This window comes from Actinomyces sp. oral taxon 170 str. F0386 (genome assembly GCF_000195595.1).
GTDB lineage: Bacteria > Actinomycetota > Actinomycetes > Actinomycetales > Actinomycetaceae > Actinomyces.
On sequence record NZ_GL882544.1, the window covers coordinates 57,672 to 173,014 of the forward strand.

Consider the following 115,343-nt stretch of genomic DNA (forward strand, 5'->3'; position numbering starts at 1 on the left):
GCGGCCAGTTCCCGCGCGATTTCGATCCGGAGCGCTGGGGCATCCCCGCCTCGATGACTCAGGGCATGGACCCGATCGCCTCCTGGAACCTGGTTACCGCCGTCGACGCCTTCCTGTCTGCCGGCTTCACCCCGGCCGAGCTGCTCAAGGCCGTCCACCCCTCCGATGTGGCCTCCACGCAGGGCACCGGATTCGGTGGCATGGAGTCGATGCGCAAGATGTTCGTCGGCCGGTTCCTGGGGGAGGAACGTCCCAGCGACATCCTCCAGGAGGCCCTGCCCAACGTCGTGGCCGCCCACGTCATGCAGTCCTACATCGGCGGCTACGGCGCCATGGTTCAGCCAGTGAGCGCCTGCGCCACCGCGGCCGTCTCCATCGAGGAGGGCTGGGACAAGATCGCCCTGGGCAAGGCCGATGTCGTCGTGGCCGGCGCCATCGACGACATCTCGATCGAGTCCGTCGTCGGCTTCGGCAACATGAACGCCACCGCGGAGGCCGCGACCATGCGCGCCAAAGGCATCTCCGACCGCCACTTCTCGCGTGCCAACGATCGCCGTCGCGGTGGCTTCGTGGAGGCCGAGGGAGGCGGCACGGTGATTCTGGCCCGCGGCTCGGTCGCGGCCCAGATGGGCCTGCCGGTGGCCGGTGTGGTCGGATTCGTCTCGTCCTACGCGGACGGCGCCCACACCTCAATCCCGGCACCCGGCCTGGGCGCCCTGGGTGCCGGCCGCGGTGGGCGCAGCTCGCGCCTGGCCAAGGCCCTTGCGGCACTGGGCGTAGAGGCCGATGACATCGCGCTGGTCTCCAAGCACGACACCTCAACCGGCGCCAACGACCCCAACGAGTCCGAGCTGCACACGCGCCTGGCGCGCGCTCTGGGACGCTCCGAGGGCAACTCGCTGGTGGCGGTCTCACAGAAGACCATCACCGGTCACGCCAAGGGCGGTGCCGCGGTCTTCCAGGTCGCCGGCCTCACAGAGATCCTCGCCTCCGGCGTGGCTCCCGGTAACGCCTCGTTGGACGTCGTCGACGCCCCACTGGCCAAGGACGCCTTCTGGGTGTGGCCGCGCAGGCCCATCCGCCTGGCCGGCCGTGGCGGCAGGGACGGGCGTGTCCCCGGCGCCGGCCCGGTGCGTGCGGGGCTGCTGACCTCGTTGGGCTTCGGGCACGTCTCAGGTCTCATCGCGATCGTCCACCCCGGTGCCTTCGAGGCCGCACTGCGTCAGGCCGCTGGCCAGGAGGCGGTCGACGCCTGGCTGGCCTCTGCCAACGCCCGCCTGGCAGCCGGCACGAGGCGTCGCCGCGCCGGCATGATCGGTCGGGCTCCGCTGTTCGAGCCGGTCCAGGGCCGACGCCTGGGCGAGGAGTCCAGGCAGCGCGACCCGCACGAGGTTGAGGCCGCCATGCTGCTCGACCCCGACGCCCGTCTGGGCACTGACGGCGTCTACCACACCGGGGAGTAGACTCATCCACAAGGGCGGATGGGGCCGGTTCTACAGACGATATCTATCGTCTGTAGAACCGGCCCCATTATGCTCACCCGGAGTCGTCAAAGGAATTGCGTAAATGATTCGTAAGCTGTACTTCATGAGGGTTCCATGACGGCTGACCCGCAACTTCCCGAAATGCCGCGGACGCCCCCCGGTGCAACCGTCTTAACGGTGGGCACGGACCTGGTACATGTTCCAGACTTCGAGACCCAGCTCAATCAGCCCGGCACCGTCTTCGCACAACGGGCCTTCACTGCGCGTGAGCTCCGTGAGGCCCGCCGCCGCGCGCAGGAGAAGGGATCGAGCCCAGCCCAGCACCTGGCCGCCAGATGGGCGGCCAAGGAGGCGTTCATCAAGGCCTGGAGCCAGGCGCACGTGCAATGCGCTAACGGTCGCGGAAATACCATCTCCCCGGTTATCCTGAGCGAGGACGTCGACTGGCGCGAGGTTGAACTTATCACTGATCGATGGGGACGGCCGTCCTTGCGTCTGAGCGGCGCTATTGCCCGCGCTGTTGAACATAGTCTCGGACAGGAGGTATCGACCCCAGGGTGCTGGCCGGTTTCTCTGAGCCATGACGGTGACTATGCGGTCGCAATCGTCGTTCATACGCGTTGAAGCCATACCAGCACAAGGCAAAAGCGGAATTCTTGATTCTGTCGCGTCTCTCCGGCCGCGACACGTCTCGCCGCTGACTGACATGAGGACACATGAATGACTGACGGTACCTATCAGGCCATCGCGATGATCATCTACTTCGTGGCCATGCTCGCCATCGGAGGCTGGGCCTATCTGCGAACGGACAACTTCGATGACTACATGCTCGCCGACCGCGACCTCAACCCCTGGGTGGCGGCCCTGTCCGCCGGAGCCTCGGATATGTCGGGGTGGCTGCTCATGGGGCTACCAGGCGCCCTGTACGCCAGCGGTCTGGTTGGGGGGTGGATCGCCATCGGCCTGACGATCGGGGCGCTGGCGAACTGGCTGCTGGTAGCACCTCGCCTGCGCGCCTACACCGAGGTCGCCAACAACTCCATCACCGTCCCCAGCTTCCTGGACAACCGTCTCCACGACACACGCAGGTTGCTGCGCTGGTCAAGCGGCCTGATCATCCTGGTCTACTTCACCTTCTACGTCTCCTCCGGCATGGTCGCCGGCGGACGGTTCTTCGAGTCCTCCTTCGGGATGGACTACCACCTGGGCATGGTCATCGTCGCGGCCATCACGGTGGTCTACACGCTCATCGGCGGGTTCCTGGCCGTGTCCTACACCGACTTCATCCAAGGACTCATGATGGTGGCCGCCCTGGTCATGGTGCCCATCGCCGGAGTCATGCACGTCGGAGGGCTGGGTAACCTCGTCAAGGCCGTCTCCGAGGTCGACCCCCACTACTGGGCCATCTGGGGCCCGACGACGACGATCATCGGGGTCATCTCGGCTCTGGCCTGGGGCCTGGGCTACTTCGGTCAGCCGCACATCATCGTCCGCTTCATGGCCATCCGCAGTCCTAAGGAGGCTGTCGCCGGCGGCACCATCGGGATCGGCTGGATGCTCTTCGCCGTCCTCGGCGCCGCCGGAACCGCCATCGCCGGCGTGGCCGTCTACCAGCACGACAAGAGCAAGTTGGCAGATCCGGAGACCGTCTTCATCGCCTTGGGAAAGCTGCTCTTCCACCCGCTGGTCGCCGGGTTCATGCTGGCCGCGATCCTTGCCGCGATCATGTCGACGATCTCCTCCCAGCTACTCGTCACCTCCTCGGCGCTCATTGAGGACCTCTACGGATCAATGACCCGCACGCGTGGCGGCGACGTCAGCGGCAACCGGATGGTGCTCTACTCGCGCATGGCGGTCTTCGCGATCGCCCTGGTTGCGGCCGTCATGGCCTGGAACCCCAGTAAGACGATCCTTGATCTCGTGGCCTTCGCCTGGGCCGGCTTCGGGGCCTCATTCGGGCCCACCATCCTGCTGTCCCTGTACTGGAGACGCCTGAGCGCCATGGGCGCCTTCATCGGCATGATCACCGGTGCCGTCATCGTCATGGTCTGGGGGAACGTCTCCGGCGGTCCGGGCGGTATCTTCGATCTCTACGAGATCGTGCCCGGCTTCCTGGGCAACCTGGCCGTGGCCTGGGCCGTGTCTCGCACGAGCCGGCCCTCGGAGGAGATCTCTCAGGAGTTCGAGGCGGCCGTTGCTGCCGCCCGCACGTAGTCGAAAGGCCCTGAGGCTGATATGAGCACGCGGATCGTCGTCGCGCCCGATTCCTTCAAGGAGTCCATGACTGCGGTGCAGGCGTCTCGGGCCATGGCGGCCGGAGTACGGGACTCCCTGCCCATGTGCCTGGTCGATCAGGTCCCCGTCTCCGACGGCGGAGAGGGTTTCGCTGAGGCCGTGTCCGCCGCCTGGGGCGCCTTATGGCGAGCAGTAGCCACTGTTGATGCCCTGGGGCGGCCCCGGACTGCAGGATTCGGACTCGACGGCGACCGGGCCGTCATCGATCTGGCCTCCAGCGTGGGGCTTGAGCACATCGTGCCGGATGAGCGCGACGTGATGCATTCCTCGACCATCGGGCTGGGGCATGTCATCGCAGCCTCGGTCGACGCTGGCGCCCGCTCACTGCTTATCGGGTTGGGAGGCTCGGCCTCCAACGACATGGGCCTGGGGATGCTCGTGGCGCTGGGGGCCAGATGCCTCGACGAGCAGGGGCACAAGGTGGAACCGGTACCCGCCGAGTTCTCCCGCATCCGGCGGATTGAGGTCGAGCCGGCTCGCCGTCGTCTTGAGGGTGTGCGCATCACGGTGGCCGGTGACGTGACGAATCCACTCACGGGCCCCCACGGCGCGGCAGCCGTCTTCGGACCGCAGAAGGGACTGACCGAGCCTGCGATCACATGGGTCGACGGCGAGATGACGCGCCTTGCCGGAGTCCTCGGCCTGAGCCACTGGGCCAGCTGCCCGGGCACCGGGGCGGCAGGCGGCACCGCCTTCGCCCTGGCCGCTGTTCTTGGGGCGGAGCTTGCCATCGGCATCGATCATCTGGCTCGCGTCGTCGGGCTACGTGAACGCCTGGAGTCAGCCGACCTACTGCTGACGGGGGAGGGTTCCTTGGACGCGCAGTCCTTGGATGGCAAGGCGGTCAGCGGAGTACTCCGTCTGGCTTGCGAGTGCAGCGTGCCATCCATGGTTTTCGCCGGGCGGGTCAAGATGGGTGCCAAGGCTCAGCAGCGCCTGGCTGATCTGAGGGCCCAGGAGATCATCCAGATCTCTGATCCTTCAGAGCCGCTGGGAACGTCTCTGCAGCGAGGCCCATATCATCTGCGTCGGGCAGTTGCGGATGTTGTGCGTCGCTTTTCTACTGGTTGCCCCCTCAAGACACGCTCTGGATGACGTTCTGTGAGTGCACGCGCCATCATTGAGAAGCAATGGATGTCGCCGTAGAACCATCATGTTGTATGCTTACCGGCAGCAACGTGCTCCGGGGTCGGTGAGAGTCCGAACCGGCGGTAACAGTCCGCGACCCGCTTCGTGCCACGGCAGCGTCAAGCAGCCGGGGGACCAGTGGTTGAGCCGGTGGAACTCCGGCACCGACGGTGAAAGTCCGGATGGGAGGATGCGCGTGGCGCCCGGCGGGGAGACCCGCAGTTCAAGACAACGTCCCGATCTCACGGACAGCCGTGGGCTCACCGGATCTTGGACTTGACGGGCGCCCAGCACGTGTGCGCCGACCGACGGCGTGCAGGCGGACCCCGGTACAGCCGGGAGCGCTCGTTCCCGGAAGGACCCGGGAGGAAACCGTCGTGTACAGCCCCAGCCCCGTCGGCAAGGCCGCGCGCTTCCACGCTTCCCCCGCCGAGCCGCCCAGTGACGTTCCAGAGCCATCGACGTCCTCAGCCTCGTCGATGACCTCCCCGTCAGAGTCGTTCTCAGAGTCGCCGTCCAGGCCTTCGGCTCGTCGCCGACGTCGCATCCGCGCTGCTGAGCGGAGCGGGCCATTGCCCGCCGTCGTCCTGGGAGCGGCACTGCTTATCATCTGGCAGCTCGTCGCCGGCTCGGGGGCCGTTCCCGAGATCTTCCTACCCAGCCCCTGGGCGGTCGTCACCCGCCTGTGGCTGAACCTCACTCAGGCCGGGCTGGGATGGAGAGCCTGGATCACGCTGCGTGAGGCCCTCCTCGGCTGTCTCCTGGCCGCCGTGTTCGCTCTGCCCCTGGCCTGGGCCCTGTACCGCTGGCGGCTGTTCTCCCGAACCATCCTGCCCTATGTCGCTGCGAGCCAGGCGGTTCCCGGCATCGCCGTCGCGCCCCTCATGGTTCTGTGGATCGGTTACGGAACTCTTCCCATCGTGGTCCTGTGCGCCTTCATGGTCTTCTTCCCCATCACCATCACGGTGCTCCTGGGGCTGCGCGGCCTGGACGCCGACGTCATGGACGCCGCCCGGCTCGACGGCGCTCATGGCCTGAGCATGCTTATCCACATGGAGCTTCCGATGGCCTTGCCGGCGGTCTACACCGGGTTGCGTACCGGTTTCACCCTGTCAGTCACCGGTGCGGTCGTCGGCGAACTCATCATGGGCGGCGAGGGCCTGGGTACCGTGCTCTCCACGCAGCAGAGCCGGGGCGACACGACCGGCGTATTCGCCACGATCACGCTCCTGTGCGTGCTGGCCACATCCATCCACTGGGTGCTCCACGAGCTCGAGCGACGCAGCCGCACCGTGGACGCCCTACGAGGCCGACACGCCACCTGAGCCCTGCGCGGCCCCCCGCTTCTCACCCCTCCGACATAAGGAAACTCCTCATCATGGCTGTCTCTCACCTCGTCGTCTCCCAGTCATTCCTCTCGCGCCGCCGGCTGCTGGCAGGAGGCCTGGCGCTCACCGGCGCCGGAGCACTTGCCGCCTGCTCCACGGGGACCGCCAGCCGCGCGGCGTCGGCCTCGACGGCCGGAGGCGCACTGACCATCGGCCTGACCTACACGCCGAACATCCAGTTCGCCCCCTTCTACATGGCTAAGAAGGACGGGACATACGCCGCGAACGTGACGCTGCACCACCACGGGGCGCAGGACGGTCTCTTCGACGCCCTCCAGAGCGGCCAGGAGCAGCTCGTCGTCGCCGGCGCCGACGAGGCGGTGGTGGCCACCTCCAACGGCTCCGACCTCGTCGTTGTGGGCGGCTACTACCAGTCCTACCCGGCCTGCCTCATCGTGCCCGAGGACTCTTCAATCAACGTTCCGGCGGACCTGAAGAGCAGGACGGTCGGCACACCGGGCCGCAAGGGGGAGACCTGGTATGCCCTTCAGCTGGCCATGTCCACGGCCTCCCTGACCGAGTCCGACCTGACGATCCAGGACATCGGCTACACCCAGCAGGCTGCGCTCGTCGGCGGCAAGGTCGACGCCGTCGTCGGCTTCTCCAACAACGACGCGATCCAGATCCGCCAGGCCGGCACCCCCGTGCGTACCATCCAGGTCGCCGATCGGATCCCCCTCGTGGGCGTCTCGCTGGTGACGACCCGATCCCTGCTGGACTCCCGTCGCCAGGACCTCGAGACCGTCGTCAAGGCCTCGATCAAGGGCATGACCGCCTTCGTCAAGGACCCCGACGCGGCGGTCGAGGCCACCAAGGACCACATGGACGACCTCAAGGTGGATCAGACACAGGCGAAGCGCGCCCGCGAGGTCGCCGTGGCCACCGGCAAGCTGGTCAGCGGCGACGGTTCCCACCCCATCGGCTCGGTGCGGGTCGATGACGTCGCCTCCATGATCGATTTCCTCACCTCCCACAAGCTCCTGGGTGACAAGAAGACGCCCAAGGCCGCCGAGGTGTGCGTACCCCTGGGGCAGTAAGTACACGGGTGTCAGGGGCGCGCCGGTCGCGTCGTCATTCCTCCGGCGGGGAGTCCGGTGTCGGATCCTGCTCGCCGTCGTGGTGCTCGTAGTGGGCCATGCCCAGCTCGCGGTGCGCGATGCGCCGTAGCGCAAGGAGTACCGGCTCGTAGACCACGGTCCCCAGGACCGCCTGCCTCACCGAGTCCTCGCGCGACTGCCAAGGAACGCGCTCGATATCGGCGCGAGCAGTTCGCCGTGCGGCCTCGACATAAACGGCCAACTGCTCCGAGCTCATGGCCATACCGATCTCCTCAGCGAAAGCCAGAGCCACGTCGAGGTGCCTGACCGCAGGATGCTCGGGGGAGCAGGGCAGGCCGAACTGCTCCAGTACCACACGCGCCTTGCCCGCCCTCGACTCCTCGTGCTGGTGAGGGGCTGGGATCGCCTCGGTCGCGAACTTCATGGCCTCCCACGGCTCCTGATCCGGTTGATGGATCACGTCGATGACATCACGCACCTGCTCAATGGATGCACCTAGGACGTGCATGAGTCCCCGAATGAGGCGCAGCCTCTCCAGGTGCTGAGTCCCGTAGTCAGACTGCCGCGCGTTGACGGGCGTACCGGCGGGCAGGAGGCCTTCGCGGATGTAGTACTTGATCGTCGCCACCGGGGTCCTGGACTCCTTGGCGAGCTCCGAGATACGCATGATCCTCCTTCTCCAGCGGCGTCGCCGGGCCGTCGTGCGATATCACCCAGGTCCGAGCATACGAGCGCCCACGGCCCCCAAGGCTCACGCGCGCCGATGCCAAGGCTTGAAGGGAAACAGCTCGACCACCTGAGACGGCAGAACGGCGGCGACGTCTCCCGCGACCTGGTTGGTAGGGAGCGTTGGGTTGACATGTAGATAGTAACGGTATCTACTTAGTTCGATACTTTCACTATCCAGTTAGGGGTCGTCTTGTCCACCCAGACCACACATCGTTCGCTCGGCGAGCCTTCCTCCACCCCGCCAACCACCGGAACCGGGGACCATCATCGAATCCCTCCTGCGTGGGTCATGCTTGCAATCGCCCTTCCCACCCTGATGACGTCACTGGACTCCCTGGTGGTCACGATCGCGCTTCCGCAGATTCACCGGGACCTGGGGGCCTCGGTCACCGAGCTGCAATGGTTCGTCAATGCCTACACGCTCACTTATGCCACCTTGATCCTGCCAACCGCAGCACTAGGGGACCGGATCGGGCGCCGCAGGCTCTTCCTGTGGGCGGTGTTCCTGTTCACCTCAGCTTCAGCTCTGGCAGCACTGGCCTCCACACCCTTGGCGCTCATCGCCGCCCGGGTGGTCCAAGGTGCCAGCGGGGCGGCCATCGGCTCACTGTCCCTGGCGCTCCTGGCCGACGCCGTACCCCCGCACCTGCGAGAGCTCGCCATCGGTGTGTGGGGCAGCGTCAATGGCCTGGGTGTTGCCGCCGGCCCCATCGTCGGAGGCGCCGTCGTTGAGGATCTGCACTGGAGCTTCATCTTCTGGATCAATCTCCCAGTGGGCGCCCTGTCCCTGTCACTGGGATGGTGGAGTCTTCGCAACGTTGTCATCGTGGGCAGAGCCCGGTCGACCGATCTCGCGGGACTGGCGATGGTGGCGACCTTCGTCTTTCCGCTGACGTGGGCGCTGGTGGAGGGCGGCAACCGCGGCTGGACCAGCCCCCAGGTTCTTGGATGCATGGCTCTGGCGCTGGCCTCACTGGCCGGATTCATCCGGCGTGAACGCACCGCCCGTCGTGCATTTGTGCCCGTGCACCTGTTCCGCGACCGGCGCTTCGACCTGGTCAACACCGTGGCGATACTCTTCTCCGCCGGGACCTTCGGATCAGTGTTCCTCGTCAGTCAGTACCTTCAGATCGGGATGGGCTTCGACCCGCTGGAGTCGGGGCTGCGCGCAGCGCCATGGACCATGGTTCCCATGGTGGTGGCCCCGCTGGCGGGGGTGCTCGTCAAGCGGTACCGGCCAAGGGCGGTGCTGCTGATCGGCATGGTGCTGCAGACGACGGCAGTGGCGTGCTTCATGCTTCTGGCGCACATGAGCAGCGTTTACGGCGCCTACGTCACGCCCATGCTCATCGCGGGTACTGGTATGGGGCTGACCTTCTCTCCGTTGGCAACCGCAGTCCTGGAAGGGATCTCGTCTCAGGACCGTGCCGTCGTCTCAGGGATCAACCAGACGGCTCGCCAGCTGGGAACGGCCACAGGCATTGCACTGTGCACCGCCCTCTTCACCACCTTCGGCGCCTACGCCCCCGGTGAGAGATTCACCGCTGGACTCGTCCCAGCGCTGGGCGCCTGCACGATCCTGCTGGTGGCGGCCACAACGCTTGTCGTTGCCATGCCTCGCGGCCATCTACAGCCGGCAGGCCAGGAGTGAAGAGACGAGGATGGCTCGGGCCCCGACCTCATAGAGCTCGTCCATGACCCGGTTCATGTCCGTCCGCGGGACCATAGCGCGCACCGCCACCCAGTCGGGGTTCTGCAGCGGGGAGACGGTGGGGGACTCGATGCCCGGGGTGAGGGCCGCCGCCAGGTGCAGCTTGTTCATGGGGATGTCGTAGTCCACGAGCACGTAGGCGCGGGCGCGCAGCACCCCCTCCAGGCGACGCACGAGCGTGGCCAGGCCGGGCTCACCTCGGTACTGCTCGGTGGTGATGAGCACGGCCTCGCTGATGAGGATCGGGTCCCCGAAGGTCTCCAGGCCGGCCGCCCGCAACGTCGTGCCGGTCTCGACGACGTCGGCGATGAGGTCGGCCACGCCCAGCTGGACCGAGGACTCCACAGCACCGTCGAGGTGAACGGTCTGCGCCTCCACGCCCCGGGAGGCCAGGTAGCTGCGCACCAGGACGTCGTAGGAGGTGGCCACGCGCCGCTCGGCGACATCGGCCAGGGAAGTCATCGTTCCCTTGGGGGCGGCGAAGCGGAAGGTGGAACGGGCGAAGCCCAGGGGCAGGTGCTCGACGGCGTCGACCCCGGAGTCCAGGAGCAGGTCTCGTCCGGTGATGCCGGCGTGCACGGTACCCTGGCCGACGTAAACGGCGATGTCGCGAGGACGCAGGAAGAACAGCTCAACATCGTTGGTCTCGTCGACGAGCACGAGCTCGCGCCCCGTACGGCGGGTGCGGTAGCCCGCCTCGGAGAGCATGGTGATGGCGGGATCCGACAGGGAGCCCTTGTTGGGGACGGCGATACGCAGCACGGCGGTTCCTGATCTGTGGCGAGAAGGTGGGAGAGCTTTCGAGACTTACAGGTAGCGGTAGACGTCCTGGAGACTGTAGCCCTTGGCGACCATCATGACCTGGGCGTGATAGAGCAGCTGGCTGATCTCCTCGCAGGCGGCCTCATCGGACTCGTGCTCGCAGGCCATCCAGGCCTCGGCGGCCTCCTCGACGAGCTTCTTGCCGATGAAGTGGACCCCGCGGTCCAGCTCCTCCACCGTCCCGGAGCCCTCGGGGCGGGAGGCCGCCTTGTGCTGCAGCTCGTTGAAAAGGTCCTCAAAGGTCTTCATGGCTACAGGCTATCGGAAAGCAGACGAGACACCGACCGACTGTAGACCCACCCGAGCCCCGAGCAGGCGGCTCCCACATGACCATCCGCGCGTCTTGGGTGGGTGCCCTCCCTCCGCAAACGGCACCCACCCGACACGACGGGGCGACTCACCCCCGGATGGCTGCCCGCCGGGCGTCGAGCATTGCCGCCACCATCGCCAACGAGCCGATGAGCAGGCTCAGGAGGACGACCTCCAGCCAGCGCCCGGGGAACTGATGGGCCACGGTCATCCAACCCCAGGGCGCCAGGCGCCACAGCCAGGTGGCCGCCAGAACGTCGTTGCCGCCGATGAGCAGCCCCATGATGACCAGGATGACGTTGAGGACGATCGCCACGACGATCCGGGTGCTCAGAGCCACCGCCAGACTGACGGCCGCGATCATGAAGACCACGGCCGGCATCACCATGAGCCCGTAGACCGAGCCGGCCACCGCCGGCAGGCTCGGATCGTTGCGGGTCAGAGTGTCGCCGAGGACGGTCACGATCCAGGAGACGACCAGGACCGGGATGAGGAAGAAGCCACTCAGGACCGCAGCTGAGGTCAGGATGCCCCCGACCCCTCGGCGGGTGATGAGCGTACGCCAGGCGGGCTGGAGGCGTCCCCACACCGTGATGCCGACGAGGGCCGCGGCAACCGGCGCTCCCATGAGCTCGAGGAAGCTCTGCCCGTATCCGGGTGGATACACGGTGCGGAGGACACTCAGGAAGGCGAGCAGCAGGGTCGCCAGGACCGCCCACACGATCCAGGGCAGGACGCCGGCCATCGCCAGGACGGCATTGCGCGGCCCGGGGATACGGGCCATGCGGGTGGCGGGCGTAGCACGGAACTGCGGGGTGCTCCGGGGCGGCGACGTCGGAGCCTCCACCGGGACCTGTTCCGAGACGTTCTCCGGCTGAATGTCGGTGGCCTGTCCGCCGGGAAGCAGGCGTCTGAGCCCGACGACGAACCACGCCGAGGACTCAGCACCCCCAGATGTGCCGCCGAGAACGGCCAGGCCGGTACCGGCCAGCGTCAGGGCGGCCGTCAGCACGAACCCGGGCAGGAGCGGGTAGCCCCACACCGGCGAGTCCGCCTCGAGCAGCACGCTGCTGCCGTGAACACCCAGCAGGGGCAACGGGACCCTGGCCGTCCAGGCCCACGGGAGCATCCACCAGTCGCTCCGCTCGGCCTGGACCACACCCACCACGGACCAGACGAAGCCGAGGACAGGGGCGACCCCGACGGCGATGACTCGCAGCACGCGGAAGGCTGCCATGCCCCAGGCGCAGGCCCCGGTGACGACGATCCACATATAGGCGGCGAACAGCAGATACCTGTCCCAGGGGCCCCAGCCGCTGCCGACGATAAGAGCGTGCCCCACCACCGGGGCGACCAGTGCCACCTGGCAGGCCAGCGCGGACAGGCTCAGTACTACGAGGCGGGCAGCCGCCACCCGGCGCGGCTCAACGGCGCGCCAGGCCGTCCCGCCCTGACGCCACCGCCGCTCACGCCACTGGGCCATCACCCCGGTCAGCAGCCCCAGAGGCACCGCGAAGGCCCCGGCATACATGTGCATCCACGCCAGAGCATTGCCGTTCCACTGGAGCTCCCTGACCACGCCCGAGGAGATCGAGGCGTTCGCCAGGATGACGGTGTGAGCGGTGAAGACGAGGGTCGCCCCGATGACGCCCCAGGTGAAGGTGCGCCGGCTGCGGGTGAGCTCGGCACGCACCAGGTCCCACAGATCTACCCTCGCTTCTGCCTTCCCCCGAACCTTCACCCGGGGCTGCGGCTGCACAACGGTGCTCATGCGCACACCTCCGTCCCGGTGCGGCGTCCGCCTCCGGTGACCGCCGCCAGGAAGGCCTTTTCCATGGCTCGCTCGTCGTCGGCGTCGGCGAAGTCGGCCAGCGGACCCTCGTAGACGAGACGACCGGTCGCCAGGACCCCGATGTCGTCGCTCATGCGTGCGATCTCGCCAAGCTGGTGGCTGGAGACGACGACGGTGCGGCCCTCGTCGGCCAGGTCCCGCACGAGATCGCGCAGCTCGATGATGCCCTGGGGATCCAGCCCGTTCTGGGGCTCGTCGAGAATGAGGACCTCCGGGTCGGTCAGGAGCGCCATGGCCAGGGACAGTCGCACCTTCATGCCGGTGGAGAAGGAGCCGGCACGCTTCCTACCGACTCCCACCAGTCCCACGCGCTCCAGGAGCGGGGCGATGGCCTCCGGCGAGGTGCCGGTCAGGCGGCAGTGGACGAGCAGGTTGCGAGAGGCGGACAGCTGGGGGAAGAGCGCGGGGCCGTTGATGGAGGCGCCCACCTGGGCCAGGCTGCGCCGAGAAAAGGGGGTGCCCTGGATCTCCACGCGGCCGGCGTCGGGCCTCAGCAGCCCCAGAGCGATGTTGAAGGCGGTCGACTTGCCGGCGCCGTTGAGACCGAGCAGCCCGTAGACACGGCCGGGGTAGGCAGACAGGTCGAGCTCAGTGAGGACCTGCTGGCGGCCGAAGGACTTCGAGACACCAGTGAGCCTCAGCCCGGGGGCGACACCGACGCCGTGGGCAGGGGACTGGGAAGAAGCTGTTGTCAGGGGAGATGTCATGGCCCCATACTCGTGCGCGCAGGTAGCTCGGCAGATCCCCACCAGGGATACAGCCCGTACCCGCCCCCACAGTCGCGTCTCCTCCCTGGGGAGGAGAGCTACTGCGGTTGCACGAGCCCGGTGGTCAGGGCGTAGATGACGAGCTCGACCCTGTTGTGGCAGCCGGTCTTGCCCAGAATCGTCTTGACGTGAGACTTGACCGTCGACTCGGCGACATGGAGCCGCTCGCCGATCTGGGCATTGCTCAGCCCCTGGCACACGAGGGCCAGGACGGCTTCCTCCCGCCCGGTCAGGGGATCATAGGGGCCCGCCGGCGCCCCCACAACGGGTGCGGCACCGCCGGACTGTTCCACTGGCGAGGTCGGGAGCTGTGGAGCATTCGCACCCGAACCTGTGGTCGCATCAGCACTCGTATCGAGATGGGCCAGAACGGTACCTGTGATGGCCGGATCCAACCAGGACCCACCGCGGGCGACGACGCGGACCGCCTCAAGCAGCGTCGTCGGCTCAGCGTCCTTGAGCAGGAAACCGCTGGCACCAGCACCCAGGGCCGCCAAGACAAGATCCTCATCATCGAAGGTGGTCAGAACCAGGACCCGCAAGGAGGCGGTGACCGGTGCGGCGCGCAGCTCACGAATGGCACTGATCCCGTCCAGCACAGGCATTCGCAGATCCATGAGCACCAGGTCGGTACTGCCTTGAGAATCACGGGCTCGGGCACTGAGTCGGTCGACAGCCTCGCGCCCGTTGACGGCCTCCAGAACGACCTCCATGTCGGGTTGCGCGTCCACGAGGGCGCTGAAAGCGCTCACCAGCAGGGGCTGGTCGTCGACAACGGCGACCTTGATCGTGCTAAGGGTCATCTGGAGTCTCCTGATCCTGTCTCATCGGTCATCTCACCGGAGTCCTGGTCCGGATCCGTGGCGCTCGCGGGCAGCTCGAGCGGCACCACAGGAAAGTCGACGTCAAGGGTGAAGAAGCTGCTGCCCTCATCATCGTGCTGAACGCCGTGGGTCATGGTTCCGCCCACGAGCCTGAGTCGCTCCTCCAGACCGACGAGCCCGCTGCCTCCGAACGGCGAGTGCTCCACCGCCTCGGGCACCGGGTTGGACACGTGAAGATGGCACGATGCCGGGGACAGCATCAGGCTCAGCTCGATCTGACCGGATCCGTGCCTGACAGCGTTGGTAAGCGCCTCTCCAACGAGCCGGACGAGGGTGAGCCGCTGTATCGCCGACCATCCCTCGTTGCAGCGCTCCAGCACTCCTGGCCTCGGCAGCATGGCATTGATACGGGTACCTGATCCTCGGGTCGTCTCGATGAGCACGGGGATGGTGCGCAGGTCCGCCAGCGGGGTGATCTCTCCGGTGTCGGAGCGTAGGACGGAGACGAGCTGGCGCACGGAGGTCAGGGATGCGTCGGCCGTGTCGCGCACGGCGGTCAGGGTGCTGCGCAGTCGCTCCTCACCGCCCAGAGCCAGGCCGGTGGCGGCCTGCACCTTGATCGTCGTGAGGCTGTGGCCCACGAGATCATGGAGCTCACGAGCCAGGCTGAGCCGCTCGGAGGCAACCGCCTGAGCCGCCGCGATGCCGATGTCGCGGGCCTGGTTCTCGGCGACCCGGCGCCGGGAGGACGCCAGCAGGTAGGTCAGTACCACGGCACCGACGAACACCAGGCTGGTTAGTGTCCGGACCATGATAAGGGCCCAGATCGAGTCATCGCCCACTGTGGGATTCACGCCGGACTGGTTCGGCCTGGAGTAGGAGCTGAAGGTAACAGGATTGACCAGAGCGCCGGCCAGCGCCAGCAGGAGTGCCGTCATGCCCCAGCGCCGGTCGGGCTCCCATCGGGTGACGGTGTAGAGGCTGGTGATGGCCGTGGCGATGATCGGGTTGAGTCCGAGGTTGACCGGGGAGACGGCGACGAGCACCGCGTAGGCTGCCAGTAGCGTGTAGGTCGCGATGAAGGAGGCGTGCAAGAGGCGCAGCCTGCCGAACTGCGTCAGCGCCAGCGCCGTGCACAGGGCGGAGTCGGCGACGTAGACGGCGTAGGCGCCGAAGCGGAGGATGAAGGTGAGCGACTCCAGGGCGAAGGCGAGGAAGATGATCCCCAGGGCCACGTCCACCACCGGGACGGAGTACCGCGACCAGCGGCCTGCTCGCCTCAGCAGCATACGGTGACGGGCCCGCCAGTCGTAGGCCGCCGACAGGTTCGTCGTCAGGGCCAGTGCCGCTTCTTCGACCGGTGAGCCCACCCGGGCGCCTCGATCAGCCACGCGCCGTCCCCGTGCGCAGGAGCTGGCACACGTGGCGGCCCGCCGCGGCCGCGGTGATGAAGGCGGCCGCGTCCTCCTCGAGGCCCAGCCGCATGGTGGACAGTCTCACTCCGGTCTCCGCCTCGGCCGCACGCAGCCGCTCCAGGAGCCCATCGGAGGGGATCTCGATGAGGCGGTGCTGCACGGCGCCCCGCCGCGGTGCGCACAGGGCCTCGGCCTCCTGGCGCACCTGCGCCCCCAGTTCCCCTTCCATGTCGGTGACGACGATGTCGGCCCCCGCCAGGGCGACCCGTCCGTAGGCGGTCATCGAGTGGTGGGATACACCTCGGTGGCGAGCGCGGGCGTCGGCCTGGGAGACACGCAGGCAAGCCACCGCTCGCCCGCCCAGGGCGGCGATGGCATTGACCGTGTCCCCGCAGGCCACCCCGGAGAAGCCCCAGGGCGTCTCTGTGCCCAGGTTCCCGGGGCCCTGAATGACGACGGCGGCATCCGCGTGCAGCACGTGCCGGGCGGCCAGGAGTGCGTTGTGGACGCTGACCGCCTCAATATCACCACCCCAGGCCTGCCCGGCCGTCACGGTCCCGGCCAGCCACCCGGCCTCACGCAGGGCGGCGGCGAGGCGTGAGTAGGCAAGGGGCAGGGCCCCGCCGTCGGTCATGATGTAGACGACGCGCGGCTGCTCCGCACCGTCGGGGGAGCGCAGCCCGGCGAGTACGGCCGGCAGGCTCGAGTGCAGGTCGGCCACCACCGCTGGCATCCCCTCCAGATCGAGCTCGCCGATCGGTCGGGACAGCAGGCCGTGGTGGTCGGTGCCCTGCTCGTCGACGCCGGTGACCATCACCTGATCAGGCATGTAGCGGGCCTTGACGAGGTGCCCCTCGCGGGGTGGGTCAGCGGGAAGGATATCCAGGCGGGCACTGACCATGGCGTGTCCTCCTGTGCCCAGGGCGCGGTCGAGGGCTGAGACCTCCAGCCTCACCCGCTCCCCGTCGATGGGAACCCCGGCGAGGGCCTCGTAGGCGACCGCGCGGACCCGCTGGCCGGGCAGCAGGCTGCGCGCACCGCTCGGCGCTCTCGTGATCTCCACGTCCAGCACCGCGCAGGAGCGCCCCTCGGGGCCCCATGCCGCTCTGGTCCCGCTCACTACGCCGTCGCGCCACATCATGGCGGCAGACTATCCGGGCACGCGCGCCACGAGCCGCAGGCCGCCCGATTCTCCTAGGCTGGGGGACCGTGAGCCAGCAGACCCGTAGTACCGAGGAGCGCCTGGTGAGCCTCCTACTCACCCTTCGCAACACCAGCGCCGGGCTCAGTGCCGAGGAGCTTGTCGCCGGCGTGCCGGGGTACGCATCAAGCGGCCCGGCCACCAACCCGGACTCGGCGCGCCGCAAGTTCGAGCGGGACAAGGACACGCTGCGTGAGCTCGGCATCGAGGTGACCACAACCGGGCGTCCAGAGGAGCCCCGCTACCGCATTGACGAGGAGGACTACGCCCTGCCAGCGCTGCACCTGAGCGCCGAGCAGGCGGCCTGCCTGAGCCTGGCTGCCTCCGCCTGGCGCGGCGGGGACCTGCCCGCCACCGCCAAGCGGGCCCTGACCAAGCTGAGGGCCGTGAGCGAGGGACCGACGGGAAGCAGTTCCACCGGCCTTCCGGCTCTCACCGCGGATCTGTCTGGTGACGAGATCCCCGAGGCCCTTGTCGCCGCGGTCGACGAACGTCGCCTGGTCACCTTCGACTACGTCTCCGCCCGCTCGGGCAGTACTCGTGCCCGCACCGTCGAGCCCCATCACCTGCGCCTGGCCGACGGCGCCTGGTACCTCGACGCCGTCGAGCCATCTGCGGTCCACGACACGAACAGCACCAGGGGCTCAGAGGAACCGGAAGGAACCGCCGTCAGGCTGCTGACCTTCCGCCTGGCCCGCATTGCGGGGCAGGTGATCGTCCATGGACACCCCGGTGCCTTCACACGGTTGCCCGCCAGCACCCCGCCCCGCCGGCGGGCACTTCTCGCCGTGCTGCCGGGACGCGCCCTGGGGCTGCGTCTGGCCGGTGCTCACCTCGATCCCGAGCCGGATCCCCAGACCGACCTGCCTGCGCACCTGAAGGGCCGCGACCTCATCTCCGTCGAGTACGAGGACCCCTTCTCCTTCGCCGGCACCGTGGCCGCCCTCGGGGATAGTGCGGTGGTCCTCGCTCCGTCCTCCTTACGCGAGGCTGTCCTGGCCCATCTGCGAGGTGCCGCCGCGCTCACGACCTCGGAGGGGAACTGACGATGGCGCGCGTCTCCACCTCCGACCAGCTCACGCGACTGCTCGCCCTGCCCGCCTGGGTCGCGGACAACCCCGGCGTGTCCATCAAGGAGGCCGCCAGGCACTTCGGCGTCACTCCGGCTGTCATTGAGCGGGACGTCAACACGTTGTGGGTCTCCGGACTGCCTGGCGGTCTGCACGGGGACCTCGTGGACTTCGATGCCTCCGACTTCGATGCCGGGCGCCTGAGCCTCGCCGAGCCACTGGGACTGGACCGCCCGGTTCGCCTCACCCGGCAGGAGGCGATCTCCTTGCTCATGGCACTCAGGGTGCTCGCCGATCTCCTGGTCGACGACGAGGGCTCCGCACCCGCGATCGCCTCCACCCAGCGGGCGGTCGCCGACCTGCTCACCGCAGATGCTTCCGCCGACGACGCTGAGGCGCAGGTCGATGTGAAAGCCGGCCCTCCACCCAGCCTGGTCTCCGAGTATGCCGACCGTTCCGGTCGCACGGCCCAGCTCCTGACCGCCGTGCACTCCGCGCTGCGGGACAGGCGCCGACTTCACCTGGTCTATGTCTCCGCCACCGATACCCCCTCCGAGCGGGACGTCGACCCCATCGCCTTGAAGAGTGACGGATCCCATATGACACTCGTAGCCTGGTGCCGCAGTGCCAAGGCTGAGCGCAGTTTCCGTCTGGACCGGATCACGTCTATCGAGGTGCTCGACGCTCCTGCCGTCCGGCATCGCGCCTCGCACAGAAGGAACGACCCCGATGTCGATCACTCCGCAGAGGAACGGCCCCGCGCCACACTGACGCTGCGTCCGACGGGCCGCTGGCTCGTGGAGCAGGTCCCATGCATCTCCCAGGAGGAGACTGCGGACGGCAGTCTCAGGGTCGTTGTGGAGGGACGTGACCGGACCTGGCTCATTGGGCTGGTGCTCTCGGCGGGCCGCCACCTCATCGCCGTCGAGCCCGCGGACCTTGCCCAGAACGCCGCAGAGGCCGCTCAACAGGCCCTGACCTCCTATGACACTGATGCGGAGTGAGGCCTCCCCAAGAGTAGCCGGCTCCGTCCGCCTTGGGGAGAACCGGCAGCACCGTCATTCTGAGGCACCCGCCAGGGAGGCTACACTCAGCCCGTATCGATAGCCCCCTATCTGCAAGGAGCAGCGCCGTGAAGTTCACTCCGACGCATATCGTCGTCCTGCTTGTCCTCGTCCTGCTGGTCTTTGGTTCCAGCAAGCTGCCTGACATCGCCCGGAGCGTGGGCCAGTCCATGAAGGTCTTCAAGAAGGAGGTCAAGGAGCTGCGCGACGAGGACGACGACAAGAAGCCTGCAGCCCAGATCCAGCAGCAGCCTCAGGAGGGCACCTACTACACCGAGCCCACCCAGTCCGGTCAGACCGCTCAGAGCGCCGAGGGCTCTTCCCAGAAGTGACGGCATCCGGTAGGAACCGGTGACCTGGAGACGAAGGAGGCTGTGGTGCCCAAGCTCCCTCGAATCAAGCGATCGAGGCGCAAGGACAACCCCGAGGCGCGCATGTCCATCGGGGACCACTTGCGTGAGCTGCGCAACCGGCTCTTCATCTCTGCCCTAGGCGTCCTGGTGATGTCGGTTGTGGGCTACCTGCTGTACGAGCGGGCCTTCTCCCTCATCACCCGACCGATCGAGGCCGCCAATGCCCGCGGCGCCAACCTCACGCTGAACTTCGACACGATCCTTGCCTCCTTCGATATGAGGCTCCAGGTCTCCATCTGGCTCGGCGTCCTGTTCTCCGCCCCGCTGTGGATGTACGAGTTCTGGGCCTTTGTGGGGCCGGGCATGACCCGCAAGGAGAAGGTCTACACCTGGGCCTACGGCGTCGTGGGACTGTTGCTCTTCTCTGCTGGCGCCGCCCTGGGGGTCTGGGTCATGCCACATGCGGTTGCCATCCTCACCAGCTTCATTCCTGATGGTCCTACGGCGGGACTCATCAACGCAGGCGTCTACCTGACCTTCACCATGCGACTGGTGCTCGTCTTCGGACTCGCCTTCCTCCTGCCCGAGCTCCTCGTCGCCCTCAACATGCTGGGGCTCATGAAGGGTACGACAATGCTCAAGGGCTGGCGCTGGGCCGTCGTTGCCATCTTCACCTTCATGGCCTTCGCCAACCCGCTGCCCGATCCCTGGTCCATGATCTTCATGGCTCTTCCCGTGACCGGCCTGTACTTCCTGGCCTGCTTCATCTCGATCCAGCATGACAAGCGGGTGGAGAGGAAACGCGATCAGCTCGATGCTGAGCTGGAGGCCGCCCTGACCGAGTAGCCAGACATCTCAGCCGTTCTTCCTGACCTTCGCATCTGTCCCCTCATGCGTATAGCCCTGCTGTCCAATCCCTCCTCCGGACGCGGCCGTCATGCGGCTGCCGACGACGTCACCCGCCGGCTCCTGGGCGAGGCCGGGCACGAGGTGCTCCACGTGCGCGGCAGCTCGTATGAACAGGCGCGTCGTGCTGGCCGCGCCCTTCTGGGAGACGGACCAAACCAGGACGTCGAGGCGCTGGTCGTCGTCGGCGGTGACGGCATGGTGCACCTGGGCGTGGACATCGTCGCCATGACGGATGTGCCGCTGGGCATCGTGGCCACCGGCACCGGCAACGACATCGCCAGGCACTTCGGCCTGCCCAGACGGGATGCGGTCGCCTCCGCCCACCTCATCGACCAGGCACTGTCCGGTGAGGGAGCGATCACGGCGATCGACGCGATCTACGCCTCCCGCCCGGACGGCGCCCTGCTCGCCCCACAACACCGCTGGTCTCTGGCCGTGGTGAGCGCCGGCCTGGATGCCGCCGTCAACGCTCGCGCCAACGCCTTGACCTGGCCCGCTCACGAGGGACGCTACGTACGAGCCTTGATAGCCGAGCTCGTGGCGATGGCGCCCTACGGCTACCGGGTCACTACCGACACGGGCACCTGGGACGGCTCCGCACTCCTGCTGGCGGTGGCCAACACGCGCTACGTCGGCGGCGGTATGGACCTGGCGCCCGAGGCCGATCCCACTGATGGTCTGCTGGAGATCCTGCGCCTGGATCCCGTGGGCAGAGCCCGCCTGGTCGCTCTGTTCGGCCGGCTGTCCAGCGGTACTCACCTGACTGACCCGGCCGTCCACATCGAGCGTAGTCGCAGCATCACCATTGAGGCGCTGGACGAGCGCACCGGCCGCGACCGGGGCCTGCGCCCGCCCCCGCGCCCCTTCGCCGACGGCGAGCCCCTGGCCGAGCTGCCTCTGCGCCTCGAGGCCGTCCCCGACGCCGTGAGGCTGCTCCTGCCGGCCCAGGGTGGATCCGGCCCGTAGGGTGTCCCCATGAGCTCTCCAGCCGAGCGCTATGCCGCATCTCGTCGTCGACAGGCCGTCGCCAGCAGTGAGCTCGCCCGCTTCTCCCAGGGTTACTCCTTCTCTCTCGACCCGTTCCAGGAGAAGGCCTGTGCCGCTGTTGAAAAAGGCGAGGGCGTTCTCGTTGCGGCTCCGACGGGGGCCGGTAAGACGGTGGTGGGGGAGTTCGCCGTCCACCTCGGGCTGGTCCGGGGGTTCAAGACCTTCTACACCACGCCGATCAAGGCTCTGAGCAACCAGAAGTACCTGGACCTCGTGGCCCGGCACGGCGAGGAGAAGGTGGGGCTGCTCACCGGAGACAGTTCCGTCAACCCGCACGCGGACGTCGTGGTCATGACCACCGAGGTGCTGCGCAACATGCTCTACTCGGGCTCTCGCGATCTGAATCGGCTGGGCTTCGTGGTCATGGACGAGGTCCACTACCTGGCCGACCGCTTCCGCGGGCCGGTGTGGGAGGAGGTCATCATCCACCTGCCCGCCGAGGTCCAGGTGATCTCCCTGTCCGCCACGGTCTCCAACGCCGAGGAGTTCGGTGACTGGCTCGGCCAGGTGCGGGGAAGAACCGCCGTCGTCGTCTCCGAGGATCGCCCCGTCCCGCTGACCCAGCACATGATGGTCGGTCGCCGGCTGCTGCCGTTGTACTCCCACCCCACCGATGGCACAGAACCCGCCAACCCCACCGGCACGGCGGAGCCGGAGCGGACAGAGCAGACGGAGCAGTCTGTGCAGCCCCCGCTCAACCCCGAGCTGCTCAAGGCCGTCAAGCAGGCCCGGCGCGCCGCCGCCTCCGGGGGCGCCTCCAAGAACAGCTACCGCAGCCGCGGTGGCGGATCCGGCCGGGGACCGCAGCCCTGGAAGCGCTCCGCAAGAGGCGGACGCGCGCCCCGCCGCGGTGAGGGTGGCGCCCGCACGGCGCGACTCAAGCCACCCTCGCGACTGCAGGTCATCAAGGCCCTGGAGGAGGCGACCCTGCTGCCCGCCATCGTCTTCGTCTTCTCCCGAGCCGGCTGCGAGCAGGCCATCCACCAGGTGGTGAGCGCCGGGGTGGACCTGACCACCGAGGCCGAGGCGGCCCGGATCCGTGAAGTGATCGAGCGGCGTACCGCGGACATCCCGGCCGGCGACCTGGGAGTTCTGGGCTTCCACTTCTGGGCCCATGCCCTGGAGCGCGGCGTCGCGGCGCACCACGCGGGGCTGCTGCCCGTGTTCAAGGAGACCGTCGAGGAGCTCTTCAGCGCGGGTCTGGTCAAGGTCGTCTACGCCACCGAGACCCTGGCGCTGGGCATCAACATGCCCGCGCGTACGGTGGTCCTGGAGTCGCTGCGCAAGTGGAACGGCTCGGCCCACGTCACCCTCAGCCCGGGGGAGTACACCCAGCTCACCGGGCGGGCGGGGCGGCGCGGCATCGACATCGAGGGCCACGCCGTAGTCCTGGCCGCCGACGACGTCGAGCCGGCCACGGTCTCCTCACTGGCCTCCCGGCGCACCTACCCGCTGGTCTCCGCCTTCCGTCCGACCTACAACATGGCCGTCAACCTGCTCGAGCGCATGCCTCGGGCACGGGTCCGCGAGGTGCTCGAGGAGTCCTTCGCCCAGTTCCAGGCCGACCGCGGCGTCGTGGAGCTGGCTGCCCAGGCACGCCGCAGGCGCCGCAGCCTGGAGGGTCTGGAAAAGGACATGACCTGCCGCCTGGGGGACTTCCGCGAGTACGCAGCCCTGCGCCAGGCCATCGCCGACGCCGAGGCGGACCTGTCGCGTGACAAGGCCGCCGCGCGCCGCAGCGAGACGGGCAGGGCCATGAGCACGCTGGGGCGCGGCGACGTCGTCGTCTTCCGCAAGGGCCGACGTCGCCGGCACGGCATCGTCCTGGAGATCGGTGCGGACCGCACCGGGATCCCCAGCATCACGGTGCTGGGGGAGGACTCGCGGGTCGTCACCCTGACCCCGGACACGGCGCCGGACGGTGTCATGCGCGTGGGCGCGCTGCGGGTGGCCGAGTCGGTGGACCCGCACCGGCCCCGGGACCGTGACCGGCTCGTCCAGCGCCTGGTGGATGCTCTGCGCGCCGGGGACCTGGAGGACGGCACAAGACGCACGCGTACCCGCTCCGGACGAGCACAGGCTCGCCGGGACAGCGCGATTGAGAACCTTGAGCGACTGCGCCACGAAATGCGCTCGCACCCCTGTCACGGGTGCCCCGACCGGGAGGGACACGCTCGGATCGGCCGCAAGTGGTCCAGGGCCAAGGCCGAGGCCGAGCGTCTCCAGCGGCGCATCGAGACCCGTACCGGCACCATTGCGCGTCTCTTCGACGCTGTGTGCGAGGTACTGCTCGAGCTGGGCTACCTGCGGCCCGTGGACCGCGGCCACCCGGAGCGCGAGCTGCGGGTCACCGGTGCCGGCGGAATCCTGGCTCGGATCTACGCTGAGCGGGACCTACTCATCACCGAGTGCCTGCGCACGGGCGTCTTCGAGGGTCTCAGCGCGGGGGAACTTGCCGGGGCGCTGAGCGCCTGCGTCTACGAGCCACGGCTGAGCGCGCAGTCGATCGGGCTTCCGGTGGCACCCGGGTCCAGACTCGGCCAGTGCCTGCGCACACAGCTGGGGGTCTCGCACCGGATCCATGACCTGGAGTCCCTGGCTCGTATCGAGGCGTCCTCGGGAGCCGAGCCGGCGTTGGCCGGAGCCGTCCAGGCATGGTGCGACGGCGCCCAGCTGGCGGACATCCTCGATGCCACAGAGCTGACGGCCGGGGACTTCGTGCGCTGGTGCAAGCAGCTGCTCGACGTCGTCGGCCAGATCGCGAGCCTCTCACCACCACCGGATGCCGCTGCCGATCAGGCCAGAGCGGTCACCAACCTGTCGATACGGGCCGCCGAGGCCTCCCTGGATCTCAACCGGGGAGTGGTGAGCTGGTCCGCCATGTGAGATGCCTGCCCTGCGCTCTCCAGCCGCCTCAGGGCACCGCGGCGGGTAGGCTCGTCGCAGCCGACACCTCGAACGACAGGACTCATGCCCCTATGTCAGGCTTCTTCGCTCTCCTCGACGACATTGCCACGCTCGCCAAGCTGACGCTGTCCACTGTTGACGACACGGCCTCGATCGCCGTCAAGACCTCCGCGAAGGTATCGGCGGCCGCCGTTGACGACGTGGCCACCACGCCCCAGTACGTCACAGGCATCACCCCGGATCGCGAGCTGCCGATCATCAAGAAGATCACGCTGGGCTCGCTTCGCAACAAGCTTCTCTTCATCCTGCCGATCGGCCTGCTGCTGACTGCGGTGGCGCCGGTGCTCCTGCCGGTCGCACTCATTTTCGGTGGTGCCTACCTGTGCTTCGAGGGCGGGGAGAAGATCCTGGAGCGCTTCGGTATCACTGCTCATGCAGAGGAGGAGACCGGCCCGGTCGACGAGGCCCAGATCGTCCGTCAGGCCATCACCACGGACTTCGTCCTGTCCACCGAGATCATGCTGCTGGCCCTGGCCGAGGTGGAGGGGGAGTCCTCCATGCGGCGAATCATCGTCCTGGTTCTCATCGCCCTGCTCATCACCTTCGCCGTCTACGGTCTGGTCGCCGCGCTCATCAAGCTCGACGACGCCGGGGCGCACCTGGCATCCAGTGGCCGTACCAGAGCCACCCAAGCGCTCGGCCGCGCGATCGTGAAGTCGGCACCGGCGCTCTTCCGCGGCATCGGGATCGTCGGCACCGTGGCGATGCTGTGGGTCGGTGGCCACATCCTGGCACTCAACCTCGCCAAGGTCGGCTTCCATCCGTTGCACCACGCCATCGAGTGGGCCGAGGAACTCACCCACAACCCGATCCTGTCCTGGATCACAGGAACAGCCATGTCCTGCCTCATCGGGGCGATCACCGGCACCCTGCTGGCACTGGCCTGGCAGCCCGTGCACCACGCCCTGGCGCGCCGCCGGGCTTCACGACTGAGAGCTACCTGCTGAGCCCGTCACCGAGGAAGGCGAGGATGGCGCGCACCCGCCGGTTCTCCTCGGAGGGGTCCAGCCCCAGCTTGAGGAAGATCGCCGAGACGTGCTTGGCAACTGCTGCCCCCGACACAACCATCTGGGCCGAGATCTGACTGTTCGACAGCCCCCGGGCCATGAGCTCGAGGACCTCGAGCTCGCGCGGCGTCAGATCTGCGAGTCCTGAGCGAGAGCTGCGCACCATGGCACGGGCCACCTCCGGGTCGGTCACCATGCCTCCGGCCAGGACCACTCGCAGAGAGCCCAGGAAGTCCGCGACCTCCGAGACCCTGTCCTTGAGCAGATACCCCGACCCACCGGCGTCTGCCGGGGCATCGGAGGCGAGGAGCTGCTGGGCGTAGGTCGCAGACACGTACTGGCTGAGCACCATGATGGAAACGGAGGGGTGGCGGCGCCGAATGTCCAGCGCGGCCTCCAGCCCGTCGTTCCTCATGGACGGAGGCATGCGGACATCGGTGATCACAGCATCGGGTAGGTGTCCCTGGCTACCCAGGTGGTCGATGCGCCGGATGAGAGCCGGTGCACTGCTCTCCCGGGCGATGACGTCGTAGCCCTGGCGCTCCAGCAGACCTGCCAGCCCCTCGCGCAGGAGGGCCGAGTCATCGGCGAGTACCAGTGAGGGGGCCGTACTCATGTCTCCCGCCCTTCTGCGTTAATCGTGCCGCCCGTACTGTCTACGCCGTCCATGCCGATGCCGCTCTCCCCGCGGGCCAGGAGGAGGGGCAGGTGCGCTGCGACCTGGGTCGGCCCACCCGGGGGACTGGACAGCAGAAGCTCTCCACCGAAGGCCGCGAGTCGTTCCCTCATGCCCGCCAGGCCGTGACCCGGCTGGAGGTAGGCCCCGCCGGCCCCGGTGTCGACGACGCAGACCCTCAGGTTCTTATCCACGCTCAGCAGGATTGTCACTTCTGCATCAGGGGCGTGTTTGAGCGCGTTGGTCATCGCCTCCAGGGCGAAGAAGTAGGCCGCGGCCAGCACTCCCTCGGGCATCGTCGGCAGAGGGTGCGGACAGACGATTCTGACGGTCCTGCCGGTCCTGTCTGCCCGATCCACCGCGTCTGTCAGAGCAGCCTTCAGGCCGAGATCAGTGAGCACCTGGGGGTGGATGCCGCGCACTGTGGTGCGCAGCGACTCGAGCCCGCCGGCGATGGCCGACTTCGCCTCGCCCAGAAGAGCGGCGAGTGCGGGATCCGCGGTGACGGCGGGGGAGAGCTGTGCCTCACCGAGCTTCATGAGCCCGACGACGAGCCGTTGCTGAGCGCCGTCGTGCAGATCGCGTTCGATACGGCGGCGCTCGATCTCGTAGGCCGCAACAATCTTCCGACGGGAGGCCGTCAGCTCGGCGATCCGCCGGGCGGCAACGGCCTCATGCGTGGGTCTGGACCTGCCGAGCCATCGCGGAGAGAACCTGAGCTGCACGCTCCCAAGGTACCGTGTCCCGTTCGCCTGAGGCGTCAGGCTGGGCACCAACTACCCGAGAGGTATACCCAGCACTACCTCGACAGCAGTGCGAGCACTATCGCGATCGCGTCGAGAAAACGATGAAATAAGAGCCATGAGCACACCACTGATCACCACCAGCGACATTGTCAAGCGCTTCGGTACGGTGACGGCTCTGGCCGGCCTGACTATCAACGTCTCCGCAGGTGAGAGCGTCGCGATCATGGGGCCCTCGGGCTCGGGCAAGTCGACCCTGCTGCACTGCCTGTCCGGAGTTCTCGTCCCGGATCAGGGGAGCGTAGGCTTCGGGGGCACCGAGATCTCCCGTCTCACTGATGCGCAGCGATCCCATCTGCGACTGCGCGAGCTGGGATTCGTCTTTCAGGACAGCCAGCTCATCCCCGAGCTGCCGGCTCGGGAGAACGTGGCTCTTCCGCTCATGCTTACCGGAACACCGACGCGTTCGGCACTGCGCGCCGCCGATGAGGTGCTCGCACGGCTCGGCCTGGCGGATCTCAGGGGGCGGCGCCCTGCGCAGATGTCCGGCGGTCAGGCCCAGCGGGTCGCGATCGCCCGGGCGCTGGTGGGTAGCCCCCGTGCCATCTTCGCCGACGAGCCCTCCGGGGCACTGGACCAGGCAACCGGTCACGAGATGATGCAGCTGCTGACAGCGGCCGCCTCCATGGCCGGCGCGACGCTGGTCGTGGTGACGCACGACGTCAATGTTGCTCGCTGGTGCTCACGCCTTATCGAGATCCGTGACGGACTGGTCCACTCAGACCGCCGCCTGAACGCCAGCACAGCCCGTGGTTCCATGCAAGCCGCAGAGTCGGAGGTCGCCCGATGAGCACCTCGATGACCACCTCGGTTCCCAGCTCTGCCGCCGTGCTTGCGACAGGCTCATCCCGCGTTGCGGTCTCCCGACCCGGTCTCGCGGTTCTCGCCCGCCTCACCGCGCGTCTGACCCGCGCACGCCTCACCTCCCGCGAGGGGGAGACGCTGCTGTACCTGGCTAGCGTTTTGGCATACACCGTGGCCACCTGTGCAGCCCTGACCGTCGCCGGGGGTACATGGATGCTCTACAGCCGTGGAACGCACCCGGAACGGGTTCCGGTATGGGAGGCCGCGGCCAAGAACGCGGGCTACGGCTTCGACTTCATGGCTTCGCAGTACCTCAGCATGTCCGTTCTGGCCTGCGCCATGCTGGTGCCAGCCATGGTGGGGCTGGCCTCTAGCGCCGCGGTCCTGGGAGCGCGCAGCCGTGAGAGGCGCCTGGCTGTTCTGCGCCTGATGGGCCTGTCCGGGGCGGACGTCACCCGAATGTCCCTGCTGGACGCCCTCGTGCAGTCGGCTGCCGGCGCAGTCATTGGCACTGCAGCCTACCTGGTCACTCTTCCCGCCTGGAGCAGCCTCACCGTCATGGGAACCCGGATCACTGCCAGTGAGATGGTGTTGCCGCTACGGTTCCTGGCCGCCGTCCTGGTGGGGGTCCTCGCGGTCGGCCAGGTCTCGGCATGGCGGGGGCTGCGCCAGGTCCGGATCTCCCCTCTGGGCGTCTCACGACGAACCAACGGACCGCGCGCCGGCGTCTGGCGCATCGTCGTGTTCCTTGTGACGCTGTTCAGTGCCCCGCACATCATTCGGTCGGTACCGTCACAGCATCGTTATATCATCGTGTGCGTCATGATCGTGGCACTCATCGCCGTCTTCGACCTGGCCGGGTCATGGTTCACGCAGCTGCTCTCCCGAGGGCTCGCCCGGCTACGCGGCCCGGTCATGCGTTGGACCGCTCGCCGGATCCAGGCAGCCCCCACCGCGACGTGGCACCGGGTCTCCGCCATGGGGCTGCTGGCCTTCATCGGCGGTTTCATGTCACTCATGCCGCTGGGGTTGAGCGCCATGACGACGACGGAAGCCGATTCGGCCGAGTCCTTCGTTTGCAGCATCCTGTGGGACGTTGACAAGGGGGCCGTCATCACCCTGGCCTTCGGGTTCGCCCTAACGGCCACCTCCATCCTCATCACCCAGGCCTCAGGAACCATCGAGCGCGCGGAGCAGTCCCGCAGCCTGCATCGCATGGGCGCTCCTGCAGGCTACGGCCTGCGCGTCATGTGGATGGAGGCCTACACACCGCTCCTCCTCGCCGTTCTGGGCGGTGCGGGTCTGGGCATCGTCATGGGCTCGCTCCTGATGGGGACTTCTCCAACGTCCGGTGCGTCTCCGCTGGTAGTCGGTGTCATCACCGTCGGATTGGTCATCACGGGCCTCGCCCTGGGCGCCTGCCACCCGCTGTACCACCGGCTCCTGGGAACACAGGAGCGCCATAACGACTGACGGCTGTCATCCGTCGAGAATGAGAGGAGGCGCCGGCGCATTGCCCGTATGCTTCACCGCGTGACAGTGCCCTCCTGGTCCACCCGTTGGCTTCGCCGATCAGCCCCCGCGGCTGTGGCGATGCTGGCGGGCCTGGCCACCTACACCGCCTTTCCGCCGATAAACCTGTGGTGGTCGTCCCTCATTGGGGTCGGGACACTCATGCTGCTCGTCCGAGGCCGCCGGTTCTGGCCCGGTACCGGTCTGGGGCTGTTCTACGGCCTCGGCCTGTTCACACCCCTGCTGCACTTCACGATGGTGGGGATGGGCAACCCGATCGGCTGGATCGCGCTGACGCTCTTCGAGTCGCTCTACCTGGCCGGCCTCGGCGGCGCGTGGGCTCTGGTCAGCCGGCTCCCACTGCTTGAGGGGGCCTCCAGCGGCCGAAACCCGCTGCACCATGTGCCCGCTGGTGCCCGGGGTGTTCTCGCCTTCGCTCTTCTGTGGTCGGGCGTCGAGGAGCTGCGCTCGGTGTGGCCACTGGGCGGTTTTCCCTTCGGGCGTCTGGCCTTCGCCATGGCCGACGCCCCGGTCCTGCCTGCAGCCGCCTATGTCGGCAGCACCGGCGTAGGACTGCTGGTAGCTCTGGCCGCTGCATGCGTTGCTCACATGGCGAAGACCCTCTATGAGCGTCGCCTCGTCCCCGTCGTCGTCTCCACGGCGCTCGCCGCGGCTCTGCTCGTCGCACCGCGGCTACTGCCGCTGGATACACGAGCCGAGAACGGAACCGTTCGTGTCGGAGCCGTCCAGGGAAACGTCGCCACCGACTTCGAGGACGCCTTCAACCGGGCCCTGGAGGTGACTGGCAACCACGCTGAGGCCACGCGGAAGCTGGCCGACGACGTCGGCCCTGGAAACCTCGACATGGTCATATGGCCGGAGAACTCCGCCGACCTGGACCCGCGCGACTACCCGGCCTCGGCGGCCATCGTCGATGAGGCGGCCCAGGCTGTCCAGGCACCGGTGCTCGTGGGCGCAGTGCCCTTCGTCGACGACATCCGCTACAACGACGTCCTCGTGTGGAATCCCGGAGACGTCTCCGGGAAGACGACTCATCCGTACTACCGCAAGCACCGGCCCGTGCCCTTCGCCGAGTACATTCCCGCTCGTTCCCTCGTGCGGCGCCTGACCACCCAGGTAGACCGGGTCGGCATCGATATGCTGCCCGGCACCGGGTCCAGCACGCTGACGGTTCCCGCCGTCTCCCAGGACCGAGAGGTCACCTTCGCCATGGGGATCTGCTTCGAGGTCGCCTACGACGACGCTCTGCGCACCGGCGTCAGGCAGGGTGGGCAGGCCATCGTCATCCCGACCAATAACGCCTCCTTCCTCGACTCCGGCGAGGCCGCCCAGCAGCTCGCCCAGGGCCGCGTCCAGGCAGTGGTGCACGGCCGCAGCGTCATCCAGGCCTCCACCGTCGGTTACACCGCGATTATCAACCCCCGCGGCGAGGTCGAGCAGGTGACCCGGCCCTATACTCAGGCGAGCCTCGTGGCCGATGTCCCGCTGCGCAGCTCACAAACCGTCGCCGACCGCCTCGGCCCCGTCCCCGGCCTCATCATCCTGGCCGGTGCGGGCCTGCTGCTCAGCGCAGGTATTGTCGGTCAGGTACGTCTGCGTAGGAAGACGACGGCTCAGGTTCACCGGCGTCGACGCTGATCTCAGATACCCTCGGGGTGTCTCAAGTGGCCGCGGCGCCACACACCTCAACCTTGGAGAGAGAAGTGAAGGCACTCGTCGTCATCCCGACCTACAACGAGATCGAGTCCCTGCCCACGGCACTGGACCGGGTCCGCGAGCACGCTCCCGAGGCGGACATTCTCGTCGTCGACGACGGTTCCCCCGACGGCACCGGTGACTACGCCGACACCCGTGCCGACGGGGACTCCCACATCCACGTCCTGCACCGCTCGGAGAAGAACGGGTTGGGACCGGCCTACCTCGCCGGATTCTCCTGGGCGCTGGCGGCCGGCTACGAGCTCATCGTTGAGATGGATGCTGACGGCTCCCACCGGGCCGAGGATCTGACCCTGCTCATCCAGCGCGCCGAGATGGCCGACGAGCCCGATCTCGTCATCGGGTCGCGGTGGGTCTCCGGTGGCGCTACCGAAGGCTGGGACGCCAAGCGGGTGGCCCTGTCCAAGGCCGGGAATCTCTACATCAACGCCATGCTGGGGCTGCGGGTCAAGGACGCGACCGCGGGCTTCCGGGTCTTCCGAGCCTCCGTCCTGCGCCGTATGGACCTGGGCGAGGTTGAGGCCCTCGGGTACGGGTTCCAGGTCAATATGACCAAGCTCGTCGACGAGGTCGGGGGCCGCATCGTGGAGATGCCGATCACCTTCCTGGAGCGTGAGGCCGGCCAGTCCAAGCTCTCCGGGGGGATCTTCACCGAGGAGCTGTCCCTAGTGACCCGTTGGGGTGTCGCCAAGCGCTCCGGGCAGTTGCTCGACGCCGCCAAGATCGCCGGAAGCCGGCTACGTGCAGCGCGGGACAAGCGCCGCCGGGCTGCGACGGGGTACCAGCGGCACCCGTCAGCCTCATCGCGTCAGAAACGTTCCTGACCGACATCATCTGACGTCATCCAAGAAGGACATCGAAAGGACCACCCGTGAAGGATGGCCCTTTCGATCTGGTCCACACAGGTCTTCAGGACTGTCAGCCGCTGACCCTCTCGCGGTAGACCTCACCGCTGCGTAGAGCCTCGAGACGCTCGTTGAGAAGAACCTCGAGCTCCTCGACCTTGCGGCGCTCCAGGAGCATGTCCCAATGGGTACGGGGGGTCTTCCTGGGCTCGTCGGGCTCGGGCTCGTCCTCACCACGCCGTGCTGCGGGCTGCCCGCATTCAGGGCACTCCCAGGTGGGGGGTACTTCGGCCTCCGTGGACATCGGGATCTTGGTGACGTGCGCCATCGGGCACTCGTAGCTGACGATCATCCGCTCAGCGAACTCAACGCCGTCCTCTGACTCCATCGACTTCGCGCCGATGGTCATGCCCCGCAGTGCGCGGTCTGCCATGCTTGTGGCCTCCTCGTGGCTCGTCTCTCTCGGTGTCCCGGCTCTGACAGAACATAAGGGCACCGGTACGTCAACACCGAAGAAGGGCGAATTGTTCCCACCGGCTTCGACGCGATCAGGACAATGATGATACCGGTTGGCAGCGCACACGACGTCATCAGTCCGAATCGGCTGAAACACCACAGCAAAGACCGCCGGGGGCCGAGGACAACAGCGTGTATGTGGCACCGGACCACGGCATACTTGGCTCTATGGCTCAGCGCATCGGCATTCTCACGGCGGGCGGCGACGCCCCAGGACTCAACGCGGCGATCCGAGGCTTTGGAAAGGCGGCGATTCAGCAGCACGGCTGGGAGCTCATCGGCTTTCGAGACGGCATGCGAGGTCTGGCTGAGAACCGCTTCACCGAGCTGGACGCCGCCGCTCTGTCCGGGATCCTCACCACCGGCGGCACCATGCTGGGAACCAGCCGGGACAAGGTGCATCGCATGATGGTGGACGGCGAGCCCCGCGACATGGTGCCCACTATCGTGGAGAACTGCGAGAAGGACGGGATTGACGCCCTCGTCTGCCTCGGTGGTGGCGGAACCGCGAAGAACGCCAAGCGCCTCATGGACGCGGGCCTCAACATCATTCACCTGCCCAAGACCATTGACAACGACATCGTCCACACCGATTCCTCCTTCGGATTCGCCACGGCCCTGGAGATCGCCACGGAGGCCGTGGACCGGCTGCACTCGACGGCGCACTCCCACCACCGCATCATCCTCACTGAAATCATGGGGCACCGAGCCGGCTGGCTGGCCCTGGGTGCCGGTATCGCGGGTGGGGCGGACGTCATTCTGCTGCCCGAGATTCCGTACTCGGTGGACGCGATCGCGGATAAGATCGAGCGACGCCGCTCCCACGGGTCGTCCTTCTCAGTGGTGGCCGTGGCCGAGGGAGCACTGTCGGTGACGGATCACGCCGAGCTGGAGCACGCCCGCGCCCTGGTCAAGGACGCCTCCAGTCCCGAGCGCAAGGCGATGGCAAAACGGGGTGTCAAGCGTCTGGAAGCTTCCCACCGCGCCAACACCTTCACTCTGGCCGAGCAGCTGGAGAGCTTGACCGGGCTGGAGGCGCGTGTCTCCATCCTGGGATACGTCCAGCGCGGTGGTTCACCCTGCGGAGCGGATCGTCTCCTGGGCACGCGTCTGGGCGTGGCCGGTGCCGATGCAATCGCCGAGGGCCGTTACGGCGTCATGGTGGCCGACCGCGGTCACGGCACGGAGCTGGTACCGCTCAAGGATGTGGCCGGTCGCACCAAGTTCGTTCCGGCCGACCACGAGTGGATCCAGGCCGCTCGCGCCGTGGGGACGGCGCTGGGGGACTGAGAGCACAGCCTGAGCGGCGGGCGGCTGTGCGCCTCAGCGGGGGAGGAGAGGCCCCGGAGTCCAGGCGATCTCTCCCGGCTCCACGCCGGCCGGGGCGTCTCCGGAGACGATGACGTCGGCGCGCTGCCAGGGGCGGTCCTTGGCGAAGAAGAGGCGCTCGCCGGCCATCCACCAGTGCCAGAAACGCACCGACTCCTCGGCGTCGCCGTTGACGCCCTCCGCGATGTCACGTCTGATGCCTCGGCGCTCTGCGACGTCGTCGCAGGTCTGAACCCATACGTGCGCGTCAATGAGGTCGCTGACCGCGCGCAGACCGGCCCCGGTTCCCTCGACGACGACCAGGGGAGAGCCTGCCGGGACGCGGATGGAGCCTTCGCGACCGTGCTCCCGCCACTTGTCCGGTACGAGGTCGAGGCAGCCGGCCTGACGCAACTGGGTCAGGGTGTCGACGTACAGCTGGTCCCAGTCGTAGAGCGGCTCGTTCCAGATGAGGTCGTCAAGGTGGAAGGCTTGCGCGCCGGGGACGGCCGTGGCCAGTGCCGTGGTGAGCGTGGTCTTGCCGGATCCGCCTCGCCCGTCGACCGCGATGATCGCAGGCCTTCCCTTCGGTATACCGACAAGGTGCATCAGGTGCGTGACGAGGTCGGCGATTGCGCTGACCTGCCACTGAGTGACCGCAGGCTCCTCCGGCTGAAGCTGGATGGGCTCGGTAGCGCCCACCCGCCGGAAGTGATGATCGTCGGAAAAACTCTGGTAGTTATTCATACAATATCTCTCCCTGAACATCAGTCAGTGCTATTATGTCATCATGACACATCTTCTTATTCTTGATATTACATACACGCAGGGTGCCGAAGCGGTCGACCCTTACCTGGAGGCTCACCGTCAGTACCTAATTCGCCACTACGAAGATGGTAAGTTCCTCGCTAGTGGTCGCAAGAACCCCAGAACAGGCGGTATCATTATTGCCGTCGGTAAGCGCGACGAAATTTCAGAAGTCGTGACTGAAGATCCTTTCGTAGTGAACGGTGTCGCAGAGTACGTCATTACCGAATTTCTTCCAACAATGACGTCGCCTCACCTCGAGAATTATCGCGAAAATCTGTAAATGGCGAACTTAAGCCTCCAATCAATGTAAGGAACGACTCATGATGGTCAGGTCGAGGAGCTGTCCGAGCTTCTCGCCGGCCTGCGGGATGGTGCCGACAGTGCTGAAACCATAGCGCTCATGCAGGTGAATCGAGGCCGTGTTGCCCGCCTCGATGAGAGCGATCATGGTGCGGTCCCCGGCCTCCCACGAGGCCTCGATCAGTGCGGCCAGAAGCCTGGAACCGAGGCCGTGCCCCTGAGCAGCTGGGTTCAGGTAGATCGAGTTCTCGACCGTGCGGGCGTAGCCCTCATAGGAGTGCCAGGGGCCAGCGACCGCGAAGCCGACGACGCCCTGCGGCTTGCCACTGACATGGGCAACGAGAGCCGTTCCGCGCTGGACCATGGGGGCAAGCCATGCCTCGGCCCCAGCAGAGTCCTGCTCGATGTTGGTCCAGATGGCCAGGGACTCCCGCACGGCGGCATTGCGGATCTTGCGGATGGCCGAGGAGTCCGCCATGGTCGCCGGGCGGATCCGGTAGGTCTGTACCGCTTCGGCGTGTCCATAGCCCTTTGTCTCACTCGGGGGCATCGTCATTCCCCTCGTCGACGTACTGGGCGAGGTATCGGCCCGTCAGAGTCGTTCGGTCCGCCACCATCTGCGCCGGCGTGCCGGCGAACACGATGCGACCGCCGTCATGGCCGGCTCCGGGGCCGAGGTCGATGATCCAGTCGGCGTTCGCCATGACGGCCTGATGGTGCTCAATGACGACGACGCTGCGTCCGGAGTCCACGATCCTGTCCAGTAGCGCGAGCATGGCCTCGATATCAGCCGGGTGGAGTCCGACGGTCGGTTCATCGAGGACGATGACACGGCCTTCTTGCCCCAGGTGGACGGCGAGCTTGAGCCGCTGGCGCTCACCACCGGACAGGGTGGTCAGCGCCTGGCCGAGGCGGAGGTAGCCGAGCCCGACGTCCTCCATCCGTGCCAGGATTCTGGATGCTGCCGGCAGACGCGTCTCGCCCTGGGAGAAGAACTCCAATGCATCCTTGGCACTCATGTCCAGGACGTCGGCAATACTGCACCCGCCAAGACGGTAGGCAAGCACCTCGTCGTTGAAACGGCGCCCCTCGCAGGCCTCGCAGCGGGACTCCACAGTCTCCATGAAGCCGAGCTGCGTCTCGATGACACCCGTTCCGCCGCATACCGGGCAGGCGCCTTCTGAATTGGCCGAAAAATGTGCGGGCTTCGCACCCTTGCCCCTGTTCGCCTTGGCAAAAGCCTTGCGAACGGGGTCGAGCAGTCCGGTGTAGGTAGCGGGATTCGACCGCCGTGAGCCCTTGATCGGTGCTTGGTCGATCGTCACCACCTCGCCCATGGGGGAGAGGTGGCCATGAATGAGGCTCGATTTACCGGAACCGGCAACTCCTGTGATGACGGTGAGAACTCCGGTGGGAATATCGACGTCGACACCGCGAAGATTGTTCGTACTGGCGTTGCGAATCTCGATTTTTCCGGTGGGGGAGCGATGGCTGCTCTTGATCCGCGCCCGGTCGGCCATGTGACGTCCGGTGAGAGTATCGGAATCGAGCAGGTCCGCAACGGTTCCCTCGAAGCAGATCTGACCGCCCCGGCTACCGGCCCCCGGCCCCAGGTCCACCACATGGTCGGCGATCCGGATCGTCTCGGGTTTGTGTTCAATGACGAGCACGGTGTTTCCCTTGTCTCGCAATGACAGCAGCAGCTCATTCATCTGGTGGAGGTCGTGCGGGTGCAGACCGATACTGGGCTCATCGAAGACGTAGGTGACGTCGGTGAGGGCAGAGCTCAGGTGGCGCACGAGCTTGGTGCGCTGGGCCTCACCGCCTGAGAGCGTTGAGGCCGGACGGTCAAGCGACAGATAACCCAGTCCGATGGACACGAAGGCGTCCAATCTTTCTTTAAGGTTCTCAAGTAGGGGAGCGGCATCGGTCAGGATTTCCTGGAGGTGAGTGATCCACTGCGCAAGATCAGAGATCTGCATGGCGCAGGCATCGGCAATGGACTTCCCGTCGATGAGGCAGGCACGGGCCGGTTCGGCCAGCCGGGTCCCATCGCACTGCGGGCAGGTCCCGAAGACAACAGCCCGTTCCACGAAGGCACGAATATGGGGTTGCAGCGCCTCCGGCTCCTTGGAGAGCATCGACTTGCGGATTCTGGAGACGAGTCCCTCGTAGGTGATGTTGATGCCGCCAACCTTGATCCTGGTCGGTTCCTTGTAGAGCAGGTCATCGCGCTGCTTGGCCGTGAAGGTGGAGACCGGCTTGTCCGCCGGGAAGAAACCGGACTCGGTGAAGCTGCGCGCCTGCCAACCGCCCGCCGCGTAGCCGGGAGCGGTGATCGCGCCGTCTCGCAGGGAGAGCGTCTCGTCGAGCACCTGCGTCAGGTCGATGTCGGAGACCCTGCCCATGCCTTCGCAGCGCGGGCACATCCCGCCTTGGACAGTGAATGTCTTGCGTTCAACGACCTTGCGTCCGCTGCGCTGCGTAGTGACCGCACCGCCACCGGTGACGGACGGGACGTTGAAGGCGAAGGCCTGGGGCGAACCGATGTGCGGCGTGCCGTGCGTCGAGTACAGGACCCGCAGCAGGGCTCCGACGTCGCTGACGGTGCCAAGGGTTGAACGCGGGTTGGATCCCATACGCTCCTGGTCCACGGCGATCGCCGGCGTCAGTCCTTCCATGCGGTCGACGTCGGGACGCGCGCTGGCGTCCATGAATCCCTGGACGAAAGCCGGGTAGGTCTCATTGATGAGACGACGCGACTCGGCAGCGATCGTGGCGAAGACGAGCGAGCTCTTACCCGAGCCCGACACTCCGGTGAACACCGTCAACCTGCGCTTGGGGACCACGACGTCGACGCCCCGAAGGTTGTTCTCACGAGCCCCGACGACGCGGACGACATCGTGATTATCAGCAGGGACCCGTTCAGTCGTCTTTCCGTCAGCCTCTCCAGCAGTCACAGGAGTGATTGTGCCGGAATCGCCGCATCATGGCGATGCCGCTCATCCTGATCTATCGCCGATAATATACATTATGTCATTCTACTTGAATGGGGGTCCCCTGATGTCCCTCACCTGCCAGCAACCACCCCGCGCGCACGTGTGTCGCGTGAGATACAGGCTCCGTGTAGCCTTCGCGGAGCGCGCCAGCAGGCTCGCCCGCCGACTCTTTCATCAGGGAGCCTCATGTTCCTCGCCTTGCGCGAGATCCGCCACGAACCCGTTCGTTTCGGGCTCATCATCTCCGTTATCGTACTGGTGGCCTACCTCACTTTCTTCCTGGCCTCGTTGGCAGTTGGGCTGGCCCATCTCTACCGCGCCGGTATCGATGGGTGGGGCTCAGGAAGCGTTGCCATCACCGACGCCTCCAACGAGAACCTCTCCGCCTCAAGACTGAGTGACGAACAGCTGAGCACCGCCAAGAACCTGGCACATGAGCACAGCACCACAGCGTCGACCCTCATGAGCACTGCTGCCGTCGCCCAGGCCCCAGACGTGAAGGATGAGGACGGCGAGGCGCTGCGTGACGATGTCTTCGCCTTCGGCGTCGACCTGGACGGCGCTCTCGGCCCGACCGTGGCCAGCGGTCGAGCGATCTCCAACCCCGAGACGGAGATCCTCGTGGATGACTCTCTCGAGGCCAAGGGGCTCGAGCTCGGCGACACGATCCAGCTTCTGGGGTCCGATCACAGCTGGACCATCGTTGGCTTCACCCACGACACGACCTTCCAGTCAGCTCCCGTCGTCACGCTGGATGACCAGGCCCTGAGCCGGTACGGCCCCACCAGCCTGTCCCCCGCGGTCTCCGCCGTCGTGTTCAAGGCCGACCTGGCCGGTGACAGCAAGGCCATGAAGTCCGCCCAGGACGCGGGTCTGACGATCCTGACCAGTGAGGAGCTCATCCAGACGCTTCCCGGCTACTCGGCACAGGTCCTCACCTTCAGTCTCATGATCGGCTCGCTGGTCATCATCGCCTCCACAGTGCTGGGCATCTTCATCTACGTGCTGACACTGCAGAAGAGGCCAGTTCTGGGAATCCTCAAGGCACGTGGTGTGCCAACCGGCTATCTCATCCGGTCCGGCTGCGCACAGACCCTCGTACTGTCGGTTGCCGGCATCAGCATCGGGCTGCTTCTGACGGTGACGACCTCCCTGGTCCTGCCCAGCGCCGTCCCCTTCCGACTCTCCGGACTCCTCGACTTGCTCATCGCCGCCGCCTTCGTGCTCGTCTCGGTCATCGGCGGACTCATCTCCGTGCGGGTCATCTCCCGTATCGACCCCGTGGAGGCCATCTCATGACGACACCGACAGCGGCTAGCCAGGCGGCAGGCCAAGGAGTAGGCGCAGTCATGTCCCTGGAGTCGGTGACCCGGGACTACCGTCAGGGCGATGAGACCGTTCATGCACTGCGCAGCACCGACCTTCAGCTGCGCGCCGGCGAGCTGGTCGGGATCCTGGGCCCCTCCGGCTCGGGCAAGTCAACGCTCCTGACCATCATGGGTGGCCTACGCACCCCCTCCAGCGGCACCGTCACCATCTCGGGTGAGCCGTTCTCCTCCCTACCGGAGAAGCGCAGGGCCAGGCTCAGGCTTCGACGCATCGGTTTCGTTCTCCAGGCCTCCGGCCTGGTCCCCTTCCTGAGGATCAACGACCAGTTCGGCCTGTATGACCGGGTGACGCATTCAAAGGGCGATACCGACAGGCGGGATCATCTCCTGAACTCGCTCGGCATCTCGAAGCGAGCACACGCCTACCCCTCCGAGCTCTCTGGGGGTGAGCGCCAGCGCGCAGCCATCGCCGTGGCGCTCTACCATGACCCAGACATTATTCTGGCCGATGAGCCGACCGCGGCCCTGGATACCCGACGAGCCCAGGGCGTCGCCCACCTCCTCGCCGATCAGACCCACGAGCTGGGCAAGGCTACCGTCATGGTCACTCACGACGAGCGGCTCCTACCCATGTGCGACCGGGTCCTGGTCATGCACGACGGCGTTCTGACCGAAAGGACGGGGCCAGCGCGTGAGGCGGATGAGAACAAACCGGTTCAGGTGACCGAACAGGATGAGTCGGCCTGAGACTGCGCTGGCCCCTTGTGTTCCGGAGAACTACAGTCGGGAGTCGTGTCCACGATCCCGAACTCCGACCACTTCCCCACCGCTGTCTTCCTCGGTGACTCCGTCACCACCGGCTGGCGGGCGCTGAGCCACCCGCGCAACCGCTGGACCTCACTGGTGTGTGAGCATCAACGGTGGCGGGAGGTGAACCTGGCGGCTGACGGCCTCGGGTTCTTCGCGCGACGCGGAGGCCACCTGCCCGGCGGCCAGCGCTCGCCGTCGTGCCGGGACAGTACCTGGCTGGAGGCGGTCCTACGCTGCGAGCCAGACGTCGTCACGGTCAGCCTGGGCCTCAACGACGCCGCCTTCCTCCCATCCCAGCGAGAGCTGGTCGAGCAGGCGATCGACCACGATCTCACCTTCATTTCCACCCGGTTGCGAGGCGCCTCGGTCATCATCGCCCCGTACTTCCCCTCCCTGGAGACCGGCCCACGGTTCCAGGCCATACACCGACTCGTTCACGAAAGAGCCACGTCACTGGGCCTGACCTCGACCGACGCTCTGACCACCGCAATCAGCGGTGACGAGGACCGTTTGGCCATCGACGGGATCCACCCCGATGACGCCGGCCATGCCCAGATGGCCAGCGCCATGATCGCCTTCTACGCCGGGCTCCTACCGGGCGCATAACGCTCCTGTCCACGTTTACGCAGGTCAGTTGGGTAATGATCCCCTCGAGGCATATGCTTGAGAGCAGATCGCGCCAACCGTGAACGACCAAGGAGCTCGAGGACCCACTAGTGGAGTCATATCGCGAACCCACACTGGCAGATGTTGCCCAGGCTGCAGGCGTCTCGCTGACGACAGTCTCCCGCGTACTGAACAACCGCGGTTACCTCTCCCAGGAGACACGGGAGCGGGTAGCCGAGGCGATCGCACAGCTCAACTACCGCCCCAATCAGATCGCCCGAGCCCTGCACGGCAAGTCCACACAGTCAATCGGGCTGATCGTCCCGACCGTCGCCCTGCCCTTCTTCGGTGAGCTCACCGAGCATGTCGAGGACTTCCTGGCCGACCACGGCTACAGGACACTTGTCTGCAACTCCATGGGAAAGGCAGATCGAGAACGTGAGTACCTCGACCTGCTGGTGTCGCACCGGGTTGACGGCATCATCTCCAGCGCCCACAACGACGGCCTGGCCGACTACAGCTCGATTCATCTGCCCGTGGTCAGTGTGGACCGGGACCTCTCCCCCACTGTCCCCAACGTCCGCTGCGACAACGAGGCCGGTGGTCGTCTCGCAGCCGAGCACCTGCTCAAGAGAGGAGCACGCCGTCCGGCGCTGCTGACCTCTCGCACCGGAATCCATAACCTGAGGGAGAAGGGGTACCGCCAGGTGCTCCAACAGGCCGGTATCGAGCCGGTGGTCCTCACCGTCGACTTCAACACTCCCAACGCCGAGCGCCCGGACCTCATCCGCGAGCGGCTCGATCTCGTTGCCGACGACATTGATGCAGTCTTCGCCACCGATGATCTCGCTGCCGCGCAGGTAGTGGAGTGGGCCGCCGAGCGCGACCTGAGGATTCCTGATGACTTCAAGGTCGTCGGGTTCGACGGCACGATCGCCATGCAGCATGCCCTGCCATCGTTGACCACGATCCAGCAACCCATTGCCAAGCTGGCCCGAGCCGCAGCCGACCTGCTCCTGAATCGGATCGAGTCCATGGCCTCAGTGGCTTCGAGCGAGGACCACTCCGGCCAGCCCCGGACGAAGCTACGAGTCCCCTCCCCGATGGAAGTCAGACTGTTGTCCGGACGTACCTCTTAGCGAATCAGCGGAGGTGCCTTGAGGTCCCGACGTTGAGACGTCGGGACCTCAAGGCACTTTGTCACAGAGGAGAAGGTCGCTCTCAGCGGCTTCAGGCCTTGGCCTCCACAGTGTCGGCCTGAGCGTCCGCCGTGTCGCCGCCGGACTCATCGGTCTTACGGACGACGTCGAAGAGGGCATCACCTCGGTGGATCGTTCCGGCGCCGTGCTCCTCGATACCCTCGTAGCCCTGAGCGTTGGAGACGACGATCGGAGTGACGGTCTGGTAGCCGGCGGCACCGACCGCGGCCCAGTCGACGTCCACCAGCGGCATGCCGCGCAGGACCTTGTCGCCGGCCTTGACCTTGGGGCTGAAGTGCTTGCCCTCAAGCTGGACGGTGTCCATACCGATGTGGATGAGCAGCTCGACGCCGCTGGCGGCGCGCAGTCCGTAGGCGTGACCGGTCGGGAAGGCCACGAGGACCTCGCCGTCGACCGGGGAGACGACCGGCCCCTCAGCTGGAGCGATCGCCATGCCCGGGCCGAGCATCCCGGAGGCGAAGGTCTGGTCCTCCACCTCAGACAGTGGCATCGCGCGTCCCTGGATCGGCGCAGTCACAGTGAAGTCCTCGGTGGCCTCGGCGGGCAACTCGACGGTCTCTGCGTGCTCGGCCATGGCCTCGGCCTCCAGAGCGGCCTCATCCGCGTCCTCAACATCGTCTCCGGCCAGCGAGGCCCTGCCGCGGGTGGTGCCGTAGGCGAAGGCAGCGGCAAACCCGGCGATGAAGACGATCACCTCGAGGACGAGGTACTTGACGATGTCGTCAGGAACAATCGAGACGAAGCCGACGAAGCCGGCAGCCCCCAGAGCCTGGTTGTGGATGTCGAGCAGAGCGACCGCGGCGCCTCCGAGGGAGGCCACGCCCATACCGATGAAGAAGGGCCAGCGCAGGCGCAGGTTGACACCGAAGATGGCGGGCTCGGTGATACCGACGATCGCGGAGACACCACCGGCACCGGCCAACCCCTTCATCTTGGAGTCCTTGGTCAGGAAGAAGACCGCCAAGGTCACGGCACCCTGAGCAACATTTGCCATGGAGGCGATCGGGAAGATGAAGGATCCGGGACCGCCGCCGCTCATCTGTGCGATGAGGGGCAACTCCACCGCCGGGAAGGACTGGTGCAGCCCGGTGACGACAATCGGTGAGTAGACCAGGCCGAACAGGAACCCGCCTACGGGTCCGGCGGTCGTGTACAGCCAGCTCAGGCCGTTGGTGATGCCGTCGGAGAGCTCACGTGCCAGCGGGCCGACGACGACAAAGGTGAGGAAGCCGGTGACAAGTAGCGTGATGAGTGGGGTCAGCAGGAAATCGGCCGTTCCGGACAGACGCTTGTGGAGCCACTTCTCGATGTACGCCAGCAACCAGGAGACGCACAGGACGGGGATGACCATTGCCTGGTAGCCGATCTTGTCCACGGTCAGGCCGAAGAGGTGCCACACCTCGATGGAGCCGGCCTCCCGGGCCGTCTCGATCTCGTAGGCGCTGGTCAGCTGGGTGGAAACCATGGCGGCACCCATGGCGGCGCCGAGGTAGACGTTGCCTCCGAAGCGCTTGACCGCCGAGAAGCCGACGAGGACCGGGAGGAATGCGAAGGCCGCGGAGGAGACGAGGTTGATGACGTCATCGTAGTCAGCGAGCCACGCGAACCTGTCGACGAGTCCGTAGGCGCCTGTGGGGTTGTCCGGGGCCACGAACGCCGGAGAGGTGAAGAAGTCGGCCGTGAGGACGTTGTGGATCGCCATCATGAGACCGCCGGCGACCAGGGCCGGAAGCAGCGGCACGAAGATGTCGGCGATAGCCTTGATGAAGCGGGACAGTGGGTTACCACTCTTGGCCGCCTGCTCCTTGGCCTCGTCCTTGGAGACCTCCTTGACCCCTCCGGTGTGAATCATCTCGGAGAAGACGAGGTCAACGTCTCCCGGTCCGACGATGATCTGGAACATGCCGCCCGCGATGAAGGTGCCCTTGAGATCGGGGTCCTTATCGAGAGCCTTCTGGTCGACCTTGTCCATGTCGTTGAGGACAAGACGCAGACGGGTTGCGCAGTGCGCTGCTGCGTTGATGTTGTCGGCGCCACCGACGTACGTCAGGACGTCCTTCGCCACGCGGGCGTGATCCATTGCCACCCGGGGTTCCTTTCTCGTGATGGGACCGCAAGAGCTGGGAGGGCTGGGAAACCCATTGGTCGGGAACGTCGCTGACTCCCGGCGGCCACACCTGTGTCAATCGATCGTCACAGTACAGTGCGTCACAACACCCTGCAACTGGAGAGAGAAGCCTCGGTCAATTCCTCGTGTCAGGACTGCGGAACCACCATTTCCCCCCGTCATGGCGGGGCTATCAGAGGGCATCAGGTCTCGGTGGGAAAGTCCTGGTGCTGGCGGATGTCAGCTCGAGGGGCCTCTCCACCAGAAGTCGTGCTCCCGAGCTACTGACATCGACGAAGCTGCGCAGCGTGAAGGCCAGGATCCCGTCGCCGACGAAGACCTCGGTCAATGAGCGGTCATGGACGATCTCCAGCACCGGCTCACACCCTTCAGGAAGGGTGACTGTACGTACGGCACCATACTGGGTGTAACGGGAGGTCGAACGATCCACCCGAAGCGCTCCCTCGTCCAGGACTATGTCCACATGGGACTGGTCAGAACCGATCCGAAGCCCCCAAGCGCCTGAGCTGGGCGCCGCATTGGCCTCAAGACGCAGCTGCCAGCTGCGGTGCCCGCGCAGCTCGACCACCTCGTACTGACCGGTCTCCAGAGGCCTACCCACCAGAGCCGACTGTCCGGCGTCGTCGGGCAGGTCTGTTGCGGGTCGCTGGATGAGTCGGCCGTTCCTCAGACTGAGTGCTCGAGGCAGGCTCAGTGCGTGGACCCACCGACCGGTCTGGATCGAGGGCTGATCGTCCTCGGAGGCGTTACCGGCCCACCCGGTCAGCAGAACCGGTCCCGGTTCGGAGGGGCGGCGGGCGAAGGCCTGCGGGGCGTAGAACTCGAATCCCCGGTCGACCTCGTGGAAGGTTCCGTCGGTGTCCCACAGCTCGGTGCCCACGAGGTGCCCCACCGTGTAGACGCAGGGGAAGATGTTCTCGAAGCCCTCTCGCTCCGGGGTAATACCCTGGGGGCACCAGATGAGGACGTCCCAGTCCTCGCCAGTGTCCTCGTCCTTCACCCGAACCAGGCCGGGGCACTCCCACATGTAGCCGAAGGAGTCGAAGGCCCCTCCCGCCCCCGGGAAGCTGAGCTCGCCCTCGAGCTCCCAAGCGACCAGGTCCCGGGAGCGGTACAGGACCGCAGCACCGGTCTCGTTGGTGCGCTGGACCCCGATGAGCATTCGGTACTCCCCCGGCCGGTCGGGGTCGCGGAAGACCTGCGGGTCACGGAAGTGGGCCGTGTAACCCTGCGAGTGGGTGGGGATGAGAGGGTTGCCGGGCCACTTGGTGAAGGAGGTCAGGTCGTTGCTGGTGACCAGGCACTGGCTGGCGGTGCGCTCGTCGGTGACTGGGTCCTTGAGGTTGCCGGTGTAGAAGAGCTGATAGGCGGCCTGGGCGGGGGCAAGATCCAGCTCGCGGCCTTCCAGGACGATCGCGTTGCCGGAGTAGGCGCCGGAGCGGTCGTAGAAGGAGTCCGGGATGATGGTCGGCTCATGGTGGTGCCAGTGCAGCAGATCCGTCGAGGAGGAGTGCCCCCAGTAGACCAGCTTGCGATGAGGGTGGAACGGACTGAGCTGGTAGAAGGCGTGATAGGTGGCTCCATCGACCAGGAGCCCGTTGGGGTCATTGAGTCGTCCTACCGGCGGAACGACGTGGAAACTCGGATAGTCCGGGTCATCGGCCGCAGCGGAAGTAGCAATCGCATCCAGGGCCAGGCCCTTGAGGTCCTCAGTCACGATCGGATGTTAGCAGGACCACTCCCCCTCACTGGACTGGACGCTCGGTGAGCAGGCGCGGCAGATTCAGCTGACGCCAGTAGAAGTTCAGTGGAAGTAAGGGACGATGAGCCACAGGCCGAACAGCGCGATCATGGCGGCGATGGAGATGAAGACAACGGCCAGGACCTGAGCCAAGCGCACGCCCTCGACCTCGCCGGCCTCGTGCTTGGCGTGCACGGTGGCCATCATACGAGCCGCCAGTGAGCAGATGATGAGGATGAAAGCCGTGCCCAGTACCGTCACCGCGGTCACCAGTCCCAAGGAGCCCCAGTCGATCGTCATGCCGGTCATGCCATGGATCCTGTCGTCATCCTCTGAGCGCTCTCCTGATCGGTCGTACCATTGACGATCTCGGAGCGCACCTCCTCCGGTGTGCGCGGCTCACGTCCCAGCTCCGGGTTCTGCTTGACGACGACGACCTCAGAGGCATCGTTGACGTTCGAGAAGTCCACGCGGTTATGGCCGGCCTGCCGGATGATCGCTAGGGCCCCGAGAATGAGCAGGCAGATGACGGCGATCGTGCCCGGAGCCCCTCCCTTGACCGCGACGTAGGACGTGGCGGCGCCCACCAGGCCTGAGCACGGAAGCGTCACCAGCCAGGCGATCCCCATCTTGCCGGCCGTTGCCCATGACACCTTGGTTCCCCGGCCGATCCCCGAGCCCAGGATCGACCCGGTGCAGATGTGGGTGGTGGACAGGGCGAACCCCAGATGCGAGGAGGCCAGGATCGCTACCGTTGAGGCGGTCTCGGAGGCGAAGCCCTGGGGAGCCTCGACATGCACCAGCCCGCGTCCCATGGTGCGCATGATGCGCCACCCTCCGGAGTAGGTCCCCAGGCCGATGGCGAGTCCGGCTGCGGTGATGACCCACCAGTGTGGTCCGGTACCGGCCTCCTGGTAGCCGCCGGCTACGAGTGCGAGGGTGATGACCCCCATGGTCTTCTGTCCGTCGGAGGTTCCGTGGGACAGGGCCACCAGTGAGGCGGTGACTCGCTGGCTGTTGCGGAAGAGTCTCTGGGAGTATGGGTTGGTCGGATGGGCGATGCGATAGGCGAGCGCTGTGGCCAGTGCCGCGGCCACTCCGGCCACCATCGGTGCGATGACGGCCGGCAGGATGATCTTGGAGATCACTGTTCCCCAGTGAACACCCTGGATTCCGGCTGCCACGACCACCGCCCCGATGAGTCCCCCGAACAGCGCGTGCGACGATGACGACGGCAATCCGAACAGCCATGTCGCCAGGTTCCACAGGATGGCGCCGGCCAGACCCGCGAAGATCATGGCCGGCGCCGCCTGGATCACTGCGTCGTCGAACATGCCGTGAGAGATGGTCTTGGAGACCTCGGTGGACAGACAGGCGCCGATCACGTTGAGCACGGCAGCGACCAGGACCGCCCGCTTGGGCGTGAAGGCTCCTGTCGCCACCGACGTCGCCATGGCATTGGACGAGTCGTGGAAACCGTTGGTGAAGTCGAAGACAAGGGCGGTCACGACAACAACGATCACGAGGAAGAGAATGGTGCTCATACCGTTCCCGATGGGAGATTGGGTGACCCTCTCCACCGCCCTGACGGGCGGCCGCAGAGGCCCGGGCCGCTTGAGCGCAACCCACCAGTATTGTTACCCGCTGATCGCCCTGCTGCCTAACCAATCGCTGTCGAGGCTTGCCACCAGTATCTGACGCTTCCTGCATACGTCACACCCACGGACCAGCAACACGGCCTTTCGTCCCAACGAGGACCTAACATCCCTGAGCCGATTGTCACGTCCCACAAAGACCTCTCGACATAGTGGTATTCCCCAGAAAGAGGGGCGCGTCACGATAAGGTCGCCACATGGCAGCGGACACCACGAACAGCCTGGACAGCATCCACAGCGGGGCTCTTCCCGGACAGGGGAACGACACCGCGTCGACGACCGATATCGACCTGGGAATCGATCTGGGAACGACTCGAACCGTCGTCTCACGCGCGGATCGGGGAAACTACCCGGTTCTCAGCTTCGCCGACGAGCACGGCGACGAGCACGACTTCGTCCCCTCACTGACGGCGCTGCGCGGCGGCGAGCTCGTCCACGGGTTCGCCGCCCGACAGGCGGCCCACGAGGGGGCTCCGCTGCTGCGCAGCCTCAAACGGGTTCTGGCCTCCCCCACGCTGACGGCCTCCACCCCGGTGACGCTAGGTGAGCAGTCCTTTTCCGTTTTGGAGGTTCTCACCAGCTACCTGCGTCACCTCAAAGCCGAGCTCGCGAAGCAGGACGTGGATATCAGTCGTGCCCGGGCGGTCGTCGCGGTGCCGGCCCACGCCTACGGAGCCCAGCGCCTGTTGACCCTTGAGGCCTTCCAGCAGGCGGGCTTCTGTGTCGCCGCCATGCTCAACGAGCCCAGCGCAGCAGGCTTCGAGTACACGCACCGCAAGGCCACCACCGTCTCCTCCAAGCGCACTCGGGTCCTGGTCTACGACCTGGGAGGGGGCACCTTCGACACCTCACTGGTCGATGTCGTCGGTACCTCGCACGAGGTCCTGGCATCCCACGGGCTGGGTGACCTCGGTGGCGATGACGTCGATCTGCTCATGGCCACGAATGTGCTAAACAGGGCGGGTATCGCCGAGGAGGATCTCTCCCCCACCGAGCTCGACGACCTGCTGGACCAGTGCCGAGACGCCAAGGAGCACCTCACCCCCCAGAGCCGCCGGGTGCTCATCGTCCTGCGGGGGCAGGACATCGTCCTTCCCGTGACTGGTCTTTATCAGGCCTGCACCCCGCTCGTCGAGCGCTCCCTGGCCACGATGGCTCCGCTGGTCGGCAGACTTGATGACGGCAGCCCGGATCTGACGGATATCGCAGGCGTCTACCTGGTCGGGGGCGCCTCCGGTCTTCCTTTGGTCCCCCGGCTCCTGCGTGAGCGCTTCGGTCGAAGGGTCCACCGCTCCCCCTACCCGGGGGCTTCCACGGCCATCGGCCTGGCGATCGCGGCGGACCGCACCAGCGACTACGATCTCACCGACAGGCTCTCACGCGGCTTCGGCGTCTTCCGTGAGGCCGACGGCGGCCACCGGCTCACCTTCGACGCGATCCTCAACCCCGAGTCGATTCAGGCCTCTCCCGGCGGTCGGGAGGGAACCGTCCTGACCCGCGAGTACGACGCCGCCCACAACATCGGCTGGTACCGCTTCGTGGAGTGCGCCGACGTCGACGACTCCGGTGAGCCGCGCGGCGAGATCGCCCCCTACCAGGACATCGTCTTTCCGTTCGAGGCGTCCTTGCGGGAGGTGGATGATCAGGAGCTGCGCACCTGCTCCGTGGAGCGACGAGATCGCGGCCCCCGGATTCAAGAGCACTACCGCATCGATGAGGCCGGCCTGGTGCGAGTCACTATCACCGACCTCACCGACGGGTACAGCCGCCGCTACGTCCTGGGGCAACGCACTGAGTAGGTGCCGGCCCCAGGAGCGGGTCAGGAGTGCGCAGCGTCGGAGACCCGGGTGAGAGCCCGGGTTTCCTCGTCACTGAGCTCGAGGGTCAGGGCATCCACGATCGGCCGCAGCTGCTTGAGGTTGCGTGCGGAGGCCAACGGAGCGACGACACCGGGCCGGTCACGCAACCAGGCCAACGCCACGGCGGCGGGCTCCACCCCATGGTTCGCAGCCACCTGTGTTACGACGTCAACGACGTCGTAACACTCGGTCTGCTGGTAGTCCGCAACCATGCCGGCACGATCACCGTCGATCACCTCGCCCCGACGGTACTTACCCGTGAGGAAACCTGCAGCCAGGGCGAAGTAGGGCATCATCCCCATACCGAGCTCGGCCGCGACCTGTCCTCTACCGCCTGAGCCTTCGACGTCGTCACGGTGGAGGAGATTGTAGTGGGGTTGTAGGACGATGGGCCGTGCACTCCCCTGGGAGTCGGCGATGGCGAACCACTGTCGGATGCGCTCGGGCGTGTAGTTGGACAGTCCCACGTGCCGGATCCTGCCGGCACGGCGAGCCTCCTCGAAAGCGGCCACAGTCTCCTCCAGCGGGGTGGACTCGTCGTCGAAGTGTGCGTAGTAGATGTCGACGACGTCAGTACGTAGGCGCAGCAGGGACTCCTCCAGCGCCAGACGGATGTTGTCGGTGCTCAGACCGGGCCTGTCGGGCTTGGTGGAGACCTTCGTGGCCAGCACGATGCGATCGCGTGCGGGGCGTGAGGCGAGCCAGCTCCCGATGACGGTCTCCGACTCTCCTCCGGAGTTGCCCGGGGCCCAGTAGGAGTATCCGTCGGCGGTGTCGATGAGGTTTCCCCCGGCATGCAGGTAGGCATCGAGCACCTCGAAGGAGGTGGATTCGTCGGCTGTCCAGCCGAAGACATTGCCGCCCAGCCCGATGGGGCTGATCCTGAGGTCGGCGAGCGGGCGAGTCGGTGCTTCAGTCATGTTCTCTCCTGATCTCCGAGCGCCATCGGGAACTGCTCCACGACGGCGTTCGTCCATTCATAGGTCGGACCAACAGAGCCAGAATAGATTCGAGGCTGGAACCATTACCGCGGTTCCAGCCTCGGCGAACAGCCCCTTCGAGCAGTCCCTCCTGGAGCTCAGATGGCTTGCTGCCGCTTGGCCTCGCGGCGCCTGGCCAACTCGTCCTCAACAAGTGGCGTGCCTAGCGCCTGTGCGTGGTCGACGGGCAGGTCAGCCAGCGCTCCCTCGACCTCGTGCCACACCCGCCCCACGGCAATGCCGAAGACGCCCTGACCACCGGCGACGAGGTCGACGACCTCGTCCGCGGATGTGCACTCGTAGACCGAGGCGCCGTCACTCATCAGGGTGATGGATGCCAGGTCCTCCACACCACGAGAGTGCAGTGCGCTGACGGCCGTACGAATCTGCTGCAGAGAGACTCCGGTGTCCAGAAGCCGCTTGACGACCTTGAGTACCAGGATGTCCCGGAAGGAGTAGAGACGCTGGGAGCCCGACCCCTTGGCGCTGCGGATCGATGGCTCAACCAAGCCGGTACGGGCCCAGTAGTCGAGCTGCCGATAGGTGATGCCGGCGGCGCGGCACGCGACCGGCCCCCGGTAGCCCGAGTCGGCGTCGAGCTGAGGAAGCGGGTCGCCGAACAGCATGCCCTGAGTACGCTGAGGCCTTGCTACCGCACTGGCTTCATTCATGCTCACGAGCTGCTCCTGTCACCAAAAGAGACGCGTCTAAAACCGACGCGGCGGCTCGCCTCTTGCGGCCACGGCTCCACGATAGGGCCAGTGAGGGCGATGCTCAACGAAGGGCACGCCCCCATCTCGATGTGCCGTCAGGCATGAATCTCTAGATGAGGTCGAGCATCCGAGCCATAACACCAGCAGTTCCCCGAGATAGAGCCGTTTCAGCAGTAGCACATCCCGTGGCAAAGGTGCCACAGATCACAACTTCAGTCACACGCGTCACATCAGTCCCGCGTGTCGTCGGCAAGGTCGTGAGTCTCAGACAGCATCCGCCGCCACTGCGCAAGCTTCTCAGCCCCACGGTCATCGCTGAGATCGACAGCCCTGAGACGAGTCAACGAGCTGCTGGCATGCACTGGGAACCGGTGATAGCCACTCAGAAGGAGCCCCTCGCCCGGAGTGCAGGAGACTGTCATGACCTTGTCCTCACGCTCGGGCACCTCGACGACGAGCCTGGCGACAATGCGAGCGTCATCATCGACGTCAAGCTCGGTGCGCCCGATGCGCCCACCCAGGGCCTCGACAACGTCATCGAGGAGCCTGGGCCAGGACGGCGACCGGTATGAGTCGTGCGCATGCAGCACCAGCCCTTCATGCGCAGTCACTGGAATCGCCAGCATCGCCGGCCCACCGTCCTCCACGAGAACCGCGACCAGGCCGTCATCAGGATTGGTGGACCTGACACCCACCAACTGCATCAATGGCACGTTCCAACCCTAAGACGCGGCGCTTACCCCTGTCCCGCGAACACGCATACGGCGAGTGCTGACTTTCGTCGACACTCGTCCTTGCCGTGAGCACCCGACTCCGACACACACCTGTCGGCGCACAGTCACCCCAGCGCGTCGACGGCACGCCGCAGCAGGATCGTGTGCAGGTCCGCCACGAGCTCGGCCAGCTCCCGTGCCGTCTCCTCACCGGCACTCCGGGAACGGGACCGACGTGGAGCCACCGCCTGGTCAATCGTGTCCGCCTCACGCTCGGCCGAGGCGCGCACCGCGCGCAGGTTGCGCAGGGGCACGCCCTTACGGGTGATCTCCATAGCCAGGCGTACGGTTCTCAGGTTCTGCTGGCTGTAGCGCCCTCGGACGTCGGGACTGATGAGCCCGACGGAGACGAGCTCCTCGATCTGCGACTCGCTGGCACCGGAGTGGGTCAGGAGCGCCTCGAGATCCATGGGGCCGTCGTCGACGATCTGCCCGTCGCGGGCGACCACCCGAGCGACAGGCTGAGGCGCGGGGGCCTCTGCGTCTGCATCGAGGTGAGCCAGACGATCACGAATGACGTGCAAAGGAAGGTACTCGTCCCGCTGCACCGCCAAGGCATAGCGCAGTCGCTCCAGGTCTGCTTGCGAGTAGCGACGGTAACCGTTTCCGACCCGATGGGGACTGATGAGCCCCTCCCCCTCGAGATAGCGAACCTTAGAGATCGACAGGGCGGGAAACTCCACTTTGAGGAGATCCACGACCTGCCCGATCTTCATCACGGGCTCTCGGGAGATTCCGCGGGGCCAGCTCCCGCCGGCCGGGCGCTCAGAGGCCTCGAGCAAGGAGGAGGACGAGGCTCGCTTCTTGCTTCGTGCAGTTGCGGCACTCACCGAGACGCGGCTCCGCTCTGGGGGCCGGGGTGGTAGGTCATCCGGTACTTGCCGATCTGGACCTCGTCACCAGAGCGGAGAGCCACCTGCTCCACGCGCGTGCGGTTGACGTAGGTGCCATTGAGAGAACCGGAGTCACGGACCCCGTAGCCCCCATCGGGAAGAGATGAGAAGACCGCGTGCTTTCTGGAGACCGTGACGTCGTCGAGGAATATGTCGGCACGCGGGTGGCGTCCCACAGTCGTCTCCTCAGCGTCCAGAAGGAACCGCGCACCGGTGGTCGGCCCGTGGTGGACGAGGAGAAGCGCCGTTCCCGACGGTAGGGCAGCGATCGCCGCGGCGTCCTGCTGACTCAGCCCCACCACCGGGGAGTCGACTGAGTTGACGACATCGGCAACCCCGAAGGTCTGGGTGGAGGAGGGATCCTGCTCGATCGGATTGCTCGACATTATTCCTGCCCCTCGGTTCGTTGCGGCGCCCGGTGCGCCGCCTCAGGGACCACCATACCGTTCGTTGCACCGCCGTCGAGTCAACACCACGACATGGCTTGCCACGAACATCGGGAAGCCTACCCGCTGTCCGCCCTCAGTCGCTCCCTTCAGGTGATCAGAAGCACCACATGAGGGTCTCAGATAGGTAACGACACCTACTGATGTTGCTCAAGCTAGGACAAAGGTCTCATAGAGGGTGGGGGCTCGCCGCTCAGGTGGAGGCTGAGGCAGCACGACGAGCGTCAAGGGCTCGTCGCAGGTCGTCGAGGCTCTTGAGGAGGAGCCGACGCAGGGCCGGTGGCGCCTCGGGATGGGCGTTGATCCAGTCGTCAACCGCTTGAGCATCGTCCTCGTCCCCGCAGACGGGGAACAGGTCCGTCACCAACCGCGTGGCGATCTCCTGACCGCGCCCGGACCACACCTCCTGGAGCTCGTGGAGGTAGCGAGTGGTGAACTGGGAGGTCAGATGGCGATGAGCATCGACGGCGAAGCCCGCGATGAGGGCGTCAACGTGGTCGTTGCTCAGGGTCGTATCGGTGAGCAGCCGGTCGAAGATCGTCGCCTTGAGCTCCGGGTGGGGCATCGAGCTGGAGGCTCTCAGATGACAGGTGATGCCGCTGGCCGTCGGGTCCGCCTTCCGCTGTGCATCGAGCTCATCGGGGCCGACGGCGTCCAATCGCGCCAACGCCGTCAGAGCCCGCCATCGCAGATCATCGTCCATCTCCAGGCCGGGAAGGCCGCCATTCAGGAGCCTGCGTATGCGGACGGTCATGCGGGCCCGCGTCTCCTCGCCGAGCAGCATCGCCTGCCCCGCGGCTTCCAGCCATGCACGGACCCGCACGAGCTGGGCGTCCGAGCCTGGGGCCGCGGCGCGGAGTCTGCCCCAGCCACCGTGCACCGCGGACGGCTGTGGTCCCTCCGGATGCTCCTGTAACAGATCCTCGGAGATGAGCCGCTCGAGGAGCCGTTGCGCCGTCTGTCTGTCGGAGTACCGGCAGGCGGCTCGTAGCGCCTGGTTCAGCAGCGTTGCCAGGGTGCCCGGCTCAGTCTCGTCGTCGGCGTGCGCCAGGACGGTCTCGACGAACAGCGGTGCGCCGATGATGGCGTCACGCAGAAGGTTGTGCAGCATCGACCAGGACAGGGCCCGCGCCATGGGATCGCGGACTGCCCCGAGAGAGGCGGCGAGGCGGGACAGGGAGACGTCGTCGGGACGCACGACGGCGTAGGTGAGGTCCTCGTCATTGACCACGACGAGGTCGGGAGCCGGCAGACCCGACGCCTCAAGGATCTCGAGACGATCAGTCCTCAAGGTGACCGGCAGCCTGTGGGTGCGCACCAGCGCACCGTCGTCGTCGAAGGAGTACAGGCCGACGATGAGCGTGTGCGGGCGTAGCACAGGCTTCCCGGTGGCCAGGTCGGTCCCCTCCTGGCAAAGGGTCAGCGAGACGATCCGGCCCTCATGGACAACCAGCTCATCGGTGATGACGGAGGGGCCCGCCGTGTGGAGCCAGGCGCGGGCCCAGTCCTGCATGTCGAGACCTGAGGCCTGTGAGAGTACGTGTAGGAAGTCGCCCAAAGTGGCGTTGCCGTAGGCGCTGCGCTCAAAGAGCCTCCCGGAGGCCTCGAGGAATGCGTCTTGCCCCACGTGAGAGACGAGCTGCTTGAGGACGGCAGCGCCCTTGGCGTAGGTGATGCCGTCAAAGGTCTGGCGGGCGGCCTCGACGTCGTCGACCTGCGCCACGACGGGGTGAGTGGTGGCCGACCGGGAGTCCTCCAGATAGGCCCAGGCCTTGCGGGTGGAGGCGAAGGTCGTCCATGCCTCGGCGTAGCCGGCCGCCTCGGCCTCCGCCCAGGTGCCCTGGTGGTCGGCGAAGGACTCCTTGAGCCAGGTGTCCTCCCACCAGGTAGGGGTGACGAGGTCGCCGAACCACATGTGGCTCATCTCGTGGAGGATCGTGTTGGCTCGCCCCGCCCTCTGAGATCGGGTCGCCGGTCCGCGGAAGAGGTAGAGGTCCTCGTTGAAGGTGACGCAGCCGGGGTTCTCCATGGCGCCGAGGTTGTACTCGGGGACGAGCACGCTGTCGTAGGAGTCCCAGGGAAAGCCGTAGTCGTAGGCACGGTCGTAGTGGTCCAGGCCGGCGCGGGTGATGTCGAGGAGCTCGGCGGCATCGAGGTGATCGGCCAGGCTGGCCCGGCAGGACCAGGACAGTGGGATCGTCAGGTCCTGACGACTCGCTGAGCTCCACTGCCCGGTCACCCGGTGCCAGGGACCGGCGGTCAGTACGGTGAGGTAGCTGGACAGTGGCTTGGAGGGGGCGAAGGACGTCACCTCGTAGCAGTCTCCGGTCTCAGCGCCGTCGGCGTCAGCCGACACGTCGGCGCCTGCCCCGCCCGTCACCGGACAGGTGTTGGACATGACTGTCCAGCCGCGCGGGTGGATGACCTCCAGTGAGAACCGGGTCTTGAGATCAGGCTGCTCCATAACGGGCCAGGCCCGGCGTGCGTCGGAGGGCTCGAAGTGCGTGTAGAGGTAAGTGGCACCGTCTACCGGGTCGTGGAAACGGTGCAGTCCCTGGCCCGAGTTGGAGTAGAGGCCGCGCGCCTCGATCTCCACCACGTGCTCTCCCAGATCGAGGACGGGCAGGGCGATGCGGGCGCCGTCCCAGGTCACCGCGGCCGGTTGACCGTCAACGCTGAGTGAGTCGACACTCCGGCCCACGAAGTCCACCCACAGTCCCTCGGTCCGCTGCCCGATGCGCAGCCGCATCCGACAGCGGACCCGGAAGACGGCCTTACTGGGAACGGTGGCCGTGGTGACGTCGATCGTCACGTGGCTGGAGCGCATCCGGCACACCGAGGCTCGCCACACGGCTTCCTCGTGACGCAGATTCATGGGGCTGTCTGAGCGAGCAGGGACGGTGGCTGTCATATTCAGGGATCTAGCGGCAAGCGGAACGGACGAGGGCTGGTCGGGCCTCAGCTCCACTTCTCCTCGGGGCGCTCGGGGGTGGCCCACAGCGTGTGGTAGACGCCCTCGAGGTCATCAGCGCGGTGGTAGGTGTGCGAACCGAAGAAGTCGCGCTGCCCCTGAATGAGGGCTGCAGGCAGGCGCGGTGAGCGCAGCTGGTCAACATAGGCCAGGGAGGAGGCGAAAGCCGGGGCCGGGACGCCGGTGGTGGCGGAGGTGGCCACCACCTGGCGCCAGGCCGGTAGCGCTGCGGCCAGGGAGGAGGCGAAGACCGGCGCAGTCAGCAGACTGGCCAGGTCCGGGTTCTCGCCGTAGGCGCGGGTGATGTCGTCCAGGAACCGGGCCCGAATGATGCAACCGCCCCGCCAGATGCGGGCCATGGCACCCAGGTCGATGTTCCAGCCGAACTGGTTCGAGGCGGTGGCGATCTCATCGAAGCCCTGGGCGTAGGCGGCGATCTTGGAGCCGTAGAGGGCCTGCCTGACGGCATCGACGAAAGCGCGTCGCTCCTCAGGGCCGGCCAGAGTCGGGGCCGAGGTACCCGGAGCGATGTCGGCGGCCTGGACGGCGGCGCGCGCCGCACTTGCTGAGGAGACTGCGCGGGCGAAGGTCGCCTCAGCGATAGCGGGTACGGCCACGCCCAGCTCAAGAGCCGTCTGGGTGGTCCACACGCCGGTGCCCTTCTGGCCGGCGGCGTCCACAACGACGTCGACGAACGGTTCCCCGGTGGTGGCGTCGGTGTGGGCGAGAACCTCAGTGGTGATGTCGATGAGGTAGGAGTCGAGCTCGGAGTCCTTCCAGGAGCGGAAGACCTCGGCGATCTCGGGAACGCTGAAGCCGCCGACGTGACGCAGCAGGTCATAGGCCTCGGCGATGAGCTGCATGTCGGCGTACTCGATGCCGTTGTGGACCATCTTGACGAAGTGACCGGCGCCGTCGGGCCCCACGTGGGTGCAGCAGGGGGCGCCATCGACGTGGGCCGAGATGGACTCCAGCATCGGCCCCAGGCGCTTGTAGGAGTCCGCGGTGCCACCGGGCATGATCGAGGGACCGTTGAGTGCCCCCTCCTCACCGCCGGAGACGCCCATACCCACGAAGTGAAGGCCACGCTCGCGCAGGGACTCCTCGCGGCGCCGGGTGTCGGTGTAAAGCGTGTTTCCGGCGTCGACGATGATGTCGCCGGGCTCCATGAGGGTGGCGAGCTCCTCGATGACCGCCTCGGTGGCGGCTCCGGCCTGGACCATGATGATGGCTACACGCGGGGTGCGCAGAGAGGCCACGAAGTCCTTCAAGTCGGCCGCGGGCACGAACTCGCCCTCGGAGCCGTAGCGCTCCATGAGCCTTTCGGTGCGAGCGAGCGTGCGGTTGAAGATCGCGACCGCGTGACCGTGGCGAGCCAGGTTTCGGGCGAGGTTCGCCCCCATCACCCCCAGCCCGAAGACACCGAGGTCGGCTGTGGCCGGTGCGGGAGTGAAGCTGCTCATGAAGGTCCTTTCCTGTGCAACAGGCCTGAGACGGCCCTGCGACTCCAAACGGTGGTGGCGGACTGCAGGTTGCGATCCGTGATGCCGGGGCGGTGCGCCGGCGATCCGGCAACGGAGGCCGGCGGGCACCAACCGGCATCTGTCAACGCCGTATGACCCTACCGCGTCCCGTCCTCGAGCAGGAGGACCGTCCGTGGTTCAGTCGCTTCCCGACAGGGTGTGACGACTCACGGTGAGACTGTTCCTCACCGGTGAGGTGCCTGCATGCGCGTTACAGTGGCGCTCGGCCCTTACGGCTCCTTAGCCGTTGCGGCGACCCTGACCGGGCAGGCCTCCGGACCACCGCAGTCCGCCGGCAGTCTCTGTTGCGGCACTGCCCGATCCACCGTTTGTCGAATCTCAGAAAGGCTGACGTGTCCAGCTCCGACTCTGCGACTCCGTTACCGCTGTCGCGGCCCGCGCGAGCAGCCAACCCGCTTCTCGATGCCCGCGACCTTCGCTTACCGCGTATCGCTGACCCCTGCGTCCTGGTGATGTTCGGCATCACCGGTGATCTCGCTCGCCACAAGCTTCTGCCCGCCATCTACGACCTGGCCAACCGTGGCCTGCTCTCCCCCAGCTTCTCCCTGGTAGGGGTCGGCCGACGCTCCTGGTCCGACGACGACCTGCGCGAGTACGTGGAGAAGTCGGCTCGGGCCGGTGCCCGCACCCCGTGGCGTCCCGCGATCTGGGAGCAGCTGGCAGCAGGGATGCGCTTCGTTGAGTTCAGTTCCTTCGAGGACGACGCCGCCTACAAGCGGCTCACCCGGGTCGTGGACGACCTCGACGCCACCCGGGGCACCCGGGGGAACCGCGCCTTCTACCTGTCGATCCCACCGGGCTGGTTCCCGGCCGTCACCGAGCGGATCGCCCGCTCGGGACTTGTCGAGGAGTCGGCCGACGCCTGGCGGCGGGTCGTCATCGAGAAGCCCTTCGGGCACGACCGCGCCAGTGCCCGTGAGCTCGACGCCCTGGTGGGTCGGATCGTGCGTCCCGATGATGTCTTCCGAGTGGATCACTACCTGGGCAAGGAGACGGTGCAGAACATCCTGGCGCTGCGGTTCGCCAACACGATGTTCGAGCCGCTGTGGAACCAGCGTTACGTCGACCATGTCCAGATCACGATGGCGGAGGACATCGGTATCGGCACCCGGGCCGGCTACTACGACACCATCGGCTCGGCGCGTGACGTCATCCAGAACCACCTGCTCCAGCTCCTGGCGCTGACCGCCATGGAGGAACCCACCAGCATGGACGCCGCCGCGGTGCGTCTGGAGAAGGAGAAGGTGCTCGACTGCGTGCGCCTGGAGCGGGACGGTGTCGTGGACCTGGATCTCACCACGGCCCGAGGCCGTTACGACGCCGGTTTCCAGGGAGGACTGCCTGTGAAGGGCTACCTGGAGGAGGACGGCGTCGCTGCCGACTCCCGGACCGAGACCTTCGCGGCCCTGCGCCTGGAGATCGCCAACCGCCGCTGGGCGGGAGTGCCGTTCTACCTGCGCGCCGGTAAGCGCCTCACTCGCCGGGTCACCGAGGTGGCGGTCGTCTTCAAGAAGCCCCCGTTCCTCCCCTTCGAGTCCGCGGCCACCACCGCCGTAGGAGCCAACACGATCGTGCTGCGGATCCAGCCCGATGAGGGGATCACGCTACGGCTGGCTTCCAAGGTCCCTGGTACCCAGATGGAGTTGCGGGACGTCTCCATGGAGTTCGGCTACGGCGCCACCTTCAACGAGGAGTCACCGGAGGCCTACGAGCGTCTCATCCTCGATGCGCTCCTGGGTGACGCCCCGCTGTTCCCCCACCAGCGCGAGGTCGATCTGTCCTGGCGCATCCTCGACCCCGTTATCGAGCACTGGACCGCCGGAGGGAGCCCTGAGGGCTACCGCCCCGGTTCCTGGGGACCGGCCAGTGCCCACGAACTCCTCGCCCGTGACGGCCGCACCTGGAGGCGCTCATGATCACCACGCTGACCGCAACGACCACCTCCCGGATCGTCTCCCGGCTCGTGGAGCACGAGGGCACCTCCGGCTCCTCCCGGGTACTGACGCTGGTCATCTCCACAGACGAGGCGGGGCTCGAGGAGGCTCTGTGCGCCGCCCACGGAGCCAGCCGGGACCACCCGTGCCGAGTCATCGCGGTCGTCAAGCCGCCTGAGGAGGAGAGCGATCGAGCGATGCCGCGCAGCCGTGACGGGCACGTTCCCGCTCAGGCCGGCGGGCACCTGGACGCGGAGATCCGCGTGGGCCACGATGCCGGTGCAGGTGAGACGCTGGTCCTGCGTCCTTGGGACGAGGCGGCGCTGCACACCGACACGTTGGTCGTCCCTTTCCTTCTGCCCGAGGCACCAGTGGTCGTGTGGTGGCCCACGACCGTCCCCGAGGTTCCCTCTCAGGATCCGTTGGGCCGCCTAGGCTCCACACGGATCACCAACACTCCTGCTCAGGACTTTCCGGCGATGGCGCTGCGCGAGCTGGCGCCGGTAAGCGTTCGCGGCGACATCGACCTGGCCTGGACCCGGATCACCCTGTGGCGCGCTATGGTGGCCTCGACGCTGGACCCGCTCCTGCGCTCGGGCAGGCTACGTGAGGTGGTCGTGGCCGGCGAGCCTCGTAACTCCTCTTTGTCCCTTATGATCGCCTGGCTGCGGCTGCGGCTGGACGTGCCTGTGACGCGAGTCGACGAGGAGGGCTTCAAAGGCATCTCGTCCATCACGGCCAGAACCGACGAGGGTGACGTCGTCATCGCCCGTCACGACCTGGAGAGGGTCACGATCACCCGTCCCGGCTCCCCCGAGCCCCAGGTGGTCACCATGGCCCGTCGCGAGCCCGTGAGCACCCTCAACGAGGAGCTGCGCCGACTCACCCCTGATCTCGTCTATCAGGAGGTCCTGGCCACACTGCTCGAGGAGTCTGTACATGACTGACAACCCCACCGACGGACATGCCCTCGTCGAGATCCAGATGGGTGCGGCTGCAGCCCCGGCACCGGCCGTCGTCGTCGCACCGACACTGACTGATGCAGCCCAGCGAGCCTGTGAGGACACGGTGCGGATCCTGGCTGAGGCGGTTGCCGAGCGAGGAGTCGCCCACCTGGCGCTGACGGGCGGTTCCGGTGGAGTCGCACTGGCAGAGTCTCTGGCTCCGCTGATCGCCGCCCAGTCCGAGCCTGTACGCTGCGGCATCCACCTGTGGTTCGGTGACGAGCGCTTTGTGCCCGCAGGCGACACCGAGCGCAACGACCTACTGGCCACTCCCCTCGTTGCGGCCGGCGTGCCGGAGTCCCAAGTGCATCGTCTGGCCGGGCCGCAGGACGCCAGTGGACTGGATGAGGCCACGGCCCGCATGATCCATGAGCTTGAGACTGCAGGCCTGACCAGCGACGGCTTCGACGTCGTCCATGTGGGACTGGGGCCTGATGCCCATGTCTGCTCGCTCTTTCCGGGACACCCGGCCGCGCTCGCGGTGGGAACCCCCGCCGTGGCTGTCCGCAGCTCGCCCAAACCTCCTCCCGAGCGTTACTCCCTGACCTTCGAGGCCCTGCAGCGCGCTGGCCGGATCATGGTGGTGGCCGGTGGTGAGGGCAAGGCTGAGGCTGTACGCCTGGGTCTGGGCACACCCGATGCAGTCAGGGCACCCGCCTCGTGCTGCCGGGGCCGGGAGACCACCTGGTACCTGGATGAGCCGGCCACCGTGAGCCACAACAACGCCTGACGTTCCAGATCCCCTGGTTCCTGTGGGGTGAGCCGATGCAGGGAGACCTTGCGTATCGGCGCGGACGGCTACCTTTGTCTCATGAGCTTCCCCGGCCGGTTCTCCACGCGCTTCGGTGTCCTTGGCACGCTCTGCGTCTGGGGCCTGGTGACGGCGTTGCCGGTCCAGGCCGGCGACACCTCTGCAGAGACGCCCCAGGACTCCGCATCCACTGAGCTCGCGGCCCTTCACGAGGCGCCGTGGGACCAGCGGGCGGGCTTCATCCTGTCACCCGGGGCGTCTCTCGAAGCACTGTCTGAACTGCCCGAGGATGCTCCTGCTGCACAGTCCTGGAGCGAGGGAGGATCCCGCACCGGCTGGTTCGGAGAGGCCTGGACGGACGTTGACGGTGACGGCTGCGACACCCGTAACGAGATCCTGGCCCGAGATCTCACGGATACCGATTTCTCCCGAGCCGACGGCGCGCAGAATCGTGAGGAGGGACGTGGACAGGGCGCGGGAGCGTGCCCCGACGCCACTGTTTGGTCCGGCACGCTCCAGGATCCCTACACCGGTAAGAGGATCGCCTTCACTCGAGGTCAGGACACCTCCGCCGCCGTGCAGATCGACCACGTGGTGCCGCTGAACTACGTCTATGCTCACGGCGCCTGGCAGTGGGATGAGCGCACTCGGCTCCTAGTGGCCAACGACCCTTTGAACCTCATCGCCGTTGACGGAGAGGCGAATCAGGCCAAGGGCGCCTGCGGCCCAGCGAGCTGCCCCGTCGGCTCCACCGAAACCGGCAGCTGGCGACCTACTGGCCCGGGTGGCTGGTGGCCGGTCAACACCTCCTACCGTTGCACCTACGCACGTCGCTTCGTCTCCGTGGCGGGCGCCTACCGTCTCGGTCTGCCCCAGGCCGACAGGGAGGCGCTGCGCTCTACTCTGACCGACTGCCTCGCCGGCGGCGACGGAGCCGACTCGCTGACCGAACAGGCCACTCGTACCGTCAAGGAGTTGGGCTCCACCGTATGGCGTACTCCCGTCTACTCGGCGTTAGCAGCGCTCGGAGCCCTCGCACTGGGATGGGGGCTGATTATGCGTGGGCGTGCTCGCGGGCGCAGGTCGAGACGTCGTCGATTCAGGTCCAGAACACGCCATTGAGCTCGTCCGCTTAGGATGTCGTCATGGCAGCTCGTTCTCAGGCCGAACACCACGGCGCCAGCGAAGGAGGCGGACCAGCCTCGGCTCGAATCGACGTCTGGTTGTGGAGCGTACGGCAGGTCAAGTCCCGCTCGGCTGCGACAAGTGCCTGCAAGGCGGGCCACGTGCGTGTCAACGGGGAGACCGCCAAACCTGCGCAGCACATCTCCGTGGGAGACGAGGTCCGCTACCGCGTCAACGGTTTCGATCGGCTCCTGACCATTACTCGAGTCCTCACGAAGCGCGTGGGTGCCCCGATCGCCCGCACCGCGTACATCGACTCATCTCCCCCTCGTCCGTCCCCCTTGGACTCGCCTGCCGCCGTCATCCGGGATCGGGGTGCTGGACGGCCCACGAAGAAGGAGAGGCGGCAGCTCGACGCTCTCATGGGAGGCGGCCGTCATCAGGATGACCGCCACTGACCGGGGTGAGCGGCCTCACCACTGACCGATTTCTGAAGGAGCCACAGCATGGGTTAGGGTTCTACTCGTTGCGAGCGGCCAGTTGCCGCGAGTCAACGGGCTGTGGCGCAGTTTGGTAGCGCACTTGACTGGGGGTCAAGGGGTCGTGGGTTCAAATCCCGCCAGCCCGACCAGCACAAGGATCCGTACCTTCGCAAGGTGCGGATTTTTTATTAGACAATACATTTTTGCAGCAAGGCTGCCGCATTTTTATGTCCACCCTCTCATCAACACCAACCACATCCACACCTTGAATAACAACCATCGAGTATATTTATTCTTATTTCTCTCCCAGTCTCCTTCCTTCACGTTAATTACATCCTCATAAACGTTGGAACGACGCCATTTGCGTCCTACCAAGAGCGCCTCTCCGCTTTTTGATGACACAGCAACACGAAAGTGTGGCGACTGTATTAACCCCTCCAGTTCAGCCAGGCGCCAAATGCGGTCAGAAACGTCACAAGCCAATAACATGCGAGACGCTCTGGACTGTGGTTGAGTGAACACCGACATCGAGGGTGTCTCACAGCATCCTGCGCATCGGTTCATAACCGGGTGCCAAATCCAACCGTGTTCTCATATCCCCGATCAGAGAGAACGACACATGAACATCAAGCGCGTCATCGCCGCAGCTGCGCTCGCCGTCGTGCCGCTGACCGCCTCCTCGACCGCCCTGGCCGCTCCGGCCGCTCCTCAGGGTGCACCTGCCGCGGCCGCGGCTGTTCCGGCCCAGGTGTCCACTGACGGTGTCCAGTACGCCAACACCGTCCTGAACAAGGTCAACGAGCTCCGCAGCAGCCTGGGTCTTAAGCCTGTGACCCGGTACCAGGAGCTCGACGCCGTCGCCCAGGACTGGTCGGAGCACCAGGCCAGCGCCGACATCATGGACCACCGCCCCGACTTCACCTCCGCCTACCCGGCCGGCTGGACCACAGGATCTGAGAACGTGGCCTGGCGTACCACGGGTGGCGACACTGGCGCGTTGATCTTCGACCAGTGGCTCAACTCCCCCGGCCACTACAAGAACATGGTCGACCCCAACGTCAACTCCATCGGCATCGGCTTCGCCCAGACCTCCAGCGGCAAGTGGTACGCCACCCAGAACTTCGCCGCCTACAACCCCAGCAACACCCCGCTGACCCCCACGACCACGAGCAACACGCCTCCGTCAACCAGCAACACCCCGCCGACGACGGACACCACCGTTCCTACTCCCGCGCCGACTCCCTCGGAGACGCCGTCCGCACCCACGACCGAGACGACTCCTCCCACCACTCAGACCGCTCCCCCGGCCACCGAGACCACCGCCCCTGGGGCCACGCCGACCCCGTCGGCTCCGGCCACCACGGTGACTACGAAGACCACCACCACGACGGCCACCGGTACTCCTGCCAAGCCGTCCTCGACTCCGGCGGTCGCCGCTCCCGGCACCACTCCGACGAAGCCCGCACTGGCCACCACCGGCCCGAGCATCGCTGTCGCCGTCGTCGCTGCTGGCCTGCTGGGCACCGGTGCCTTCCTCGTCATGCGTCGCCGCCAGGCCAGCTGACTTCCAGGTACAGCACGAGCCGTTCCTCTGACGAGCGCCTGTTGCCCACCACCGTGTGGGGCAACAGGCGCTCGTCGTTGTGTCTCACGGTGTCTCTTCCGCGTCTCTCCTGTCATTCGCCGTCCACATCGAGGCATCATTCTTGAGAGGATGGTTGTGTGAAGCGTCTTCCCCTCGAACCAGAGTTCCTTACTCCGCTACCCGCCGAGATCGATCTCCGCCTCGTCGTCACAGACATGGACGGTACCCTCATCGATGGCGAGGGACGCGTACCTGTCGGGCTGAACCAGGTCGTTGCCCAGATGCGTGAGGCCGGTATCCTCTTCGTTCCCGCCTCGGGCAGACAGCTGGCCAACATCCGTGCGGTTCTCGGACGTGTCATTGATGACTCACCGCTCATCGCGGAGAGCGGGGCCCTCGCCGTCCACGGGAACGAGGAGATTCACTCCGATACCATCAGCGCCGAGGACGCCGCTGCCGCCGTCGTCACAACTCGGGAGCTGGTGAGTGCCGGCTACGACGTCGGCGCAGTGGTGGCGTGCAAACGCTGCGCCTACATCGAACGGTCCGACCCCGCCTTCCTGGCTCAGGCCCGGCTGTACTACGAAGCGCTGGAGGTCGTTGACGACCTCATGACCGTCCCCCTGGATGAGGTACTGAAGGTCGCCGTCTTCGACTTCGACGACGTCGAGAACGGAAGCTCGCAGGCGCTGACCGCGGCGGTTCCGAATGTTCAAACCGCTGTGTCCGGTCTGCACTGGGTGGATATGACGTCCCCGCAGGCCTCGAAGGGACGCGCGCTGGCGGCGCTTCAGGCCAGGTTGGGGGTCCTTCCCGAGCAGACGGCTGTCTTCGGCGACTACCTCAACGATCTGGACCTCTACGAGCACGCGGACCTGGGCTTCGCCATGCGCAACGCTCACCCCGGCATCCACGCGGCGGCCGCCTTCACGGCACCGGCCAACACCGAGGACGGCGTGCTGCGCACGGTTGAGGAACTGCTTCGGCGCTCACGCCCTCGGAACTGAAGCTGGGACCCGGGACGGTCTCGAATCCGCGAGTCCGGGACCGTCCCAGGGGGTGCTTCTCAGCGCGTTGACTGTCGGGGCTACTGGCTCAGCCAGGCCTTCATGCCACCGGTGACATTGACCAGCTCGCCGGCGTAGCCGGCCGTAGTCAGCGCCTCGATCGCCTTGGCGGAGCGCACGCCGGCGGCACAGATGACCGCGGTGGGCCTGGCCGGGTCGAGCTCGCTCATCCGATCGACTACCTGCCCCAGCGGTATGTCGACCGAGCCGAAAATCGCCGAACGCGCCACCTCGTCGGGCTCGCGCACATCGAGCACGACGAGGTCCTCCCCCGCCTCAAGCCGCCTACGCAGCTCATCGACCTTGATCTCCTTCACGTCAGAACTCCTCCATTCCGGTGAGAGCGACTACTTGCGCAGTCCGCGGTAGCAGGTGATGAGGCCCCGGGTGGAGGCATCCTGGTTCTTGAGAGCGGCCTCGTCCCCCTGGACGGCGGGCGCGATCTCCAGGGCCAGCTTCTTGCCGAGCTCAACGCCCCACTGATCGAAGGAGTCGATGCCCCACACGATGCCCTGGGTGAAGGTGATGTGCTCGTAGAGGGCGATGAGCTCCCCGACGACCGCGGGAGTCAGTGCCGGGGCGAGGATCGAGGTGGTCGGCTTGTTGCCGGTGAAGACGCGGGCCGGGACGATCTCCTCAGGAGTTCCCTCCGCACGTACCTCTTCGGCGGTCTTGCCGAAGGCGAGAGCGGCGGTCTGAGCCAGGTAGTTGGACAGGAACAGCTCGTGGACATCCACTCCCCCGTCCTTGACGGGGTGGGCGGGATTGGCCACGGCGATGAAGTCCGCGGGGATGAGCTGGGTGCCCTGGTGGATGAGCTGGTAGAAGGCGTGCTGGCCGTTAGTGCCCGGCTCGCCCCAGAAGACCTCACCGGTCTCAGTGGTCACGGGGCTGCCGTCCCAGCGCACGGACTTGCCGTTGGACTCCATGGTGAGCTGCTGGAGGTAGGCGGCGAAGCGGTGCAGGTACTGGGCGTAGGGCAGGACGGCGTGGGAGCCGGCCTTGAAGAAGTTGACGTACCAGACGTTGAGCAGGCCCATGAGCATGGGGACGTTCTCGGCCGGGGCCTTGGTCGCGAAGTGCTCGTCGACGGTGCGGAAGCCGGAGAGGAAGTCGGCGAAGTTCTCCGGGCCGATGGCCACAGCCAGGACGGTGCCGACAGCGGAGTCCACGGAGTAGCGTCCCCCCACCCAGTTCCAGAAGCCGAAGGCGTTGGCCGGGTCGATGCCGAACTCGGCGACCTTGTCCAGGGCGGTGGACACGGCCACGAAGTGCTTGGCGATGGCGCCGTCGGTCTCAATGCCCTTGCCCTTCAGGGCGGCCAGGAACCAGTCGCGGGCCATGCGGGCGTTGGTGAGGGTCTCCAGGGTGGTGAAGGTCTTGGAGGCGATAATGAACAGGGTCGTCTCAGGGTCGAGATCGGAGACCTTCTCCGCGCAGTCGGTGGGATCGATGTTGGAGATGAAACGGCACTGAAGGCCCTTCTGCACATAGGGCTTGAGCGCCTCGTAGACCATGACCGGCCCCAGGTCGGAGCCACCGATGCCGATGTTGACCACCGTCTTGATGGGCTTGCCGGTGATGCCCGTCCACTCCCCCGAGCGCACACGGCGGGCGAAGGCGTAGATCTTCTCCAGGACCTCGTGGACGTCGGCGACGACGTCCTGCCCGTCCACGGTCAAGGATTCGGTTGCGGGGCGGCGCAGGGCCGTGTGGAGGACGGCGCGGTCCTCGGTGATGTTGATGTGCTCGCCGGCGTACATGGCATCACGGCGGCCCGGGACGTCCACCTGGGTGGCGAGCTCGGCCAGGGCGTCGCGGACGTCGTCGGTCAGCAGGTTCTTGGACAGGTCGACGTAGAGGTCCCCCAGCTCGTAGGAGAAGCGCTCGGCGCGCTCGGGATCGTCGGCAAACCAGGCGCGCAGGTCCGGAGTCATGGAGTCGTGGAGGTCGGTGAGGCGCTTCCAGGCGGGCGTGGTGGTGGGATCAACCGGATTCAGCATGGCTACAGTCTATGGGTGTCACAGCCGCGCGCCACTTTCCGGCGCCGAGCGTTCCCACGACTCCGGAGTCCTTGATGGTTCCTGAAGCACCGACAACACGCCAGGCGGTTCTCACCTCTGCCGATGCCGTGCGCGCCGCCCTGGTCGAACTGTCCGACGAGTCCAAGGCGGCACAGGTCGCCCGCTACCTGCGCGCCGTGCCCGGTGGCTATGGAGAGGGCGACCGCTTCCACGGCGTGCCCGTCCCGCAGGTTCGCGCCGTTGCGAAGCGCGCCGTCCTCAACGACGACGAGCTGGAGCGTCTGGTGGCCGACCTCTGGCACGAGGAGCGGATGGCCGCGCTGTGCGTCGCCGTCGCTCAGGCCAAGCGAATCAGCCGTCTGCTGGGCTCGAGACGGGCGCAGCGAGCTCCCGATTCGCAGACTGTCCAGGAGGCGCTGGCCAGACGCGAGGAGCTGGGGCGGAGATATCTGGACTGGGTCGGCCGGGACCTGGTCAACAACTGGGACCTGGTGGACACCTCGGCTGAGCACCTCGTGGGGGCCTGGCTCCTCGTTCCTCTCGCGGGAGCGCAAGGGCTGCCCTGCCGAATCAGTGATCTCATCACGAGCAGCAATGTGTGGGAGCGTCGCGTAGCGGTCATGTCCACCTTCGCCACCACCCGGGCCGGCACCGACTGGCCGACCTATGCCGTCGCCCGGCGGCTGCTCGATGATCCTCACGATCTCATCCACAAGGCGGTCGGCTGGATGCTGCGGGAGGCGGGCAAGCGCGTCAATGAGGCCTCGCTCGTCGCATTTCTTGACCAGTACGCCGCGCACATGCCCCGAACGATGCTGCGTTACGCCATCGAGCGGCTCACCCCAGAGGCTCGAGCCCACTACCGGTCACTGAGAGCCTGACGATCGCTGATGGTCTGCTGTCGGTACAGGCTCGGTGAAAACCGCAGGACTCGTCGGAAGTCGGCAGTCAGGTGGGCGTGGTCGGCGTATCCGAGCTCGGCGCCTCCCCTTTTCCAGGTCCGGGTCCGCCATGGCCTCCGAGACGATGGTATACAGATCGGAGTCCTCAACTGGCTGATGGGCATCCCGAATCAAGGCGGGTGAGCACAAGGGGGATGCCCCCACCGGCGTGAGTAGAGCTCCGACAGCCCACCCCCGGCCTTCCAGCTCGCGATAGGAGATGCTCGTCGTCGGGCCGTGCAGAGTGATGCCGTCCGGTTCAACCACGAGGTTACAAGCGGGGAACGGGAGAACCTCCTGCCGGTCCCGTTGTCCTGCGGGCAGGTTCCAGCGCGGAATCCAGATCCAGCGGACGCGGTCGGCCAGTGCCTCGGACACAGGCTCGCGGTGAAAAGTCGGAAGCTTGGAGGGATAGAGGATCCCCCGTTGATCAGCGGTCGTCTCAGGCACGGTTCCTCACCTTTCCGGAACTGTCGCAGATCTTCAAGCGAAGGCATTTCATCGTTCTTACAGTCGTTGACATGAGTACACGCAACGTATCCGGAGCCACCGGTCAGTACACGACTCACGGGACTCCGCACGGATTCACCAGTATCACACCGTTTCTGGCCATCGACGGCGCCGACCGGGCGCTTCGGTTCTATCGAGACGTCTTCGGGGCGCGCATCGTGGACAGTGTCGAGATCGAGGGGGCGGTCGTCCACGCGGAGCTCGACTTCGGTCACGGCAGGATCCAGATCGGTGAGCCGTCCGCCCTGTCCGGTCTGGTCGCGACCCCGTCGGACGAGCCGGTCTGCTACTCGATCGGCCTGTACTGCCCGGACGTCGATGCCGTCGTTGAGCGGGCTACTGCCGCCGGCGCGACCTTGCTGGAACCGCTTGACACCTTCGTGTCCGGGGACAGGTTCGCCTCTATCCGCGACCCCTTCGGCGTGCGGTGGGCAGTCATGACCCGGGTCGAGGATCTGTCCGAGGAGGAGAGCGCGGCGCGTGTTGCCGCATGGGCCAAGAAGGAGAAGGAGCAGGCCGCGGCTGGCAACTGAGCCCGTTTCAAGGCTCAGCGCCGCTGGCGCTTCTCGCGCACGCGCACTCCGATCTGGATGGGGGTGCCGGTGAAGCCGAACTCCTCGCGCAGGCGGCGCTCGATGAAGCGCCGGTAGCCGGCGTCGAGAAAGCCGGTGGTGAAGATGACGATCCTGGGCGGGGCCACCTGAACCTGGGTGGCGAAGAGGATGCGGGGCTGCTTACCGCCGCGCACCGGGTGCGGGGTCGCGGACTGCAGCTGGCCCAGGAAGCCGTTGAGCCGGCCCGTGGGCACACGCGTGGTCCAGCCCTCCAGGGCGGCGTCGAAGGCACGCACGAGCCGGTTGGTGTGCCAGCCCGTCCGGGCGGCCAGGTTGATATGGGGGGCCCAGGAGACGTGGGCCAGATCGTGCTCGACCTCCCACAGGAGCATCTTCTGACGCTCCTCGTCCACCAGGTCCCATTTGTTGTTGACCAGGACCAGAGCGCGGCCTGCGTCGACGACCTGCTGGACGACACGCACGTCCTGCTCGCTGATCGGCTCGGAGGCGTCCAGAAGGACGACGACGACCTCGGCCTTGTCGATGGCGCCCTGCGTGCGCAGCACCGCGTAGTAGTCGGCGCCCCGCGACTGCTTGACGCGCCGGCGGATCCCGGCGGTATCGACGAAGACCCACTGGCGCCCGTCGAGCTCGATGATCTCGTCGACCGGGTCACGGGTGGTGCCCGCGGTCTCGTTGACGACGACGCGCTCCCTGCCCGCGATGGAGTTCAGCAGCGAGGACTTGCCGACATTGGGCCGCCCCACGAGGGCAACCCGGTGCAGGTCCCCCTCCGGCGCTGCGGTGGCCACGGCGGAGACCTCCGGGAGGACCTCCATAACGGCGTCGAGAACCTCGCCGCTGCCCCGGCCGTGCAGGGCCGAGACCGGGAAGGGCTCTCCTAGCCCCAGGTTCCACAGAGTGGCGGCGTCCCCCTCCTGCGCCGGGGAGTCGACCTTGTTGGCGGCCAAGACCACCGGCTTGCCGCTGCGGCGCAGCATCCGCACCACGCGGGCATCGGTCTCGGTGATGCCGACCTGGGCATCGACGACCAGCAGGACCGCGTCGGCCATCTCGACGGCGACCTCGGCCTGGGTGGCCACGGCGGCATCGAGGCCGGCCACGTCCACCTCCCAGCCGCCGGTGTCGACAATGGTGAAGCGGCGCCCGGCCCACTCCGCCGGGTAGGAGACTCGGTCACGGGTCACACCGGGGGTGTCCTGGACGACGGCCTCGCGGCGGCCCAGAACCCGGTTGACGAGTGTCGACTTACCCACGTTGGGCCGGCCGACGACGGCCAGGACCGGCAGCCCGGGCTCGACGCTGTCACCGGCGGGCAGGCCGCCGTCGGCATCCAGGAGGGCGAGGTCCTCCTCATCGAGCTCATAGTCACCCAGGCCCTCGCGCATGGCCCGGGCTCGCAGGTCCTCTTCAGCGTCGCGCCGGGCGGCGGAGTCGGCGGCCTCCTCCACCAGGTCCAGGACCCGCTCGACGGACTGCTCCAGGCTCAGCTCCGAGGTGTCCACCAGGGTGACGCCCTCGGGCGCGGTGAGGAACTGGGAGACCGTGGAGTCATCCCGGTCGCGGCGCACCACTTGGTCGCGCAGGGCGGCGGCGTCGACCTGCTTGCCGGCGGCTTCCAGGTCCCCTGCACGGCGGGCCAGGCGGGCCTCCTCCGAAGCGGTCACCAGCAGGCGGGCGTCGGCGTCGGGGGCGATGACGGTGGTGATGTCACGTCCTTCGGCCACGATGCCGGCTCCTCCGGAGAAGGAGCCGGTGTGCCCGGTCGCCTCGAAACGGATGACGTCGCGCTGACGGCGGGCCAGCTCGGCACGTACCTCGAGGTTGGTGGCGACCTTGGAGACGATCGTGGCGACGTGCGGGTCACGGATCGCGGCCGCAACGTCAGTACCGTCCACGGTGAAGGTGGGGTTCTCGGGGTCCAGCCCCATGTGCAGCGGCATCGCGGCGACGGCATCGGCGACGGCCGTCTCATCGGCCAAGTCGACCCCCTCATGCTCGCACCACCAGGCGGCCGCCCGGTACATCGCACCGGTGTCGAGGTAAGCCAGTCCGAGTGTGGCGGCCACACGCCGCGAGACGGTGGACTTGCCCGATCCGCTCGGCCCGTCGATCGCGACGACGATTCCCATGGTGTCCTCCAGCAGGGTCCGATTCCGGTCATGAACTGGGCCAAGCGTCCCACACTCCGGCGCGATACTGCGGATCAGGCCCCATGAGTACTGACACAGGGACTTCCGCAAACGGATTGACTGGTTTCAACCCGCGACGACGCGCCAGCCCTTGACGTCCAGGGCCTCCTCCAGCCCCTGAGCGGCTGCCGGCAGGACGGAGATGAGCGCAATCCCGGCGCTCTGGCCGGCCGAGTGCTCCAGGGAGAAGTCCTCGATATTGACACCGGCGGCGCCGACGTCGGAGAAGAGCCGACCGAGCTCGCCGGCGGCGTCGGGCACGAGGACCTGGACCTCGGCATAACGGCGCGGCGCCCCACCGTGCTTTCCGGGGATACGGGCCCGTCCGGCATTTCCCCTGGCCATGACGTCGGTGATCGCTCCGACGGCTCCCGGGGCAATGGCATGGGCAGCTCCCGGAGCCGTGTACTCGGTACTGTCCGGCTCGCAGGCGGCCGCCTCGATGCCCTCGATCAGCGCACTCAGGTCGTCGCTGATCTGGCGCAGCAGATCGGCCACGGGCCCGGCGTTGCCCACGATGATCGCCGACCACAGGCGCGGATCCGAGGCCGCGATCCGGGTGACATCGCGAAGTCCCTGACCCGACAGGGCCAGGGCGCTCTCCCCCAGCTCCTCCAGGCGGGCGGCCACGAGCGAGGAGATGAGCTGAGGCATGTGAGACACGGCGGCGACGGCAGCGTCGTGCTCCGCCGCCCCCATGCGCACCGGGGTGGCCCCCACATCCACCGCCAGGTTCCTGACGATGAGCTCGGCCTCCGGATCCGAGTCCTGGCCGACAACCACCCAGGGGCGCCCGGCGAAGAGGTCGGAGTCCGCGGCGCCGGCGCCCGAGCGCTCCCGGCCGGCCATCGGGTGGGAGCCGACGTACCGGCACGCCTCCGCTCCCGCTCGGGCCCGGACCTCGGCAACAACCCGTTCCTTGACCGAGGCGACGTCGGTGACCACGGCATTCGGGTGGGCGGTCAGCTGCGCAACGACGACGTCGGCGGTCACGTCGGGAGGAGTCGCCACGACGACGATCTGTGGCTCGGGGCTGTCCTTCCCATGAAGTGCTCCCGCCCCCATGTCTCGGGCCAGTGCCAGTGATGTGGGCGAGGTGTCGGAGAGCTGGACCTCGACACCCGCCGTCCACAGCGCCAGGGCGAGCGAGGTTCCCAGCAGCCCGGTGCCGACGATGAGTACCGGGCCGTGCGTGGACACAGACGTCCGCGGCTCGGGCGTGCTCACAGCCCGACCTCCCGCTGCAACGCGGCGATCTCCTCGCCGCTGAGCGGGCGGGTCTCACCGGGGCGCAGGTTACCCAGCCGCAGCGGTCCCAGCCTGGTGCGCGCCAGGCGCGTGACCGGGTGGCCGACGGCGTCCAGCATGCGCCGCACGATGCGGTTCTTGCCGGAGTGGAGGGTGATCTCGACGATGGAGCCGCGTGGCCCGGAGTCCTTGACGGTGACTCGGTCCGCCCGGGTCTCACCGTCCTCGAGCGCGATGCCGCGCCGCAGCTTGCGCGGCACCCAGGGCTCGACCTGCCCCTCGACGATGGCGACGTAGGTCTTGGCGATCTCGAAGCTGGGGTGCATGAGCCGGTGGGAGAGCTCGCCGTCGTTGGACAGCAGGAGCAGCCCCTCGGTCTCGGTGTCGAGACGGCCCACGTGCACCAGGCGCAGTGAGTCGGGCAGCTCGGGGTGCTCGGCCAGGTAGTCGAGTCCGTACTGGGCCACGGTCGGGCGGCCCTCGGGGTCCTCCATGGTGGTGACGACGCCGGCCGGTTTGTGGAGCATAAGGGTGATGAGCTCGGGGTTGGTGAGGATCCGGCTGCCGTCGACACGGATCTCCTGGGTCAGCGGGTCCACCCTGACGCCCGGTTCAGTGACGGTGATGCCGTCGACGCTGACGCGGCCGTCGGCAATGAGCTGCTCGCAGGCGCGGCGCGAGGCGACTCCGGCGTGGGCCAGCACCTTCTGCAGCCGCTGTCCGGAGGCGACATGCGGGTCGTCCTGACCGCCCTTGGAGGCGCGCTCACGCATGGTCAGCAGACGGGACTCCTCGTCCTCGTCGATGGCCTCGGCGTCGAAGGCGGCCAGGTAGGCGGAGTCAGTCTCCTCGTCCAACTCCTCGAGGTCGTCCTCGTCATAGAACTCCTGCGCTCCGAAATCGCTGTGGGGTACGGACTCGGTTCGGGCGTGGTGGTTTTTCGGGGTCATGGGGTCCTCCTACCGGCCATCTCATCGGCCTGTTCGACGATCTCCCCCAGTGCCTCGACGCGGGGAAGGTAGGGAGCCAGGGGTGGTAGCTCGTCCAGGGAGTCGATTCCCAGGTACTCCAGGAAGTCCCCCGTGGTCCGGTACAGAATCGCACCGGAGGTCTCAGCTCCGGCCTCCTCGATGAGGCCGCGGGCATGCAGAGTGCGCATGACGCCATCAACGTTGACACCGCGAATCGCTGCGACGCGACCGCGGGTGACCGGCTGGCGGTAGGCGACGATGGCGAGGGTCTCCAGCGCGGCCTGGCTCAGGCGCGCGGTGGCTCCGCCAACGATGAACTGCTCGACAAGGTCGGCGTGCTCGGGAACAGAGGCGAAGCGCCAACCGCCGGCCGCCCGTCGCAGGAGGAAGCCGTGGGATCGGCTGCCAGGCTTCTCTCCCCGGTACTCGGCGGCGAGGTCCTCGAGCAGCTCCTCGGCCGATCGCTCCTCGATGCCGAGGGCCTCGGCGATCGAGGCGGTGACCACCGGTTCGTCGGCGACGATGAGGATAGCCTCGGCGGCGCTGCGCAGCTGGGGCTCGACGGCGTCGCTCATGCGAATTCCTCCTCAAGCTCGGTCAGGTCCTTGGAGGCCATCATGCCGGTCAGATCATCCTGTCCTGCGCACCAGGTCACGGTGATCTCACCCATGGCCTCGATCTGGTCCAGCGCGGCGCTGCCTTGCCGGTGGAGGATGAGCAGCGCCAGGAACCGGGCCACGACGACGGCCGTGCGCTCAGCGTCCTCAATGATCTGGGTGAAGGTCAAGGTTCCTTCGCGGCGCAGCCTCAGCGCGATGAGACTCAGCTGCTCGCCGACCGGCACTCGCTCGTGAAGGTGGACGGTCTGGACACCTGGATCCTTCGGCCGGGTAAAGGCTCCGACCGCCAACCGAGTGAGCTCCTCCGGAGTAATGGTGGCCACGAGCCTGGGCAGGAGCGCCGCCAAGTGCGGTTCCAGCGCCACGATGCGGGGATGGCTGCGTGCGGAGGTCTCCGCACGGTGGCGGAAGGCGGCTGCCGCCTCCTTGAAGGCCCGGTACTGCAGGAGCCGGGCGAAGAGCAGGTCACGGGCCTCGAGCAGCTCGAGGTCGGGCTCCTCATCGTCCTCGTCGTGGGGCAGGAGGCGGTGGGCCTTGAGGGCCAGAAGGGTGGAGGCCACCACGATGAACTCCGACGCTCGCCCCAGGTCCCAGTCAGAACGCATGTGAGCGATGAAGTCGTCGGTCACCTCCGCCAGCGCCAGCTCGGTGACATCGAGCCGCTTACGGGCGATAAGGCTCAGGAGCAGGTCGAAGGGGCCCTCGAACTGGGGTAGGGCAACGCTGAACCCGGGCAGCCTGGGTGGGCCCTGAGACTCCTGGTCCTGCGGTTCAGGCGACATCGCCGCGGGCGATGACCTCGCGGGCCAGCCGGCGGTAGGCGTCCGCACCGGGATGGGAGGGCGCGTAGCTGGTGATCGGCTCGTTAGCCACGGAGGCGTCCGGGAACTTGATCGTCCGCCGGATACGCGTGTCGAAGAGCTGCTCACCGAAGGCCTGCTCCAGGCGCTCGAGCACCTCGCGCGAGTGCAGAGTGCGGGAGTCCACCATGGTGGCCAGGATGCCGTCTATCTCCAGGGTGGCGTTGAGACGGTCCTTGACCCGTTCGACGGTCTCCACCAGGAGAGCCACTCCGCGCAGCGCGAAGAACTCGGTCTCCAGCGGGATGATGACGCCGTGGGAGGCGGTCAGAGCGTTGATGGTGAGCAGTCCGAGCGAGGGCTGGCAGTCCACGAGGATGACGTCGTACTCGTCGAGGACGGGACGCAGCACCCGCTTGAGGGCCTGTTCACGAGCGACCTCGTTGACGAGCTGGACCTCCGCGGCGGACAGGTCGATATTGGCTGGGACGATGTCGAGTCCCTCCACGGTGGTCTCGTGGATGACGGTGCGGATGTCCGGACGGCTGGCGACGAGCAGGTCGTAGATCGTGGAGTCGAGCTCGTGGGCGTTAATGCCCAGTCCGGCCGAGGCCGCCCCTTGAGGGTCGAAGTCGACGATGAGGACCTTGCGCCCCAGCTCGGCCAGCGCCGCACCGAGGTTGATCGTCGTCGTGGTCTTGCCGACGCCGCCCTTCTGGTTGCACATGGAGATGACCCGCGCGGGGCCGTGCGACTCCAGCGGCGCAGGAACGGGGAAGTCCTTCTCCTCGCTCTCTTCGGTGCCGGGGTTGTCTATCAGGCCTGGCTGGATGGAGTCGTTCACGATATCCAGCCTAGTCGAAAGCCACCCCACCTCGCCCAGTTCAGACGGGACACGCCAGAGAACACCCCGAGCACGATCCTACTTTCAGATGGAATCCGGTCCACACTCAGGATTTCTTCACGAAAAAGCGGATCCTATGGCACACCAGAACCTGGATCAGAGGCTTCATACCAGCGCTCGCGGATGGCTGGTGGCGTAGACCTCCCGCAGGTGGTCGACGGTGACCTTCGTGTAGATCTGGGTGGTGGTGACCGAGGCGTGTCCGAGCATCTCCTGGACGACGCGCACGTCCGCGCCTCCGGCCAGCAGGTGGGTGGCGAAGGAGTGCCGCAGGGTGTGAGGCGAGATGTGACGCTCGGTGGAGGCTCCGGCTCCGGTGAGCCCAGCTCGCTCTGCAGCCTGCTGCAAGACGGCCCAGGCGCTCTGCCGGCTCAGGGGCCTGCCCAGGGTGTTGAGGAAGACCTGCGGTACTCCCCTGCCCTTCTCCGCCAAGGCCGGCCGGCCTCGAACCAGGTAGGCGTCAAGCGCCTCCCAGGCGTAGGTGCCCATGGGGACCACGCGTTCCTTGCGTCCTTTGCCGAACAGTCGCAGCAGCCTGGAGTCGGCGTCGAGATCGTCGACGACGAGCCCGACCGCCTCGGAAATGCGGGCGCCGGTGGCGTAGAGGACCTCCAGCAGTGCCCGGTCCCGCAGACTCACCGGGGAATCGTCGATACTGGCGGCTTCCAGAAGGCGGCGGACCTCCTCGATGCTCAGGGCCTTGGGTAGCCGCCTGCCGGGCTGAGGCGGGCGCACTGTGGCCGAGGGGTCCTGCGAGGTGGTGCCCTCGGCCAGGAGAAACTTGTGCCAGCCGCGTACGGCGGTGACAGTTCTGGAGGCCGACGACGAGGCCAGTGGGCGGGCGCCGTCGGCTCCGGTGCGCAGCGCCTCGAGGAAGCCGGTCACGTCGTTGCGGCTCACCTCCTGCGGGGCCTCGATGCCGCCGGTTCTCAGATAGCGCAGGTAGCGGCCCAGATCGCGCTCGTAGGCACTCAGGGTGTGGGGGCTCAGCCCACGCTCGACGCGCAGATGCGCGAGGTAGCCGCGTAGCGCCCGGTCCAGAGCGTCGCCACGCGGATCCTGGGTGGTACCGACGGCCGCGGCCGTCGTCTTCGCCGTGCTCGTCGCAGCCAGCCGATGCTCAGCCGAGCTTGGCGACCAGGCCGAGCCCGACGATCGTGATCGTCCAGGTGATGGCCACGGCCACGGTGATGCGGTCGAGGTTGCGCTCGGCCACGCCGGAGGATCCGGCTGAGGAGGAGATGCCGCCGCCGAACATGTCCGACAGACCGCCTCCCTTGCCCTTGTGCAGGAGGATCGACATGATGAGGAAGAAGCTCGAGAGGACGAGCAGCACCTGAAGGACGATACGCACCACGTTCACGCCGCATTCCCTTCGTCGTTGGTTTCGTCTTGCTGTGGGGGCCTCACGCCGTTTGGGGCCGACGCGGTCCTCGAAGGAGACGTGCGCCCCCACCTGCCCGCCTGGCAGTCTACCTGCAACACGTCGGGTCCCGGACACCGCGTGGTGTGAGGTGTCCGGGACCCTGGCTATGAGTGCTGAGAGTCTGCGGGGAACCGGTGGCAGCCGGACCCTCATCGAGACCCAGGCTGCTCAGGAGTAGAAGCCCGCCATGGCGGCGAAGGAGTCGGCCTTGAGGGAGGCTCCGCCGACAAGCGCACCGTCGACATCGGGCTGGGCCATGAGCTCCTTGATGTTGCCGGGCTTGGCGGAGCCACCATAGAGGATACGGGTGGCATCGGCGGTGGCGTCACCGTAGTCGGCGCGCAGGGCCTCACGGATCGCTCCGCACACCTCCTGGGCGTCCTCGGCGGTGGCGGTCTCGCCAGTGCCGATGGCCCAGATGGGCTCGTAGGCGATGACGATCTTGGCGACGTCCTCGCCGCTCCACCCCTCCAGGGCTGCGCGGATCTGCCCCAGGACGAACTCGACGTGGGTGCCCGCCTTGCGGATCTCGAGGGCCTCACCGCAGCACAGGATGGGTGTCATACCGGCGTCGAGCACCTTGCGAGCCTTGGCACCCACAAGGGCGTCGGACTCGCCGTGGTACTCGCGGCGCTCGGAGTGGCCCATGACCACGTAGCTGCAGCCGAGCTTGGCGAGCATCTCGGTGGAGATCTCACCGGTGTAGGCGCCGTTGTCGTGGGTGGAGACGTCCTGGGCGCCGTACTTGACGCTCAGGGAGTCGGCCTCGACGATGGTCTGCACGGTGCGGATGTCCGTGAAGGGCGGGATCACGAGGACCTCGCACTTGGCATAGTCGTGGTCGTGGTCCTTGAGCTCCATGGCCAGGCCCTGGACGAGATGGTTGGCCTCGAGGTGGTCGAGGTTCATCTTCCAGTTGCCCGCCATGAGCGGAGTGCGATTGCTCATCTAGGTTGCCTTCCTTCAGTCTTCGAGCACTGCGATACCGGGCAGGGTCTTGCCCTCGAGGAGCTCGAGGGAGGCACCACCACCGGTGGAAATGTGGGAGAACGTAGCCTCATCGAAGCCGAGCGTGCGCACGGCCGCGGCGGAGTCGCCACCACCGATGACGGAGAAGGCGTCGGACTCGGAGATCGCCTTGGCCACGGCCTTGGTGCCCTCGGCGAAGGCCGGGAACTCGAAGACGCCCATGGGGCCGTTCCACACCACGGTCTTGGAGGTGGCAATGGCGTCGGCGAAGAGCCCCCGTGTCTTGGGACCGATGTCCAGCCCCATCTGGTCAGCAGGCAGCTCGTTGGAGAGCACGACGGCGGCAGGGGCATCCGCGGCGAAGGTCGGAGCCACAACGGTGTCAACGGGCAGGAGAAGCTCGACGCCGTTGGCCTTGGCGGTCTCCAGGTAGCCCTTGACGGTCTCGATCTGGTCCTTCTCCAGCAGGGAGGTGCCCACCTCGTAGCCTTGGGCGGCCAGGAAGGTGTAGGCCATACCGCCACCGATGAGGAGACGGTCGGCCTTACCCAGCAGGTTGGAGATGACGCCGAGCTTGTCGGAGACCTTGGAGCCACCGAGCACAACGGTGTAGGGGCGCTCGGGGTCGTTGACGGCGCGCCCCAGGGACTCGATCTCCTTGACGACGAGCAGACCGGCCGCCGAGGGCAGCAGCTTGGCGACATCGTAGACGGAGGCCTGCTTGCGGTGAACGACACCGAAGCCGTCGGAGACGAAGACATCGGCCAGGGCGGCGAGCTCGGCGGCGAAGGCCTCCCGCTCAGCGTCGTCCTTCGAGGTCTCGGCGGCGTTGAATCGCACGTTCTCCAGCAGGACGATCTCACCGTCGCCGGCAGCGGCGACGGCCGCCTTGGCGGACTCACCGACGGTGTCCTCGGCGAGGGTCACCTTGGCACCGGTGACCTCGGCGAGGCGCTTGGCGACAGGAGCCAGGGAGTAGTCGGGATTGACCTGCCCCTTGGGACGCCCTAGGTGGGCGGTGATGATCACCTTGGCGCCGGCGTCGAGCAGGGTACGCAGGGTGGGCAGAGCCGCCTGGATGCGGCCGTCGTCGGTGATGTTCTTGTCGGCGTCCAGCGGCACATTGAAGTCGGAGCGGACCAGGACTCGCTTGCCCTTGAGGTCGCCCAGGGACTCGATGGTCTTCATAAAGCCTCTCATCGGTTGTGGGTGATGGTATTGGGGATCGGACGGACGGCGCCCGCGCACGCATAGCGTGGCGCGGGCGCCGTCTCCTAGAGAGTCATGCTCTCGGTCTGGTCTCAGGCGAGCTTGGAGCCGACCAGGGCGGTCAGGCGGACCAGGGCGTTGGAGTAGCCCCACTCGTTGTCGTACCAGGAGAGGACCTTGACGAGGTTGCCGATGACCTTAGTCTCGGTGGCGTCGAAGATCGAGGTGTGCGGGTTGCCCACGATGTCGGTGGAGACGATCGGGTCCTCGGTGTACTCGAGAACGCCCTTGAGCTCACCCTCGGCGGCGGCCTTGACGGCGGCCTTGACGGCGTCGACGGAGACCTCCTTCTCGGCGATGAAGGTCAGGTCGGTCAGCGAGCCGGTCGGGGTGGGGACGCGCACGGCCAGACCGTCGAACTTGCCCTTGAGGGCGGGCAGGACGAGGGCCACGGCCTGAGCGGCACCGGTCTTGGTGGGGATCATGTTCAGCGCGGCGGCGCGAGCACGGCGCAGGTCGCTGTGCGGGGCGTCGAGAACGCGCTGGTCACCCGTGTAGGAGTGGATGGTGGTCATGATGCCGCGCTCGATGCCGAAGTTCTCGTGGAGAACCTTGGCCAGGGGGGCGAGGCAGTTGGTGGTGCACGAGGCGTTGGACACGATGTTCATCGTGGCGTTGTCGTAGTCGCCCTCGTTGACACCCATGACGAAGGTGCCGTCGACGTTCTTGGCGGGAGCGGAGATGACGACCTTCTTGGCGCCACCATCGAGGTGGGCCTTGGCCTTCTCGCCGTCGGTGAAGAAGCCGGTGGACTCCACGACGACCTCGACGCCCAGGTCGCCCCAGGGCAGGTCGGCGGGGTTGCGCTGAGCGAGCACCTTGATGTGCTTGCCGTTGACGGTGATGCCATCCTCGTCGTAGGAGACCTCGCCGTTGAAACGACCGAGGATCGAGTCATACTTGAGCAGGTGGGCCAGGGTCTTGTTGTCCGTCAGGTCGTTGACGGCGACAACCTCGATGTCGGCGCCCTGCTCGAGGGCGGCACGGAAGAAGTTGCGGCCGATCCGGCCGAAGCCGTTAATACCAACGCGGGTGGTCACTTTGTGTCCTCCTAGTGCGCCGGTTGGCGGCGCACGGTTGCTGGGCTCTTCTCACACACAGCGTGTGCTCCGGAACATCTTCAGCTCACATCCGATTCAGCTCCGGCACGGCAGAGTCTAGCCACACTGGGCAGCCGCTGGGAGCCGTCGACCACGCCACGGGCGAACACTGTGATGCACAAACCAGCCTCTGCGGCAGCCATGACCATCGACCACCCCTAGAGCCAGGACCGAGGTCCCATTCTATGCTCAGGGCTCGAGCATCTCCTGAGTGAGAACCGACTCGGTGTCAGGGATGCCCAGCTCGTGCGCCTGCTTGTCCGCCATGGCCAGAAGCCGGCGAATGCGTCCGGCAACGGCGTCCTTGGTCAGCTGCGGGTCGGAGAGCTGGCCAAGCTCCTCCAAGGACGCCTGCTTGTGCGCGATGCGCAGCCGACCGGCCTGAAGCAGGTGAACAGGGACGTCATCCCCCAGGATCTCGAAGGCACGTTCGACCCGAGCCCCTGAGGCCACCGCAGCGCGGGCCGAACGACGCAGGTTCGCGTCGTCGAAGTTGGCCAGGCGGTTGGCGGTCCCCCGCGACTCGCGCCGGGATCGGCGCTCGGCCCACACCTTGAAAGCCTCCGGCGCCCCCATCCTCTCCAGGAGGATACCGATGGCCTCTCCGTCACGAACGACGACACGGTCGGCCCCGCGCACCTCCCGCGCCTTGGCGGAGATATCGAAGCGCCGTGCAGCCCCGACAAGGGCCAGTGCGGCCTCGGATCCGGGACAGGTGACCTCCAGGGAGGAGGACCGGCCGGGCTCAGTCAGCGAACCGCGGGCCAGGAACGCGCCGCGCCAGGCGGCGGCAGCGGCGTTGCGCCCTCCTTGAACGACGGCGACCGGCATGCCGCGCACCGGACGTCCACGATCGTCGACCAGCCCTGAGAGCCGGGCCAGGTCCTTGCCCCGCTGAGTCACCCGCAGCACATAGCGAGATCCTCGGTGCAGGGAGCCGCCCTGAACCACCATGACCTCGGGCTCCATTCCGTAGAGCTCCTTGAGGTGCTGGTGCAGCCGGCGTACAGCTCCGCCGTGGTCGAGCTCGGCCTCGACGACGATGCGCCCGGAGACGATGTGCAGCCCCCCGGCGAAGCGCAGCATCGCAGAGACCTCCGCCCGTCGTTGGGCGGCGTTCTCGGTGACGACGAGCGCGAGCTCATCCTTGACGGTAACCGTCAGCGACATAGGTGGGCTCCTCGTGATCGGTTCTGATGAAGTGGTTGAAGCTGCTGGTGGCACTCGAGTCCAGTCGGTGTGTCACTCACGAGGACACGGACCGGCAGCAAGCGAAGCAGGCGGGACGAAGGCACGTGGTGCGGCCGGAGGCTCATCTAAGAAAATTCCTAGCAGTAGCACCCTGCTGCTGGCTGGGCGGGGCCGCGGAGAATTATGAACGATGGCGAGCATCAGGATTCTTCAATGAGTCCATTGTCACGATTCACTGTGATCCGTATTGACATGATCCATCAGGCCTTGTCGGTGACATCCCCCAGCGCCCCCTCGAAGGCGTCCCGGAAGGCGGCCGCCAGGCGCAGCGGGTCGTGGTGGCACAGGGCCTCACCGGTACGCACCTGCCGCAGGACGACGGCCGCCCCCATCACCGAGGCTACCGCCTCGAGATCGTCAACGTCCTCGACGGTTGACGGATCGGCCAGCACCACGTCCAGGCGCAGATCGGGTGCGTACTGCCTCAGAACCCGTAGATGGTCAGCACTGGTCATACCATCGGTCTCGCCCTGCTGCGCGGAGAGGTTGAGGACCACGACCTTGCGGGCCGAGGTGTTCACCAGCGCCTGACGCATGGCGGGCAGGATGAGGTGAGGAAGCACCGAGGTGTACCAGGAGCCCGGCCCCAGGACCACCCAGTCCGCCTCATCGATGGCACGCAGCGCCTCCGGGTGGGCATCGGCGTCCTGAGGAACCATTCCCACGTTCTCCAGACGTCCTCGGGCCGAGGCCACAGCCACCTGCCCGCTGACTCTACGGCTGGTTCCTCCCGAGACGATGTCCGCCTCGATAACCAGAGGCGAGGAGGACATAGGCACGACCCGGCCATGGATCGTCAGCAGGCGCCCCACCCAGTCGAGCCCGGCGACGTCGTCTCCGAGCAGCTGCCACAGGGCCAGGATGAGCAGGTTTCCCAGCGCGTGGTTATCGAGCTCACCCTGCCCCTCGAAACGGTGCTGGAGCACGTCGCGCCAGGTCAGGCCCCACTCGGAGTCGTCGCACAGAGACGCCAGCGCCATCCGCAGGTCTCCCGGCGGCAGGCAGTCGAACTCTCGGCGCAGGCGCCCCGAGGAGCCGCCGTCGTCAGCGACGGTGACGACGGCGGTAAGCCGGTGACTGATGTGCTTCAGAGCCCGAAGCGTGGCCGATAGGCCGTGGCCTCCTCCCAGTGCGACGACGGCGGGGCCCTCCTCACCGCGACGGGGCCACCCCGCCACATCGATCGTCGTTCCCACTGCCTACTCCCGTCCCAGGTCACGGTGCTGGACGACAACCTCGAAGCCCGCTCTGCGCAGCCTGACCCCGAGCCTCTCCGCCGAGGCCACGGAGCGGTGCTTGCCGCCGGTACAGCCCACCGCCAGGGTAACGTGAGGCTTGAGCTCATCAACATACTGCGGAAGTGCGGGAATGAGCAGATCCGCATATCCGTCGACGAAGGCGGCCGCGCCCTTTTGGGCAAAGACATAGTCGGCCACCGGAGAGTCTCGACCGGTGAGGTGGCGTAGCTCGGAGACCCAGTAGGGGTTGGGGATGAAGCGCACGTCCAGGACATGGTCGGCGTCCAGGGGGATGCCGTACTTGAACCCGAAGGACATGACGTTGATACGTAGAGCCAGGTCCGACTCGTGCGCCACGAGCTCGCGCACCCGCCGGGCCAGGTCGTGGACGGAGTAGCTGGAGGTGTCGATGACGATGTCGGCCACACCACGCAGCCCTCCGAGGAGAGTGCGCTCGTGCTCGATACCGTCGAGAACGGAGCCATTGCCCTGCAGCGGGTGGGGCCGGCGCGAGGACTCGAAGCGCCTGACCAGGGCGGCGTCGGAGGCGTCCAGGAAGATGAGCCGCACGTCTGTGCCGTTGTCCCGGACCTTGCGCAGGTAGTCCATGAAGTGGGAGAAGAACTCCCGGCTGCGCACGTCGACCACGGCGGCCAACCGGTGCACGCCGGCTCCAACAGTCGTCATCATGCCGGACAGAGCCGGCAGCAGCTGGGGCGGAAGGTTGTCCACCACGTACCAGTCGAGGTCCTCCAGGGCGTTGGCCGCGCGTGAGCGCCCGGCGCCGGACATGCCTGTGACAATGATCAGCTCGGGCCGCTCAGCGGGCGGAACCGGAGGGGTGGCCTCATCGAGGGCCGGGATCTCGATAGGAACCGTGTCCTGAAACCGCTTGCGCTTGCCGGAGGAAGACTGGGGGCGGCGCTCGTCATGCATGTCCCAAGCATCGCACGTCCGGGGGCACTATCCGCCGCCGACGCCGGATTACCGGTAGCGTTTCACCGTTGCCCGTACACGTTCTCGCCGGTTCTCGGCACCCAGACGCCAGGAGGTCCCATGAGCCCCTCCCGCATGTCCGATCAGGCCCCTTCATCCCCGTCCGCGTCCCAGGAGACTCCGACGCCGCAACCCGGTGCCCCGGTCCTGGGCACGCCCTGGACTCGCAGCGCGACGAAGGTGGCACTGCTGGGTGCCGGTGAGATCGGTAAGGAGGTGACGATTGCGCTCAGCCGTCTCGGAGTAGAGATCACGGCTATCGACCGCTATGACGGGGCCCCGGCCCAGCAGGTGGCCCACAACGCCCTGACGGTGGACATGAGCGACCCCGAGGCGCTCACCGCGGCCATCCGTTCCAGCGGCGCCACCATCGTGGTCCCCGAGATCGAGGCACTGGCAACCGACGCCCTCGTGGCCCTGGAGCAGGCCGGCGAGGTGCGGGTGGTGCCCACGGCCCGCGCGGTGCAGCTGACGATGAACCGTGAGGGGATCCGCCGTCTGGCGGCTGAGGAGCTGGGACTGCCGACCAGTCCCTACGCCTTCGCCTCCTGTCTGGAGGAACTGGTGGCAGGCGCCCAGCAGGTGGGCTTCCCGTGCGTGGTCAAGCCGGTCATGTCGTCGTCGGGCCACGGCCAGTCGGTGGTGCGCGGCCCGGAGGACCTGGAGGCGGCATGGCGCTATGCGGCAGCCGACGGACGGATCAACCGTGGCCGGGTCATTGTGGAGGGCTTTGTCCGCTTCGACACCGAGATCACTCTGCTCACGGTGCGCTGGCGTCATCCAGGCACTGGCGAGACGGTGACGAGCTTCTGCGAACCGATCGGGCACCGGCAGGTCGACGGAGACTACGTCGAGTCCTGGCAGCCACAGAGCCTGAACCAGGCTGCCCTGAAACGGGCCCAGCAGGTGGCCGAGGCCGTGACCGCGGCGCTGGGCGGCTGGGGTCTGTTCGGCGTCGAGCTGTTCATCCGCGGGGAGGAGGTCCTCTTCTCTGAGGTCTCGCCCCGCCCGCATGACACCGGCCTGGTGACCTTGGCGAGCCAGCGACTCAGTGAGTTCGAGCTGCACGCCCGAGCTCTGCTGGGGTTGCCCGTGGACACCTTGCTGCGCTCCCCCGGCGCCTCGGTAACCATCAAGGCCACCGGTGACTCCGCGCACGGTGAGGGAGTGAGCTTCGCCGGCCTTGATGAGGCACTCATGCAGCACGGTGTGGACCTGCGCCTGTTCGGCAAGCCCGAGGCCCACCCGGGTCGGCGGCTGGGCGTCGTCGTGGTCTGCGCCGACGACGTCCAGATCGCCGGTGACCGAGCGCGCGCCGCTGCCCGAGCGATCCGTCCCAGCGTCTGAGCCGGTCACCCGGACTGCGAGGCCTCGGCAGACAGTCCCCGTCTACTCCTGCGTCGGAGGCACGAGTGCTACCCCGTTGGAGGCGATGACGTCGCGGTACCAGTCGAAGGACTTCTTGCGGTACCGGGCCTGGGTGCCGCTGCCGTCGTCGTCGCGATCCACGTAGATGAAGCCGTAGCGCTTGGACATCTGGGCTGTGGAGGCCGAGACCAGGTCGATACAGCCCCAGGAGGTGTAGCCCAGGACCTGCACGCCGTCGGCAATGGCCTCCCGGACCTGGAGGAGATGGTCGTTCATGTAGGCGATGCGGTAGTCGTCCTCGACCGTGGGGCCGTCAGTTCCCTCCACGAGGACGTCCTTGGCCCCCAGGCCGTTCTCGACGATGAACAGGGGCTTGCCCCAGCGGTCCCAGTAGTCGTTCAGGATGGTGCGCAGGCCCGCCGGGTCGATCTGCCAGCCCCACTCGGAGGCCTCGAGAGTGGGGTTGGGAACCCCACCCATGAGGTTGCCCTTGCCGGCCTCGGCCGACTGGGTGACGGTCTCGCACACGGACATGTAGTAGGAGAAGGACACGAAGTCGACGGTGTGCTCCCGCAGCAGTGCGCGGTCCTCCTCGGTGATCTCCAGCTCGATGCCCTTGTCCCGCAGCGTCCGCCGCAGGTAGCCGGGGTACTCGCCGCGCACGTGGATGTCCCCGAAGGCGTAGTTGGAGCGCTCAACCTGCTTGGCGGCCCATACATCGCGGGGGTCCGGGGTGAGCGGGTAGGTGGGCACCGCCAGGATCATGCAGCCGATCTGGATGTCGGGGTTGAGCTCGTGGGCGATCCTGGTGGCGGCCGCGGAGGCGACGAGTTCGTGGTGGATGGCTTGGTAGAGGTCCTGCTCACTGAGCTTGGCCTTGGGGGTGGCGATGCCTCCGGATAGGAAGGGCTCGTGGAGCACGGAGTTGATCTCGTTGAAGGTGAGCCAGTACTTGACCCGTTTACCATAGCGCTCGAACAAGGTGCGGGCATAGCGCTCGAAGAAGCCGATGAGGCGGCGGTCGGTCCAGCCGTCGTAGGTGCGAGCCAGGTGCAGCGGGGTCTCGTAGTGGCTGATGGTGACCAGCGGCTCAATTCCGTGCTTCTCGAGCTCGTCGAGGACCCGGTCGTAGAAGGCCAGTCCCTCCTCGTTGGGCTCGGTCTCGTCGCCGAGCGGGAAGATGCGGCTCCAGGCGATGGAGAAGCGGAAGACCTTGAAACCCATCTCCGCGAACAGGGCGATGTCCTCGACGTAGCGGTGATAGAAGTCGATCGCCTCGAGCTTGAGATTATCCGCTGTGGGGGCCTGGGTGGGCGGGGCCATGATGCCCCGAGGCATAACGTCCTGAACGGACAGGCCCTTGCCGCCCTCGTTGTAGGCGCCCTCGATCTGGTTGGCGGCGGTGGCCCCGCCCCACAGGAAGCCGCCGGGGAAGTTCGGATTGCTCTCGGAAGTAGTGGACGTGGCGGTCATGTGCGTGTCTCCTGATGTGTTCTCTCAGTTTCGGTTCATCGGTGAGGTATCGGTTCAGTGGTCGATCTCGACCACGGTGGTACTGATGGTGACCTCGCCATCAACGATCGGGACGACGGCGCCCAACGAGGCGGTGTTGGTGACGACGAGGATCGTGGTGGGGTCGTAGCCGGCATCGCGAACCACCTTGAGATCAGCGTCCACCAGAGCCTCACCACGCCCGACTCGTTCACCGGCGCTCACTTTGGGGGTGAACCCCTCTCCCTTGAGATTGACGGTGTCCAGGCCGACGTGGATGAGGACCTCCACACCGTCGTCGGTCTTGATGCCATAGGCATGGCCGGAGTCCATGGCGGTGACGACGGTCCCAGATGCCGGTGCGACGACGTGACCATCGGAGGGGATGATGCCGACTCCGTTGCCGAGAGCTCCGGAGGAGAAGACCGGGTCGGCGACGTTCTCCAGCGGCATGGCGGATCCGTTCATCGGTGAGGTGAGCGCGGTGGTGGACTCGGCATCACTCTCTTCGGACACGGCCGTGGAGGGCTCATCCGATGCCGGGTCCTTGAATCCGAGGACGAGGGTGAGAGCCAGGGAGATGACGACGGCGACGGCCATACCGATGACGACCAGGACGAGGTTTCCGTGGTTGATCAGCGCAGGAACACCGATGAGGGAGGGGAAGACGAAGGAGGTGGAGGCACCGTTTCCTGCTGCGACAATGACGCCACCCACGGCACCACCGATGCAGCCGTAGAGGAAGGGACGTTTGAGAGGCAGGTTGACACCGTAGATCCCGGGCTCGGTGATGCCGGCCAGGAACCCGGACAGCGAGGCAGGTCCGGCCAGCTCCCGCATCTTCTTGCTGCGCGTGCGGATCATGACGCCGAGGGTCGCTGCCGCCTGGGCCAGAACAGCGGGGAAGATCGGTCCCGCCATGAGGGAGAAGCCCGGGTCGTTGTACTGGGCGATCATGACCGGCACCAGTCCCCAGTGCACGCCGAACATGACAAAGACCTGCCAGAAGGCTCCCATGACGGCTCCGGCCACCCAGGGCACGTGCTCGAAAAGCGCGTTCATCAATGAGGCGATGCCGTTCGATGCCGTGGTCGTCACCGGGCCGACGGTGATGAGGGTCAGGGGGACCATGACGAGCAGCACGAGCAACGGCACTGAGAAGTTGCGGATGGCTGAGGGCAGAATCCTGGTCAACCAACGCTGTAGATGGGACTGGAACCACACGGCCACAATGATCGGGACAAGCGAGGACGTGTAGGAGGCCATGACCACCGGAATACCGAAGAAGGTGACCTGGCCACCGGCGTCGTTGAGCGCGACGATCTCGGGATACACCAGGGCTCCGGCCAGGGCGACGGCCGTCATCTCATTGGCTTTGAAGTAGCGCGCCGAGGTGATGGCCAGCAGGATCGGTAGGAAGTACAGGGCTGAGTCACCCGCGGCATTGAGGATCGTGTGGGTGGTCGAGTCCTCCTTCAGCCATCCCAGCGTAGTTGTCAGTGTCAGAAATGCCTTGATGAGGCCCGTTCCCGCAAGCGTCCACACCACGGGGTTGATGAGGGCCGAGACCATCTTGATGAACCGGTCGAACAGGTTGCCGTCGTTGCCGGTCGATTCATCGACGTCGCCGGTCAGGTTGGTGAGCCTGACCAGTTCTTCGTGGAGCAGCGGCACGTCGTTGCCGATGACCACCTGGTACTGGCCGCCGGCCTGTACCACAGTGACGACGCCGTCGAGTGCTTTAACAGCCTCGGTGGAGGCCTTGGACTCGTCCTTGAGGACGAATCGCATACGGGTTGCGCAGTGGGTCATGGAGGCGATGTTCTCCTCACCTCCGACATTGTTCAGCAGCCGCGGCGCCAGCGCCGCATAGTCGACCTTCGCCATTGATGTCCTCCTGAGTGAGCGACCGCTTCCAGGAAACAAAAAAGACCCGAGACAGTGACAGCGCGTGAACGCTGGAGTGTCTCAGGTCTTGCCCCGGCCGGGTCACAATCCTACGAATTCCTCGTCGAAATTCACTAGAAACAATATAAACGATCGGACCACCGAACAAGACAGAATTCTGTGCTACGCATCACTCTGCGTGGTCTGCTGCAGGGAAGAGGTCAGCCGTGCGATGTGCAGGGCGAGGTAGGCGGTCTCATCATCAGTGACGATGGTGTTCAGGCGAATCTCCAGCAGATCCCTGATACGCCGGGCCACCCTGTAGGCATCGGGGTCGGAGGTGCGCAGGGCCTCAGCGACCAGGGAGGACGTACCATCCTCGATCTGCACCGCGGTGCGTGCGCGCACCAGGAAGTAGCGCAGGTGGACCGCGAAGCGCGCAGCGTTGACGGAGTCCGCATCAAAGGCTTCACCAAAGGACTTCTCCAGCAGTCCCATGACCTGACCAATGAGTCTCGACTGCTCACTGGCGGCCTGGGCCGAGGGAGCACCGATGGCAGCGGTGAAGAGGTGGAGGGCCAGTGCGACAGCCTCACCGCCAGGCAGCTGGACCTCCTGCGCGGCGTTGATCTCCTCGACCATGGCCTCGGCCAGCTGCAGTTCCTCGGGATGCAGGTGGGCGACCTCGGCGCGCAGCGGATAGTCCATGGCTAACCCTTGGCGAACGCGCTCCATGGCCTGGTTGATGTGGTCGACGACGGCGATCAGGGTCGAGGAGGGAACATCCGTGTTCAGGCCCCGGGCCGCCTTACGGAAGACCCGCTCGATGAGTGCCAAGCGCTCCAGCGGGATCCCGGCGATAACCTCCGCCACCGATTGGGCGTTATCGGCCAGGACGTAGCGACGGGAGATGAGAGAGGCGTCGACGTCCTGGCCGCGCTTGCGCTGAAAGCCGAGGCCTCGGCCAGTCAGGATCGCCTCACGCCCAATCTCGTCGCGCGCGAGCACGACATTGTTGTTGAGCACCCGCAGTATCTCCACGAACTGATTGTGCCATGAGCCGCTCGCCCCCGAATGGCGAAGAGCGAGCGCCCACTAGCACGAGATGGGAGATGACCCAGGATAGCCCCGATGCCGGTGTGACCGACCCAGTCCCACTCAGTCCTGGAGGCCCACCATGACGGAGGACGCCTTGACGACAGCAACCGCCTTCTTTCCCTCTGCCAGCTCGAGCTCCTCGATAGCCGCGTTGGTGACGGAGGAGGTGATGATGACGCCGGGAGCAACCTCAATCTTGACGACGCCGTTGACGGCCCCCTTCTCAATGGAGACGACGGTTCCGGGCAGCTGGTTGCGGGCGGAGATCTTCATGAAAGCTTCCTTTCGAGTTGATGCCTGCCAGTCCAGAGCACTGTGAAATCACACTACTATTCAATATCTGGACTGTTGAGATGAGCCAAAATACTACCCGCCAAAGCCGGACCGATGCCCTTGACACGGGTGATGTCATCCACATCTGCTTGCCGGATCCGTTTGACGGAACCGAACTCTCGCAGGAGCGCAGTCTGGCGTGCGGGTCCCAGACCGGGGATCCCGTCCAGGACGGAGCGGGTCATACCGGACGAGCGCTTCTTGCGGTGGTGGGTGATGGCGAAGCGGTGGGACTCGTCACGCAGGTGCTGGAGCAGGTAGAGGGCCGGGGACGTGCGCGGGAGGATGACGGGGAACTCCTCTCCCGGCACCCACACCTCCTCCAGGCGCTTTGCCAGTCCGATGAGCGGCACGTCGATGCTGAGCTCGTCGAGGACGGCGCGGGCGGCATTGACCTGCGGCAGGCCTCCGTCGACGACGACCAGCCCGGGCGCGTAGGAGAAGCGTCGGGCCCGACCGGTCTCAGGGTCGATGGGACCGGAGGCGACGGCGACACCCTCGGCGTCCTCGACCTCCTCGGCCACCCGGATGGCGGCCTCGCCCTGCCCCTGCTCGGCGATGAGCCGTTTGAACCGCCGGGTGAGGACCTCGTGCATGGCCGCAGTGTCATCAGTGGCGCCGTTGCCATCCGGGCCACGCACCGTGAAGCGGCGGTAGTCCGACTTGCGCGGCGCACCGTCCTCGAAGACTACCATGGAGCCGACCTGGTAAGTGCCCTGGGTGTGGGAGATGTCGTAGCACTCGACACGCAGGGGCGCCTCAGGCAGGTCGAGGGCCTCGGCGAGCTCATCGAGTGCCAGGGCCCTTTGGGTGAGGTCACCGGCGCGACGAGTCTTGTGCAAGCGCAAGGCCTCTTCGGCGTTCTTGCGCACTGTGCCCATAAGAGCGGCCTTGTCCCCGCGCTTCGGGACACGCAGATCGACCTTCCCCTCGCGAAGCCCTTCCAGCCAGGCACGCACGGTGGCGGCGTTGCTGGGCATCTCGGGGACCAGGATCTCTCTGGGCACCGCGGTGGTGGCCGTGTGGGCGACGTCGTCGACGCTGGTGGCGGCCGACTCGCCGCTGCGCCTGGAGGAGGTGTGAGAGGGACCATTCTGTCCGCTGCGAGGCTGAGGATTGGAAGGGGCGCGGTCACCCACCCCGACTGAGGTGGTGGTGCCCGAGGAGGTGGGGGCCCCACCCAGGTGGATGGCCCCATCGTCGGCGGGATCGAGGAGGGAGGCATAGACCTGCTCAAGGAGGCGTTCGATGAGCTCGGCGTCTCCGGCGTCGTCAATGAGGTCGATGACCCAGCCACGCTGCCCACGTACCCGGCCGCCGCGCACGTGGAAGACCTGGACCGCGGCCTCAAGCTCGTCGCGGACCAGCGCGAAGACGTCGGCATCGGTGGCGTCTGGCAGGACGACGGCGTTGCCCTCGATGACCTTGCGCAGCGCGCCGGCGTCGTCACGCAGGCGGGCCGCCTTCTCGAAGTCGAGGGCTGCCGCGGCAGCCTTCATCTCAAACTCCACCTGGCGCAGATAGGGACCGGTGCGGCCGGCCATGAAGGCACAGAAGTCCTCAGCCAGCGCCCGATGATCCTCCGGGCTGATGCGGCCCACGCACGGCGCCGAGCACTTGTCGATGTAGCCGAGTAAGCAGGGGCGTCCCGATGCCTGGGCGCGGCGGAAGACACCTGCGGAGCAGGAGCGGACGGGGAAGACGCGCAGCAGCTGGTCGACGGTCTCGCGGATGGACCAGACCTGGACGAAGGGCCCGAAGTAACGGGTGCCGGGTTTGCGGGCACCGCGGACCACCTGGACCCGGGGGTAGGTCTCCCCCATCGTCACCGCCAGGTAGGGATAGGACTTGTCGTCCTTGTACATGACGTTGAAGCGGGGGTTGAACTCCTTGATCCAGGAGTACTCCAGGGCGAGGGACTCGACCTCAGTAGACACGACGGTCCACTCCACGGCGCAGGCGGTGGTCACCATCTTCTGGGTGCGCGGGTGGAGAGCGGTGAGGTCCTGGAAGTAGCTGGACAGGCGCTGGCGCAGGTTCTTGGCCTTGCCGACGTAGACGACGCGTCCTTGACCATCCAGGAAGCGATAGACGCCCGGGGACGTGGGGATCTCGCCCGGAGCGGGGCGGTACGTCGAGGGGTCGGCCATGCCCGCTAGGGTAGACGCCAACCTCCCTCGTCCACGACGCGTTGCTCCACAACCGGTTCGCCACCCGCCCAAACGACGAAGGCCGGAGCCGGCAGGACTCAGGCCTTCGTGTGTGGTGGGCGATACTGGGATCGAACCAGTGACCTCTTCCGTGTCAGGGAAGCGCGCTCCCGCTGCGCCAATCGCCCGAGGTGGGTACCGGATTCGAACCGGTGTAAACGGCTTTGCAGGCCGGTGCCTAGCCTCTCGGCCAACCCACCATGAGAATGCTGGGGCTGGGCGCTCCCGGCTCCTCGGAGCGGATGACGGGACTCGAACCCGCGACCCTCACCTTGGCAAGGTGATGCTCTACCAACTGAGCCACATCCGCGTGATTCCTCACGGTTCGCCCGAACCGCTCGGTGCTGGAAAACCATAGCATCACGATCGCGCCGACAGGCAAACAGCATCGTGGTGATTCACCTCACCGAGCAGGCATTTGCTCCCGCGGCGCGCGCCTGGCTAGGGTTAGCGCCGCACCGGGCGATTGGCTCAGGGGTTAGAGCGCCTCGTTCACACCGAGGAGGTCACTGGTTCGATTCCAGTATCGCCCACCGCAGTATCTTGACATCAAGTTGACAGTACCCGCCCCAAGGGCGGGTATTTTCGCATCACCCTGCTCTGCAAGCAGACGAGCAGAGGCGGGCTCAGAATCAGCCTCTCACTATGGATGCCGTCACAGTCTCCACTCCACTGTCACGATTCGATGCACCGATGTGTCTGATGGGTATGAGTCCAACGCATCGCACCACCATCGTCATCATCGGGGCCGGGTACGCCGGGATCATGGCAGCCAACCGGATCGCTTCTCACCCAATGGCCACCGCCCTCACACGTGTTCGCCTCATCAGTGCCTCGGCGCACCTTGTCGAGCGTATTCGTCTGCATGAGGCTCTTCGTGCTGAAGAAGACCCGGTACGACCCTTGTCCGAGCTGCTCAACCCAGCCATCGACGTTGTCATCGGCCACGCGACCAGCATCGATCGCAAACGGGGTGTCGTCCATCTTTCCGACGGCGACCCCATTCCCTTCGACCAGGTCGTCTTGGCGACCGGCAGCACCAGCCGGGCACCTGCTGGAGCCCTGCCGATCTCCGGGATCGCCGATCTGCAGCCGCTTCGAGATGAACTTGTCGGCTCTTCACACACGCGCATTCGCGTCGTCGGAGGTGGTCTCACCGGGATCGAGACCGCCGCGGAACTTGCTGAGCAAGGATTCGATGTTGAGATCGTCGACTCCGGCACCGTTGGCTCCCACCTCGGTGCGCGAGCCCGCAAGCAGGCCTCTCGCCAACTGCGTCAGATGGGCTGCACGGTGACCGACGACCATATGTGCCAGCCCGAGCCCGGCATGCTCACCATATGGACCGCAGGTTTTGCACCGGTCACTGTTCCGTGCGATCCACCAGTGCCAACCTCTTCCGACGGGCGCATCGTGGTCAACAGGTTCCTACGCTCGCCCGACGATCCCAGGATTACCGCGATCGGGGATTGCGCTGCGCCTCCGGCCTCGCACCTGCGCCCCAGCTGCGCCTCAGCCCTGTCTCTGGGAGCCGTAGCCGCTGATATCCTCATCTCCGACGTACTGAAGACACCACCGCCGTCCAACACGGGGGTCGGTTATGTCATGCGCTGCGTCTCGCTGGGACGCAACCGCGGCCTCGTCGAGCACGTAAGTCCGGACGACGTTCCCAACGGTCCTGTCCTGACGGGGAGAATGGCCCGGCGAGTCAAGGACTGGGTCATGGACCGCACTACTCAGTGGTTGATCGAAGAGGCTCAGCGCTCCGGCTCGTACCGCATTGTGAGAGGCCCATCTCAATGACTGCTTCCGACCAACCCGCAGATATCGACAACAGGTCCGGTCAGGATTTCGAGGAGCATCGCGCCGTACTGTTCACCCTCGCCTACAGCATGCTCGGTAGCGCGGCGGAGGCCGAGGACATCGTGCAGGAGACATGGCTGCGCCGCCAACGCGTCAGGGAACCGGTCCGGCAGGAGCGCGCGCTGCTGTGCCGCATCGCCACACGCCTGGCACTCAACGCGCTGCGCTCCGAGGCCAACCGGAAGGAGTCCTACCTGGGACCGTGGCTTCCCGAGCCGGTCGCCACCGAGGCAGACCTGGCCGACGACCTGATCCTGGCGGAGACGGTCTCTCAGGCGACGCTCATGGTACTGGAGACCCTCTCCCCCGCCGAACGCGCAGCATTCCTCCTGGTAGAGGTCTTCTCCCTGTCGTCGGCGGAGACCGGTCGCATCATCGATGCATCCGACACCGCCGTGCGCCAGCTGGTGCACCGTGCGCGCACCCGGCTGCAAGAAGGACGAGCACACCGACGCGCCAACCCCTCTCCCGAGCTGTGGACCGAGCTGACCAGCGCCATTCGCTCGGGAGACCTGGCGACCACCGTACGACTACTGGCTCCCGACGCCGTACTCGTGTCCGACGGTGGAGGCCGAGCCTCGGCGGCACGCCGTCCCGTCCGAGGCGCGGAGTCCGTGGCTCGCTTCCTTATCGGCGTCGCCGCGAAGACGCCGCAGTTCGATGTGGCACCGGCGTGGATCAACGGGGAGCTCGCAGCCGTGGTCAGCAGTTCCGAGAACGTAGAGTTCGTGGTCTTCCTGGTTGCTTCCGAGGCTGGTGTTCAGCAGGTTCTCATCGTCCGCAACCCCGACAAGCTCATGCGTATCGACAAGCCAGTGAGATTGTCCCGCTGACCTCATTGCGATCCATCGTCAGATCCGGGCGCCGTCGGCGATCCTTCCGGGAGACCCCTCCTGGCTCACGAGCGCCTCACCAGTGGCGACGACGCCGGATCCGAAGGTCCAGTCGCCCTCCACGGTCAGCGACTGTGCGCCCTTGATCGATGGGACACCATCAGGGAACCGGGCCTCGAAGTCCTGGATCTTCTTGTAGAAGCGCGGGTCGAGCTTCACGGTGCAGGCCCGCTCCGGGACCATCTGCAGCAGGCCGTCGTCGTCAACCTCGTAGACGTCCGAACGCACCAGCAGCAGGTCGTTGGTGGTCTTGACCGGCAGGAAGCGGGAACGGGGCACCTCGATGGCGGTCGCCCCCTCGAAGGCCTCCACCGCCGCCCCCATGGCGGTTTCCAGCTGGATGACCGGGACCGACGAGGAGTCGGCGGGATCGACCGTTTTGCTGTTCTTGATGAGTGGCAGCCCGAGGATCCCGCCCCGCTCGGCCAGGGTGTCGCGCAGGACCTTGAGGTCGAACCACAGGTTGTTGGTGTGGAAGAAGGGGTGGCGGAACTGGTCGGTGAAGTAGTGCATCTGGTCCTCCGGCGTCTGGGCCGTGTCGCGCAGGATGATGCGTCCGTCGCTCTTTCGCACCGCTAGGTGCCCACCCTTGACGTCGGCCGGCGTACGCCGGCACATCTCCGGCGCGTAGGGGGCGCCCGAGGCTGCGAACCAGCCCGCGATCCTCGCTGACGGTGCTGCCCCGAGGTTGTCGGAGTTGGCGGTCATGGCATACCGGTAGCCCTTGTCCAGCAGCGCGTCAAGCAGTCCGGAGGCGAGCAGAGCGGTGTAGATGTCGCCGTGTCCCGGCGGGCACCACTCGAGCTCGGGGTCGGCCTCCCACTCCACGGGAGTCAGATCGTCTGCACGCAGCTTGGGCTCGCGATTCTGCAGGAAGTCCAGGGGCAGGCCATCGACCTGGATCTCGGGATGCCCGGCCAGCGCCTCCAGGGAGTCCTCGCGAGTACGGAAGGAGTTCATGAGGATGAGCGGCAGGCTCACCCCGTAGCGGCGACGGGCTGCCGTCACCTGGTCGACCAGCAGGTCGAGGAAGGTCTTGCCGTCGCGCACCGGCAGGAGGGACTTGGCGCGGTCCAAGCCCATCGAGGTGCCCAGACCGCCGTTGAGCCGAATGAGGACCGTCCTGCTCAGCGCCTCCCGAGCCTCCTCCTCACTGACCTCGATGTCGGAGAGGGAGTCGATCTGCGTGAGTGGCTCAATGGTCTCCTCGGGAATGAGCCCCGTGGCTCCCGCCTCCAAGGACTGGTAGTAGTGCGTGAAGACCGTGATGGCCTGCTCGGCGACGCCCGCGTCGCGCATCTTGTGCTGGGCAGCGGTGAGTCCGTTCTCGCTCATGACACGTAGCCTAACCCAGGCTGACCGTTCTTGGGGTAGTTTGTTCGACTCTGTTCGTTTGCGAGATGATGGGCGCCCCTTGCAGGCTCAGCAGGTTTTCCACAGGGGAGTTTTTCCTTTTGCTGACTTCGACATCTCCCCTATTCTCGTTTGAACCGGTCGAGTGATGAGCTGCCTGCCTTCGGGCACCGAGTGACCAGGAGAACCGTCATGTCCATCCCTCCCAACGCGGGTCCGAATGTCGCTCTGCTCCTGCAGAGGCTGGACCTCATCGAGAAGAAGGTCGACTGGGTCGCGCAACGTGTCACCTGGCTGGCCTACAACACCGCCACTCCGACGGGGACAGAAGGCAACCAGTCCCCGGCGGAGGTAAGCATTCCCGAGGCCTCATTGTCGGAGGCTGCTGAGAGCTTCGAGGCCCTCAATGATGATGCCGCCGCGGTACCCACCGACGGCTCAACCGTGGCGATGCCGACGCCGTCGATGAGCAATCCTGCGCCGGGATCCGACGCTGAGACTCCTCACGAGATGCTCGACGGGTCTTCTACCCAGGCCGTCGAGGACGGGACCTCACACGACGAGGAAGCCGCCCGGCCCGCTCCGGCCCAGGCCTCTGCCTCTCCCCACGAGCCCAGGGCCGAGGAGCCTGTGGTCCGGAGCCACAAGGCAGTCAGCCATGCAAACGAGCGCGGCTCCGAGCCCTGGACCAGCCCCGGTTCAACCGGCTACGCAGCCGCCCCGCCTAGCAGGGGCGGCGCCAGTGAACCGAATCAAGAGCTGCTGGCTGACACGAGTCACGTGCATGCCACCGATGCCGGAGAGCTTCCCAGCTGGGCGCGCAGAGCGATGCAGGAGGGCAACCTCGGGCGCTATCTGCTCTCCGGCGCCGCCGCGGTACTCGTTCTGTCCGCCGGCGTCAGCCTCCTGGCTCTGGTATGGAACTCCATTCCCGACCCGGTCAAGATCCTGACTCTCGCCCTGATCGCGGTGGCAATGACGACCGCCGGCGCTCGCCTGGGAATCAGCCGGCCCCGTTACCGCGTCGCTGCGGCCACTATCACGGGAACCGGTGGCGGACTCGGGTTCGTCTCCATCGTCGGGGCCGTTCTTCTGGACGGGATGCTCAGCCCGGAACCCGCTCTGGTCCTCATGGCCTGCTGGGGACTGGTGCTCCTCGTGGTATCCCACCTGACCCGTGTGCTGTTCACTGCGGTCGTCTCGACCATTGGTGCCCTGGTCACCATCGGTTTTGCGGTCGACCATGTGGTGCAGCGTCCGAGCACGGCCATCGTCACGTGGCTGATGATCGGTGTCTACGTCGCGGTCCTGGCCCTCACCTGCGGGCTGCTGTCGCGGAATACGGAGCGGATGCGGCTGGCCGCCTGGTATCCGGTGACATCGATGGTGGCGACGGCGACGGCTCTTGTCTTCGCTCCGATCAGGCCGATGCTGCGCATATCCACCATCGCAGGTGCCGGCATCACCCTGGCTCTGTGCCTGCTGCTGGTCTGCCAGATGATTCATGCCAGTAAACGTCTGTGGGGAATCGGTATCAAGGCGGCCGGCTGGGACTGGGGCTTGGCTGCCGTGGCCCTGCTGGTCGCTGACCGAAACCTGCTGATGGGACAGGTGGATCTCAAGCTTGCGCATTCCACCACCGTCATCACCTTCTTCCTCAGTCTCCTTGTGCTGGTCGGAGCTGCGCTCGCGGTGCTCTCGCCGCGCAGTCCGGACCAGTGGCGCAGCGCCATGGCGATCGGACACGAGGCGTCGTTCTTCCCCATCGCACTCGTCGGCATGACGATCGTCGACGATCCCCGGATGTATCTCTTCGTCATTGTCACCGCGATGCTCTGCTTCCTTCCCGCGATCATGGACGGGAGAGTGGAGCCGGCCCTGGCCCTGGCCCTCCTTGGCACCGCACCGATTCTCGTGTTCTCGGGAGCTGTCTACTCCCGAGGAGAGATCCGGTCTCTCATTGCCGCCGTTGTGGTCTCTGTACTGCTGGTGGTTGTGACCGAGGGCCTCGGAGATCGAGTCGCACGCAGCATACCGGGCCCTGTGTCGGCCGCCGCTCCATCACACGTCCGACAACGAGTCCTGGCCCTGCGCCTGACACTGGCCGCCATCGTGTTCAACCTCGTAGTTCTCACTCCACTACTAGCGAGCGGCCTGGTGGGCGGCTCCCAGAGCGCCTGGGCGATTCTGTGCATGCTTCCAGGACTGATCACGATCGTTTTCATCGCTCTGGGCGCTGTCTCCAGTGAGGCCACGCCGCTGCGAGTGCTCTGCGGCCAGTGCCGAGGAGCGCGCTTCCGGGTGGGCCACCACGGCGAGGCACTGCCCGACCCGCACAGCTCGCTGGCAGGAGCACCGGCGCCGTCCTGGTGCGTCTCAGGCATTGTGACCATCATGGCCATGCTGGAGCTGTCGTGGGCCGAGGGCCTGACCTCGTCGGCCTGGACATTGGCACTGGTGGCCGTCGCACTGGGGTTGGGGGCGAGCGGCACGTGGCTCCTGCTTCCCTGGGGGCGGCGCACGGAGGTGTGCCTGAGCCTTGCGATCGGTAACTCAGTGCTCATGTGGCTCTCGGTCATCGTGGCCACCAACATCGGACCGAGCTCGGTTCTCATGTCGGTGCTGGTCCTGCTGACCGGCGGAGCCTGCATCATCTTCGGATTCAAGGCGCGTCTAACGATCCTGCGCCACTACGGACTGACCTTGGTGCTCCTGTCCGTGCTTAAGCTCGCCGGTATCGACATGGCCTCGCAGAACTCGATCGTTCGAGTCGTCTCGCTAGCGGCTGCGGGCGTTGTCTGCTTCGTCCTCTCACTGCTCTACAACCGCTACGCCCAGGAGCAGCGTCGCGAGCACGGCGACGGCGCGGAGAACACTGAAGTTCCTGAGAAGACCGGAGAACAGCAGGCCACTGTCTTCGAGCCGCCCGCCTGAGCAGACCCGGGTGGACAGAACTAGCGACCGGCCGGCTCAAGCATCGGCGCCAGGAACTGCCCGGTGTAGGAGGACTCCGTGGCCGCGACCTTCTCCGGCGTTCCGGTGACGACGACGGTTCCCCCGCCCTTGCCGCCTTCGGGCCCCATGTCGATGACCCAGTCGGCGTTGGCGATGACGTCGAGGTTGTGTTCGATGACGACCACGGAGTTACCCTTGTCCACCAGCCCCTGGAGCACCCCGAGCAGCTTGCGGATGTCCTCGAAGTGCAGTCCGGTGGTCGGCTCGTCCAGGACATAGATGGTCCGGCCGGTGGAGCGGCGCTGGAGCTCGGTGGCGAGCTTGACGCGCTGGGCCTCGCCGCCGGAGAGCGTCGTGGCCGACTGGCCCAGCCGCACGTATCCCAGCCCCACCTCGACCAGGGTGTTGAGGTGGCGGGAGATGACCGAGGAGGCGGAGAAGAAGTCCGCGGCCTGGTGGATGGTCATGTCCAGAACGTCGGCGACCGTCTTGTCCTTATAGCGGATCTCCAGGGTCTCCCGGTTGTAGCGGGCACCGTGGCAGACCTCGCAGGGCACGTAGACGTCGGGCAGGAAGTTCATCTCGATCTTGAGGGTGCCGTCTCCCTTGCAGGACTCGCAGCGCCCGCCTTTGATGTTGAAGGAGAAGCGCCCTGGCCCGTATCCGCGGACCTTCGACTCGGGCACGGCCGCGAAGATTTTACGAATGTGGTCCCATACCCCGGTGTAGGTGGCGGGGTTGGATCGGGGGGTGCGCCCGATCGGCGACTGGTCGACGTGGACGACCTTGTCCAGGTGGTCTACGCCCCGCACCGTCTTGTGCCTCCCGGGTACGCCGCGGGCACGGTTGAGTCGGTTGGCGAGCACCTGGTAGAGGATGGAGTTGACCAGGGAGGACTTGCCCGAGCCGGATACTCCTGTGACGGCGGTCAGCACGCCGAGCGGGAAGGAGACGGTGACGTCCTTGAGGTTGTTCTCGCGGGCGCCGACGACGGTGACCTCACGGTTCTTGTCGCGCTTACGCCGCTCGGCGGGGATCTCGATCCGACGCCGACTGGCCAGGTAGTCGCCGGTGACCGAGCCCTCGGCTCCGACCAGACCCTCGACGTCACCGGAGTAGACGACCTCACCGCCCAGCTCTCCGGCCCCGGGGCCGATATCGACGATCCAGTCGGCCGAGCGGATGGTGTCCTCGTCGTGCTCGACGACGATGAGCGTGTTGCCCAGATCCCGTAGTCGCTGGAGAGTCTCGATAAGACGGGTGTTGTCGCGCTGGTGCAGGCCGATACTGGGCTCGTCCAGGACGTAGAGGACGCCCACCAGGCCTGAGCCGATCTGGGTGGCCAGGCGGATGCGCTGGGCCTCGCCTCCGGAGAGCGTGGCCGCGCCGCGGGCCAGGCTGAGGTAGTCCAGACCAACGTCCACCAGGAAGCCGAGGCGCGCGTTGATCTCGGCCAGGACGCTGCCGGCGATCTGGGCGGCCTGGCCGGTCAGATCGAGATCGGACAGGAAGTCTCGGGCCTCGCTGATGGGAAGCTCACACAATTGGGCGATGGAGAGCCCACCCACTCGCACGGCCAGCACCTCGGGCTTGAGCCGGGCGCCGTCGCACACGGGGCAAGGGATCTCACGCATGTAGGCCTGGTAGCGCTCGCGGGACCAGTCGGACTCGGTCTCGTCATGCTTGCGCATGACGTAGTCGAGCACGCCCTCGAATCCGGTGGAGTAGATGCGTTCGCGTCCCCAGCGGTTGCGGTAGGTGACCTTGACCTCGTAGTCCTTGCCGCGCAGGATCGCCTCCCTGGCCCGTGCCGGTAGCGCGCGCCAGGGGGTGTCGACGTCGAAGGAGAGCTCCTTGCCCAGAGCCTCGAGCTGACGGGTGAAGTACTTCTGGTGGCTCGACCAAGGGGCGACGGCGCCCTCGGCCAGGGTCCGCTCCTCATCGGGGACGACGAGCTCGGGGTCGACCTCGAGCCGGGTCCCGATGCCCGTGCAGGCGGGGCAGGCGCCGTAGGGGGCGTTGAAGGAGAAGGTGCGCGGCTCCATCTCGTCCAGAGCCAGGGGGTGCTCGTTGGGACATGCCCGCTTCTCGGAGTAGCGGCGCTCCCGCGCGGGGTCGTCGTCGGACAGGTCGACCTGCTCGATGATGACCAGCCCCTCGGCCAGACCGAGCGCCGTCTCGACCGAGTCGGTGAGGCGCTGACGAATGCCGTCACGTACGACGAGGCGGTCGACGATGACCTCGATGTCGTGCTTGAGACGCTTGTTGAGCGTCGGTGGAGTGTCGAGGCGCTCGGAGGCGCCGTCGACGCGTACCCGGTTGAAACCGCGTCCGCGCAGCTCACCGAAGAGCTCGGAGTACTCGCCCTTGCGACCACGCACCACAGGGGCGAGCACCTGGAAGCGAGTGCCCTCGGGCAGAGAGCTCACCTGGTCGACGATCTGCTGCGGCGTCTGGGAGGAGATGACAGCGTCGCAGACGGGGCAGTGCTGGACGCCCGCCCGGGAGTAGAGCAGACGCAGGTAGTCATAGACCTCCGTCACCGTGCCCACCGTGGATCGGGGGTTGCGCGAGGTGGACTTCTGGTCGATGGACACCGCTGGGCTCAGGCCCTCGATGAGCTCGACGTCGGGCTTGTCCATCTGACCCAGGAACTGTCGGGCGTAGGATGACAGGGACTCCACGTAGCGGCGCTGCCCCTCGGCGAAGATCGTGTCAAAGGCGAGAGAGGACTTGCCCGAGCCAGAAAGCCCGGTGAAGACGATCATCGTGTCGCGAGGCAGGTCCAGGTCAACGCCCTTGAGATTGTGCTCGCGGGCCCCACGGATGATGAGAGAGTCGTTCACGGGATTCGAGTCTAGGGGCTTGTTGTCAAGACCGCGCGATCGCACACGTGTTCGACGCGTCTCATCGCTGGGACGCCGGAAGAATGCGGATGCTCCAGTTTCGGGCCAGGGTCGGAGCTCCCGGTCCTATGCTGAGACCATGACCAAGATCTACGCCGTCGAGTACCGCTACGTCACCGACAAGGATGAGGAGATGGCCGCTGTGCGTCCCTCGCACCGCGCGTTCAATGGCCGTCTGGCTGATGAGGGTAGGCTGTTGGCCGCCGGCCCCTACGTGGGCACCCATGACGCCCTCATCGTCGTGCGCGCCGAGGACGAGGCCGGCGCGCTGGCCTTGCTCGAGGACGACCCCTTTCACCAGGCCGGTTACATCAACGAACGCATCCCGCGCGAGTGGAACCCCGTGATCGGCGTCCTGGCCTGAACCGCTCCCCCACCATCCCATGTGCTGACGGCTCTTGCTCCCGCGCCGCCCGGCCGGGAGCATGGGCCCATGATTTCTTCCGGGCCCTCCTCCGCACCAACCGAGTCTCAGTTCTCCCGCCCCTCCTCGCTCATGGGTCGCCTCCTTCTGCACAGCATGAACATCGGACACGGCCGCCTGCACCAGTGGGGTCTGAAGGCGGCAGGGATCCAGCCGACTGACAGGGTGCTCGATGTCGGATGCGGGGGCGGCAAAGCCATCTCCCTGATCCTGAAGGAGACTCGCCGTGAGGTCGCCGGCATTGACCACTCCCCTGAGGCGGTCGAGACTGCACGGAGCGTCAACCGCGCCGCTGTCGCCTCCGGACGTCTGCGGGTCGTGGAGAGCTCAGTGGAGAGCCTGCCCTTCCGCGATGGGCTCTTCGACGTGGTGACGGCTTTCGAAACCACTTATTTCTGGCCGGACCTGCAGACCGGCCTTACTGAGATCCGCCGGGTCCTCAACCGCGGTGGCAGGCTCGTGATCGCCAACGAGTTCGCCGATAGGGCGGCGGCGGGGGCCTGGGCGGACCGCCTGGACATGCACGTCCCTGACGGTGAGGCCCTGGCCGGCGCGGCCTACAAGGCCGGGTTCCTGATGGTGGATGTCAGCATTCATCCCCGCAGCGGCTGGCTGCGCCTCGTCGCCGCGAGGTAGAGGCGTCCTCATCCCCGACCGCGCACGATCCGACGCCGCACGAGGTGAACCAGCTCGATGCCGCCGATGGCCAGGCACGCCATGAGCAGGATGACCCACCACACACCCGGAGTGGGCCAGGCCAGCAGGAAGAAGGCCCGCACCGGTGGTGCGACGACACCCAGGAGAACGATCGCCCCCATGAGAGCGACCAGCCCCAGCCGCCAGCTGGACAGTGGCCGGGCCGTGAGCGTGAGCAGCCACAGACCGCAGGTGATGAGAACCAGGGTCGTCGCCGTCGTCACCTGAGCGCGGGGGGCATGAGTGAGGGTCAGCCAGAGGTAGGTGGCCAGGGTGACGGTTCCCGCCATGATGCCCGCGGGCACGCACAGACTGAGGACCCGCCCCAGGAATCCCTCCCGGTATCGCTGGGAACTGGGGGCCAGGGCCAGGACAAAGGCCGGGATGCCGATCGTCAGCGAGGAGACTACCGTGAGCTGGCGCGGCAGGAAGGGGTAGGCGACTGCCGTGGCCGCCACGACGACGGCGATGAGAGAGGCGTAGATGGTCTTGGCCAGGAACAGGGAGGCGATGCGCTCGGTGTTTGCCATGACGCGGCGTCCTTGGGCGACGACCCCGGGCAGGGCGGAGAACTCCCCCTTGAGGAGGACCAGGCGCGCCACCGCCTTCGTGGCCGGCGCTCCGTTGCCCATGGCGATGCCGAGGTCGGCGTCCTTGAGCGCCAGCGCGTCGTTGACACCGTCACCGGTCATCGCGACGACGCGACCACGCGACCTCAGCGCCCGCACCAGGGCCCGCTTCTGCTCGGGAGTGACGCGGCCCAGGACGCTGGCACTCTCGACCGCGTCGGCCAGGTGCTCCAGGTCCTCATCCGTCTCCCGACCACTGCCCGCACCAGCCGGGAGAGTACGTGCATCCAAGGCCACGAGCTCACCGCCGTCGGGCGCGGTGACACCTGCCTGGCGGGCGACGGCCGCCACCGTCTCGGGGCTGTCACCGGAGATCACCTTGGCATCGACGCCCTGCTGGCGGAAGTAGGAGAGGGTCTCAGCGGCGTCGGGACGGATCTCCTCGGTGAGGACGATGATCGCGGCGGCCTCCAGACCTTCAGGGAGCCGCGGCTCCTCCTCTGAGGCCAACGTCCAAGTCGAGCGCGATCGGGCCAGTGCGACGACACGCTCACCCTGCGCAGCGATCTGGCAAGCACGTTCCAGAACGTCTTGACCGTCTGCTGCCAGCACGATCTCGGGGGCGCCAAGCACCCAGGTAACGCTGGCGGGCTCTGTAGAGTTCGAGGAACCGACTCGGATCGCAGACCACTTGCGGCGTGAGGAGAAGGGCACCGACTCCACGCCATCCGGCGTCCCTGCACCGAACCGCGCCAGCACGTCCTTGACGCCCTGCTGACCGAGCCGCTCGGGCTCGCTCAGCCCCTCGTTGATCGCCTCGGCGGTCGCGTTGGCCTCCCCCACCGTGGTGAGCACGGCCAGGGCCTCCAGAGCCTCAAGTGGAACCTGGTCTCCATCAGCCCCCTGAATCTCTCCCAGGCGGATACGGCCGGTGGTGATGGTACCGGTCTTGTCCAGGCACAGGGTGTCGACCCGGGCAAGCACCTCGACAGCTGGCAGCTCCTGAACCAGGACGTTGCGCCTGGCCAGAGCCAAGGAGGCGGTGGCGAAGTTGACGGAGGTGAGAAGCACCAGTCCCTGAGGCACCATGCTGACCACTCCCGCGATCCCTGCCACCACCGCGTGCCGCCACGCACCACTGCTCCAGGCCTCGCTGATACTCCCACTCAGACGCAGCTGGGACCACACCAGGACCAGGGCGACGGGGACGATGACCCAGCTGATCCAGTGCAGCACCCGGTTGGTGCCGGCCTGCAGCTCACTGACGACGAGTGAGTACCTGCGGGCCTCCCGGGCGAGCCTGTGGGCGTAGGCGTCCCCGCCGACAGCGGTCGTACGGAACAGGCCGGTCCCAGCCGTCACCGTGGTTCCGGACATGACGTGTGCGCCGTTCTCGGGGCGCACGGGTCGGGACTCGCCGGTGAGGATCGACTCGTCGATCTCCAAGCCGTCATTGGCGACAACCTCTCCGTCGGCGGGCACCTGCTGGCCCGCGTTGAGGCGTACGACGTCGTCGATGACGACATCACCGACCGCCACCTCCGTCTCGGCTCCGTCCCGCACGACGACGGCCCGGGGTGTCTCCAGGACAGCGAGGCGGTCCAGGGCTCGCTTGGCGCGAATCTCCGCCAGGGTGCCGGTGGCGGTGTTGAGCAGCAGAACAAATCCGAACAGCGCATCCGCCCAGTGACCCAGTGCTAGGACGAGTGCCAGCGCGACGCCAAGGATCCCATTGAAGATCGTGAAGACGTTGGCCCTCAGGATCTGGGAGGCGCTGCGGGAGGTCTGCTCGCGGTACGCGTTGGTCCGTCCGGCGCTGATGCGTTCTGCGACCTGAGCAGCACTGAGCCCGGTGACCGGGGCCTCAGGGGCGTTCGTAGTGCTCACAGGTCGACAGTACTGAGTCGGCCAGCAGACGGTCCTCCTCTTGCCGACTGAGACGTCAGGATGTGACCTCGGCCCGCCGGGCATCGGCTCGCGACTTGAGGACCGAAGCGATGACGGTGATAGTGATCGTGGTGACGATGACGGCCAGGGAGACCTTGACCGAGGCCTCCGGGATGGTCTCCCAGTTCTTGCCCCCGTTGATGAACCAGAGCTCATTGGTGTGCAGGGCGTGGACGATGAGTTTGAAGCCGATGAAGCCGAGGATGACCGCCAGGCCGTAGTGGAGGTAGACGAGCCGGTCGAGCAGTCCGTCGATGAGGAAGTAGAGCTGGCGCAGACCCAGCAGGGAGAAGGCGTTGGCGGAGAAGACCAGGAAGGGTTCTATAGTCAGCGAGTAGATCGCGGGGATGGAGTCGACGGCGAACATGACGTCGGCGGTGCCGATGGCGATAATGCACAGCATCATGGGGGTGATCATGGTGCGCCCGGCGTGGCGGTGGATGACCTTGCCGCCCACGAAGCCGTCGGTCATGGGGATGACGCGGGCGACGAGCTTGACGAAGCCGCTGGGCCTGTACTCCTCGTCCTCGTCGTCGGGCTCCTCAACGCCCTCTCGGGCCTGGGAGAAGGCGGTCCACAGGAGCCAGGCTCCGAAGAAGTAGAACACCCAGGAGAAGTTATTGATGAGCGCAGCACCTGCGAGGATGAAGATGAGCCTCAGGACGAGGGCGATGACGATGCCGGCGAGCAGCACCTCCTGCTGGTACTTCCGGGGCACCTTGAAGGAGGACATCATGATGACGAAGACGAAGAGGTTGTCGATGCTCAGCGCCTTCTCGGTGATGTAGCCGCTCAGGTACTGCTGGGCGAATCCGCCGCCCCACACGAACCAGACGATGCCGCCGAAGACCAGGGCCATGGTGATATAGGCCACTGACCAGATGGCAGCCTCCTTCATGGTGGGCTCGTGCGGCGTGCGTACGTGACCGACGATGTCGATCACGATGAGTGTCAGGATGATGGCCGCCAGGCCGATCCACCCCAGAATGTGGACGTCCACGTGTTCTCCTCCGGTACGGAAACTGGTACCGGAGGTCTCCTCCCGCCACGGGCGTCGGCGCTCAAAGCTCGTGCCGCTCTGGCCGCGACGCCGGGAACGCAGGACCGCATGTGCCTGTGCCACCGTGATGACGACGTCGCCGTTGGTTGGGAGTACTCCCCTCCGTATGTAACGTGCGAGAGTCTAACCTGGTGCTCTTGGCACCCATATGCCGGAGTACTCCACGCGGATGTGGAGTGCGCAACGTCCCGGACGGACCAGCGAGAGGGACATCGGTCAAAGACTGAGCGCACCGGTGGCCAGTCCGTGGACGGCGTAGACGGCCATGGCCGCGAAGAGCACAACGAGTCCCCATTCAGCGGCATTGAAGACCCTGGCCTTCTGCTCACGCCGCGCCCAGACGTAGAAGGGCAAGCCCACCAGGTAGAAGATAGCCGTGTACAGGAGGTACACCAAACCGGCGGCATAGAGCAGCCACAGGCCGTACACCGAGCCCAGAACGCCGACGACAAGATCGAGGTACTTGACCCGAGATCGGTCTTTGACGGCGACGAGGACCTGGAACAGGGCGGACAGGAGATAGGGCAGCAGGATGAGGGATGAGGCCAGGTGGATGAGGCGCGTGTAGGTCGAGGCGTTGAAGTAGGTCCAGATGAGGAAGAGCTGGACCAGTCCCATGGTCAGCCATAGGGCATTGGCAGGCACGGCCTTAGCGTTCTCCCGGCCCAGGAACGAGGGCATGAGCCCCTCCTGGGCGGGAATGCGCATGATCTCGGCCAGCATGAGAAACCAGGACAGCAAGGCCCCCACAAGAGAGACGATGAGTCCCAGGGCGATGAACTTCGCCCCCCACGCTCCAACTGCAGCCTCAAGCACCCCGGCCAGAGAGGGGTCATTCAGCCCAACGAGCTCGGAGCGGGGAACGATGCCGTAGGACAGAATGTTGACGGTGAGTAGAAGGGTCAGAACGGAGAGGAAGCCCAGGATCGTCGCCCTGCCGACATCGGCCCGCGTTCTTGCCCGCTCGGAGAAAACCGAGGCCCCTTCAACGCCGATGAACACCCACACCGTCACCAGCATCATGTTCTTGACCTGAGCGAGCACCCCACCAGGCCCCGTTCCGACACCGGCTCCCCAGAAGTCATGGGTGAAGATATCGAGCTTGAAGGCGAACAGGCCAATGAGGATGAAGACGACCAGCGGCAGCACCTTGCCAACAGTCACGATGGCGTTGATGATGGCGGCCTCGCGGATGCCACGCAGGATCAGAACGTGGAACATCCACATGACGACTGAGGCGGCCCCGATGGCAAGGGCGGTATTGCCGTTGCCGAATCCGGGGAGGAATACGCCCAGTGAGGCCATGAGCAGCACGAGGTAGCCGACATTGCCGATCCAGGCCGACAGCCAGTATCCCCAGGCGGAGGAGAAGCCGACGAGATTGCCGAAGCCGGCACGGGCGTATCCGTAAACACCAGCATCGATCTCAGGCAGGTTGATGGCCAGTCGCTGGTAGACGAAGGCAAGCATGAGCATGCCGGCACCTGTGATGAGCCATCCGATAATGAGCGGTCCAGGCGCTGCGGCACCGGCCATCTGCTGCGGCAGCCCGAAGATGCCGCCTCCGATCATCGACCCGATACCGAGGGCGGTCAGTGCAGCCAGCGACACCTTACCGGCCACCGGGGCCCCGCCCTGCGAGTCCGTACTGCTGGTCTCAACGGCAGATCCACTCATGCCGCTCACGCCCCCTTGCGACAATGACAACACAATCTACCATACGGTAGATGTGAAGTGTCGACAAGGATCTCCCTATTAGTCTGCGGCTCGCATGGCGCGCAGCTCCTTCTTGAGATCCTGGATCTCGTCGCGCAGCCGGGCGGCGAGCTCAAAGTGGAGGTCCTCGGCAGCGGCGTGCATCTGCTGAGTGAGCTCGTTGATGAGCTCAACGAGGTCTCCCTGCGCCGCCCCGGCGAGCTTCTCGCGCACCGTGGCCTCTGCCGCGTGCTTGCGCCGGGCTCGCACCGAGGAGTCCTCGTGCCCCCGGTAGCCGCCAGCCAGAAGGTCGGCGGTATCGACGTCCTCACGGGCGAGCATGTCGGTGACGTCGGCGATCTTCTTGCGCAGTGGCTGCGGGTCGATACCGTGCTCGGTGTTGTACGTCAGCTGCTTGGTGCGGCGCCGTTCGGTCTCCTCAATGGCCTCGGCCATGGCAGGGGTGATGGTGTCGGCGTACATGTGGACCTCACCGGAGACGTTGCGGGCAGCGCGCCCGATGGTCTGGATGAGGGAGCGGGTTGAACGCAGGAAGCCCTCCTTGTCCGCATCCAGGATGGATACCAGCGAGACCTCCGGGAGGTCCAGACCTTCACGCAGCAGGTTGATGCCGACGAGCACATCGAAGCGGCCCATCCGCAGCTCGCGCAGGAGCTCGACGCGTCGCAGGGTGTCGACGTCGGAGTGCAGGTACTCCACGCGCACGCCCCTCTCGGCGAGATAAGTGGTCAGGTCCTCGGCCATGCGCTTGGTCAAGGTGGTCACGAGGATCCGTTCCTCGCGCTCGACACGGGTGCGCACCTCCTCGAGCAGGTCATCGATCTGGCCCTCGGTGGGCTTGACGACGACCTTGGGGTCCACCAGCCCGGTGGGCCGGATGATCTGCTCGACGACGCCATCGGAGCGTTGGGTCTCATAGTCTCCAGGGGTGGCCGACAGGTAGACGGTCTGGCCGACGCGGTCCTCAAACTCGGCGAAGGTGAGGGGCCGGTTGTCCAGCGCGGAGGGCAGGCGGAACCCGTGGTCAACGAGAGTGCGCTTGCGGGAGGCGTCCCCCTCGTGCATGGCCCCGATCTGGGGGACGGTCACGTGGGACTCGTCGATGACCAGGAGAAAGTCCTCGGGGAAGTAGTCCAGGAGGGTGTTGGGCGGGGTGCCGGTCTCGCGCCCGTCGATATGCAGGGAGTAGTTCTCAATCCCCGAGCACATGCCGATCTGCTGCAGCATCTCCAGGTCGTACGTGGTGCGCATGCGCAGGCGCTGAGCCTCCAGGAGCCTGCCGTCGTGCTCGAGCTGAGCCAGACGCTCGGCAAGCTCGGTCTCAATGCCCTCGATAGCCTTCTGCATACGCTCGGGACCGGCCACGTAGTGGGAGGCGGGGAAGACGAACACCTGCTCAGCGGTGTCGATGACGTCGCCGGTCACGGGGTGCAGCGTGGCCAGGGCCTCGATCTCGTCACCGAAGAACTCGATGCGGATGGCGAGCTCCTCGTACATTGGGATGATCTCCACAGTGTCCCCGCGCACGCGGAAGGTTCCGCGGGTGAAGTCGATATCGTTGCGGATGTACTGCATCGTCACGAAGCGCCGCAGGAGCTCGTCACGGTCGATCTGCTGGCCCACCTCCAGGGGCGTCATCCGGTCCACGTACTCCTGGGGAGTCCCCAGTCCGTAGATGCAGGACACGGAGGACACGACGACGACGTCGCGGCGGGTGAGCAGGGAGTTGGTGGCACTGTGGCGCAGGCGCTCGACCTCGTCGTTGATGGAGGAGTCCTTCTCGATGAAGGTATCCGTCTGAGGAACGTATGCCTCGGGCTGGTAGTAGTCGTAGTAGGAGACGAAGTACTCCACCGCGTTGTTCGGGAGCAGCTCGCGGAACTCGGCGGCCATCTGGGCGGCCAGGGTCTTGTTCGGCTCCAGGATGAGGGTGGGGCGCTGGACCTGCTCGACGAGCCAGGCGGTCGTCGCGGACTTTCCGGTACCGGTGGCGCCCAGCAGGACGATGTCCTTCTCCCCAGCCCGGAGGCGCTCGGTCAGCTCGGCGATCGCCGTGGGCTGGTCCCCGCTGGGTGAGTAGGGACTGATGACCTCGAAGGGTTTGGCTGCGCGTTGGAGCTCGGTAACGGGACGCATGCCCTCAGGCTACGCGGTCCCTCCGACACCATTGACACCTCTGATCGCGCGGTCGGCTCGTTCATCATCCTGCGATCCGGCTGTCACCACACAGATACGTCTTTGTATCCAGGAAGGAACCTTCCAATCGAGTTCGCCTATTACGGTGGTCCCCGCAGGACGCCGGGTCGTCCCGTTCCACGTTCATGTGGATACTCATTAGGCCCGCCTCTGCGCCCCGTCTTCATCCCCTGAGTCCAAGGATCTTTCATGGCTTTCATCGTCGCCTTCTCCGCCACCGTCGTCGGTGCCTTCGGGCCAGCCCGCGCAGCCTCCCGGCGCAGCCGTTGACTCGGCTGACCACACCTACCGGTTCTATCTATCTCTCGGTTCCGCCCCACTCCACGGCGGTGAATCCGGTCCGTGCAGGCGCAGGAACCAGATTCTGTTCCGGGACCGCCTCCTGAGGCACGTCACCGATGATGACGTAGACCCGGATGAAGGTGTCCGGGATAGCATCAGCGCCGGAGGAGACGTCTGTGAAGCGGTAGACGGCTTTGCGAACGTACTCATCAGTGGCGAAGGTGACCAGGGCTCTGCCCCGCTCGGCAATTCGCGGCCCCCAGAAGGTGATGAACTCGGCCGTCTCGTGCTCACTCAGTCCCAGGATGGACAGCTTCTCTTCCAGAAAGCCGGTGGCTGTGTCTGCCTCAACGACGAACCCATCGTTCTGAGTTCCGCCGATGGGCCCCTCCCCCTCCCAGAACAGTGACGGGTAGTGTCGCCCTGCGACATCGGTGAGATCCCCGTCGGGAGATGCCGTCATGTGCCATGTGACGGCACCATCCGCTTGCGTCTGTGGCGTCGGATAGGTGTAGGTCAGTGTCCCGTCATAGTCCAGGGACACCGAGAGTTCCGTTGTCTTCGTGGGGTAGAGGTACAGAACTGGTTTCTTAGACAGCGACTCGTTGGGCTCTTCACTCGGTTCCGAGCTCGACTTCTGAGTGCTACAACCCGTGAGCACTCCAAGTCCCGTGAGGCCCCCGAGCATGACGAGGTTCCGACGAGTGGGGACGGCCATTGGCGGTCGCGGCATGACGACTCCTCTTCGTAGGGCTGACACGTCTGACCCGACGGCGGTTGGAGCTCCGCCGCGCCCTGTCTCACTCTAGGAGCCTGCTCGATGGTCGCCGATGGGGACACCTCCCCCGTGGTCAGGAGATGGTTTCCGACTCCTTGATCCGGGTGCTCCAGAGCCTGTCGACATCAGCACTCAGCTGATCGATCGATCCTGAATTGGACAGGACGATGTCGGCGACGGCTCGGCGCTCCTCATCGGTCGCCTGAGAGGAGATACGGGCCAGTGCCTCATCGCGCTTCATACCTCGCCTGGCGAGTCGTTCCAGACGCAGCTCGAGGTTGGTCTCCACGACGACGACAAGGTCGAACAGGTCTTGCATCTGGCCCTCGGCAAGCAGTGGAACGTCGTAGACCGCTACCTGCCCGGCCGGAACCGTCTCCATCCGTGCCCAGGCCTCAGCAGCGATGAGAGGCAGAAGAATCTCCTCCAGGCGCGCACGACGCAGCTCGTTGGAGAAGACCATGTGCCCGAGGGCGCTGCGGTCGAGAGAGCCGTCGGAGGCGAGGATCTCCTCCCCGAACTCCGCCACCACAGCAGCGAGACCGTCACTGCCCGGACTGACGACGTCGCGAGAGATTTCGTCAGCGCTCGTCACGACCGCGCCGTGAGCCTCCAGCAGCGCGGCGACGGTCGACTTACCAGCACCAATGCCACCGGTGAGTCCCACGCGCAGAGCGCGATCCGTGGGACGGCGAACGGTCCGGGCTGCAGGTGTGTGGCGCATGCCCCCATCATGCCGTGCCCTGCCTGACCGAAGCCAGTGCGTTCCTCCCGGGGAGCAGCAACAGAAGTGGCCCCTCAGCCGGGTTATGGGACGTCCCCCTCACCGGCCTTCGCCGCTGCGGTTGAGCCCGGCCGCCTTCTTCCCCCTCGTCCTCGGCCATAGGGGGCGATGCGTTCCTCAACCCGCGCCAGAGCCTCAGCCGCCCGACGCGGAGGACGCACGCAGCGCGACACCTGGGTCGACGCTCGCGAGATGACCTCTCGGACGATCGGTGCTCGTGAGCTGTCATCCTCCACGCCCTCCACGAGCACCTCTGCCAGAGCGGAAAGCACCTGAACCGCGATAAGGGGGTCGCCGACGGCGTCGGCAAGTATCCCGCACCGCTCCCCCGGCCGGTTCATGGGCCAGCTCGCCATCGCGTCCAGGCACTGCTGCCATGCCTGGCGGCTAGCGGCATTGTCACCACGCGCCTGGGCGGCGTGCGACGCCAGCGCCAGCGCCGCGCAGGCAGTCTCCGTCCATCCCTGGCTCAGACTCAGCTCCGCCGTATCGAGGTGCTCCTTCTCCGCTCGCTCATTGGCACCCAGTGCGGCCAGCAGCCGCCCGAAGGCCAGACGAAGGTCAACGACCAGCTCCAAGGCCGAGTCGTCGACGACCTCGGACAGCGAGGCACTCACGGCCTCCGCCGTCGACATGGCGCGCTGACGCACCGAGTCCATCCCGTAACCGCGCGACAGGGTGAGCAGCTCACGCACCTCTTTGAGCAGAGCCCCTTGGTTGCGCAGCCGTGACCGGTCCGCCGGCACTGCGCTTGTCACTGTTCCGTAAGAGCGACTGGCCAACCCAGCGGCCTCCGCCGCCATCCTCATCTCGATCCGGTATGAGACGCCGTTGTTGCCGTTGCGGGCATCGAAGCGAACAGCGATGCCACGCGCGAAACTGGTCATCATGTCGTAGGCGTGCGCTACCGTGTCCCAGGCAGTCAGCTCCAAATTCCCCCATGGAGTCTTCCAGCTCAATGAGGCGCCCAGAGCACGGTTGCCGTAGTCGGACCTGTTCGCCTCCCTCACGACGAGCGCCAGCCCGACGGCCGTGTTCATCAACCGCCAGGCCGAGGCCTCGGACACGCCCTTCACACGGGTGTGACGCATCAGCGCGATGGCACGCTGCCACTGTGAGGACAGACCGAGGTACTCAAGCCTGTCACCGAAGGACTGAAGCGCGACAACGTCGGGAAGCTGGATCTGGCTGAGGGACGCGAAGGCGTCCTCGGCCTCAACAAGCCGCTTGTGCGCCAGATAGGGAATCAGCACAGCACCCAGCCCTTGCGCCGTCTCCACAGGATCGGCCTCGGCACGGTTCGGCGCTGCCGTCGTCGTGCTGATGACGCCGGAGTAGTCGTCATGCATGCGGGCGGTCGCCAGTACCGCACCAGTATCGGTCGTCTCGCCGAAGGAGAACAGTCTCGCCTCGCGAAGCTGTTCGAGAGCCTCATCCCTGAGCCCGAGAACGGCGGAGAGCTCCACCCGTGCATAGCGCAGTGGAAGCGTCGAGTACCCGTGGGCGGACCTGATGTCCTGACAGAAGGAGATCGCCTGGTCAAGACTCTCCTTGCTCGTGTCCGGATCCTGGCCGAGCTGTACCAGCCACGCCCGGTCGACGGTGGACAGCACCTGCGCCATACGCTCGGGCGACTCCTGCGGATCCGGCTTCTCAGAACCGTCAGCCGTGATCGTCTTCCATAGGGCCGCCGCACTGGCACGACTGGGGCAGACGGGGTCGACATCCTCCAGAGCACGGGCTATGTCGTCCCAATAGCGCATCAAGTCTCCATCGGTCGTCGCGTACGAATCGTCCTGCTGGGCAGGGAGCACCTGCTTCGGCTACAGCCTCGCACGCCGGCACCATCCGGGCGATGGGGAGAAGGCACCAGCACCTGAGGGTCTCTGCCTACGGTTCAGGCAGAGACCCTCAGAGGATGTCAGCGATCAGTCCTGATCAGTGACGAGATGCAGTTGCCTGCTCAGTTGCCGGTGAGCTTCTCGCGCAGGGCGGCCAGCGCCTCGTCGGAGGCCAGTGTGCCGGAGGCCTCGGAGGCAGCCGAGGAGTAGGAGGTGTTACCCGCGGGGGCAGCCGGCGCGCCAGACTCCTGCTCCTCCTCCATGGCCTTAGCGACCTGAGCCTTGTGGGCCTCCCAACGGGCGTGAGCCGCCGCGTACTCGGCCTCCCACGCCT

General features: G+C 66.5%; 97 protein-coding genes, 5 tRNA genes and 1 riboswitch (2 of these 103 cut by a window edge). Of the genes, 42 read left to right on the forward strand and 60 right to left on the reverse strand.

Going from position 1 to position 115,343, the window contains the following annotated elements; all coding sequences use genetic code 11:
- From HMPREF9056_RS08315 to HMPREF9056_RS08340, 6 genes are all read left to right on the forward strand, one after another.
- Window positions 1-1,463: the 3' portion of a type I polyketide synthase gene (locus HMPREF9056_RS08315; RefSeq protein WP_009404412.1), read on the forward strand. 7,990 nt of this gene lie to the left of the window's left edge; 1,463 of the gene's 9,453 nt are visible here — the last part of the coding sequence; the start codon falls outside the window, past its left edge; it ends in the stop codon at window positions 1,461-1,463.
- Between the two features lie 135 nt (window positions 1,464-1,598).
- The gene (locus HMPREF9056_RS08320) at window positions 1,599-2,108 is read left to right on the forward strand and encodes a holo-ACP synthase (protein WP_034514315.1); all 510 of its coding nucleotides are present in this window, start codon (window positions 1,599-1,601) and stop codon (window positions 2,106-2,108) included.
- Between the two features lie 96 nt (window positions 2,109-2,204).
- The gene (gene putP / locus HMPREF9056_RS08325) at window positions 2,205-3,698 is read left to right on the forward strand and encodes a sodium/proline symporter PutP (protein WP_009404416.1); all 1,494 of its coding nucleotides are present in this window, start codon (window positions 2,205-2,207) and stop codon (window positions 3,696-3,698) included.
- A gap of 21 nt (window positions 3,699-3,719) precedes the next feature.
- Window positions 3,720-4,874, forward strand: a complete 1,155-nt coding sequence (locus HMPREF9056_RS08330) for a glycerate kinase (RefSeq protein WP_009404418.1) — start codon at window positions 3,720-3,722, stop codon at window positions 4,872-4,874.
- A 79-nt stretch (window positions 4,875-4,953) separates the two neighbouring features.
- Window positions 4,954-5,105, forward strand: a riboswitch (FMN riboswitch).
- Window positions 5,106-5,386: 281 nt separating this feature from the next.
- Window positions 5,387-6,232, forward strand: coding sequence for an ABC transporter permease (locus HMPREF9056_RS08335; RefSeq protein WP_253270003.1), 846 nt, complete (start codon window positions 5,387-5,389; stop codon window positions 6,230-6,232).
- A gap of 53 nt (window positions 6,233-6,285) precedes the next feature.
- A complete protein-coding gene (locus HMPREF9056_RS08340; RefSeq protein WP_009404424.1) occupies window positions 6,286-7,332 on the forward strand; it encodes an ABC transporter substrate-binding protein in 1,047 nt (348 codons plus the stop codon).
- Between the two features lie 34 nt (window positions 7,333-7,366).
- On the opposite strand, the gene HMPREF9056_RS08345 is transcribed toward HMPREF9056_RS08340, so the two are convergent.
- Window positions 7,367-8,020 carry a MerR family transcriptional regulator gene (locus HMPREF9056_RS08345; protein ID WP_009404426.1) on the reverse strand — a complete coding sequence of 218 codons (654 nt, stop codon included), beginning with the start codon at window positions 8,018-8,020 and terminating at the stop codon, window positions 7,367-7,369.
- A gap of 351 nt (window positions 8,021-8,371) precedes the next feature.
- Here HMPREF9056_RS08345 and HMPREF9056_RS08350 point away from each other — a divergent pair, with 351 nt between their 5' ends.
- Window positions 8,372-9,733: an MFS transporter gene (locus HMPREF9056_RS08350; protein WP_009404430.1), complete on the forward strand. Its 1,362-nt coding sequence runs from the start codon at window positions 8,372-8,374 to the stop codon at window positions 9,731-9,733.
- Here HMPREF9056_RS08350 and hisG read toward each other — a convergent pair.
- From hisG to HMPREF9056_RS08385, 7 genes are all read right to left on the reverse strand, one after another.
- Window positions 9,710-10,555 carry an ATP phosphoribosyltransferase gene (gene hisG / locus HMPREF9056_RS08355; RefSeq protein WP_009404432.1) on the reverse strand — a complete coding sequence of 282 codons (846 nt, stop codon included), beginning with the start codon at window positions 10,553-10,555 and terminating at the stop codon, window positions 9,710-9,712. The genes HMPREF9056_RS08350 and hisG overlap by 24 nt on opposite strands.
- A 45-nt stretch (window positions 10,556-10,600) precedes the next feature.
- Window positions 10,601-10,864 (reverse strand): phosphoribosyl-ATP diphosphatase, encoded by a 264-nt coding sequence (locus HMPREF9056_RS08360; protein WP_009404435.1) that lies wholly within the window; start codon window positions 10,862-10,864, stop codon window positions 10,601-10,603.
- Window positions 10,865-11,012: 148 nt separating this feature from the next.
- Entirely contained in the window at window positions 11,013-12,695 is a 1,683-nt protein-coding gene (locus HMPREF9056_RS08365; RefSeq protein ID WP_009404437.1) for a hypothetical protein, read from the reverse strand.
- Window positions 12,692-13,483: an ABC transporter ATP-binding protein gene (locus HMPREF9056_RS08370; protein WP_009404438.1), complete on the reverse strand. Its 792-nt coding sequence runs from the start codon at window positions 13,481-13,483 to the stop codon at window positions 12,692-12,694. The genes HMPREF9056_RS08365 and HMPREF9056_RS08370 overlap by 4 nt, the downstream gene beginning before the upstream one ends.
- A gap of 98 nt (window positions 13,484-13,581) precedes the next feature.
- On the reverse strand, window positions 13,582-14,346 hold the full coding sequence (locus HMPREF9056_RS08375) for a response regulator transcription factor (protein ID WP_009404439.1): 765 nt from the start codon (window positions 14,344-14,346) through the stop codon (window positions 13,582-13,584).
- Entirely contained in the window at window positions 14,343-15,758 is a 1,416-nt protein-coding gene (locus HMPREF9056_RS08380) for a sensor histidine kinase (RefSeq protein WP_050793029.1), read from the reverse strand. The genes HMPREF9056_RS08375 and HMPREF9056_RS08380 overlap by 4 nt, the downstream gene beginning before the upstream one ends.
- Window positions 15,751-16,923, reverse strand: coding sequence for a DUF3866 family protein (locus HMPREF9056_RS08385; protein ID WP_009404441.1), 1,173 nt, complete (start codon window positions 16,921-16,923; stop codon window positions 15,751-15,753). Before HMPREF9056_RS08385 ends, HMPREF9056_RS08380 begins: the two co-directional genes overlap by 8 nt.
- 68 nt (window positions 16,924-16,991) lie before the next feature.
- Between HMPREF9056_RS08385 and HMPREF9056_RS08390 the strand changes: the two genes are divergently transcribed.
- The 7 genes from HMPREF9056_RS08390 (at window position 16,992) to HMPREF9056_RS08420 (ending at window position 25,340) form a co-directional block, all read left to right on the forward strand.
- Window positions 16,992-18,029, forward strand: coding sequence for a YafY family protein (locus HMPREF9056_RS08390; RefSeq protein ID WP_009404442.1), 1,038 nt, complete (start codon window positions 16,992-16,994; stop codon window positions 18,027-18,029).
- Between the two features lie 2 nt (window positions 18,030-18,031).
- Window positions 18,032-19,057: a YafY family protein gene (locus tag HMPREF9056_RS08395; RefSeq protein ID WP_009404443.1), complete on the forward strand. Its 1,026-nt coding sequence runs from the start codon at window positions 18,032-18,034 to the stop codon at window positions 19,055-19,057.
- A 128-nt stretch (window positions 19,058-19,185) separates the two neighbouring features.
- Window positions 19,186-19,449 (forward strand): Sec-independent protein translocase subunit TatA, encoded by a 264-nt coding sequence (gene tatA / locus HMPREF9056_RS08400; RefSeq protein WP_009404444.1) that lies wholly within the window; start codon window positions 19,186-19,188, stop codon window positions 19,447-19,449.
- A gap of 45 nt (window positions 19,450-19,494) precedes the next feature.
- Window positions 19,495-20,316 carry a twin-arginine translocase subunit TatC gene (tatC, locus tag HMPREF9056_RS08405; RefSeq protein WP_034514318.1) on the forward strand — a complete coding sequence of 274 codons (822 nt, stop codon included), beginning with the start codon at window positions 19,495-19,497 and terminating at the stop codon, window positions 20,314-20,316.
- A 45-nt stretch (window positions 20,317-20,361) separates the two neighbouring features.
- Window positions 20,362-21,345, forward strand: a complete 984-nt coding sequence (locus HMPREF9056_RS08410; RefSeq protein WP_034514319.1) for a diacylglycerol kinase family protein — start codon at window positions 20,362-20,364, stop codon at window positions 21,343-21,345.
- Between the two features lie 9 nt (window positions 21,346-21,354).
- Window positions 21,355-24,312 (forward strand): RNA helicase, encoded by a 2,958-nt coding sequence (locus HMPREF9056_RS08415; RefSeq protein ID WP_009404451.1) that lies wholly within the window; start codon window positions 21,355-21,357, stop codon window positions 24,310-24,312.
- A 92-nt stretch (window positions 24,313-24,404) separates the two neighbouring features.
- Window positions 24,405-25,340, forward strand: a complete 936-nt coding sequence (locus tag HMPREF9056_RS08420; RefSeq protein ID WP_009404452.1) for a DUF808 domain-containing protein — start codon at window positions 24,405-24,407, stop codon at window positions 25,338-25,340.
- Here HMPREF9056_RS08420 and HMPREF9056_RS08425 read toward each other — a convergent pair.
- A complete protein-coding gene (locus tag HMPREF9056_RS08425; protein WP_009404453.1) occupies window positions 25,330-26,016 on the reverse strand; it encodes a response regulator transcription factor in 687 nt (228 codons plus the stop codon). The two genes, HMPREF9056_RS08420 and HMPREF9056_RS08425, sit on opposite strands and share 11 nt — an antisense overlap.
- Window positions 26,013-26,801 (reverse strand): sensor histidine kinase, encoded by a 789-nt coding sequence (locus tag HMPREF9056_RS08430; protein ID WP_050793041.1) that lies wholly within the window; start codon window positions 26,799-26,801, stop codon window positions 26,013-26,015. Before HMPREF9056_RS08430 ends, HMPREF9056_RS08425 begins: the two co-directional genes overlap by 4 nt.
- 136 nt (window positions 26,802-26,937) lie before the next feature.
- Here HMPREF9056_RS08430 and HMPREF9056_RS08435 point away from each other — a divergent pair, with 136 nt between their 5' ends.
- From HMPREF9056_RS08435 to HMPREF9056_RS08450, 4 genes are all read left to right on the forward strand, one after another.
- Window positions 26,938-27,669 carry an ABC transporter ATP-binding protein gene (locus HMPREF9056_RS08435; RefSeq protein ID WP_009404455.1) on the forward strand — a complete coding sequence of 244 codons (732 nt, stop codon included), beginning with the start codon at window positions 26,938-26,940 and terminating at the stop codon, window positions 27,667-27,669.
- The gene (locus tag HMPREF9056_RS08440; RefSeq protein ID WP_009404456.1) at window positions 27,666-29,156 is read left to right on the forward strand and encodes an FtsX-like permease family protein; all 1,491 of its coding nucleotides are present in this window, start codon (window positions 27,666-27,668) and stop codon (window positions 29,154-29,156) included. The genes HMPREF9056_RS08435 and HMPREF9056_RS08440 overlap by 4 nt, the downstream gene beginning before the upstream one ends.
- A 120-nt stretch (window positions 29,157-29,276) precedes the next feature.
- The gene (gene lnt, locus HMPREF9056_RS08445; protein WP_009404457.1) at window positions 29,277-30,854 is read left to right on the forward strand and encodes an apolipoprotein N-acyltransferase; all 1,578 of its coding nucleotides are present in this window, start codon (window positions 29,277-29,279) and stop codon (window positions 30,852-30,854) included.
- Window positions 30,855-30,919: 65 nt separating this feature from the next.
- Window positions 30,920-31,756 carry a polyprenol monophosphomannose synthase gene (locus tag HMPREF9056_RS08450; RefSeq protein ID WP_009404458.1) on the forward strand — a complete coding sequence of 279 codons (837 nt, stop codon included), beginning with the start codon at window positions 30,920-30,922 and terminating at the stop codon, window positions 31,754-31,756.
- Between the two features lie 94 nt (window positions 31,757-31,850).
- On the opposite strand, the gene HMPREF9056_RS08455 is transcribed toward HMPREF9056_RS08450, so the two are convergent.
- Entirely contained in the window at window positions 31,851-32,210 is a 360-nt protein-coding gene (locus HMPREF9056_RS08455; RefSeq protein ID WP_009404459.1) for an RNA polymerase-binding protein RbpA, read from the reverse strand.
- A 251-nt stretch (window positions 32,211-32,461) separates the two neighbouring features.
- On the opposite strand from HMPREF9056_RS08455, the gene HMPREF9056_RS08460 reads away from it, so the two are divergent.
- The gene (locus HMPREF9056_RS08460) at window positions 32,462-33,583 is read left to right on the forward strand and encodes a 6-phosphofructokinase (protein ID WP_009404461.1); all 1,122 of its coding nucleotides are present in this window, start codon (window positions 32,462-32,464) and stop codon (window positions 33,581-33,583) included.
- Between the two features lie 33 nt (window positions 33,584-33,616).
- On the opposite strand, the gene HMPREF9056_RS08465 is transcribed toward HMPREF9056_RS08460, so the two are convergent.
- Window positions 33,617-34,348, reverse strand: a complete 732-nt coding sequence (locus HMPREF9056_RS08465) for an aminodeoxychorismate synthase (RefSeq protein ID WP_034514320.1) — start codon at window positions 34,346-34,348, stop codon at window positions 33,617-33,619.
- Between the two features lie 43 nt (window positions 34,349-34,391).
- Between HMPREF9056_RS08465 and HMPREF9056_RS13720 the strand changes: the two genes are divergently transcribed.
- Window positions 34,392-34,691, forward strand: a complete 300-nt coding sequence (locus HMPREF9056_RS13720) for a YciI family protein (RefSeq protein WP_087942236.1) — start codon at window positions 34,392-34,394, stop codon at window positions 34,689-34,691.
- Between the two features lie 21 nt (window positions 34,692-34,712).
- Here HMPREF9056_RS13720 and HMPREF9056_RS08470 read toward each other — a convergent pair whose 3' ends face one another.
- Window positions 34,713-35,261, reverse strand: coding sequence for a GNAT family N-acetyltransferase (locus HMPREF9056_RS08470; RefSeq protein ID WP_050793030.1), 549 nt, complete (start codon window positions 35,259-35,261; stop codon window positions 34,713-34,715).
- A complete protein-coding gene (locus tag HMPREF9056_RS08475) occupies window positions 35,248-37,671 on the reverse strand; it encodes an excinuclease ABC subunit UvrA (RefSeq protein WP_034514321.1) in 2,424 nt (807 codons plus the stop codon). The genes HMPREF9056_RS08470 and HMPREF9056_RS08475 overlap by 14 nt, the downstream gene beginning before the upstream one ends.
- A 225-nt stretch (window positions 37,672-37,896) precedes the next feature.
- On the opposite strand from HMPREF9056_RS08475, the gene HMPREF9056_RS08480 reads away from it, so the two are divergent.
- From HMPREF9056_RS08480 to HMPREF9056_RS08495, 4 genes are all read left to right on the forward strand, one after another.
- On the forward strand, window positions 37,897-39,009 hold the full coding sequence (locus HMPREF9056_RS08480; protein ID WP_009404466.1) for an ABC transporter permease: 1,113 nt from the start codon (window positions 37,897-37,899) through the stop codon (window positions 39,007-39,009).
- Between the two features lie 50 nt (window positions 39,010-39,059).
- Entirely contained in the window at window positions 39,060-39,785 is a 726-nt protein-coding gene (locus HMPREF9056_RS08485) for an ABC transporter ATP-binding protein (RefSeq protein ID WP_009404467.1), read from the forward strand.
- 45 nt (window positions 39,786-39,830) lie between these two features.
- The gene (locus tag HMPREF9056_RS08490) at window positions 39,831-40,454 is read left to right on the forward strand and encodes an SGNH/GDSL hydrolase family protein (RefSeq protein ID WP_009404468.1); all 624 of its coding nucleotides are present in this window, start codon (window positions 39,831-39,833) and stop codon (window positions 40,452-40,454) included.
- A gap of 110 nt (window positions 40,455-40,564) precedes the next feature.
- Window positions 40,565-41,593 carry a LacI family DNA-binding transcriptional regulator gene (locus tag HMPREF9056_RS08495; protein ID WP_009404469.1) on the forward strand — a complete coding sequence of 343 codons (1,029 nt, stop codon included), beginning with the start codon at window positions 40,565-40,567 and terminating at the stop codon, window positions 41,591-41,593.
- Between the two features lie 91 nt (window positions 41,594-41,684).
- Here the strand turns inward: HMPREF9056_RS08495 and HMPREF9056_RS08500 are convergent, their stop codons facing one another.
- The 4 genes from HMPREF9056_RS08500 to HMPREF9056_RS08515 form a co-directional block, all read right to left on the reverse strand.
- A complete protein-coding gene (locus HMPREF9056_RS08500; protein WP_009404470.1) occupies window positions 41,685-43,754 on the reverse strand; it encodes a PTS beta-glucoside transporter subunit IIBCA in 2,070 nt (689 codons plus the stop codon).
- 220 nt (window positions 43,755-43,974) lie between these two features.
- Window positions 43,975-45,519, reverse strand: a complete 1,545-nt coding sequence (locus HMPREF9056_RS08505; protein ID WP_009404471.1) for a glycoside hydrolase family 32 protein — start codon at window positions 45,517-45,519, stop codon at window positions 43,975-43,977.
- An 87-nt stretch (window positions 45,520-45,606) separates the two neighbouring features.
- Window positions 45,607-45,852: a hypothetical protein gene (locus tag HMPREF9056_RS08510; protein WP_009404472.1), complete on the reverse strand. Its 246-nt coding sequence runs from the start codon at window positions 45,850-45,852 to the stop codon at window positions 45,607-45,609.
- A complete protein-coding gene (locus HMPREF9056_RS08515) occupies window positions 45,849-47,087 on the reverse strand; it encodes an inorganic phosphate transporter (RefSeq protein WP_009404473.1) in 1,239 nt (412 codons plus the stop codon). Before HMPREF9056_RS08515 ends, HMPREF9056_RS08510 begins: the two co-directional genes overlap by 4 nt.
- 308 nt (window positions 47,088-47,395) lie before the next feature.
- Here HMPREF9056_RS08515 and HMPREF9056_RS08520 point away from each other — a divergent pair, with 308 nt between their 5' ends.
- On the forward strand, window positions 47,396-48,997 hold the full coding sequence (locus tag HMPREF9056_RS08520) for an Hsp70 family protein (protein ID WP_009404475.1): 1,602 nt from the start codon (window positions 47,396-47,398) through the stop codon (window positions 48,995-48,997).
- Between the two features lie 20 nt (window positions 48,998-49,017).
- On the opposite strand, the gene HMPREF9056_RS08525 is transcribed toward HMPREF9056_RS08520, so the two are convergent.
- From HMPREF9056_RS08525 to gndA, 7 genes are all read right to left on the reverse strand, one after another.
- Complete coding sequence (locus HMPREF9056_RS08525) at window positions 49,018-49,977, reverse strand: aldo/keto reductase (protein ID WP_009404476.1); 960 nt, start codon at window positions 49,975-49,977, stop codon at window positions 49,018-49,020.
- Between the two features lie 158 nt (window positions 49,978-50,135).
- On the reverse strand, window positions 50,136-50,663 hold the full coding sequence (locus HMPREF9056_RS08530) for a MerR family transcriptional regulator (RefSeq protein WP_009404477.1): 528 nt from the start codon (window positions 50,661-50,663) through the stop codon (window positions 50,136-50,138).
- 317 nt (window positions 50,664-50,980) lie between these two features.
- Window positions 50,981-51,454 (reverse strand): DUF151 domain-containing protein, encoded by a 474-nt coding sequence (locus HMPREF9056_RS08535; RefSeq protein ID WP_009404478.1) that lies wholly within the window; start codon window positions 51,452-51,454, stop codon window positions 50,981-50,983.
- 134 nt (window positions 51,455-51,588) lie between these two features.
- Window positions 51,589-52,353, reverse strand: coding sequence for a MerR family transcriptional regulator (locus tag HMPREF9056_RS08540; protein ID WP_172635256.1), 765 nt, complete (start codon window positions 52,351-52,353; stop codon window positions 51,589-51,591).
- Window positions 52,350-52,802: an FHA domain-containing protein gene (locus tag HMPREF9056_RS08545; protein WP_009404480.1), complete on the reverse strand. Its 453-nt coding sequence runs from the start codon at window positions 52,800-52,802 to the stop codon at window positions 52,350-52,352. The genes HMPREF9056_RS08540 and HMPREF9056_RS08545 overlap by 4 nt, the downstream gene beginning before the upstream one ends.
- 253 nt (window positions 52,803-53,055) lie before the next feature.
- On the reverse strand, window positions 53,056-55,773 hold the full coding sequence (gene pepN, locus HMPREF9056_RS08550) for an aminopeptidase N (protein ID WP_034514323.1): 2,718 nt from the start codon (window positions 55,771-55,773) through the stop codon (window positions 53,056-53,058).
- 47 nt (window positions 55,774-55,820) lie between these two features.
- Window positions 55,821-57,296 (reverse strand): NADP-dependent phosphogluconate dehydrogenase, encoded by a 1,476-nt coding sequence (gene gndA, locus HMPREF9056_RS08555; protein WP_009404482.1) that lies wholly within the window; start codon window positions 57,294-57,296, stop codon window positions 55,821-55,823.
- Between the two features lie 413 nt (window positions 57,297-57,709).
- Between gndA and zwf the strand changes: the two genes are divergently transcribed.
- From zwf to HMPREF9056_RS08595, 8 genes are all read left to right on the forward strand, one after another.
- A complete protein-coding gene (zwf, locus tag HMPREF9056_RS08560) occupies window positions 57,710-59,293 on the forward strand; it encodes a glucose-6-phosphate dehydrogenase (protein ID WP_034514324.1) in 1,584 nt (527 codons plus the stop codon).
- A complete protein-coding gene (locus HMPREF9056_RS08565) occupies window positions 59,290-60,258 on the forward strand; it encodes a glucose-6-phosphate dehydrogenase assembly protein OpcA (protein ID WP_009404484.1) in 969 nt (322 codons plus the stop codon). The genes zwf and HMPREF9056_RS08565 overlap by 4 nt, the downstream gene beginning before the upstream one ends.
- A complete protein-coding gene (pgl, locus tag HMPREF9056_RS08570; protein ID WP_009404485.1) occupies window positions 60,251-61,045 on the forward strand; it encodes a 6-phosphogluconolactonase in 795 nt (264 codons plus the stop codon). Before HMPREF9056_RS08565 ends, pgl begins: the two co-directional genes overlap by 8 nt.
- An 81-nt stretch (window positions 61,046-61,126) precedes the next feature.
- A complete protein-coding gene (locus tag HMPREF9056_RS08575) occupies window positions 61,127-62,188 on the forward strand; it encodes an HNH endonuclease family protein (RefSeq protein WP_009404486.1) in 1,062 nt (353 codons plus the stop codon).
- Between the two features lie 23 nt (window positions 62,189-62,211).
- Window positions 62,212-62,649, forward strand: coding sequence for an RNA-binding S4 domain-containing protein (locus HMPREF9056_RS08580; RefSeq protein WP_034514325.1), 438 nt, complete (start codon window positions 62,212-62,214; stop codon window positions 62,647-62,649).
- A gap of 96 nt (window positions 62,650-62,745) precedes the next feature.
- A tRNA-Pro gene (locus tag HMPREF9056_RS08585) sits at window positions 62,746-62,822 on the forward strand.
- A gap of 470 nt (window positions 62,823-63,292) precedes the next feature.
- The gene (locus HMPREF9056_RS08590; protein WP_009404488.1) at window positions 63,293-64,237 is read left to right on the forward strand and encodes a CAP domain-containing protein; all 945 of its coding nucleotides are present in this window, start codon (window positions 63,293-63,295) and stop codon (window positions 64,235-64,237) included.
- A 158-nt stretch (window positions 64,238-64,395) separates the two neighbouring features.
- Window positions 64,396-65,265, forward strand: coding sequence for an HAD-IIB family hydrolase (locus HMPREF9056_RS08595; RefSeq protein WP_009404489.1), 870 nt, complete (start codon window positions 64,396-64,398; stop codon window positions 65,263-65,265).
- An 80-nt stretch (window positions 65,266-65,345) separates the two neighbouring features.
- On the opposite strand, the gene HMPREF9056_RS08600 is transcribed toward HMPREF9056_RS08595, so the two are convergent.
- Together HMPREF9056_RS08600 and pgi are read right to left on the reverse strand one after the other, a co-directional pair.
- A complete protein-coding gene (locus tag HMPREF9056_RS08600) occupies window positions 65,346-65,642 on the reverse strand; it encodes a rhodanese-like domain-containing protein (protein WP_009404490.1) in 297 nt (98 codons plus the stop codon).
- Window positions 65,643-65,672: 30 nt separating this feature from the next.
- Window positions 65,673-67,328 carry a glucose-6-phosphate isomerase gene (gene pgi, locus HMPREF9056_RS08605; protein WP_009404491.1) on the reverse strand — a complete coding sequence of 552 codons (1,656 nt, stop codon included), beginning with the start codon at window positions 67,326-67,328 and terminating at the stop codon, window positions 65,673-65,675.
- 74 nt (window positions 67,329-67,402) lie between these two features.
- On the opposite strand from pgi, the gene HMPREF9056_RS08610 reads away from it, so the two are divergent.
- Window positions 67,403-68,230 (forward strand): DNA alkylation repair protein, encoded by an 828-nt coding sequence (locus HMPREF9056_RS08610; protein WP_034514326.1) that lies wholly within the window; start codon window positions 67,403-67,405, stop codon window positions 68,228-68,230.
- Here the strand turns inward: HMPREF9056_RS08610 and HMPREF9056_RS15005 are convergent.
- Window positions 68,216-68,740, reverse strand: a complete 525-nt coding sequence (locus tag HMPREF9056_RS15005) for a DUF6597 domain-containing transcriptional factor (protein WP_009404493.1) — start codon at window positions 68,738-68,740, stop codon at window positions 68,216-68,218. The genes HMPREF9056_RS08610 and HMPREF9056_RS15005 overlap by 15 nt on opposite strands.
- A gap of 71 nt (window positions 68,741-68,811) precedes the next feature.
- Here HMPREF9056_RS15005 and HMPREF9056_RS08615 point away from each other — a divergent pair, with 71 nt between their 5' ends.
- Window positions 68,812-69,333, forward strand: coding sequence for a glyoxalase/bleomycin resistance/extradiol dioxygenase family protein (locus HMPREF9056_RS08615; RefSeq protein ID WP_009404494.1), 522 nt, complete (start codon window positions 68,812-68,814; stop codon window positions 69,331-69,333).
- 14 nt (window positions 69,334-69,347) lie between these two features.
- Here the strand turns inward: HMPREF9056_RS08615 and der are convergent, their stop codons facing one another.
- From der to rapZ, 14 genes are all read right to left on the reverse strand, one after another.
- Entirely contained in the window at window positions 69,348-71,507 is a 2,160-nt protein-coding gene (der, locus tag HMPREF9056_RS08620) for a bifunctional cytidylate kinase/GTPase Der (RefSeq protein ID WP_009404495.1), read from the reverse strand.
- A 126-nt stretch (window positions 71,508-71,633) separates the two neighbouring features.
- The gene (locus tag HMPREF9056_RS08625; protein ID WP_009404496.1) at window positions 71,634-72,794 is read right to left on the reverse strand and encodes a prephenate dehydrogenase; all 1,161 of its coding nucleotides are present in this window, start codon (window positions 72,792-72,794) and stop codon (window positions 71,634-71,636) included.
- The gene (locus tag HMPREF9056_RS08630) at window positions 72,791-73,765 is read right to left on the reverse strand and encodes a pseudouridine synthase (RefSeq protein ID WP_009404497.1); all 975 of its coding nucleotides are present in this window, start codon (window positions 73,763-73,765) and stop codon (window positions 72,791-72,793) included. The genes HMPREF9056_RS08625 and HMPREF9056_RS08630 overlap by 4 nt, the downstream gene beginning before the upstream one ends.
- Window positions 73,762-74,361, reverse strand: coding sequence for an SMC-Scp complex subunit ScpB (gene scpB / locus HMPREF9056_RS08635; RefSeq protein WP_009404498.1), 600 nt, complete (start codon window positions 74,359-74,361; stop codon window positions 73,762-73,764). The genes HMPREF9056_RS08630 and scpB overlap by 4 nt, the downstream gene beginning before the upstream one ends.
- Window positions 74,358-75,188, reverse strand: coding sequence for a ScpA family protein (locus HMPREF9056_RS08640; RefSeq protein ID WP_009404500.1), 831 nt, complete (start codon window positions 75,186-75,188; stop codon window positions 74,358-74,360). The genes scpB and HMPREF9056_RS08640 overlap by 4 nt, the downstream gene beginning before the upstream one ends.
- A complete protein-coding gene (locus tag HMPREF9056_RS08645; protein ID WP_003784854.1) occupies window positions 75,178-76,050 on the reverse strand; it encodes a ParA family protein in 873 nt (290 codons plus the stop codon). Before HMPREF9056_RS08645 ends, HMPREF9056_RS08640 begins: the two co-directional genes overlap by 11 nt.
- 165 nt (window positions 76,051-76,215) lie before the next feature.
- Entirely contained in the window at window positions 76,216-77,151 is a 936-nt protein-coding gene (gene xerD, locus HMPREF9056_RS08650; RefSeq protein ID WP_172635261.1) for a site-specific tyrosine recombinase XerD, read from the reverse strand.
- 79 nt (window positions 77,152-77,230) lie between these two features.
- Complete coding sequence (gene secG, locus HMPREF9056_RS08655; protein ID WP_003784896.1) at window positions 77,231-77,473, reverse strand: preprotein translocase subunit SecG; 243 nt, start codon at window positions 77,471-77,473, stop codon at window positions 77,231-77,233.
- 231 nt (window positions 77,474-77,704) lie between these two features.
- The gene (tpiA, locus tag HMPREF9056_RS08660; RefSeq protein WP_034514328.1) at window positions 77,705-78,484 is read right to left on the reverse strand and encodes a triose-phosphate isomerase; all 780 of its coding nucleotides are present in this window, start codon (window positions 78,482-78,484) and stop codon (window positions 77,705-77,707) included.
- A gap of 15 nt (window positions 78,485-78,499) precedes the next feature.
- The gene (gene pgk, locus HMPREF9056_RS08665; RefSeq protein WP_034514329.1) at window positions 78,500-79,693 is read right to left on the reverse strand and encodes a phosphoglycerate kinase; all 1,194 of its coding nucleotides are present in this window, start codon (window positions 79,691-79,693) and stop codon (window positions 78,500-78,502) included.
- 113 nt (window positions 79,694-79,806) lie between these two features.
- On the reverse strand, window positions 79,807-80,814 hold the full coding sequence (gene gap / locus HMPREF9056_RS08670; RefSeq protein ID WP_003784883.1) for a type I glyceraldehyde-3-phosphate dehydrogenase: 1,008 nt from the start codon (window positions 80,812-80,814) through the stop codon (window positions 79,807-79,809).
- A 249-nt stretch (window positions 80,815-81,063) separates the two neighbouring features.
- Window positions 81,064-82,044: a DNA-binding protein WhiA gene (whiA, locus tag HMPREF9056_RS08675; protein ID WP_009404512.1), complete on the reverse strand. Its 981-nt coding sequence runs from the start codon at window positions 82,042-82,044 to the stop codon at window positions 81,064-81,066.
- Between the two features lie 281 nt (window positions 82,045-82,325).
- The gene (gene yvcK, locus HMPREF9056_RS08680) at window positions 82,326-83,321 is read right to left on the reverse strand and encodes a uridine diphosphate-N-acetylglucosamine-binding protein YvcK (protein WP_009404516.1); all 996 of its coding nucleotides are present in this window, start codon (window positions 83,319-83,321) and stop codon (window positions 82,326-82,328) included.
- A gap of 3 nt (window positions 83,322-83,324) precedes the next feature.
- Window positions 83,325-84,299: an RNase adapter RapZ gene (gene rapZ, locus HMPREF9056_RS08685; protein ID WP_009404518.1), complete on the reverse strand. Its 975-nt coding sequence runs from the start codon at window positions 84,297-84,299 to the stop codon at window positions 83,325-83,327.
- Between the two features lie 120 nt (window positions 84,300-84,419).
- On the opposite strand from rapZ, the gene purT reads away from it, so the two are divergent.
- Window positions 84,420-85,706, forward strand: a complete 1,287-nt coding sequence (purT, locus tag HMPREF9056_RS08690; RefSeq protein WP_009404520.1) for a formate-dependent phosphoribosylglycinamide formyltransferase — start codon at window positions 84,420-84,422, stop codon at window positions 85,704-85,706.
- Between the two features lie 42 nt (window positions 85,707-85,748).
- Here purT and HMPREF9056_RS08695 read toward each other — a convergent pair whose 3' ends face one another.
- The 8 genes from HMPREF9056_RS08695 to HMPREF9056_RS08730 form a co-directional block, all read right to left on the reverse strand.
- The gene (locus tag HMPREF9056_RS08695) at window positions 85,749-87,200 is read right to left on the reverse strand and encodes a glycoside hydrolase family 1 protein (RefSeq protein ID WP_009404522.1); all 1,452 of its coding nucleotides are present in this window, start codon (window positions 87,198-87,200) and stop codon (window positions 85,749-85,751) included.
- A gap of 54 nt (window positions 87,201-87,254) precedes the next feature.
- Window positions 87,255-89,105: a beta-glucoside-specific PTS transporter subunit IIABC gene (locus HMPREF9056_RS08700; protein WP_009404524.1), complete on the reverse strand. Its 1,851-nt coding sequence runs from the start codon at window positions 89,103-89,105 to the stop codon at window positions 87,255-87,257.
- A gap of 183 nt (window positions 89,106-89,288) precedes the next feature.
- Window positions 89,289-90,146 carry a PRD domain-containing protein gene (locus tag HMPREF9056_RS08705; protein ID WP_009404526.1) on the reverse strand — a complete coding sequence of 286 codons (858 nt, stop codon included), beginning with the start codon at window positions 90,144-90,146 and terminating at the stop codon, window positions 89,289-89,291.
- A 117-nt stretch (window positions 90,147-90,263) separates the two neighbouring features.
- The gene (locus tag HMPREF9056_RS08710) at window positions 90,264-90,476 is read right to left on the reverse strand and encodes a molybdopterin-binding protein (RefSeq protein WP_009404528.1); all 213 of its coding nucleotides are present in this window, start codon (window positions 90,474-90,476) and stop codon (window positions 90,264-90,266) included.
- A 56-nt stretch (window positions 90,477-90,532) separates the two neighbouring features.
- The gene (gene uvrC / locus HMPREF9056_RS08715; RefSeq protein ID WP_009404530.1) at window positions 90,533-92,686 is read right to left on the reverse strand and encodes an excinuclease ABC subunit UvrC; all 2,154 of its coding nucleotides are present in this window, start codon (window positions 92,684-92,686) and stop codon (window positions 90,533-90,535) included.
- A 113-nt stretch (window positions 92,687-92,799) separates the two neighbouring features.
- Window positions 92,800-92,874 (reverse strand) — tRNA-Val (locus HMPREF9056_RS08720).
- 1 nt (window position 92,875) lies between these two features.
- Window positions 92,876-92,946, reverse strand: a tRNA-Cys gene (locus HMPREF9056_RS08725).
- Between the two features lie 37 nt (window positions 92,947-92,983).
- Window positions 92,984-93,056 (reverse strand) — tRNA-Gly (locus HMPREF9056_RS08730).
- A 150-nt stretch (window positions 93,057-93,206) separates the two neighbouring features.
- Here HMPREF9056_RS08730 and HMPREF9056_RS08735 point away from each other — a divergent pair.
- The 3 genes from HMPREF9056_RS08735 to sigJ all read left to right on the forward strand — a co-directional run bounded on the left by HMPREF9056_RS08735 (window position 93,207) and on the right by sigJ (window position 95,442).
- A tRNA-Val gene (locus HMPREF9056_RS08735) sits at window positions 93,207-93,279 on the forward strand.
- A 175-nt stretch (window positions 93,280-93,454) separates the two neighbouring features.
- A complete protein-coding gene (locus tag HMPREF9056_RS08740) occupies window positions 93,455-94,549 on the forward strand; it encodes an NAD(P)/FAD-dependent oxidoreductase (RefSeq protein ID WP_253269992.1) in 1,095 nt (364 codons plus the stop codon).
- Complete coding sequence (gene sigJ / locus HMPREF9056_RS08745; RefSeq protein ID WP_009404534.1) at window positions 94,546-95,442, forward strand: RNA polymerase sigma factor SigJ; 897 nt, start codon at window positions 94,546-94,548, stop codon at window positions 95,440-95,442. Before HMPREF9056_RS08740 ends, sigJ begins: the two co-directional genes overlap by 4 nt.
- A gap of 18 nt (window positions 95,443-95,460) precedes the next feature.
- On the opposite strand, the gene HMPREF9056_RS08750 is transcribed toward sigJ, so the two are convergent.
- Window positions 95,461-96,837: a UTP--glucose-1-phosphate uridylyltransferase gene (locus tag HMPREF9056_RS08750; RefSeq protein ID WP_009404535.1), complete on the reverse strand. Its 1,377-nt coding sequence runs from the start codon at window positions 96,835-96,837 to the stop codon at window positions 95,461-95,463.
- A 210-nt stretch (window positions 96,838-97,047) separates the two neighbouring features.
- Here HMPREF9056_RS08750 and HMPREF9056_RS08755 point away from each other — a divergent pair, with 210 nt between their 5' ends.
- Window positions 97,048-99,789, forward strand: coding sequence for a DUF2339 domain-containing protein (locus HMPREF9056_RS08755; protein WP_009404537.1), 2,742 nt, complete (start codon window positions 97,048-97,050; stop codon window positions 99,787-99,789).
- A 20-nt stretch (window positions 99,790-99,809) separates the two neighbouring features.
- Here the strand turns inward: HMPREF9056_RS08755 and uvrA are convergent, their stop codons facing one another.
- Complete coding sequence (uvrA, locus tag HMPREF9056_RS08760) at window positions 99,810-102,656, reverse strand: excinuclease ABC subunit UvrA (protein WP_009404538.1); 2,847 nt, start codon at window positions 102,654-102,656, stop codon at window positions 99,810-99,812.
- Window positions 102,657-102,795: 139 nt separating this feature from the next.
- On the opposite strand from uvrA, the gene HMPREF9056_RS08765 reads away from it, so the two are divergent.
- Both HMPREF9056_RS08765 and HMPREF9056_RS08770 read left to right on the forward strand, forming a co-directional pair.
- Window positions 102,796-103,080, forward strand: a complete 285-nt coding sequence (locus tag HMPREF9056_RS08765) for a YciI family protein (protein WP_009404539.1) — start codon at window positions 102,796-102,798, stop codon at window positions 103,078-103,080.
- A 69-nt stretch (window positions 103,081-103,149) separates the two neighbouring features.
- Entirely contained in the window at window positions 103,150-103,776 is a 627-nt protein-coding gene (locus HMPREF9056_RS08770) for a class I SAM-dependent methyltransferase (RefSeq protein ID WP_157185046.1), read from the forward strand.
- Window positions 103,777-103,784: 8 nt separating this feature from the next.
- Here the strand turns inward: HMPREF9056_RS08770 and HMPREF9056_RS08775 are convergent, their stop codons facing one another.
- The 8 genes from HMPREF9056_RS08775 to rpsA form a co-directional block, all read right to left on the reverse strand.
- Window positions 103,785-106,292 carry an HAD-IC family P-type ATPase gene (locus tag HMPREF9056_RS08775; protein ID WP_009404542.1) on the reverse strand — a complete coding sequence of 836 codons (2,508 nt, stop codon included), beginning with the start codon at window positions 106,290-106,292 and terminating at the stop codon, window positions 103,785-103,787.
- 55 nt (window positions 106,293-106,347) lie between these two features.
- On the reverse strand, window positions 106,348-107,352 hold the full coding sequence (locus HMPREF9056_RS08780; protein ID WP_009404543.1) for a TerC family protein: 1,005 nt from the start codon (window positions 107,350-107,352) through the stop codon (window positions 106,348-106,350).
- 276 nt (window positions 107,353-107,628) lie between these two features.
- Entirely contained in the window at window positions 107,629-109,089 is a 1,461-nt protein-coding gene (gene arcD / locus HMPREF9056_RS08785) for an arginine-ornithine antiporter (RefSeq protein ID WP_009404544.1), read from the reverse strand.
- Window positions 109,090-109,167: 78 nt separating this feature from the next.
- Window positions 109,168-111,264, reverse strand: coding sequence for an excinuclease ABC subunit UvrB (gene uvrB, locus HMPREF9056_RS08790; RefSeq protein ID WP_009404545.1), 2,097 nt, complete (start codon window positions 111,262-111,264; stop codon window positions 109,168-109,170).
- A gap of 358 nt (window positions 111,265-111,622) precedes the next feature.
- Window positions 111,623-112,339, reverse strand: a complete 717-nt coding sequence (locus HMPREF9056_RS08795) for a hypothetical protein (protein ID WP_034514330.1) — start codon at window positions 112,337-112,339, stop codon at window positions 111,623-111,625.
- Between the two features lie 118 nt (window positions 112,340-112,457).
- Window positions 112,458-113,108: a dephospho-CoA kinase gene (gene coaE, locus HMPREF9056_RS08800; protein ID WP_172635257.1), complete on the reverse strand. Its 651-nt coding sequence runs from the start codon at window positions 113,106-113,108 to the stop codon at window positions 112,458-112,460.
- An 83-nt stretch (window positions 113,109-113,191) separates the two neighbouring features.
- Window positions 113,192-114,931, reverse strand: coding sequence for a hypothetical protein (locus HMPREF9056_RS08805; RefSeq protein WP_034514390.1), 1,740 nt, complete (start codon window positions 114,929-114,931; stop codon window positions 113,192-113,194).
- Between the two features lie 200 nt (window positions 114,932-115,131).
- Window positions 115,132-115,343: the end of a 30S ribosomal protein S1 gene (rpsA, locus tag HMPREF9056_RS08810; RefSeq protein WP_009404553.1), read on the reverse strand. 1,243 nt of this gene lie beyond the right edge of the window; 212 of the gene's 1,455 nt are visible here — the last part of the coding sequence; its start codon lies off the right edge, out of view — the gene reads right to left on this strand; the stop codon is at window positions 115,132-115,134.

What these genes read in the sequence shown, in the direction of transcription:
- HMPREF9056_RS08320 (WP_034514315.1), top strand. Translation starts at nt 1,599, where the DNA reads ATGACGGCTGACCCGCAACTTCCCGAAATGCCGCGGACGCCCCCCGGT.
- putP (WP_009404416.1), top strand. Translation starts at nt 2,205, where the DNA reads ATGACTGACGGTACCTATCAGGCCATCGCGATGATCATCTACTTCGTG.
- HMPREF9056_RS08330 (WP_009404418.1), top strand. Translation starts at nt 3,720, where the DNA reads ATGAGCACGCGGATCGTCGTCGCGCCCGATTCCTTCAAGGAGTCCATG.
- HMPREF9056_RS08335 (WP_253270003.1), top strand. Translation starts at nt 5,387, where the DNA reads ATGACCTCCCCGTCAGAGTCGTTCTCAGAGTCGCCGTCCAGGCCTTCG.
- HMPREF9056_RS08340 (WP_009404424.1), top strand. Translation starts at nt 6,286, where the DNA reads ATGGCTGTCTCTCACCTCGTCGTCTCCCAGTCATTCCTCTCGCGCCGC.
- HMPREF9056_RS08345 (WP_009404426.1), bottom strand. Translation starts at nt 8,020, where the DNA reads ATGCGTATCTCGGAGCTCGCCAAGGAGTCCAGGACCCCGGTGGCGACG.
- HMPREF9056_RS08350 (WP_009404430.1), top strand. Translation starts at nt 8,372, where the DNA reads ATGCTTGCAATCGCCCTTCCCACCCTGATGACGTCACTGGACTCCCTG.
- HMPREF9056_RS08360 (WP_009404435.1), bottom strand. Translation starts at nt 10,864, where the DNA reads ATGAAGACCTTTGAGGACCTTTTCAACGAGCTGCAGCACAAGGCGGCC.
- HMPREF9056_RS08365 (WP_009404437.1), bottom strand. Translation starts at nt 12,695, where the DNA reads ATGAGCACCGTTGTGCAGCCGCAGCCCCGGGTGAAGGTTCGGGGGAAG.
- HMPREF9056_RS08370 (WP_009404438.1), bottom strand. Translation starts at nt 13,483, where the DNA reads ATGACATCTCCCCTGACAACAGCTTCTTCCCAGTCCCCTGCCCACGGC.
- HMPREF9056_RS08375 (WP_009404439.1), bottom strand. Translation starts at nt 14,346, where the DNA reads ATGACCCTTAGCACGATCAAGGTCGCCGTTGTCGACGACCAGCCCCTG.
- HMPREF9056_RS08385 (WP_009404441.1), bottom strand. Translation starts at nt 16,923, where the DNA reads ATGATGTGGCGCGACGGCGTAGTGAGCGGGACCAGAGCGGCATGGGGC.
- HMPREF9056_RS08395 (WP_009404443.1), top strand. Translation starts at nt 18,032, where the DNA reads ATGGCGCGCGTCTCCACCTCCGACCAGCTCACGCGACTGCTCGCCCTG.
- HMPREF9056_RS08410 (WP_034514319.1), top strand. Translation starts at nt 20,362, where the DNA reads ATGCGTATAGCCCTGCTGTCCAATCCCTCCTCCGGACGCGGCCGTCAT.
- HMPREF9056_RS08415 (WP_009404451.1), top strand. Translation starts at nt 21,355, where the DNA reads ATGAGCTCTCCAGCCGAGCGCTATGCCGCATCTCGTCGTCGACAGGCC.
- HMPREF9056_RS08420 (WP_009404452.1), top strand. Translation starts at nt 24,405, where the DNA reads ATGTCAGGCTTCTTCGCTCTCCTCGACGACATTGCCACGCTCGCCAAG.
- HMPREF9056_RS08425 (WP_009404453.1), bottom strand. Translation starts at nt 26,016, where the DNA reads ATGAGTACGGCCCCCTCACTGGTACTCGCCGATGACTCGGCCCTCCTG.
- HMPREF9056_RS08435 (WP_009404455.1), top strand. Translation starts at nt 26,938, where the DNA reads ATGAGCACACCACTGATCACCACCAGCGACATTGTCAAGCGCTTCGGT.
- HMPREF9056_RS08440 (WP_009404456.1), top strand. Translation starts at nt 27,666, where the DNA reads ATGAGCACCTCGATGACCACCTCGGTTCCCAGCTCTGCCGCCGTGCTT.
- lnt (WP_009404457.1), top strand. Translation starts at nt 29,277, where the DNA reads ATGCTGGCGGGCCTGGCCACCTACACCGCCTTTCCGCCGATAAACCTG.
- HMPREF9056_RS08455 (WP_009404459.1), bottom strand. Translation starts at nt 32,210, where the DNA reads ATGGCAGACCGCGCACTGCGGGGCATGACCATCGGCGCGAAGTCGATG.
- HMPREF9056_RS08460 (WP_009404461.1), top strand. Translation starts at nt 32,462, where the DNA reads ATGGCTCAGCGCATCGGCATTCTCACGGCGGGCGGCGACGCCCCAGGA.
- HMPREF9056_RS08465 (WP_034514320.1), bottom strand. Translation starts at nt 34,348, where the DNA reads ATGAATAACTACCAGAGTTTTTCCGACGATCATCACTTCCGGCGGGTG.
- HMPREF9056_RS13720 (WP_087942236.1), top strand. Translation starts at nt 34,392, where the DNA reads ATGACACATCTTCTTATTCTTGATATTACATACACGCAGGGTGCCGAA.
- HMPREF9056_RS08470 (WP_050793030.1), bottom strand. Translation starts at nt 35,261, where the DNA reads ATGCCCCCGAGTGAGACAAAGGGCTATGGACACGCCGAAGCGGTACAG.
- HMPREF9056_RS08480 (WP_009404466.1), top strand. Translation starts at nt 37,897, where the DNA reads ATGTTCCTCGCCTTGCGCGAGATCCGCCACGAACCCGTTCGTTTCGGG.
- HMPREF9056_RS08485 (WP_009404467.1), top strand. Translation starts at nt 39,060, where the DNA reads ATGTCCCTGGAGTCGGTGACCCGGGACTACCGTCAGGGCGATGAGACC.
- HMPREF9056_RS08500 (WP_009404470.1), bottom strand. Translation starts at nt 43,754, where the DNA reads ATGGATCACGCCCGCGTGGCGAAGGACGTCCTGACGTACGTCGGTGGC.
- HMPREF9056_RS08510 (WP_009404472.1), bottom strand. Translation starts at nt 45,852, where the DNA reads ATGACCGGCATGACGATCGACTGGGGCTCCTTGGGACTGGTGACCGCG.
- HMPREF9056_RS08515 (WP_009404473.1), bottom strand. Translation starts at nt 47,087, where the DNA reads ATGAGCACCATTCTCTTCCTCGTGATCGTTGTTGTCGTGACCGCCCTT.
- HMPREF9056_RS08520 (WP_009404475.1), top strand. Translation starts at nt 47,396, where the DNA reads ATGGCAGCGGACACCACGAACAGCCTGGACAGCATCCACAGCGGGGCT.
- HMPREF9056_RS08525 (WP_009404476.1), bottom strand. Translation starts at nt 49,977, where the DNA reads ATGACTGAAGCACCGACTCGCCCGCTCGCCGACCTCAGGATCAGCCCC.
- HMPREF9056_RS08530 (WP_009404477.1), bottom strand. Translation starts at nt 50,663, where the DNA reads ATGCTGTTCGGCGACCCGCTTCCTCAGCTCGACGCCGACTCGGGCTAC.
- HMPREF9056_RS08535 (WP_009404478.1), bottom strand. Translation starts at nt 51,454, where the DNA reads ATGCAGTTGGTGGGTGTCAGGTCCACCAATCCTGATGACGGCCTGGTC.
- HMPREF9056_RS08545 (WP_009404480.1), bottom strand. Translation starts at nt 52,802, where the DNA reads ATGTCGAGCAATCCGATCGAGCAGGATCCCTCCTCCACCCAGACCTTC.
- pepN (WP_034514323.1), bottom strand. Translation starts at nt 55,773, where the DNA reads ATGACAGCCACCGTCCCTGCTCGCTCAGACAGCCCCATGAATCTGCGT.
- gndA (WP_009404482.1), bottom strand. Translation starts at nt 57,296, where the DNA reads ATGAGCAGCTTCACTCCCGCACCGGCCACAGCCGACCTCGGTGTCTTC.
- HMPREF9056_RS08565 (WP_009404484.1), top strand. Translation starts at nt 59,290, where the DNA reads ATGATCACCACGCTGACCGCAACGACCACCTCCCGGATCGTCTCCCGG.
- pgl (WP_009404485.1), top strand. Translation starts at nt 60,251, where the DNA reads ATGACTGACAACCCCACCGACGGACATGCCCTCGTCGAGATCCAGATG.
- HMPREF9056_RS08575 (WP_009404486.1), top strand. Translation starts at nt 61,127, where the DNA reads ATGAGCTTCCCCGGCCGGTTCTCCACGCGCTTCGGTGTCCTTGGCACG.
- HMPREF9056_RS08580 (WP_034514325.1), top strand. Translation starts at nt 62,212, where the DNA reads ATGGCAGCTCGTTCTCAGGCCGAACACCACGGCGCCAGCGAAGGAGGC.
- HMPREF9056_RS08590 (WP_009404488.1), top strand. Translation starts at nt 63,293, where the DNA reads ATGAACATCAAGCGCGTCATCGCCGCAGCTGCGCTCGCCGTCGTGCCG.
- pgi (WP_009404491.1), bottom strand. Translation starts at nt 67,328, where the DNA reads ATGCTGAATCCGGTTGATCCCACCACCACGCCCGCCTGGAAGCGCCTC.
- HMPREF9056_RS08610 (WP_034514326.1), top strand. Translation starts at nt 67,403, where the DNA reads ATGGTTCCTGAAGCACCGACAACACGCCAGGCGGTTCTCACCTCTGCC.
- HMPREF9056_RS08615 (WP_009404494.1), top strand. Translation starts at nt 68,812, where the DNA reads ATGAGTACACGCAACGTATCCGGAGCCACCGGTCAGTACACGACTCAC.
- der (WP_009404495.1), bottom strand. Translation starts at nt 71,507, where the DNA reads ATGGGAATCGTCGTCGCGATCGACGGGCCGAGCGGATCGGGCAAGTCC.
- HMPREF9056_RS08630 (WP_009404497.1), bottom strand. Translation starts at nt 73,765, where the DNA reads ATGACCCCGAAAAACCACCACGCCCGAACCGAGTCCGTACCCCACAGC.
- scpB (WP_009404498.1), bottom strand. Translation starts at nt 74,361, where the DNA reads ATGAGCGACGCCGTCGAGCCCCAGCTGCGCAGCGCCGCCGAGGCTATC.
- HMPREF9056_RS08640 (WP_009404500.1), bottom strand. Translation starts at nt 75,188, where the DNA reads ATGTCGCCTGAACCGCAGGACCAGGAGTCTCAGGGCCCACCCAGGCTG.
- tpiA (WP_034514328.1), bottom strand. Translation starts at nt 78,484, where the DNA reads ATGAGCAATCGCACTCCGCTCATGGCGGGCAACTGGAAGATGAACCTC.
- pgk (WP_034514329.1), bottom strand. Translation starts at nt 79,693, where the DNA reads ATGAAGACCATCGAGTCCCTGGGCGACCTCAAGGGCAAGCGAGTCCTG.
- whiA (WP_009404512.1), bottom strand. Translation starts at nt 82,044, where the DNA reads ATGTCGCTGACGGTTACCGTCAAGGATGAGCTCGCGCTCGTCGTCACC.
- rapZ (WP_009404518.1), bottom strand. Translation starts at nt 84,299, where the DNA reads ATGCATGACGAGCGCCGCCCCCAGTCTTCCTCCGGCAAGCGCAAGCGG.
- purT (WP_009404520.1), top strand. Translation starts at nt 84,420, where the DNA reads ATGAGCCCCTCCCGCATGTCCGATCAGGCCCCTTCATCCCCGTCCGCG.
- HMPREF9056_RS08695 (WP_009404522.1), bottom strand. Translation starts at nt 87,200, where the DNA reads ATGACCGCCACGTCCACTACTTCCGAGAGCAATCCGAACTTCCCCGGC.
- HMPREF9056_RS08700 (WP_009404524.1), bottom strand. Translation starts at nt 89,105, where the DNA reads ATGGCGAAGGTCGACTATGCGGCGCTGGCGCCGCGGCTGCTGAACAAT.
- HMPREF9056_RS08710 (WP_009404528.1), bottom strand. Translation starts at nt 90,476, where the DNA reads ATGAAGATCTCCGCCCGCAACCAGCTGCCCGGAACCGTCGTCTCCATT.
- uvrC (WP_009404530.1), bottom strand. Translation starts at nt 92,686, where the DNA reads ATGGCCGACCCCTCGACGTACCGCCCCGCTCCGGGCGAGATCCCCACG.
- HMPREF9056_RS08740 (WP_253269992.1), top strand. Translation starts at nt 93,455, where the DNA reads ATGAGTCCAACGCATCGCACCACCATCGTCATCATCGGGGCCGGGTAC.
- sigJ (WP_009404534.1), top strand. Translation starts at nt 94,546, where the DNA reads ATGACTGCTTCCGACCAACCCGCAGATATCGACAACAGGTCCGGTCAG.
- HMPREF9056_RS08750 (WP_009404535.1), bottom strand. Translation starts at nt 96,837, where the DNA reads ATGAGCGAGAACGGACTCACCGCTGCCCAGCACAAGATGCGCGACGCG.
- HMPREF9056_RS08755 (WP_009404537.1), top strand. Translation starts at nt 97,048, where the DNA reads ATGTCCATCCCTCCCAACGCGGGTCCGAATGTCGCTCTGCTCCTGCAG.
- HMPREF9056_RS08765 (WP_009404539.1), top strand. Translation starts at nt 102,796, where the DNA reads ATGACCAAGATCTACGCCGTCGAGTACCGCTACGTCACCGACAAGGAT.
- HMPREF9056_RS08770 (WP_157185046.1), top strand. Translation starts at nt 103,150, where the DNA reads ATGATTTCTTCCGGGCCCTCCTCCGCACCAACCGAGTCTCAGTTCTCC.
- arcD (WP_009404544.1), bottom strand. Translation starts at nt 109,089, where the DNA reads ATGAGTGGATCTGCCGTTGAGACCAGCAGTACGGACTCGCAGGGCGGG.
- uvrB (WP_009404545.1), bottom strand. Translation starts at nt 111,264, where the DNA reads ATGCGTCCCGTTACCGAGCTCCAACGCGCAGCCAAACCCTTCGAGGTC.
- HMPREF9056_RS08795 (WP_034514330.1), bottom strand. Translation starts at nt 112,339, where the DNA reads ATGCCGCGACCGCCAATGGCCGTCCCCACTCGTCGGAACCTCGTCATG.
- coaE (WP_172635257.1), bottom strand. Translation starts at nt 113,108, where the DNA reads ATGCGCCACACACCTGCAGCCCGGACCGTTCGCCGTCCCACGGATCGC.
- HMPREF9056_RS08805 (WP_034514390.1), bottom strand. Translation starts at nt 114,931, where the DNA reads ATGCGCTATTGGGACGACATAGCCCGTGCTCTGGAGGATGTCGACCCC.